This is a genomic window from Methylomonas sp. DH-1, from assembly GCF_046097555.1.
Lineage (GTDB): Bacteria > Pseudomonadota > Gammaproteobacteria > Methylococcales > Methylomonadaceae > Methylomonas > Methylomonas koyamae.
In genome coordinates, this window is record NZ_CP143089.1 from 569,872 (window position 1) to 682,368 (window position 112,497).

Sequence of the window (112,497 nt, forward strand, 5' to 3'; positions counted from 1 at the left end):
GTGCCCAGTGCGGATGTCATCGTCACCAACCCGACCCATTTCGCGGTGGCGTTGAAATACGACCAGAGCGGCAACGGTGCGCCGGTATTGGTCGCCAAAGGCGTCGATTTGATCGCGGCGCAGATCCGGCAATTGGCCATAGGCGCGAAAGTGCCGTTGGTGGCGGCGCCGTCACTGGCTCGCGCCTTGTACTACTCCACCGATTTGAACCGGGAAATACCACGCGGCCTGTTTTTGGCGGTTGCGCAGGTGTTGGCCTATGTTTACCAATTACGCGCTTCCACACAATATGGCTGGATCAAACCGGTGCCGCCGGGCGACGTGCCGGTGCCGGACGACTTCAAACAATAGCGCGACACCGAGCCCGTTATGGATTTCAGTAAATTAACCAATGCCTTGAAAATGGTCACCGGCCTCGGCCTGGGGGCGCCACTGCTGATCATCATGCTGCTGTCGCTGCTGATTCTGCCGCTGCCACCGTTCGTGTTGGACCTGTTTTTCACGTTTAACATCGCGTTTTCGCTGATTATCCTGCTGGTGGTGGTTTACACGCTGAAGCCGCTGGAATTCGCCTCGTTTCCGACCGTGATCCTGATCGCGACGCTGCTGCGGCTGGCGTTGAACGTGGCCTCGACCCGGGTCGTGCTGATTCGCGGCCACGAGGGTGGCGATGCTGCCGGTAAAGTGATCGAGGCGTTCGGCTCGTTCGTGATCGGCGGCAATTTTGCGGTCGGTATCGTCGTGTTCGTGATCCTGATCGTGATCAATTTCATGGTGGTGACCAAGGGCGCCGGGCGCGTGGCCGAAGTCAGCGCGCGGTTTACCCTGGACGCGATGCCCGGCAAGCAGATGGCGATCGACGCCGACTTGAATTCCGGACTGATCAACCAGGACGAGGCACGGGCCCGGCGGGAAGAGGTAGCCGCCGAAGCCGATTTCTACGGTTCGATGGACGGTGCCAGCAAGTTCGTGCGCGGCGACGCGGTGGCCGGCATCATCATCATGTTCGTCAATATGATCGGCGGTTTGGCGATCGGCGTCGGCCAGCACGGCATGAGTTTTGCCGATGCCGCCAACGTCTATGTCCTGTTGACGATCGGCGACGGTCTGGTGGCCCAGATTCCGTCTTTGTTGCTGTCGGTGGCCGCGGCGATGGTCGTGACCCGGGTGCGCGGCGCCAAACAGGACATCGGCAAGCAATTGACCTCGCAGATGTTCGAGGACCCGAAAACCCTGTTGGTCACCGCCGCGGTGATGGGGCTGCTGGGCATCATTCCCGGCATGCCGAACTTGGTATTTATTCTGCTGGCGTCGACTTTGGCCGGCGGCGCCTATTTGATCGACCGCCGCCGCAAATTGGAAGAGGAAAAAGCCCTAGCGGCGGTGAATATCGCTTCGCCGCAAGCGGCTAAAACCGATATCAAGGAGCTGGGCTGGGACGACGTGATGCCGGTCGATGCCATCGGTTTGGAGGTCGGCTACCGGCTGATTCCGTTGGTGGACCGTAACCAGGGCGGCCAGTTGATGATGCGCATCAAAGGCGTGCGCAAGAAATTGTCTCAAGAGCTCGGATTCTTAATCCCGTCGGTACATATTCGCGACAACCTGGATCTGGCGCCCACCGAATACCGGATTTCGCTGATGGGGGTCAGCGTCGGCGAGGCTAATATCATGCCGGAGAAAGAGATGGCAATTAACCCCGGCCGGGTGTTCGGCAATTTGCCCGGTACTCCGTGCAGGGACCCTGCTTTCGGCTTGGATGCGGTTTGGATCGACGCCAGCCAAAAAGACCAGGCGCAGACTTTGGGCTATACCGTGGTCGATCCAAGCACGGTCGTCGCCACCCATCTCAGTCATATTTTGCAGACCAACGCCCACGAGTTGTTCGGCTACGAAGAGGCGCAGCAGTTGTTGGATAACCTGGCCAAATTGGCGCCGAAACTGGTCGAGGATTTGGTGCCGAAAACCCTGCCGTTGGGCGTGTTGGTGAAAGTGTTGCAAAACCTGCTGCAAGAGCGGGTCTCGATCCGCGATATGCGGACCATCGCCGAAACTTTGGCGGAGTACGGGGTCAAGAGTCAAGATCCGGACATCTTGACGTCGGCGGTGCGGGCCGCACTCGGCCGGTCAATTGTGCATGAAATCAATGGAGTACAGGTGGAAATTCCTGTGATTACTCTCGATCCTGGGTTGGAACAGATATTGCATAAATCGCTGCAGACGGCGGGCGAAAGCGGTGCCGGTTTGGAGCCGGGTCTGGCCGAGCAGATGCACAAATCCCTAGAGGACAGTGCGCAGCGGATGGAAATGGAAGGGCAAGCGCCGGTGTTACTGGTGTCTTCCTACATCCGCCCTTGGCTGGCTCGCTTCGTTCGCCATTCGATACCGGGGCTACATGTGCTGGCCTATAACGAAATTCCCCAGGATCGGCAGATCAGGGTGGTTTCCACAGTGGGCCAGCGTTAAAAAAACAGGGGTTGCGCAATGAAAATCAAACGCTTTTTTGCAGCAGACATACGGCAGGCCATGCGCATGGTCAAAGAAGAATTGGGCGCCGACGCGGTGATCATGTCTAATCGTTCGGTGGACGGCGGCGTCGAAATTGTGGCGGCCCGCGATTTCGACGAGCAGGTGATTCACCGGAATTTGAAGCAGCGCGAGGAAGAAAAGGCCCCGGCGCCGCTACGCGAGCCGAAAAAGGTCGATTTGCCCGATTTCGACGGCGACAAAAAACCGTTGCACGTGTTGAGCAGTGCCAGGAAACGCGGTGCCGACGGTTCGGTACCGGAAAATCCGATCAGGCGCCACCTGGATCAATACATAGGCTATGCCGAAAAACTGCAGGTCGGCAATGCCAACGCTCAGAAAATTGCCGAAAAAGTGCGTCCGGCGGAGAAACCGGCCTGGGCCGCCGCCGATCCCAAATTGAAACCGGCGGTTGCCGAAACGCGGCCGGTGCAAGCCAATGCTTCCGACAAATTCATCGACGAAATGCGCCAGGAAATGAAAGAGCTGCGCAGTATGTTGGACGCCAAACTGTCCGGTATCGTCATGCAAATGCCGCAGCACGGCCAGACCATGCACGACGAATTGCGCGAGCGCCTGGCCGACTTCGGCTTTTCCAAAAATTTGTCCGGCAAAATCGCCAACCGCCTGGGCAGCCATAAAAGCTTCGATTTGGCGATGGACAAGGCTAGGGAAATGCTGGCCGGGCTGGTGCCGATAGCCGACGATAGATTGCTGGAACAAGGCGGTATAGCGGCGTTGGTCGGATCGACCGGAGTCGGTAAAACCACGACCGTCGCCAAGTTGGCGGCACAATTCATTCTGAAGCACGGCTCCCGCCAAATCGCCTTGATTACCACCGATAACTATCGGATCGGCGCCCACGAGCAAATCAATACGTACGGCAGAATTCTGGACGTACCGGTGCGCGTGGCCGGCGATGCCGACGAACTGCGCCGGCACATCGACAGTTTTGCCGACAAACGCTTGATTTTGATCGATACGGCAGGGATGAGCCAGCGCGATATGCGCTTGGCCGAGCAATTGAAAACCTTGCAACACGGCGATTTGCCGATCCGTTCCTACTTGGTGATGTCGGCCACGACTCAATATAAGGCAATGCTGGAAATTATGGATGCGTTCCGAATACTGGAGCCACAAGCGACTATACTTACCAAGATGGACGAGGCTGTCAGCAAAGGCACCGCGCTGTCGGCGGTCATCGAGCAGCGCCTGCCGTTGTCGTTTATCACCGACGGCCAGCAAGTGCCGGAGGATATTTACCAGCCGGAAGCCGATAGCTTGATTCGGCAATGCATGAGCGGCAGCGAAGGCGACAGTCCGTATGGCGGTGATTTGAATTACGGCGAGTGGGCGGCGGAAAGCCATGCATAAGCCATTCGATCAAGCAGCTGGAATTAGACAGATGAGACATATGAAACCGGTACGAGTGATCGCCGTGACCAGCGGCAAAGGCGGCGTGGGTAAAACCAATCTTTCCGTGAACATCGGCGTGGCGCTGGCCAAAATCGGCCGGCGGGTGGCGATACTCGACGCCGATATGGGTTTGGCCAACGTCGATATCTTGTTGGGCTTGTTTCCGGAGTTCAACTTGTCGCACGTGCTGAACGGCGAGAAATCCCTGAAAGAGATCATGATGACCGGTCCGGCCGGGCTGAAAATCATTCCAGCGTCTTCCGGCGTGCAACGCATGTCCGATCTGTCCAGCGTGGAGCAGGCCGGCGTGATTCGGGCCTTCAGCGAGATCGATAGAGAGCTGGATGTCTTGATCGTCGATACCGCGGCCGGGATTTCGGCCAGCGTGGTCAACTTCGCCCGCGCCTGCCAGGAGATCATTGTCGTGGTTTGCGACGAACCGACGTCACTGGCCGATGCCTATGCTTACATCAAATTATTGAACCGAGATTACGGTTTAAACAGTTTTCACATCATTACCAACATGGTGCAGTCGGCCGAGCACGGCCAAGCCTTGTTCAACAAGTTGAGTAAGGTGACCGACCGCTACCTGGACGTGGCTTTGCAATTTGTCGGTGCGGTGCCGCAAGACGAATATTTGAAAAAATCGGTGCAAAAACAAGTGCCGGTGGTGGAAGCGTTTCCGCAAAGCAAAGCCGCATTGGCCATCAAAAATTTGGCCAGAAAAATCGACCATTGGCCGATCAAACCGAAAGCCGGCGGCTACCTGGAGTTTTTTGTCGAGCGTATGATCCAGTACAGCGTCAAAGAGGACGTTGCATGAGCGGAGCGGCAATGTATGCGGCCGTGCAGGCCGCAAATGTTGACGCTTTGGTGGTGCAACACACGCCGCTGGTAAAACGCATTGCCTACCACTTAATGGGCCGCTTGCCGGACACGGTGCAGCTCGACGATTTGATCCAATCCGGCATGTTGGGATTGCTGGAAGCCTTAAAACACTACGACGCCGGCCAGGGGGCCAGCTTCGAAACTTATGCCGGCATACGGATTCGCGGCGCGATGTTGGACGAACTGAGGCGTTCCGATTGGACGCCGCGCTCGGTGCATAAAAAGGCGCGAATGGTGGCCGACGCGATCCGCGAGGTCGAGAACCGTTTGGGGCGGGATGCCAAAGACGCCGAAGTTGCCAAGCACATGGGCATAGACTTGGGCGAGTACCATCAGATTTTGCAGGATGCGGTGTCTTGCAAAACCTTTAGCGTCGAAGAATTGATTCAGGGCGAAGACAGCATCATCGACGATGTGCAAGGCCATCATCAACCCGACGAGTTGCTGCTGCAGCAGAATTTTCATAAGGCTCTGGCAAATGCGATTGCGGAACTGCCGGAGCGCGAGCGGTTGGTGATCTCGCTTTATTACGACGAAGAGCTAAATTTACGCGAGATCGGCAAGGTGCTCGAGGTCAGCGAATCGAGAGTCAGCCAAATCTGCAGCCAAGCCATGTTGCGCCTGCGTGCCAGGCTTGCGGATTGGGTGGAACGGAAAGATAATGAAAAGTGCAGCTAAATTGCGGTTATTTCAGGGTTTTTTTGCGATTTTCGGCAATTGCAAGCTTGTTTCTTAATAAATTATGTGACCTGGGTGGAGATTTTCCTTGGATAAAAATATGCGCATTCTGATTGTCGACGACTTTTCGACAATGCGGAGAATAGTAAAAAACTTGTTAAAAGATCTTGGCTTTACCAATACGGTGGAAGCGGACGACGGTAAAACCGCACTACCGATATTGGAAAAAGGCGGCATCGATTTTCTAATCACGGACTGGAACATGCCCGGCATGACCGGCATCGATTTGCTGAAGGCGGTTAGGTCGACGCCGAGTCTGGCCAACCTGCCGGTGCTGATGGTGACGGCCGAAGCCAAGCGCGAACAGATCATCATGGCCGCGCAAGCCGGCGTAAACGGTTATGTGATCAAGCCGTTTACCGCTGCGACGTTGAAAGAAAAGATCGAAAAGATCTTCGAACGTATCGACGGTTAACTGCCAGGAAGCGCACTATGAATAATGACCTGTTGAGTTTGGCCCGGGAATTGGTTACGGCTTTGGAAAAAGGCGACGAAGCGGTTGCCGATGAGATACTCGATCAAGTTGCCGGAGTCAGGGAGACGCAGTTGTTCAAGGAAGTCGGTCGGTTGACTCGGCAACTGCACGACACTATGGTGAGTTTCTCGGTGGATTCGAAAATTACCGCGATGGCCGAGCACGAGATACCGGATGCCAAGGAACGCTTGCATTACGTGATTGCGATGACCGAACAGGCCGCCAACCAGACCTTGACCGCGGTGGAAGATTTACTGCCGGTTTCCGACGAGTTGAGCGCCCAAGTCAATCAATTGGCGGGGCAATGGAACCGGTTTCTGGACCGGGAAATGCCGTTCGACGAGTTCAAAGCCATGAGCGCCGATTTAAGCCAGTATTTCAACCAGTCGCGGCAAGCGATGGACAAAATCCAGGCGGGCTTGAACGATATTTTGATGGCGCAAGGCTTTCAAGACATCACCGGGCAAATCATTCGCCGCGTCATCGATTTGGTTCAGGATCTGGAAACCAGCATGGTCAATCTGATCAAAATCTCCAGCCGTAAAGTCGGGCCCAGTACGCAAACCGCCGACGCCCACCACGAGTTGCCGGGGCCGGTGGTGCCCGGAGTCGACGATAGGGAGGGCGATGTCGCGACGAGCCAGATCGATGTCGACGATTTATTGTCTAGTCTAGGTTTTTGAGGAAAAGCGTCATGGCGATCGATCTGGACGATGAAATTTTGCAGGATTTTCTGGTTGAGGCCGGAGAAATTCTGGATTCGCTGGGCGAGCAGTTGGTCGAGCTGGAGCAGTCGCCTGGCGATCTGGATTTACTGAATGCGATTTTTCGCGGCTTCCACACGATTAAAGGCGGTGCCGGATTTTTAGCGATCAGCGAATTGGTCGACGTCTGCCACAGTGCCGAAGACGTGTTCAACGTGTTACGCCAGGGCGATCGCCAAGTCACGCCGGATCTGATGGACGTGATTCTGCAAGTAGTCGATATCGTTAACGAAATGTTCGGCCAGGTTCGCTCCGGAAACGCACCCAGGCCAGCCGACAAAGGCCTGCTGACCCGTTTGAAAGCTTACGCCGAACCCGCCGGAGCCGCGGTTGAAGTCGAGGCGGCTGAAGTCGAAATCAGCGAAGTACCGGCGGAACCCGTGCAACCGATTGCCGCACAAAGTTCGGTGATGCAGGATTTCGACGCCATGCTCGACCCGGAAGAGCTGCTGGCCGGCGACGAGTCGGCGGCGGATTCCGACGAAATCACCGAACAGGAATTCGAGGATTTGTTGGATGCTCTGCACGGCAAAGGCGGGGCGCCAACGGCGAAAAGCCAAGCGCCAGCATCCGCTCCAGCCCCGGCCGACGACGAGATAACCGAGGAGGAATTCGAAAACCTGCTCGACGAATTGCACGGCAAGGGTAAGTTCAAGGCGCCGGCTGTAGCACCCGCGCAGGGCGAAACAGCGGCGGTCCCGGCCGATTCCGGCGACATCAGCGAAGAGGAATTCGACCAGATTCTCGATGCGTTGCACGGCAAGGGCAAATTCGATGCGACCAACCTGCAAAACATCGATCCATCCTCGATCCCGGAACTGCAAATCGATAAGCCCAAAGTCGAGCCGCCGCCGGAACCGGTTGTGGCCAAACCGGTGGTTCGCGCCAAGCCCGAGCCGGTTGCCGCCGCTATGTCTGCCGACGACTCAGAAAAGGCCGCGAACAAGGCTACGGCGATGGATCCGGGTCTGGACAAATCGAAGGCGGCACCGCAAGCGGATACCACCGTGCGGGTCGATACCCAGATTTTGGACGACATCATGAACATGGTCGGCGAGTTGGTGCTGGTGCGTAACCGGTTCCAGACGCTGAAGGCCAATGCCGAGGCCGGCGAGCAGTTGTCCAAAGCCATCTCCAATCTCGACGTAGTCACGGCCGATTTGCAATTGGCGGTGATGAAAACCCGGATGCAGCCGATCAAAAAAGTCTTCGGCCGGTTTCCGCGCGTCGTGCGCGACCTGGCACGCAGCCTGAAAAAAGAGATTCGGTTGGAACTGGTCGGAGAAGAAACCGATCTGGACAAAAACTTGGTCGAAGCCTTGGCCGACCCCTTGGTGCATTTGGTCAGGAACGCTGTCGACCACGGCATCGAGTCGCCGGACGAGCGCGAGGCCAAAGGCAAGCCGCGCGAAGGCGTCGTGGTTTTGAAAGCCTCGCAGGAAGGCGACCATATCCAGTTGTCGATTAAGGACGACGGCAAGGGTATGAATCCGGACCTGCTGCGAGCGAAAGTCGTCGAAAAAGGCCTAATGGATGAAGAAAGCGCCGCGCGTTTGGACGATAAGGAGTGTTACAACCTGATTTTTTTACCCGGCTTTTCCACCAAGAGCGAAATATCGGATGTGTCCGGCCGCGGCGTCGGCATGGATGTGGTCAAAACCCGGATTGCGCAAATGAACGGCGTCGTCGAAATCGATTCGGTGGAAGGCAAGGGCAGTACCATTATCATTAAGGTGCCGTTGACGTTGGCGATCATGCCGACCTTGATGGTCAAGCTGCGCGGCCAGGCTTTCGCTTTGCCTTTAGCCAGCGTGCTGGAAATTCTCGATTTGGATTTGAGCAAAACCAACAAGGTCGATGGCCAGTTGGTGGTTATGGTCAGGAATAAAGCCTTGCCTTTGTTCTATCTCAGCGAATGGTTGGTCAAGGATTATTACTCCAGCAGCGACACCCAGGCTACCAGCCATGTCGTGGTGGTCAATGCCGGTGGCCGCCATGTCGGGTTCGTGGTCGATCAGTTGATTGGCCAGGAAGAGGTGGTGATCAAGGCATTGGGGGCGAAATTGCACGGTTTGGAAGGCCTGGCCGGGGCAACGATCACCGGCGACGGTAAAATCGCGCTGATTTTGGATGTGCCGGGCTTGATGAAGAAGTACGCGGTTTGATCTGGCGATATGGCCATTCGGGTATTGGTAGTCGATGATTCCCATTTCATCTGCCACAGAGTTACCGAAATTCTGGAAGAAGACCAAGAGTTCAAAGTAGTCGGCGTGGCCCATGACGGGCGGCAGGCGGTTGAAATGGCTGCGGCGCTGCAGCCGGACGTGATCACGATGGATGTGGATATGCCGGTGATGGACGGTATCTCCGCCGTCAAACGCATCATGAGTACCCGGCCGGTGCCGATTTTGATGTTTTCGGCCATGACCCAGGTCGGTGCCCGCGCCACGTTCGATGCGTTGAGTGCAGGTGCCATCGATTTTCTGCCGAAGCAAATGGAAGATATCGATGCCAATCGGGAAACCGCCCGTTACCTGTTGCGTTACCGGGTCAGAATGGTGGCGGGACAGGCGGCAAAAGTGGCCGCGGCCGGAACGCTTGGCGATGCCGGCCTGAGGCGTAGCGGCGGATTTGCAGCCCATATCGGCGCAGCGGCGGTTGCCAAGGAGCGGGTGTTGCCGGCCAAGCCGAGTCAAGCCGATCCGGGCAAAATCGATCTGTTGGCTGTGGCGGCTTCCACCGGCGGACCGGTAGCCATGCAATACGTGTTGAGCCGAGTTCCGGCTAGTTGTTCGATGCCGATATTGCTGATACAGCACATGCCGCCGAATTTCACCAAAAGCTTTGCCGAGCGGCTGAATTCGCTGTGCAGTATCGAAGTCCGGGAAGCGCAGGACGGCGATATCCTGCAACCCGGTGTGGCACTGTTAAGTCCGGGAGCGGTGCAAATGCAGCTCAAACAAACGCCGGGTTCCCGCCAAATCGCGTTACGCCCCAAACAAGCCGGCGAAATCTATAGTCCCAGCGTCGATATCACATTCAGTTCGTTGGCCGACAATTTCGCCGGCCGAGTACTCGCTGTGGTGCTGACCGGCATGGGGGCGGACGGTAAACTCGGCGCGATGAAATTGCGCCAGCGCGGCGCGCAGATTTGGGCGCAGGACGAAGCCAGCAGCACGATTTACGGCATGCCGAAAGCGATTGCCGAGGCCGGCTTGGCCGATCATGTTTATTCTCTGGACGAGATTGCGAACCAATTTAACAAACTGCACTGATGGATATTCTTAGCGTTCTGGGGGTTTTGATCGGGTTTGCCGCAATTATCGGCGGTAACCTGATGGGCGGCGGCGAGATCGGTGCTCTGGTCAATTTTCACGCCTTCGTCATCGTGGTGGGCGGTACTTTGGGCGCAACCTTGCTGCAATTTCCGCCTAAAGTGTTTCTGCGCAGCATGCGTATTTTGGCTTGGATTTTTATGCCGCAAAACCTGCAGTTGAAAAAACAGATCGATAAGATCGTACGTTGGAGCACGCTGGCCCGCAAAGAAGGTTTGCTCGGTTTGGAAACCGTCATCGATAGCGAAAAAGACACGTTCGCCAAAAAGGGTTTGCAACTTCTGGTGGACGGCAACGAGCCGGAAGTGATTCGGGATTGTTTGGAAGTGGAGTTGACCACCAAGGAGCACTTGGATAACCAGGCGGCCCGCGTGTTCGAGGCCATGGGCGGTTACGCGCCGACCATCGGCATCATCGGCGCGGTGATCGGTTTGATACATGTGATGCAGAATTTGGCCAAACCCGAGCTATTGGGCAGCGGCATCGCTACCGCATTTGTGGCGACGATCTACGGCGTCGGCCTGGCCAATTTGCTGTTCATCCCAATCGCCAATAAACTGAAAAGCCTGATTTTCGAGGTATCGCAGGCGCGGGAGATGGTGATCGAGGGGATTTCTTCGATTGCCGAAGGTGAAAACCCGCGTAACATCGAGCTGAAATTATCCGGCTTTTTGATAGAGAAGTAGGGAATTGGCAATGAGCCGGCGCAAACGCGTTAAATCGCCGCTACCGACTGACAACCATGACCGTTGGATGGTGTCGTATGCCGATTTTGTCACGTTGTTGTTCGCGTTTTTCGTCGTGATGTATTCGATTTCGTCGGTGAATAAAGGCAAATACGAGACTTTTTCCGAATCGCTGGATCAGGCGCTGTTTCACAACGAAAAAGTGGAGAAGGAGGCGGAGCCGATCCAAATCGGTACCATTCCTACCGCAATACAGCCAATCGAGTTGCCGAATCTGGCGACGGCCGAAGAACGGGAGCTCAGCGAAGAAATTCTGCAGGAAAAACAGCGGTTGAGCGAGGTTTCCGAACAATTTCAGGGTGCGTTGCAGCCCTTCGTCGAGAGCAAGTTGGTCGGTATTAAAAAGCACGATTTTTGGGTCGAACTGGAGATGAACAGCGAATTGCTGTTCGCCAGCGGCAAGGCCGAATTATCGAGTAAAGCGCTCCCGGTGCTGGCAAAAGTCGCGGAAGTGGTGCGCGACGTGCCGAACGTGATTAATGTCGAGGGCTATACCGACAATGTGCCGATTTCCAGCGGCATGTACCCGTCGAATTGGGATTTGTCTTCCGCACGCGCAACGAGTGTGGTCAAGGAATTGGTGAAGAACAATATTCCGGCCACGCGTTTATCGGCGGTGGGCTATGGAGAATTCCATCCGGTTGCCGATAACAAAGACGAAGAAGGGCGCTTCAAAAACCGGCGGGTGGTGCTGGTTTTGATGTCGCAAGCATTTGCCAGGTACGGCATGACCGACGATGAACGAGCCAAGGCGTTGAATTTGGCGCCAAAATCCGAATCCTCGCCGAACCCCGAGCCCATTACCGAAAACGCGCCGGCAGCACCGGCACAGTGATTATGAAGATCTGGTCTGTTTCCAATCAAAAAGGCGGCGTCGGAAAAACCACTACCGTGGTGACTCTGGGAGGTTTGCTGTCCTCTTGGGGGTTCAGAACCTTATTGGTAGATTTGGACCCCCACGGTTCGTTGAGCAGTTACTTCGGCATCAACCCCGAGGAAGTCGAGTTGGGGGTTTACAATCTGTTTCTCGACGCCAGCGAAAAGAAGAAGAATGTCGATCCGCAGGTCTATGTCGCCAAGACCCGCTTCGACGGTATCGACGTGTTACCGGCTGCTACCGCGATTGCCACGCTGGATCGGCAAGTGGCCGCAATCGGCGGGATGGGCCTGGTCATTTCGACCGCGCTGCACAAGATGGCGGACCGCTACGATTACGTGATTATCGACAGCCCGCCAATGTTGGGGGTGCTGATGATCAATGCTTTGGCGGCCTGCGACCATCTTCTGATTCCGGTGCTGGCTGAATTTCTGGCGCTCAAAGGTTTGGACCGGATGGTGCATACCATCAAGATGGTGTTTCATTCGCGCAAGACGCCGCCCAAATTCACCATAGTGCCGACCATGTTCGACAAGCGGACCAAGGCCGCGCGCGATAGCCTGGCGGCTTTGTACCAGCAGTATCCGGACAATGCCTGGCGTTCGGTGATTCCGGTCGACACCAAAGTCAGGGATGCCAGCCAAGCCGGCGCGCCGCTGCCGCTGTTCGATAAAAATGCCCGGGCTAGCGAAGCCTATACCGAATTGTTGGAATTGTTATTGCTTGAGAAAAGCGGAGACAAAACCTTGGCGCCGCGTTCATGAAGCAAAAATCCCCTCCCGGTATCGTCAAACAACAACTGGCACTCGACGCATACCTGCAAACCTTGCTCGACGACGTACCCGATGCCGACGCGAGCGTCGAGGCGAAAGCGCCTTCATCCCCTGAAGCAAAGCCGGTAACTTTAGTTGCGCGGCAACCGGCCCCGATCGTTGCCGAGGCGCCGCCGCCGGTTCTGCAAACAGAGCCGAAAGCTAGAAAAGCCCGAATCTCCAGTCCGGATACTGTGCTTGCCGCCGTTGAAAATCCGGCTAAACTTCAGGCATTGTCGGTGATGCCGGATTGGTCGCAATACGAGTTTCAAGCTTTATTTTTCAAAGTCGATCAATTGATCCTGGCAACGCCGTTGGTCGAACTGTCGCGAACCATCAAAATGGACCGCAAACCCAGCCAAATTCCCGGCCAGCCTTCATGGTTCCTGGGGTTGGTAGACGAACACGATAGCCGTATCGGCGTGCTGGATACCAGTCAGTTGATTTTTGGCAAAAGCCGTGTCCGGCAGGGTAAGTTCGAAGATTCGCCAGCCAGCCGTATTTTGATTACCCAGGACAAAAGGTGGGGCTTGGTTTGCGACGAAATACTCTCCATTGGCAAAATCAAGCCGGACGGCGTGCGCTGGCGCACTGCCCGACAGAAAAAGCCGTGGTTGATCGGTACCGTAATAGACGAACTGACAGCAATTGTCGATGTAAAACAATTGGTGCCGCATCGAAAATAATTTATTAGCCTTTGGATAAGACGACATGAGTGAAGATAGAAAACAAGGCGATCCCGTCATGCAGTGGGTGACTTTTTGTCTGGGCGACGAAAAGTACGGTATCAACGTGATGCAGGTGCAGGAGGTGCTGCGGATTACCGAGATCGCGCCGGTGCCGGGAGCTCCGTCCTACGTGTTGGGAATTATCAATCTGCGCGGCAACGTGGTCACCGTCATCGATACCCGCAACCGTTTCGGTTTGCCGTCGAAAGAAACCGACGACGCGTCACGGGTGGTGATTATCGAAACCGACCGGCATATCATCGGCATTTTGGTGGACAGCGTCGCCGAAGTCGTGGAAATGCGCGCTTCGGAAATCGAAACCGCACCCAACGTCGGTAACGAGGAAAGCTCCAAATATATTCAAGGCGTGACCAGCCGCGATAACCAGTTGCTGATTCTGGTGGATTTGAATAAATTTCTCAGCGACGACGAAAAAGCTGAATTGGATATGTTTTAACACGAAGCAGCCGGCAGAAGGCGCGGCGGGCGGGAGGGCATATGATAGAAATCACGCCGATCACACCTTACCAGCCGGTCAATGCGCCTTTGAAAGTGGAAAGGGAACAGCGCGACAAACGCAATCCGGAACAACGGCGGCCGCACGCGAAGCATGACCGTAATCCAAATAATGCCAACCCGCAGCCGGCCGAACATATCGATGAAATAGTGTAATGACCGATTACTTAATTTGGGGTTTGGCGCTAGGCGAATTGTTCATATTCGTGGTTTTGCTGCGCCTGGTCGGTAGCAAAAAACGGCTGGAACGGGAGCTCAAGGTGTTGGAAGAGCGCTTGCAGCGCAGCAACGAGGATTTGGCGGGTTTGTGTTCGGCGGCTGTAGCGGTGGACCGTCGGCTGGCGGCCAACGATAACCGGCTGAACACGATTGCCGACCGGGTCAACAGGCCGATTCAAGCCGCGGCGCCTCAGCCCCATCCAGTCCAGGACGACCCCGTTCCGGCCCAAGGTTACGAGGATGTCATCCAAAAAATTCGCCGCGGGGCCGATATAGACGAATTGGTCAGAGACTGCGGTCTGACCCGAGACGAAGCGCTATTGCTGATGCGTTTGCACGGTGGCGGCAAGCGCTGATATCTATACGTCGGGAGCCGACTCAGCGATGTACTGGCTAACTCCGCGTTGCGCAACCACAATCCGCGGATCGGCAACCCGTTCCAACAACCGCCGGTAATTCTCGTCGTGTTGGCTTCTGTCGTTATACGGGTGCCAAAGATGCAGTACCGGCGCGGCAAACCGGCCCTCCTTGCGTTTGCAACCGGAGTGGATCAAGCGAATTACCAGATCGGAATCTTCGTATCCCCAGCCTTCGAATAACTCGTCGAAGCCGTTCACGGCCAAAAAATCGGCTTGCCACAGCGCCAAGTTGCAAGTCATGGCGTTTTGCCACCGGCGCGGATTGAAGTAGCGCCATCTTTGCAGCGGCACATAGATCAGCGGCAGCAAACGGTTCAGTTTCCGTTGTAGCCACAATCGCATAAAAAAACCAATGGATTGCCGGTGCAACGCAGTGCCGCTGCTCAATACTTGTTCGGTGCCGCCAGCATTGAGCAGTAAGCGGTTGCCGGGCACGAAATAACCGGTTTCGGCCAGCAGCCGGTGGCGGGCGATAAAGCTCGGAAACGCGATGCAGTCGCCGTCCATGAACAGCAAATAGCTGCCGGTCGCAGCCGCAGCGGCCTTGTTGCGTATGGTGCCGGCGCGGAAGCCTTTGTCTTCGTGCCAGATGTGCCGGATCGGTATCGGACTGGTTTTAATCTCTTGCTCGATTAGCCGGTGGGTGGCTTGGTCAGAGCCGTCATCTGCAACGAGGATTTCGAAGTTTCGATCCAACTGGTCCTGCAGGCTACGCAAGCAGGCCAGCAGCGCCGGAGGCCGATTATAGGTAGTGACGATTACCGAAATCAGGTCAATGGTTTGCGGCATGGCCTTGCTTAATGCTGGTCGGGCGTCCATTTCAGGTTGGCGGTGGCGGCTTTTGCGTAGCGGTAAAATGTGCCTTCGAAGTTGCCCAGCGCCAGCACAAACCCGGCCCAGCCGTCGAGAAAGCCGAGTTTGAGAACGTAAATTCTAAAGAATGCCCAGACGCCGTGCAGCAGAGCGGTCGCCATGGTGGGGCGTTTGCCGGCGCGTTCCAGTTTGCGCGCGCCCAATGTCGAATAACGCTGCATTTTGTGCAGCAGTTGTTCCAGGTTCAGAAACGGCACCTGGATGATGGCGGAATCGAAATAGCCAATTTTGCCGTTGACCGTAAACCCTTCGTGAACTTCGGCTTGGTCGTCGAACACCATGGCCTGCTTACGAAACAGTTGCGGTTGCCGGTAATCCGGATACCAGCCGCAATGTTCGATCCAGCGGCCCATGAACCAATTGCGGCGCGGCACATAATAAACATCGGCGTCGGGCGCTGACAAAATGCGTTCGATTTCGGCTTTGGCGTCGGGCGTGCAGCGTTCGTCGGCGTCCAGGCTAAACACCCAGTCGTGGCTACATGCGGCAATTGCATCGTTACGCAATTTACCGAAGGTGGTGAATGGAATTTGTCTTACTGTCGCCCCCAATTCGGCGGCGATTGTCGCGGTGCCGTCGCTGCTATTCGAGTCGAGCACCAACACTTCGTCCGCCCACAGCACGCTCTCGACTGCGGCGGCAATTTTGTCGGCCTCGTTATAGGCGATGATGTAGACGCTCAATTTCGGGCGAGGCCCGGTTCGAACGCGAGCGGCGGATGTTTCTGTCATAGCGCGGCCGGAAAGTTTCTATGAATGAGAGATTTATAAACTGATGGTTCAGCACTGGGCTGGATTGTTGACGGACTCAGCGCTATTGCCAATTGAATTCGCCGTTTTGCCGAATACCGTGCAAAGTCATGCCGTATTGTGCCAGTTCGCTGTCGTGCCATTGGTTGGCTTGGCGTAACCGGGCCATTTTTCGTAATTTTCGTTCCAGCCAGCTTTGTTGTAACAGACGGTAATTGTAGCGGTTGCCCAAGCCTTGTTTATCGGATAAGCCGCGTTCTTGTTTCATCGCGGTTTGGGTCACCGATCCGTAATGGTGTAGCCAAGATGCGCCGGTCATGGCACAAGCAATGCCGGCTTTTTCAGCCTCGTGAAAAAACAGCGTATCTTCGTAGCCGAGTAATTTGGGTACCGGTTGAAAATAGCCGATTTCATGCCACACCGAGTCGTGGATGGCTAAACAAACGGCATGCTTTCCGCCCAAACGCAGTGCCTTGGCCATTTTTAGCGAAGCATTGCCGGCAAACTCGTCGAAGTCGTAATCCAGTTTGCCTTCCACCAATGCCGGAGAAATGATTTTTAACTGGTTTTGTTCAGCGGTTTCGATCAAATTTTCCAACCAATTGGCGCTGGCAAGCACATCGTTGTTCATGACCACGGTCCATTCCGCCTGCAGCGCCAAAGCCCCCTGGTTCCAGGCGACGCCGCAGCCGAGGTTGGATTTGTTCAGAATTAAACCGCCGAGTCCCAAAGAGGCCAGATAGTCGCAAGTGCCGTCGCGGGAACCGTTATCCACCACAACCACCCGTTTTAAATCGACACCATGTTTGACCATGCTGTCGATGCATTGGCGCGTGTAATTGATTTGGTTGTAGCAGGCAAAAGTGATGGCGTATTGGTCTGATTTCATGTGTTTGGCCGGCAGGATATCAATCCCGCGATAGTTGGGTTTGGGCTGAAATGATCTGTGCTGAAATTCCGGCGATGACCAGTCCGTAAAATGAGCTTGTGTACTTAAATGTCAATACTTCGCTGCTGAGACTGCATAAAACCAGGCTGGTGATGTAGGCAAGGCCTAAACGGCAGGCATACTTCGACTTTTCCACGTCTCTGTTCCGCCAGCACACGGTTAGCGGAACCATGAACAAACCTATCACGGAGATGCCGCCCATGACGCCGGAGCGCAGCAAATTCGCCAATAGCTCATTGTGCGGGCCGTTATGCAGGATAGTTTCTCGGGCTTCGATACTGGCAAACGAACTTATCCAAGGGGCATCGAGGTAGAGCTTAAAATTGTGGTCGCCATATCCCTGTAATGGATTGTGTTTGAAAAGCTCCCAGCTAATTTGCCACATGGTCAGGCGTAAGCCCGCGGAGGTCTCGGTGTTACTGCCGTTAAGCCAAGAGCTGAGTTCGTAAATGCCGCTGAATACTCGGTCGAGCGTATAAGGCCTTACCAGGCAAATTAAAACGATGCCGGCCAATACCAGCAAACCCAGATGTTTCAAAATTTTCGGCGGCAAATTTTTTCGGTTTAAAACTGCCCATAAAACCAGTAGCGGCGGGATCGCTATCCAGCTACCGCGGGTTCCGGAGCCTAGAAGCAAGTAAATTCCGGCCAGGAATCCCGAAATCTGGTAAGCCAAGAATTTTAAATTGAGTTTATCCGGTTCGGTTTCTATGCCGAACAAACAAAAAGCAGTCAAAACCAAGCTATAGGTGCCGAACTCTGTCGGGTCTACCGCCGGCGTGGCGAAACGGCCGATCCAACGTTCCAGTGTTTCCGGGTGCGAATAAACGACCGGAATTAAAATGAGTAACGCGATTGGCGCGGAAAACGCAACGATTTTAGAAAAGTTAAGTTTTATCTGAAGAAAATAAAATAATACCGGGATGCAAAGCAAGATTCGGGAAGGGCCGTCGTAGGGCTTAAAGGACCATTCCTGCCTTACGATTTGGCTAACGAGTATTGCCAACACCGGCAAGGCCATAGTGATAATCAGCGGCAAAGCCGAGGTTATCTGCTTTTGGGCGCGGGCACGAAGCCATGCGCATTTGAAAACCGTGAGCGCGGGAAGTAGCAGCAGGAAAACCGTAATATTGGTCCAACTTCGGACCGATAAATAACCGATGATACTGCTGGCCGTGACGAGAATAACCGGCCAGTCGAGCCAGGAAGTTTGGTCATTTTCGATAAATTGGTTTCGGGATATAGCCATTTTCCGCATCGGTCTTTGCGTTACGCTGTCAAGAACATTGCAAGCTCGGAGCACCGTTACCGCTTCGATCGGGCATGTTGAGTGGGCTCTCTTCGCCGTAACGCATTTTTATAGGATGAAATTCAGTAGCTGAAATATTGAGCGGCCTGAGCATTACTTTTGCGTTTGTAAAAAATAGTCGGAGATCTGTTGCCGAAAAACTTTCGGTTCGTTTTTCAAATAATCCCGATAGTTGTCGAAAGCGCGGTAATGAGCGGCAAAATTGGCCAGTATGTCCCTGGCCAGCTGCGAAAACTCCGCTACAAACTCGGGCGCCGAGCTGTCCAATTTATAGCGCTTGAGAATAGGCAGGTCGATCTCGTTACCTGCGGAACCCAGAACGCCGGTGATTAGGCAGCAGCCGTGCATCGCCGCTTCCCTGGGCATTCGGTCGCGGCCGGGATGGTGGCCGAAGTCGATGTAGAGTTTCGCCGCATACAGTTGTTCCGATAGTTGTTCGCGGTTTAGGCCCTTCAGCGGGACGAATTGCCACTGCGGATTCGCGGCAATCAGCTTTTCCGTCACCTTTTTGCCTTTGTTGGGGTTATACAGGATGATGTCTTGCTTGGTATTGGCGAATTCCAGGTGGTTATCGTTCAGAAAATCTTCGTTGATGGAGTCGATCAGCGGAACCGGTTCGATACCGCACTGCTTAAGATAATCGGTCGCGTGTTGGGTCTGCGAGAAATGGATCATATGCTTCAAGGATCTGGCGCCTCTTAATGGCCGTTTTCCCTGAATCACTCGTTTTATATAACGCACCTTATCGTGCAGCGGCCAGATATGGCGCCGTTCCAGAAAGTTTTCCAAAGACAGCCACCAGATGGCGGCTTTGGCATGGCGGACTTTATTGGCCAATTGCGGATACACCTCCGGAAAAATAATCAGATTCCCGGCCGCATCTTCGTAATCCGCTATCGGGGCCGTATACCGCAGGTAGGGCTCCGGGGTGTTTGCCGATTTACCGAACGGTAAATAGGTAATGTAGGCCGGCAATCCGAGCTTATTCATATGATCGACCAACTGGTGCAAGGCTTCCGGTCCGCCGGTCACTGCTCCCGCCGGGCATACGACTAATATTTTTTTAAATTTGGGCACTGTATTTTTTGTAGAGTCGAATTTTTAAGGGCAAATGTTACGAGGTCGGGCGGAAAGTTTATCGGATTGGTCGGCTAAATATAGCCAAGCCGGTAACGATACAGAATTGGCGTCTCGGAGCATAATTATCCCTGCCGTAAAACTTCGGCGATAGTCTCGATGACCAAGCTCGCCGGCAGCCGATCCAGGCATTCGCTGTGGCTATTCCGGTGCCGGTCGCAACCCTCCAATTGGCAGGGGACGCAGTTGCGGTCCGCCCCCCCCTGTAACAAATAAACGTTACCGATGCGTTTGCTGCCGACCGAAGCGAATGGGCTGGTTCGCCCGACATAGCGGCAAGGCCACGGCGCCCATTTTTTCGGATCGGTTGGCCCGTAAAGCGCGATGGTTTCGGTGCCGGTGGCGGCAGCAAGATGGGTAATTCCGGTATCCGGCCCAATAAATAAGGCCGCCTGTCCGATCAACGCCGCCAACTGAGCCAGGGACAGTTGGCCGGCCATGTTGGTTACGGGAAACGCCAACTGCCGTTCCAGCTCTCGTAAACTCTCCAGTTCGGCCGGCTGTCCGCTGCCGGTCAATACTAGTTGGTAACCCGACCGATTCAAAAACGCCATCACACCAAGCCAGCCGACGCGGTGCCACTGCTTATAGCGCCACTGCGGCATAATGTGCAGCACGACGTAGGGATTGGCCGGCATTTGCGCCGGTGGCTCTGCGCATTGCGGTGGGTTTAAGCGGTAACACGGTTCGATGTTCAATACGTCGCAGAAGCGTAAGTTTTCCAATACCGCATGATCGTAATCGGCGCCGAAAACCAGCGACCGGTCCAGTAGCCGATTTTTCCACCAGGCTTTGCCAGGATCGTCCGGCACAAAACCGATAGCCGTTTTGCCTGCGGTACGTGCGATCAAGGTGGGGCGGTCGCCGGCTTGGGTAGAGATCGCCAAATCGTAGCTGCGGCGTATGCCGAATAGCAGTCTCAGAAATTGGCCCAAGCTTGGTTTGCTCGGCAACGGGATCAGTTTGCGGATGTCCGGGTTGCCTTCCAGCATGCCGGCGTTGGCGGCGGGCAGCAATACGTCGATTTCGGCATCGGCATAAGCTTGTTTCAAAGATCTGATCAGCGGGGTTACTAGCAAGGTGTCGCCCAAGTAACGCAAGGTGATTACTAAAATGCGTTTCGGATGTATATTGAGCGGCTTTTGGTTTTGCATTGAGCGCTGGTTGATCGGCATAAGCGCACATTTTAAAGGTAAATATATTGGACACGTTACAAAATTCGCAACGCACGATGACCGATGGCCAGGTTTACCGGCGCTTGCTGAAGTTCGTGCTGCCGTACTGGCGCTTGTTTCTGCTGGTTGCGATCGGCTTTGCGATTTACGCCGGCACCGAACCGGCCGTGGTGATGATCATCCAGCGCATCATCGACAGTTTCGGCGCCCCGGACCGTTCGAGTATCCAATATCTGCCGCTGGCGTTTGTGGTGCTGTTTCTGGTGCGCGGCGTCGGTTCTTTTTTGGGTAACTACTATCTGGCAAGGATTTCCGGCAATCTGATTCATAAATTGCGCTGCGAAATCTTCAACCAATATACGCGCTTGTCGGTTCAGTATTTCGATAGCCACAACAGCGGCTATATGATTTCGCGGATTACCAATAACATCGGCGAAGTGACCCGGGCGACGTCCGATTCGATTCGCTCTTTCGTGCGCGAGGGCTTTACCGCGCTGGGCTTGTTGGCTTACCTGGCTTACACCAATTGGCAGTTGTCGCTGGTGTTTCTGGCGCTGGCACCGGTGGTAGCGACGATGGTGCGTTACGTCGGCAAGCGCTTGAAGCGCCTGAGCCGCAATATGCAAGACACCGTTGGCGATTTGACCCAGATTACGTCGGAAACCGTAGCGGGCAACCGCATCGTTAAAAGCTTTGTCGGCGAGGCCTACGAGCGCCAGCGCTTTAAAGCCGCCAGTCTGGAAAATCGGGCTCAGCACCGCAAGCTGATGATGACGATTTCGTTGAACAATCCGCTGATGCAATTGGTGATTTCCTTCGCGCTGGCCGGCATGATGTATCTGGCGCTGATCATGATGAAATCGTCCAGCCCCGGCGAATTCGTCGGCTTTTTCACTGCCGCGTTTTTGTTGCCGAAACCGATACGCCAATTAAGCGACGCCAACTCCGAAATATTGCGCGGCATCGCCGCAGCCGAGTCCTTGTTCGAGGTGTTGGACGAGCCAGCCGAGAAAGACGAGGGCGATTACCAAATCGACCGCTGCCGGGGCCGGATCGAATTTCGCAATTTGAGTTTTTGGTATCCCGGTGCCGAAACGCCGGCATTGTACGATATCAACTTAACGATAGAGCCCGGACAGACCGTGGCTTTGGTTGGCGCATCCGGCGGCGGCAAAAGCACCTTGATCAATTTGTTGCCGCGTTTCTACGATTATCTGGACGGCGAGATTTTGATCGACGGTGTCGAGCTGAAGCGTTACCGTCTGGAAAGTCTGCGCCGGCAGATTGCGTTGGTCACGCAACATGTGACGTTGTTCAACACCTCGGTCGCCAACAATATCGCCTATGGCGCATTGCTGGGCGCGGAGCGGAGCATGATCGAACAAGCGGCGGTCGATGCTTACGCGATGGATTTTATTGCCCGGATGCCGCAAGGTTTGGATACCGAGATCGGCGAGAACGGCGTCAAACTGTCCGGCGGCCAGCGCCAGCGATTGGCGCTGGCGCGGGCTTTATTGAAGGATGCGCCGATTCTAATTCTGGATGAAGCTACCTCGGCGCTGGATACCGAATCCGAGCGCTACATTCAGGCGGCGCTGAACCGGGTCATGCAGGGCCGGACTACGCTGGTAGTGGCGCACCGTTTGTCGACGATAGAGGGTGCCGATGTGATTTTGGTGATGGATAAGGGCCGCATCGTCGAGCAGGGTTCCCATGCCGAGTTGTTGGCGCGCGACGGCGCTTATGCAAAGCTGCATAAAATGCAGTTTCAGGATGTGAACCCCGTGGCGCGGGGCGAAGGCTAGCGACTTAGGGCCCGCCGCAGCGATTCGGCGGCTCCGAATCGAGCCGTCAGAATTGCCGGGAATTTTTGCTATTGCGGAATACCAGCGGCTGTTCGTGATCGGCCATTGCCGTGGCACGGGCCGAGGCAATCGCCTCGTCTATTCGATGCCGTTCCGGTGACTTGCTGCAAACCGGATCGGTACTATACATGTCGCCGTTAAACAAATAGGCTTGGCAGCGGCAGCCGCCGAAATCCTTGTGTTTTTCGTCGCAGCTGCGGCAAGGTTCCTGCATCCACTCGGTGCCGCGGAAGAAATTGAAGGTTTTCGATTCGTTCCAAATTTCCTGAATACTGTAATCCTTGACGTTGGGGCAATCCAGACCTGGCAGTTCGCGGGCCGAATGACAGGGCAAGGCGGTGCCGTCCGGGGCGATGGTCAAAAAGGTGGTGCCCCAGCCGTTCATGCAGGCTTTCGGCCGGTCTTCGTAGTAATCCGGCACCACATAGTAAATCTTCATCTTGCCGGCCACTTTTTCCTTGTAGGCTTGGGCGATTTTCTCGGCTTCCTCGAATTGTTCCCGAGTAGGCAACAGCGCGTCGCGGTTGATGTGGGCCCAGCCGTAGTATTGGGTATTGGCCAATTCCAGATAGTCGGCGCCGAGGTTTTCGGCCATCTCCAGAATTTCCGGCATTTGGTGGATGTTTTCGCGGTGGATCACCACGCACAACACCATCGGGTAGCCGTGTTTTTTGATTAATCTGGCAACTTCCTGTTTCTGTTGGTAAGTCTTGGTGCCGGCGATATGGTCGTTGAGTTCCTGGGTGCTGGCCTGGATGCTGATTTGGATGTGATCGAGGCCGGCTTGTTTTAATTCGATAATCTTCTCTTCCGTCAAGCCATAGCCGGAGGTGATCAGATTCGAGTAATAACCCAGTTCGCGGGCATAGCGCACCAGTTCCACCAAGTCTTGCCGGGTCAGCGGTTCGCCGCCGGAAAAACCGAGCTGTACCGCGCCCATTTTACGCGCCTGGCTGAGTACGCGCTTCCAGTCGTCGGTGCTGAGTTCGTCCGGATATTTGGCGTAATCCAGCGGATTCGAGCAATACGGACATTGCAGCGGACACTTGTAGCTCAATTCCGCCAGCAACCAGCGCGGCGGCGTGATGTTAGCCTTGTTTGATCCAGCCATTTTGCAAAGCGATGTTCAGGAAATTGTGGATGTCGTTGCTCAAGCCGGTGGCTGCGAATTTGGTTTCCAGTTCCTCGACGATTTGCGCCGGATTATGGGCGCCGTCGCACAGCTTGAGGATTTCCGCCGAGCTTTGATTTAGCTCGACCATGCCTTCCGGGTACAGAATCACGTATTTTTGCTGGGCTTCTTCCCATTGCAGTCGGTGCAGCGGCGAGAATTGCAGGATTTGATCGGGATTAATGGTCATTGGGTTTTGTGATTGGGAAAAATTAGCAGTTCTACGCGGCTTCGATGTCTTCAAAAATTTCGGCCATCGGTATTTGAACGCCAAGGCTAGTCAGTTCGCAATCGACCTCGCCGAGATAATCGTGCAACAACCAATCGTTGTCGGCGGTGCGGCGGAAGCACTCGACCCGGCGGGCTTCGATATCGACGATCAAATATTCCATCAACGATTCCAGCTTGCGGTAGGCGACAAATTTGCCGCCGCGGTCGTAGTCGGCGGTCGATTCGGACAATACCTCGACGATCAGCGACGGGTTGGAAATATATTGCTGGTTGCCCAAGTCGCCAGGATGGCAAGACACCATCACGTCAGGGTAAAAAAAGGCGTCGGCTGCTTCGACTTTCAATTTCAAATCGGCCATATAAGTGCGGCACGGCGTGCCGCGCAAGCGTTGTTTCAAGGCGGACGCGATATTCAGGCTGACGACGACATGATCCTGTCGAGCTCCCGTCATCGCAAACACCTCACCGGCGACGAATTCGTGCTTCTCGGCCTGGGTTTCTTCCCAATCCAGATACTCCTCGGCACTGAAACGAAGTCGCTCGGCGGTTTGCATGGGTTACTGTTCGATGTTGAAATACGGCGGCATGTTGGCGACGTAGGCCAGATACATCGCATCGGCCATGGTCCATAACACGTCGAGCTTGAATTTCAGAATGTCCAGCATGCGTTCCTGTTGCTCGCGGGTTTTGTACCAGTCCAGCGTCAATTCCAAGCCGTGTTCGACGTCGCGGCGGGCTTCGGTCAGGCGCTTTTTGAAATAGGCATAACCTTCTTTCTCGACCCAAGGATACACGTCCGGCCAGTTGTCCAGGCGCTGTTGATGGATTTTCGGCGCGAACAGTTCCGTCAGCGACGAGCTGGCGGCTTCGTGCCATTCGGCGCGGCGGGCGAAATTGACGTAGGCATCGACTGCAAAGCGCACGCCGGGAAGAACGTGCTGCAACGACGTAATCTCTTCGCGGCTCAGGCCAACCGCGATACCTAGCTGTATCCACGCTTCGATGCCGCCGGTGTCGCCGGGATGGCCGTCGTGGTCCAGAATGCGTTGTACCCACTTGGCGCGGGTTTCGCGGTCTGGACAATTGGCCATGATGTTGGCGTCCTTGATCGGGATCATCACCTGGTAATAAAAGCGGTTGGCGACCCAGCCTTGCAATTGCTCTTTGGTCAGCTTGCCTTCATTCATCAGCGTGTGCATCGGATGATGAATGTGATAGAACTTTTCCATGCCGCGCAATTTGGCTTCGAATTCTTCGCGGCTCCAGGGTTGATTGTCAGCAGTCATGTAACACCTTTAGTTATAAGTCGATTTCCAAACCGTCGTAAGCCACTTCGATACCGCTGGCATCCAGGGTCTTACGCTCCGGCGAATCTTCGTCGAGAATCGGGTTGGTGTTATTGATATGAATCAAAATCTTACGGGCCTTGGGCACGCCGTTTAGCACTTCGATCATGCCGCCGGGGCCGGATTGCGGCAAGTGGCCGATCTCGCGGGCGCGTTTCTGGCTAATGCCGCGGACGACCATTTCATCGTCGGTCCAGAAGGTGCCGTCCACCATCAGGCAATCAACCGTTTGCATGGCCTTAAAAACATGCGGTTCGATCTCGCCCAGGCCTGGCGAGTAATATAGTTTTTTGCCGGTGGAAATCTGCTCGACGATCACGCCTATATTATCGCCGTCGTGCGGATCGTGGCGGTGCGGCGAATAGGGCGGCGCCTTGCTTTTCAATGCATGGGCGTAAATGCGAATGTCGTCTATGCCGGGAATCTCGAATGGCGTTTCGTCGCAGGCGATCGGATGATGGTTGACCGTGCAGTAATCTTTCAGCATCGTGAACAGCGGGAAGCCGCTGCTCAGATCCTGTTTGACCATTTCGGTGCAATACACTTCCAAAGGCTTGCCTTCGCGCAGCATCAGCATGCCGGTGGTGTGGTCGATCTGGCTGTCGATCAACAGCACGGCCTTGATACCGGTGTCGCGGATGCCGGTTTTGGGCTGGATGGCCGGAAAGGCTTCCAACTGCGCGCGAATATCCGGCGAGGTGTTGAACAGCAACCAGTTGCGTCCGTCGCTGCTGACGGCAATCGACGATTGGGTGCGGGCCTTGCCGTTGAATTCGCCTCTGCGGTAACGGCCGCAATTGTCGCAATTGCAGTTCCACTGCGGAAAGCCGCCGCCGGCGCCGGCGCCGAGAACTCTGATTTTCATGTCTGAATTGGATTGGTGAACGAGCGCCGCATGATACGGGATTGAAAAACGCCAGGCAAAAAAAAGGGGCAGGAATTTGCCCCTTTTTTGTGTTCAACCGCGATTATTAACGGTTGTAGATGTACATGGTAACTTCAAAACCGAAACGCATGTCGTTATAAGCAGGTGTTTCCCATTTCATTTGTATACCCTCCAGAGGTTTTGTTGTTGTGTGCGATAGCTTGATCGAGAAAGCTGCGCCGAAGTATACGATGAAGTTTTTCTTTGCGCAACAGAGCGGATTCACGATCATCAGCCTGTTTCGGAGGCGGTTGCGATGCCGAAAGTTCCCGGTTTACTGAGCCATTTTTAGCGCAGTAAAAATCAATACGAAGCCGAAGTAACGTTTCAGTCTGTCTGCCGGTAAACGGTGCGCCAACTTGGCCCCGATAGGGGCGGTGAATACGCTGGTCAACGCGATGCCGGCGAATGCTGGCAGGTATAGATAGCCGAAGTGGCCGTGCAACCAGTCGTTTTCACCCCATCCGAGGACTGCATAACTCGCCGCCGCGGAAAACGCGATCGGTACCGCACAAGCGCTCGACGTGGCAACCGCATTTTTGATGCCCATGCCACTGCCGGCCAAGTAAGGTACGGTCATCGTGCCACCGCCGATGCCCAATATCGACGATAGCCCGCCGATCAAAAAGCCGGCGATATAGTCGAGACGGTATGCGCTGGTTTGCAACATGGGTTTGTTTTGTCTCGGCCATAACATTCCGCTGCCGGTGAAGAGCAAATAGGCGATGAAACACCAGCGCAGCACATCCGGGCTAATGTGGTCGGCTGCTACTGCGCCGCCGGCAGCCCCGGCCAACAGGCTCGGAGCCAAACGCGGTACGCGTCGCCAGGCGATGTTGCCCAGTTGATGGTGGGTGTGTGCCGAAGCTGCCGACGTCAATAAGGCCGTCGCTAGGGACGTGGCGACGGCCGAAAGCATGATCCGTTCCGGGGCGAAGTCCTGGGTTTGGAACAGCCAGACCAAGGCCGGCACGATAATGGTCCCGCCGCCGATACCGAATAATCCGGCGGCAAGGCCGGCGAGCAGTCCGAGCAATAAGCTGGCGAAGAATATCTCAGTCATCAGGTTTTCGATCCGTGTTGTTTAGGTTGCGGGCAGAGCCAAGCATTTGTTTTTTATTAGGCTTTGGCTGCGGGTTTGTTCCGCGCATTCGGCGGTTGGAATAAGGCGGACGCCATCATAGCGACTCATTTATACTGTGTCTTTTTTGAAAATGCGGATTCGTTAGGCATGAAAACATATCTGGTCGGCGGCGCGGTGCGTGATCGTTTACTGGATTATCCGGTCGAAGAGCGCGATTGGTTGGTGGTCGGCGAAACGGCCGAGGCGATGCTGGCGCGCGGTTTTCGGCCGGTGGGAAAAGATTTTCCGGTATTTTTGCATCCCGACACCCATGAAGAATACGCCTTGGCCAGAACCGAGCGCAAAACCGGGAACGGCTATAAAGGCTTTGCCGTCCACGCCGCTCCCGACGTGTCGTTGGAAGAAGATTTGCAACGGCGCGATTTGACGATCAATGCGATGGCCATCGGCGACGACGGCGTATTGGTCGATCCGTTTCGCGGCCGGTTCGATCTCGAGCAAAGGTTACTACGGCATGTGTCGCCGGCTTTCAGCGAAGATCCGGTCCGTATTTTACGCGCGGCGCGCTTTGCCGCCCGATACGCTCATCTCGGCTTCCGGGTTGCCGATGAAACCATGGCGTTGATGGAGCGCATGGTCGCGGCCGGCGAGGCCGATTATCTGGTATCCGAACGAGTATGGGCGGAGTTGCACAAGGCGCTGTTGGAGCGCACGCCGCAGGCGTTTTTTCAGGTTCTGCGCGATTGCGGCGCATTGCGCGTCGTTTTTCCGGAAATTGATGCGCTGTTCGGTGTGCCGCAGCCGGAAAAATACCATCCGGAAATCGATACCGGAGTGCATGCCCTGATGGTGCTGGAACAGGCTGCGCGCCTGTCCGCTAAAGCCGAAGTGCGTTTGGCGGCGCTGCTGCACGATTTGGGCAAGGCCTTGACGCCGGCCGAGCATTGGCCTAGCCACCACGGCCACGAAAAAAAGGGTTTGCCGGTGTTGCAACGCTTTTGCGAGCGGTTACGGGTGCCGAAGCCGTTCAAAAGTTTGAGCGTGCAGGTCATGGAATACCACACTCATTGCCACCGGGCGTTGGAGCTGCGGGCCGATACCTTAGTCGACATGTTGCTGGCGATAGGCGCATTTAAGCCGGAAAATCGGCTGGAAGAATTTCTGGCGGCCTGCGAGGCTGACGCCAGAGGCCGTAGCGGTTTCGAAGGCTGCGACTACCCGCAAGCGGACTATATCCGCGCCGCCGCGGCCGCCGCGGCCGCCGCCGATACCGATGGCCTGCTTGGCCAAGGTTTGCGGGGCGAACAGATCGGTGCGGCGATTCGCAGATCGAGGATACAGGCCGTCAATAATTACAAAACCCGTTACCAATCGTCCGTTTTATGAATACCGTTCTGACTTCCGCCGGGCTGCTGGTGTGCAGCAATGTCTTTATGACCTTTGCCTGGTATGCCCATCTGAAAGAGTTGAACAATAAGCCGTGGTTGCTGGCTGCCTTGGTCAGTTGGGGTGTGGCTTTGTTCGAATACTTGCTGCAAGTTCCGGCGAACCGTATCGGCTATACCGCGCTCAGCGTCGGCCAGTTGAAGATCATGCAAGAGGTGATTGCTTTGAGCGTATTCGTGCCGTTCTCGGTGTATTACCTGAAGGAGCCGCTGAAACTGGATTATCTGTGGGCCGGATTGTGTTTGCTCGGCGCGGTGTTTTTTATCTTCAGGGCCAAATTCAATTAAACGAACACGGCAGCGGCCGCAACCACGGAATCCAATATGCTCAGTTACCGACACGGTTTTCACGCCGGCAATTTTGCCGATGTTATGAAGCACAGCCTGCTGGCTCTGACCATCGCAGCGTTGAAGCAGAAACCCAAACCTTTTGTATATATCGATACGCATGCCGGAGCCGGCAAGTACTCGCTTAAATCGGAATTCGCCGAGAAAACCGGCGAGTATCGGCAAGGCATCGTCCGGGTGTGGCGCGAATCGGAACCGCCGGCCGAATTGCGCGACTATCTGGCGGCAGTGCGCGCCGAAAATACCGGCAGGCAATTGGCGCGTTATCCCGGCTCTCCACAGTTGGTGAGGCGCTTGGTCCGGCCCCAAGATCGGTTATTATTGTCCGAATTGCACGGCTCCGACGCGACAGCATTGCAGCAATTGTTCGCCGGAGATAAGCAAGTGGGCGTGGCTAAGGAAGACGGCTTAAACATGCTGCCGAAAAAGTTGCCGCCGATTCAGCGCCGCGGGCTGGTTTTGATCGACCCAAGTTACGAGATGAGAGACGAATACAAAAAAGTGGTCGCCGCTTTGGTAAGCGCCTATCGGCATTTCGCCACCGGTATCTATGCGGTCTGGTATCCGGTCATCGAACGGGCCGCAACCGAAGCTTTCATCGCTAAGCTGGCCGAGACCGGCATTCCCAGGCAATTGCGCATCGAGCACTGCGTTGCTGACGACGGAGCCGGGAGAGGGATGACCGGTTCCGGTATGCTGTTTATCAATCCGCCGTGGCTGTTGGCGAGCCAGGCGCAAACGCTGTTGCCCTGGCTGGACCGGGTCCTGGCTGACGGTGGCGGGCGCTGGAAAGTCGAATGGACTGTGCCAGAGGCCGGTGCGGATAGCGGGTTACGGAAATAGCCATGTTGAGAAAAAATCTCGATTTGATCGTCGTCGGTTTCATCGTGCTGGCGCTCGTTATGTACGACGTGACGCTGGAATTGCTTGGCGAATTGATGCATCTGATGTTCGAGGGTCTGCACGTGGCTTTCGAGTACGTCGAGTTGGGCATTGAGGAGACGGTTGAGCTGGTGTTTCACGTGCTGGACGTCGGCGAGATTATCGAATATTTGTTCGAGTCCGATCGCCACGGTAGCCAAGTCGTGACCTTTTACATCCTGATGTCGATTATCGGTTTCGGATTTTACAAATTGTGGAAAACTCTGCCGCGGCTACACGCGTTTTTAAAACAGCGGCTATTGAATATCTGGGTCCGGCGCAAAACCGAGTTGCAACTGTACTGGTTGTCGCTCACCACCCGCAACAAAGTGGCCCTTGCCATTACCGTAGTGCTCGTCGCATACATCGCCTCGTTTTTCGTGATGTAGCTGCGGCGCTTTACCATACCGTTTTTGAGCTATCCGATGCCATTAGAACAAGTCACGCAATCCATTTTGGCCGGCAACGGCCTGCAAACCCAGGACATAGACCGAGTGATGTCCGCGCTGCTTAGCGCGCCGGTGGATGCCGCCGATATTTATTTTCAGTCCAGCCATTTCGAATCCTGGTCTTTGGAGGGCGGCATCATCAAGGAGGGCAGCCATTCCATCGAGCACGGTGCCGGGGTGCGCGCCGTCAGCGGCGATAAAACCGGATTCGCTTACAGCGATCGGATCGAGTTGCCGATTCTGCTGGAAGCCGCCAACAACGTTAAGGCCATTGTCCGCCATGGACAACAGGCGCAGCGTAGGGTCGAGAGCTATCGCAACGCACCTTGCCTGTACCGGCCCGTGAATCCGCTAAAGTCCTTGGACGATCGGCAAAAAATCGAACTGCTGATGCGGGTTGACCGGGAAACCCGCAAGTTGGATTCACGCATCGAAGAAGTTATGGTCAGTCTGATCGCCGCCTATGACCACGTGCTGATAGCGAACCAAGACGGCTCGTTGGCGGCCGACATCCGGCCGCTGGTGCGGATGAACGTCACCGTGATCATGGCGGCAAACGGTCGACGCGAACAAGGCAGCATGGGCGGCGGCGGCCGTAGCGACTACGCTTACTTTCTGGAGGACGACCGCGGCTTGGAATACGGCAGGGAAGCGGTGCGCCAGGCGCAAATCAATTTACAGGCTCAGGAAGCGCCGGCCGGCAATATGACCGTGGTTTTGGGCTCCGGTTGGCCGGGCATTTTGCTGCACGAAGCCATCGGCCACGGTTTGGAGGGGGACTTCAACCGCAAGGGGACCTCGGCCTTCAGCGGCCGAGTCGGCGAGCGGGTGGCTTCCGATCTGTGCACCGTGGTCGACGACGGCACGCTGCAAGGCCGGCGCGGTTCGTTGAACATCGACGACGAGGGCACGCCGACCGAAAATACCGTATTGATCGAGAAAGGCATTTTGAAAGGCTATATGCAGGATAAGCTGAACGCCCGGCTGATGGGAGTGGCTCCGACCGGCAACGGTCGCCGCGAATCCTATGCCCATCTGCCGATGCCCAGAATGACCAACACCTACATGCTGCCGGGGCAAAGCGATCCGGAAGAAATCATCGCCTCGGTCAAAAAAGGCCTGTATGCGCGTAATTTCGGCGGCGGCCAAGTGGATATCACCTCCGGCAAATTCGTATTCTCGGCCAGCGAAGCCTACCTGATCGAAAACGGCAAAATCACCCGGCCGGTGAAAGGCGCCACGCTGATCGGCAACGGCCCCGACGTACTGACTAAAGTATCGATGGTGGGCAACGATATGGCGCTGGACAGCGGTGTCGGCACCTGCGGCAAAGACGGGCAAAGCGTTCCAGTCGGCGTCGGCCAGCCGACGCTGAAAATCGATGGATTAACGGTCGGCGGCACCGGCGTCTGAAGCAAACAACTGCGAACGTATCGGCCTTCGCTCGTAACGATTAAACAAGAGATTTACCGTGCAAAACCAGCAAGAAATCAATCGATTAAAAGATGTTGTCCAGCAATTGTTGGACGAGGCCAGGTCGCAAGGCGCCACTGCCGCGGAAGCGGCGTTCAGCGTCGATAACGGCCTGTCGGTATCGGCTCGCCTTGGCGCAGTGGAAACCGTGGAATACCATTGCGACCAAGGTATCGGCGTCACGGTATATTTCGGCAAAAAGAAAGGCTCGGCCAGTACCAACGACATTTCAGCGGGATCGTTGAAGGAAACCGTCAAAGCGGCGTGCAGTATTGCCCGCTATGCCAGCGAAGACGAGTTTGCCGGGCTGCCCGATCCGGAGTTGCTGGCCACCGAGTTTCCCGATCTGGATTTGAATCATCCTTGGGCCTTGAACGCCGAGCAGGCTATCGACGTGGCGATCGAATGCGAAAATGCCGCGCGCGAATATAGTTCGGCGATCAGCAATTCCGAGGGGGCTTCGGTCAATACCCATCAGGGCACTAGGGTGTTCGGTAATTCCTTGGGTTTTTTGCAAGGCTACCAGTCCAGCCGCCATTCTTTGAGCTGTTCCGTGCTGGCGGGTAGCGGCGATTCGATGCAGCGCGATTATTGGTATAGCGTGGCGCGTAGCCCGCTCGATTTGGAATCCGCCGCGCAGGTCGGCGAAAAAGCCGCACAACGTACGTTGGCCCGGCTTGGGGCGCGGACTCTCGGGACTCGGCAATGCCCGGTGTTGTTTGCGCCGGAAATGGCTTCCGGTTTGATCGGCGCCTTGCTGGGCGCGATCAGCGGCGGCAGCCTTTACCGAAAATCTTCGTTTTTATTGGATAGTCTGGGTACGCGGGTATTGCCCGAGTTTGTGCGGATACACGAGCAACCGTTGTTGACGTGCGCACTAGGCAGTGCCAGCTACGATGCGGAAGGCGTGGCAACGCGGGCGCGCGACATTGTCTGCAACGGTATTTTGAAATCTTACATTCTCAGCACTTATTCCGCTCGCAAACTGGGCATGCAGACCACCGGTAATGCCGGCGGCGTGCATAACCTGATTGTCGAGCCGGGCGGACGCGATTTTGCCGATATGCTGAAGCTGTTGGATACCGGTTTGTTGGTAACCGAATTAATGGGACAGGGCGTTAATCGCGTTACCGGAGATTATTCGCGCGGAGCGTCCGGGTTTTGGGTTGAGAACGGCACGATTCAATTTCCGGTACAGGAGATCACGATCGCCGGTAACCTGAAGGAAATGCTGCGCAATATCGTCGCGATTGGCAAAGACGTGGACTTGCGCGGTAACATTCGGGTCGGTTCCATCTTGGTGGAGCGGATGGCCATCGCCGGCGAGTAGCCGTTGCCGTTTTGGTTGTGGGAATCTGTTTGCTACGGAAGCCGGGAATATGTCCGGCTTCCGTGTACGGATAGTCTAGGCTTTACGGCGTAAACCAAGCCAGCCGACAAGGCTGGAGCCAAATAACCATATTGTTGCGGGTACAGGAACTGCTGCGATCTCTGCTAACACCGCGTAATGAACTTGGGATTGGGCGCCGTCGACCAGCGACACGAAGGCAAAATCGTTGAAAGGATCGTAATCTTCGGTATGGAAACGCCAGTCGAAACTGAATGACTCGCCGGCCAAGGCCGTTAACGCAAACGTATAAAGTTCGCCGTCGGAGCCGGACTCGTTTGCGGAGTTAGCGTAGCTTGAGGTATCGACGGCTGTAGTCGGATCGGTTCTCAAGTATTGTCCATAACCGGCAAGGTCGAGAAAGGACTCTACGCCCGAATCGCCTTCGTCGCTGACCCCGATAATCACTGTGCCGGTAAAATCTGCGGCAAATGTATAGTTGAAGGTTTGAAGGCCGGAGTCTCCGAAACTGGGTACAAAAATCGTTTCCGCGTGGGCAATGCCGGTTGCGGCCAGCGTTAAAAGTATTCCGAATAGGCAGTGTTTCATTGTATGCTCCAATTGAACTGAGATTGATAGGAATCTCTCCCCTTGAGGCTTTCAGCAGAAATCGGGCCAATAAAAATTATTCAAATAATTTCATGGCTTTATCTGGTTTTTGGCTTGGTGTCCAAAGCGAGTTTGTAAAAACGGTCGACGGTTCGCCGGTTGGGTCGATTAGCAGGCTAAAGGGATTGGTCGCCGTCGGATCGGGGCGGCAGCGAATCCAAAATCTCTTCGATTAATTTCGGTCCTCGGTAAATCAAGCCGCTATATATTTGGATCAAGCTGGCTCCGGCATCGAATTTCTCTTCGGCGTCTGCGGTGCAGAGAATGCCGCCGGCGGCGATAATCGGGATACGGTTTTGCAGTGCATCGGCCAGGCCCTTCACCACGTTAGTTGCGGCATCCTTGACCGGCGCGCCGCTCAAGCCGCCGCTTTGTTCGGCGTGAATGTGGCCTTGGATTTTGTCGCGTGCGATCGTGGTGTTGGTCGCGATGACGCCATCAATGTCGAAATCCAACAACAGGCTGGCGATGTGCCGGATTTCGGCATCGTTCAGATCGGGTGCGATTTTCACCGCAATCGGCGTGTATTTGCCGTGTTGGGCGTGCAACAGGCGTTGCTCGTTTTTCAGCGCTTCCAGCAGACGCTTGATTTCGTCGCCTTGTTGTAACTGGCGTAGATTTTTCGTATTCGGCGAGGAGATATTGATCGTAATATAGCTGGCGGCGGCGTAACTCTTGCGTAAGCCAATCAGGTAATCTTCGGTTGCCTGCTCCAGCGGCGTATCGGCATTTTTGCCGATATTGATGCCCAGAATACCTGTGTGGCGCCGCTTGCCGGCTTGTTCCAGCAGGTGGTCTATGCCCAGGTTGTTGAAACCCATCCGATTGATGATGGCTTGGTATTCCGGTAAGCGAAACAGGCGCGGTTTGGGATTTCCGGGTTGTGGCCTAGGGGTTACCGTGCCGATTTCGATGAAGCCGAAGCCTAATGCCGCGAGTGCATCGATGTAATCGCCGTTTTTATCCAAGCCGGCGGCCAGGCCCAGCGGATTCTCGAACTTCAAGCCCATGACCTCAACCGCCCGGCTTTCCGAATGGGCTTTGATCAAATTCGACAGGCCGCTCAAATGCGCCAGCTTTAACAAGTCCAGCGTCACGTGATGCGCTGTTTCCGGATCGAGAGAAAAGAGTAAAGGGCGGATTGCGGGATAAAAATTCATGATTTAGCGTGTTCGATTCGGCGAATAAGGAGTTGGATCGACGTGGGTTGGGCGTTGCAATACCAAGTCGGCCAGCAATTGCGCCGCTGCCGGACCCATGACCAAGCCGTTACGGAAGTGGCCGGCGTTGATATAAAGATTTTCGAGGTCCGGATGGCGGCCGATGTAGGGGATGCCCTGCGGGCTGCCGGGGCGGAGACCGGCCCAATGGTGGCTGACCGGGTAATCTTTCAGGGTTGGCAGCAGTTGCGTGGCAAACCGGTAGAGCTGGTCGCGGGCCTGTTCCGTAGTGGTTTTGCTGAAACCGGCCTGTTCGACTGTGCTGCCGGCCAGAATTTTGCCGTCGCGGCGCGGAATCAAATACTGGTCGCCGTCCAGTGCCATAAATTGCAGCGTGTCCGGTTTGGCGTCGAAGAGCAGCATTTGGCCGCGGACCGGTTTAATGTCGATGTCGACCGGCCAATCCGGCAATAAATTGTTTAAAAATTCGCTTGTCCAGGCGCCGGTGCTGACGACCAATTCGTTCACGGCAAATCGGCCGTGTCTGGTTTTTACTCCGGCGATGCGGCGATTGACGATGTCGATTTGCTCGATTTCGGTATCGTTGATGAATTGAGTGCCGAGTTGGGACAGGTGTGCGGATAGGGATTTCAACAGGCGCGGATTGCGGGCCTGGGCTATGCCGGGCAGCCAGATCGGCCGCTCGAATCGGGTCGTGAGCGCTGAGGTCAGTTCGGCGGGGATGGTGGTTTGGCATGCCACCTTGTAGTGTCCGCACCAATCTATCGCGGCTTCAAGGTCTGGGGTTTTGCAAATCAACATGCCGCATGGTTGCCATTCCGGGTCGATTCCGGTCCTTTCCAGCAGTTCCGCGCTCAATTCCGGATACAGTTTCAGGCTCTGTATCGCCAGCTCGGAAATGGCCGGAGCCTGTCGCCACGGATAAATCGGCAGCAATATGCCGCCGCCGGCCCAGGAAGATTCCAGACCGGGCCCGGATTTGTCGATGATTGCGGCTTCGCGTCCGGCGTTGTGGAATTCGCGGGCGGCAAGTTGGCCGCTAATGCCGGCGCCGATGATCAAAATGTCAAGGTGGTGGGTCATGCGGAATAGGAGGAATGTCGGGCTATGGTTGCCTTTTTAAGGTACCACGAAGCCGCGGTGCTCGGTAGGCTTGAGGTGTTTGTGTTGTCTGTGTTAAAAAGCAAAAGAATGTTGTTTATTTTTGACAATTTTTGATTTTGGATTACAAGTTTTCTATATCCATTTGAAATTAATGTATTTTTTTTGAGTGAAAAAATAAGCTCAAAACTTGTATGGCTGGTATTTTGCTGCTATTATTGCCCGCGTGAAGAAATCCTGTGTTGCTATAAAGCCAATTCAGTCTTAACAATAACAACCCTTGGGGGGGAACAACAATGAGTTTTACTAAAACCAAACTAGCGCTGGGCGTTGCCGCAGCGACTTTGACAATGGCTGGAGCGATGGTTGCCCCGCAAGCCCAAGCAGCTGACAACAAAGCCGAGCGCGTTGCCGACGCCGCCGCCAGAAAGGCTGAAGCGTTGGAAGCGCAAATGGAACAAATGAACAGCATGATGCAGCAGATGCAAGCCGAGTTGAGCCGCGTCAAATCTGCCGCTGCGAAAGACACTACCGAAACCGCCAAAATTCAAGAGCTGGACCAGTGGATGGCTTCTGTTAAAGCTGCTCCGGCCGCTTCCGGCGCTAAAGACAACTTGGTTGCGGTGCGCGGCGGTTGGACTCGTCTGGATCAATCCAGAAAAGCAGGCGCTAACCAGCCGGGAGCTATCTTAAGCGGTTCTGATTTGTTGTCTGATAACGGAAACGCAGACGGCTTCTACTTTGGTGGTGCTTTCGATTTCAACGTTAACAACGATTTGTTCGGTTTGATGGATGACACATCATTTGGAATCGAGTTGGGTGTTGAGTATTCCGAATTTGGTACGGGTACAAACAATTTGACAGGTACCTATGCTCAGGCTTTAACGGGAGTGGCTGGCACGGCGGTAAATCCGGGAACCTCAACTGACAATCGTTTGCGCATCAATGCCTCTCCTAAAATCAAATTCATGCACGGCAGCAAATTGCGTCCGTGGATCATTCCGGTGGGTCTGGAGTTGAACATCCTGGGTGTTCCTTCGCGTGCGGTTTCCGTTCTCAATTCAGGTATGCAGTTCGGCGGTGGTTTGGAATACGAATTGTTCAGAGGTATCGTTCTGGGTTCCGACGTGCGCTACCACTATTCAACCAGCAAAATCGATGGCACAGAGACCGATGGTTTCAGCGCCGGCGGTTCTGTAGGTTTCAAATTCTAAATTCTCAAGCAAATTTGCTTGATCGCAAAAAGGGAAGGCTCAGCCTTCCCTTTTTTTATGCCGTAAAGACTTTGCTATACTGCCGCGCCCCGGCACTGCTGATGAGGTCGTGCTTGTCCAGTCGCATCTATTTAAGAAGGCAATGAAGTCTCTTTATCCCGAAATCACCCCATTCCATACCTTTTTTCTGGAAACCGGCAGCGACCATCGCGTCTATGTCGAGCAATCCGGCAATCCGGCCGGGATTCCGGCGATATTTTTGCACGGCGGTCCCTGTTCCGGCACCAAGCCCGACCATCGGCGTTTCTTCGATCCCAAGTGTTACCACATCATTTTGATGGACCAGCGCGGATGCGGGCTGTCGGAGCCGTTCGGAGAGTTGTCGGGTAACACGACACAAGATTTGCTGGCCGATATGGAGCGTATTCGCGAGCGCTTGGGTATCCGCCAGTGGCTGTTGTTCGGCGGCTCCTGGGGCGGAGCCTTGGCCTTGCTTTACGCCCAGCGGTATCCGGAACGAGTGTCGGCTATGATTCTACGCGGGGTTTTCCTGGCCCGGCGCCTCGATATGGACTGGTTTCTCAGTGTAAATGGCGTGAGCCGGATCTATCCGGAATTGTGGCAGAAGTTGCAGGATAATCTACCGGATTTGCCGGGCGGTACCATGCTGGAGCGCTTCTGCGAAGCGGTATTTAATGCCGATATGGAGGTGGCAAAGCGTGCGGTAGGACTATGGCAGGCATGGAGTGGGCAAGTGGCGCTAGGCAACGATTACCAAGAAAGTCTGGAAGCGGTTAGCGAAAAAATGCTGCGCCAAGTCAAGATGGAGTTGCACTATGCCGCCCATGATTATTTTATCTCCGAAAATCAGGTGTTGGCCGATTGTGCCGGTCTAGGCCGAATTCCAGCGATCATAATCCACGGCCGTAACGATTTGACGTGCCCTATCGAATCGGGTTGGCGGTTGCATCGGGCGTTGCCGCAAGCGCATTTTCGGGTTTTGCCCAATGCCGGCCATATTGCCCGCGGCGATGAAATGATCGATGCCTTGGTGTCGGCTAGCGATGAAATGGCAGCGGTTTTGGCTTAATATGGCGGATATCAGGCGGATTGTGATCGGCATGACGGGGGCTACCGGTGCGATTTACGGTGTGCGGATGTTGGAAATCTTGCGCGCACGCGGCGGCTGGGAGACTCATTTGGTTATCTCGTCCGCGGGTTTGGTCAATCTGAAGTACGAATTGGATATGGACCGGGCCGAACTATACCGAATGGCCGATTTTACCCACGGCATCAACGACATCGCATCGTGTATCGCCAGTGGATCGTTCAAAACCGAAGGCGTGGTGATTGCGCCTTGCTCGATGAAGACTCTAGCCGCCGTAGCTCACGGATTCGGAGACAATTTGATTTCCCGGGCGGCGGACGTGGCGCTCAAGGAGCGGCGGAAAACAGTGTTGGTGCCGCGGGAGACGCCGTTGAATCTGGCGCATATCCGCAACATGGCTGCGGTGACTGAAATGGGCGGTATTATCTTTCCGCCAATGCCGGCCTTCTACAACAAGAGCGATTCGTTGCGCGCAATGGTGGATGAAGGGGTGGGTCGCATCCTGGAAATGTTTGGCGTCGATGCGTGCGGCTTATACAAGCCTTGGACCGGTCTGGGCGGCTGAATGCCGTCTATCCCGCGCCGGATTAAGGTTTTTCGCCCGGAAATAGCTGCTCTTCAATTGACAGGGCGCCACGTTCTGATTTAGAGTTGCCCCACTCGCTTTAACCGCCCACTGACAAAGGCTTGCGGCGCTCTCGATTTGGCGACAAAAGAGAGGTTTACGGTAGGGGTGGGTCTTAAAAACAATAACTGTAACTACAACAATCGGAGCACATAAATATGGCAAGACCATTAATTCAAATGGCGTTGGACTCTTTGGATTTCGACCAAACCGTAGCTTTGGCAGATAAAGTAGCGCCTTACGTCGACATCTTTGAAATCGGTACCCCTTGCATCAAATATAACGGTATTAACTTGGTGAAAGAACTGAGAAACCGTTACCCAGACAAATTGTTGTTGGTCGACCTGAAAACCATGGACGCCGGCGAATACGAAGCAGGCGCGTTCTATGCGGCCGGCGCAGACATTTGCACCGTACTGGGCGTATCCGGCCTGGCCACCATTGGCGGCGTAATCAAAGCAGCGAAAAAACACGCTGCCGAAGTCCAAGTCGACCTGATCAACGTGCCTAACAAAGCCGAGTGCGCACGCGAATCCGCTAAATTGGGCGCGCAAATCATGGGCGTTCACACCGGTCTGGACGCGCAAGCGGCTGGCCAAACTCCGTTCGGAGATTTGAACGAAGTTACTTCTTTGGGTCTGAACGTTCGCGTTTCCGTTGCCGGCGGTATCAAACCAGCCACGATTGACCAAACCGTCAAAGCCGGTGCGAACATCATCGTCGTCGGTGCGGCTATCTACGGTGCGCCATGCCCTGCAACCGCTGCTCGCGAAATTCGCGAACTGGTTGACGCTGCAGCTGCATAAGCCAACGTTGGCAACGCCTAGTTTCTAGGAAATACTGAGGACGGGTGGTTCGCGCCACTCGTCCTTTTGTTTGTTATATCCCCAGTTTTTTAGCGTGGCCCCGATCAAGGGTCTGCTAGCATCAATTCAAAGATTCAATTAGGAGACCAACATGCCTTCGCGTCGAGACTTAGCGAACGCCATCCGCGCACTTAGCATGGACGCGGTACAGAAAGCCAATTCAGGACACCCTGGAGCCCCGATGGGGATGGCCGATATCGCCGAAGTACTGTGGAACGATTTTCTGAACCACAACCCGAACAACCCGAAATGGGCCAACCGCGACCGCTTCGTGCTGTCCAACGGCCACGGCTCCATGCTGATTTACTCGTTGTTGCACCTGTCGGGCTACAACCTGCCGATCGACGAACTGAAACAGTTCCGTCAACTGCACTCGAAAACCCCGGGCCATCCGGAATACGGCTACACCGACGGCGTCGAAACCACCACCGGCCCGCTGGGCCAAGGCATCACCAATGCCGTCGGTTTCGCCATTGCCGAACGTGCCCTGGCCGGCCAATTCAACCGCCCAGGCCACGACATCGTCGACCACCACACCTACGTATTCCTGGGTGACGGCTGCTTGATGGAAGGTATCTCCCACGAAGCCTGCTCGCTGGCCGGCTCGATGAAACTGGGCAAACTGATCGCCTTCTACGACGACAACAACATCTCCATCGACGGCGAAGTCCGCGGTCACGGCAACGTTACCGGCTGGTTCCTGGACGATACCCCGAAACGCTTCGAAGCCTACGGCTGGCACGTCATCCCCAAAGTCGACGGCCACAACGCCGACGCGGTGAAAAAAGCCATCGAAGAAGCCAAAAAAGTCACCGACAGACCGAGCATCATCTGCTGCCAAACCACCATCGGTTTCGGCTCGCCGAACAAACAAGGCAAAGAAGAATGCCACGGCGCCGCCCTGGGTGAAGCCGAAGTCGCCGCCACCCGCGAAAACTTGGGCTGGTCGCATGCGCCATTCGAAATTCCGGCCGACATCTACGCCGGTTGGGACGCCAAAGCCAAGGGCGACCGTTTGGAAAGCGCCTGGAACGACAAATTCGCCGCTTATAAAGCCGCGCATCCGGAACTGGCCGCCGAATTCGAACGCCGCATGGCCGGTAAACTGCCTGCCGACTGGGCCGAAAAAGCCAACGCCTTCATCGCCGACGTCAACGCCAAAGCCGAAACCATTGCCAGCCGCAAAGCCTCGCAAAACACCCTGAACGGCTTCGGCCCGTTGCTGCCGGAACTGATGGGCGGCTCCGCCGACCTGGCCGGCTCCAACCTGACCCTGTGGAAAGGCTGCAAAGACATCAATGCGACCGGCCACGACGGCAACTACGTCTACTACGGCGTACGCGAATTCGGCATGAGCGCCATCATGAACGGCATCACCCTGCACGGCGGCTTCAAAGCCTACGGCGCCACCTTCCTGATGTTCTCGGAATACGCCCGTAACGCCCTGCGCATGGCCGCCCTGATGAAAGCGCCGACCATCTTCGTCTACACCCACGACTCCATCGGCCTGGGCGAAGACGGCCCGACCCACCAACCGGTCGAACAAACCGCCACCCTGCGCATGATACCCAACATGCACGTCTGGCGCCCCTGCGACGCGGTCGAGTCTGCCGTCAGCTGGAAAGCCGCGATCGAACGCACCGACGGCCCGAGCACCCTGATCTTCTCCCGGCAAAACCTGCCGCACATGGCGCGCAGCCAAGCCCAGATCGACGCCATCGGCAAAGGCGGCTACGTTCTGAGCGGCGAAGGCAACCCGGACGCCATCATCATCGCTACCGGCTCCGAAGTCGAACTGGCGGTGAAAGCGGCCGAAGCGTTGAAAGCCAAAGGCAAAAACATCCGCGTAGTGTCCATGCCGTCGACCAACGTGTTCGAAGCGCAGGATCAAGCCTACAAAGACAGCGTCCTGCCGCCAAGTGTGACCAAACGCGTCGTCGTCGAAGCCGGGGTCACCGACAGTTGGTGGAAATATGCCGGCAGCCAAGGCCGCGTCGTGGGCTTGGACCGTTTCGGCGAATCGGCCCCGGCCGGCCAACTCTTCAAAGAGTTTGGCTTCACCGTGGACAATGTCGTCGCTAACGTCGAAGCAGTGCTTTAAACTAAGAGGTTGTAAAACACGCGCCCTTGCCGGTTTGCCGGCAAGGGTTTAGTTCGAATGGTAAAGTAAGGTGGGGAATATGAAAGACATTAAACTCGCTGCTGTAGCTTTTGTTGTATCAATGTTCGCCGTGCCGTCCGTATGGGCGGTTGATTACCCGGCGGCAGATTTTCAGCCAAAAGTTGTCTACCGTGATCCTTCTATCGTCGAGGTTGCCCCGGCACCGGCGAGCGCCGCAGCAACCGCAAACGTAGCAACGCCATGCGTTAACCAGCAACAACAGGCTGAGGCCGATCCGAAATATCCGGCCGCCAATTTTCAGCCTAAGGTTGTCTACAGCGGTTCTGGTTCGTAACGTGGCGAACGGTTTTGTGGCACTCTCTCGGTAGTGGGTCGCCGCTGTTGGTGTGTAGGCCGCAACATATAAAAATTATTACATTCAGGAGTATTCTCAAATGACAACAAGCAGTTTGATGAATAGCCTATTCGGCTTTTTATTCGACAAACCAACAGATGACGGTAGCTGGCTGGATGCTGATTCGAGCGTCGCCACTGGCGATGGCCAACTGACCGGCGTCGCTCGTTATTTACAAAAACTCGAGCCGCCGAAGCCGGAGCTGGACGAAAACGGCGAGCCATTGACCGGGGTGGCGAAGTATCTGGCTATGCAGCGCCAGGCCGAACAAGTAGTGCAGCCTGCCGCTGAAGAAGTTGAGGTCGAGTCGGTTGCCGAAGAAGTCGAAGAAGAATTAGAAGCAGTGGCTGTGGAAGTCGAGAGCGAGCCCGCTCCAGCGCCGACCGGCGTCGAGAAATATCTCAGCCAGCAGGCGGATAATCCGGTAACCCGCGTTACCAAATACTTAATCAAAGAATCGATACAAGCCAAGGCTGCGCCGGTAACTGGCGTATCCAAGTACGTCACCAGGCATGACCGTGAAGAGCCGGGTGTGACAGGGGTGGCCAAGTACGTTATTCGCCAGAATATGGCGCAGCAGCCTGCAGTGACCGGGGTAGCCAAGTATGTGTTGAAAAAGGGGCTTGCGGCAAAAGACGCGCCTTTGGCAACTTCGGTCAGTAAATATCTGGCCAAGCAAGCTTTGGTAATCAAGGATGCGCCGGTCATTACCGGAGTCGAGAAATATTTGATCCGCCAGGAACGTCTGCTGAAAGCGCAAGAGCCGGCAACCGGCGTAGCCAAATTTCTTGCCGAACAAGCGCTGGCTGCAAAGAAAGCCGCGGCGGCGGCGTTGGTTGCACGCTACGTTGAAGCCGAAGCGAAATTACAAGCCGAGAAGGCTGAGGCCCTGAGGAGCCAGCCGCAAGCTGAAGATTTGATTGCTGATGCCGAGGTGGCGGTCGAAGGCTCGGCGGTCGATCGCTACCTGGCGCGGCAGGCCGCCGCCCAGGATAGTGCGCCCAAGCCGACCGGTGTGGCTAAATATTTAGCCCGCCAAGTACAATTGCAAAGCCAGGCCGAGCCATTGACCGGTGTGGCGCGTTACTTGGTAAAACAGGCGATTGCCGCCAAGCAAATGCCGACTCCTACCGGAGTCGCCAAATATGTTGCGAAGCAACGCTTGGTTGTCAATCCGGTCCAGCCGCTCAGCTCGGTAGCCAAATACGTGGCCAAACACGAGGCTGAGGAAAAGGCGGCCGGCGAAGTGACAGGCGTGGCCAAATATATGGCCAAGCAAGACGTCCGGCAAGTCGAATCCGCGGCTGTTTCCGGTGTGGCCAAGTATGTTGCGCGGCAGGCTTTGAGTGACGGCGAAGCCCCGTTCGCCAGGACGACCGGCGTCGAAAAGTATTTGCGTAATCAAGCTTAGCTGTTTGTACTGCGATTAAGCCGGCATCTCGTAAGGGATGCCGGCTTTTTTGTCTCTAGGGTTTCTGTCCGGTAAAGGGCGCGGCCGATACAGCAAGCGAAAACTGTATTATTATTGCCTGCCGTAATTAGCTTCAGAGATTCCGATGCGCCTCTTGATTCGCTGCCTTCCGCTTGTATTTGCTCCCCTAGCTGCGGCTCAGGCTGCTCCGGACGAACCGGCTCCAGTGCCTGAGCCACCGGATTTGCCGGCCCCGGTGCAATCGGGCGAGGAGATGGAGCCGGATATCACGATCATCCGTAAAGGCAAGGATACGATCCAGGAATTTCGCCGCAACGGCAAACTGTATATGGTCAAGATTCAGCCTCAGGTCGGACCGCCCTACTATATGCTCGATACCAACGGCGACGGCGAGCTGGACGTGAAGAAGAACGACTTGGACGAAAACACCAATATCAATAAATGGACCTTGTTCGAGTGGGATTGGCCTTGACGATTACGGCGCCCCTGGTGCGACCTTCCTGCGGACGGGCGCCGAGCGTTGCTATTCCGAAACCTTGAGCAGCCAGCCTTCTTCGGCGCTGCACTTTTCGAATTTTGCTTTCAAAGTGACCGATACCCGTACTGTGGCATTCTTAATGTCGGCGGGTAATTTGCCTTTAACCAGGTAAAACGTGTCTTTATCTTCCACCGTTATCGGTATCGGCTGTTGTTTGATGCTGACATGAATGTGGCCGGGGCCGTTGCTGCCGGACGCGGCAAATGAAAATTCCGTTCCGGGCGTCACAGTGGACAAATGCTCGGGTTTGATCCGGCTGACTTTGGCGCGGATGCAGCCGGATTCGCTGGCGTTTCCGCCGTGGCCGATATGTCCTGTCGATTGGCTCCAGCTCGGGTAGTTAAACCCGAGAGCCAGCAGTGCCGCGAGAATTTTTGAAGTTTGCATGGTTCCCCCGTGTTTTGATAATTATTATTGCCCAGCGCCATCGATTATAGGGCCGGGGTCGGGAAGTTTGAAGTTCGGGGTGTCGTTAGCGGCCCAGATTGCGCGATTGATGTTTCGCTACAAATTGATTACATTGGAATTTGCGGGTTGCGGTCCGTTTTCATAACAATAAATAAAAAGGAAGGGCGGGGTATGTATTTTTTAGCGAAGCTATTCGGAATTTTAACCTTGGTTTGGTTCTATATGACGGCCAAAAACCAGAATGCGCCTTTGATCAATTGGTCGATTATCGGTCTGGTCGGTTATTGGTTGACGTGGTGGCTGGCCAAGTTCTTTGTATTGGAGCCATTATCCAAGTTGGTAGCCAAGCACTCGGTGATGGAAATGGTTTTGACTCAAGTCCCGGTGGTTTGTGCCGTATTGGCTTGTGTTTTGATCCGCAAGAAGTTGATAGCCAGCATTTCTGCGAATTAGTGCGTCCGCACAATGCCTAAAGTTGTAGTTGTCACCGGGGCCGCCCGGCGTATCGGAGCCGCTTGTTCCAGGATGTTACATGCCGCAGGCTACAACGTGGTGTTGCACTATAAAAACTCGGAGGCCGACGCGCTAGCCCTTTGCCAAGCGCTAAATGCGATTCGGAGCGATTCGGCGGTTCCGGTCAAGGCGGATTTACAGGGAATGAGCGGTATTGAGCGGTTGGCGGCGGGCGCTGTATCGGCTTGGGCTGGGGTGGATGCTTTGGTGAACAGTGCTTCCGTGTTTTATGCGCGACCGGTCGGCCAAGTGACCGAGCAAGACTGGGAGTTGACTCTCGCCGCCAATTTGAAAGCGCCGTTTTTTCTGTCGCAAGCTTTATATGCTTCGCTGAGGGCTAGGCGCGGATGTATCGTAAATATCGCTGATATCCACGGCGAAGCCGGTTTGCCGGGTTTCCCCGTCTACAGTATTGCCAAAGCCGGGTTGTTGGCTATGACGCGTTGTTTGGCCAAAGACATGGCGCCGGACGTCCGGGTCAATGCCGTGTCTCCAGGTGCCATTTTGTGGCCGGAGCAAGGCGGCTCCGAAGCGGAACGCGTTGCGATTCTGGATAAAGTGGCGTTACGCCGCTGCGGCGAGGCTGACGACATTGCGAAAACGGTGAGATTTCTGCTTGAGGATGCCGGCTACATCACCGGGCAAACGATCAATGTCGACGGTGGCCGAAGTCTGTATCGTTAGGGGCGGCGTTTTTCTAATTTCCGCATTTGCCGAATGCTGAGCAGGCGTAGTTTAGTCTTGCTCTGAACTTTCCAGTTTTCGTTGCCTAATTTCGCGTTTGTCGAACTTTTGCCACAAATCGGCGTAGCTAACTTTGGTGATGGGGTGCGTCAAGTTGGGTGCTATTTCGGCCAACGGTTGTAATACGAAAGCGTATTTCTCGATTTCGTCCCTAGGGATTTGCAGGCGGCCGTCATTGATAATTTCGTCGCCGTAAAGTATCAAGTCCAGATCCAAAGTTCTAGCTGAAAACTTTTGGCTATCCCTGCTGCGGCCGTGGTCCAACTCCACCTGTCTGAGTAATTTGGCGACGCTTTTGGCCGGCAGTTCGGAGTGAAACCCGACAACCAGATTGTAAAAGCTGTCGCCGACGAAGCCGACCGGTTCGCTTTCGTAGATGCTGGATACCGTTAATTCGCCGAATAAGTCGCGCAGCGCATTCAGGCTCGACGGAATGTGGATTTCCTTGTCGATGTTGCTGCCGATGCTGATATATCCGGTGGGCATCGCGCTATCTTTGGCCGCGTTCGATGATGATGCCGACATCGCGCGCCCGGCTGATGGCGCCCTTTTTGTTCAGCGTGATTTTGATCCAGGGAATTTTGAATTCGCCGAGCAGAATGTTGGCGACTTCCTCGATTAGGGTTTCCACCAAGTAAAATTCACTGCGTTCCACGAAGTCCACTACCCGGTCCGAGACGGTTTTGTAGTCGAGAGCGTGGGCGATGTCGTCGCTGGCGGCCGCTTTGCGAATGTCGCAGCCCATTTCGATATCTAAAATGACTTTTTGTTTGATTTTCCGTTCCCAGTCGTAAATTCCTATCACGGTGTCTATTTCGAGGCCGCCTAAAAAGATGATGTCCATCGTTGCTTTCCGGTTATTATATTTCGTAACAAAATTGCCGCAGTATCGAGTAAATGGCTGCGCTGTACAAGCATTGATGTGAGGTTGGCTGAATGATGGATTGGTTGTTGGTGCCGGTGGCCTACTTGGCCGGTTCGGTATCGAGTGCGATTATTGTCTGTAAAATGATGGGCTTGGCCGATCCACGTGAAAATGGTTCCGGCAATCCCGGAGCGACCAATGTGATGCGCATCGGCGGCAAAAAAGCTGCGGCGATCACGCTGGTCGGCGATGCGCTAAAAGGTTTGTTACCGGTGTTGGTTGCCAAAGCATTGGTGGTCGATAGCTTGGTATTGTCCGCGGTGGTGTTTGCCGCTTTCATTGGTCATTTGTATCCGGTATTTTTTCAATTTAAAGGCGGCAAGGGTGTCGCGACTTCGTTGGGCGTGACGTTGGGAGTGACTTGGCTGTTGGGCGTGGCTGTCGCCGGAACTTGGTTTATCGTCTATAAGTTGGGCAAAATCTCGTCGTTATCTGCACTGGTGGCCGCGACCTTGGCTCCGATCTACACCTGGCTGATTGTCGGTGATGCGTATTTGACGGCCACGTTTACTTTAATAGCCCTGATTTTGCTTTGGCGCCACAAAAGCAACATCCAACGGCTTTTGGCCGGTCAGGAGTCCTGATCACAACTGCGGTAGCTGTTCCATCGGCCAGCGCGGCCGGGCAAAGATTTCCAGGTTTTGTGTTTGTCCGGCCATCAAGCGTTGGCCGCCGGCATAAGCGATCATGGCGCCATTGTCGGTGCAGAAGTCCGGTCGCGGGAAATAGATCTTAATGTTTGCGCTGTCGGCCATCGCCGATAGTTGTCGGCGAATTTCCCGGTTGGCGCTGACGCCGCCGGCAACAACCAGGGTTTTCATGCCGGTCAGTTGAATTGCGCGGCGGCATTTGATGGTCAAAGTCTCGGCAACCGCCTGTTGAAAGGCAAAAGCGATGTCGGCTTTGTCTTGCGGGGATTGGCCGGTTTCGTTCAATGCGTTCAAGGTGAATGTTTTAAGGCCGCTGAAACTAAAATCTAAGCCAGGGCGGTCGGTCATGGGTCGAGGGAATTTGAAGCGGGGGTGGCCTTGGTTGGCTAGTTCCGCTAATTTGGGGCCTCCGGGGTAGTCGAGGCCTAACATTTTTGCGGTTTTGTCGAATGCTTCGCCGGCAGCGTCGTCCAGCGATTCGCCCAGTAAACGGTAGTTGCCGATGCCTTGTACTTCGATCAACATGGTGTGGCCGCCGGAAATCAACAGCGCGACAAACGGGAATGCTGGCGAAGTATCCTCCAGCATGGGCGCCAGCAAATGGCCTTCCATGTGGTGGACGGCAATGGCCGGTATCTGCCAAGCCCAGGCCAGGCTCCTGGCTGTGGCGGCTCCGACAAGCAGCGAGCCCATTAAGCCTGGGCCGGCCGTGTAAGCGATACCGTTGATGTGCTTGGCTTGCAAGTCGGCTGCGGCCAGCACGGTTTTGATTAATGGAACCAGTTTGCGGATATGGTCGCGCGACGCCAGTTCCGGTACTACGCCGCCGTATTCGGCGTGGGTGGCGATCTGGCTGAATAGGGTGTGGGCAATCAACCCTCGGTTGGCGTGGTAAACCGCGACCGCCGTTTCGTCGCAAGAGGTTTCTATGCCGAGAACAAACATTAGTTTTTGGAATAAAAGATATTTGTGAGTATAATCGGCCGTTTTCGGTGGGCAAGGTTCGCCGATAGCTTGAAAAGATACTAACACAATTCGGATTATTGATAATGCCATCAGTTAAAGTTAAAGAAAACGAACATTTCGACATTGCGATTCGCCGCTTCAAACGCGCTTGTGAAAAGGCTGGCGTGTTGGCTGAAGTCCGTCGCCGCGAGTTCTACGAAAAACCGACTACCGAGCGCAAACGTAAAGGTGCCGCAGCGGTAAAGCGTCATTTGAAGAAGTTGGCTCGCGAGCGTTATGCGTTGAAAAATTTGCGCCGCGGCCGTCCGCAAGTTTAAGGCTGTTAAATGGATGTGTTGAAGGAGCGTATCAAGGAAGATATGAAAGCCGCGATGAAAAGCGGCGACAAGGCTCGGCTCGGTGTTATTCGTATGATCTTGGCTGCGATCAAGCAAGTCGAGGTTGATGAACGAATCGAGTTGAGCGATGATCGAGTTATTTCTGTTCTCGACAAAATGCTTAAGCAGCGCCGCGAGTCGATCAAGCAGTTCCGCGATGCCGAGCGCCACGATCTGGCCGATATCGAAGAGGCCGAGATTGTGGTGATTCAGGATTTTCTGCCGCAGCAACTCACCGATGCCGAGATCGATGGCATGGTCGCCGAGGCGATTGCCGAGGTCGGTGCTGCTTCGCTGAAAGACATGGGTGCTGTTATGGCTTTGCTGAAGCCGAAAATGCAAGGCAAAGCCGACATGGCTGTCGTAAGTGCTCGAATCAAGGCTCATTTTATAGCCTAATGTTCTGTCGGTAGTATGTCCGGCAGGATACCCCGCCAGTTTATCGATGATCTGTTGGTGCGGGTCGATATCGTTGATTTAATCGACTCGCGCGTTCCTCTTAAAAAATCAGGCGCCAATTATGTTGCGCGCTGCCCGTTTCATACCGAGAAAACTCCCAGTTTTTCCGTAAACCGCACGCGGCAGATTTATCATTGCTTCGGTTGTGGCGCCAGCGGCAATGCTATCGGTTTTTTGATGGAATTCAATCATTTGGGCTTTGTCGAGGCGGTCGAGGATTTGGCGGCTTTTGCCGGTGTAGAAGTGCCTAGAGAGGCGGGCGATGGTTTCAATGCTCCTGCTGTAGATAAGCAAAGTTTGGTACGGCTTTACCGGGTATTGTCGGATGTCGCCGGATTTTATGCTGAGCAGTTGCGGTCGAGTCCGGAGGGTAGGCGAGCCCAGGAATATCTGCATAAGAGAGGTGTCGGCGGCGACGTCGCCAAAAGTTTTCAGTTGGGCTATGCGCCGGGCCGGTGGGATGTGCTTTTAGGGCGATTCAATCGCGAAGATCTAATTGAGGCCGGGTTATTGGTTGCCAAGGATGACGGCAAAGTATATGACCGGTTTCGCGGGCGATTGATGTTTCCGATCCGCGACAAGCGCCAGCGTGTCGTGGGCTTCGGTGGCAGGGTGTTGGATGATTCTCTGCCTAAGTATCTGAATTCCCCGGAAACCCCGGTTTTTTTCAAAGGTAAGGAGTTATACGGGCTATGCGAGCTGTTGCAGCGCAATGCCAAGCCGGCGCGGGTCTTGGTGGTCGAGGGCTATATGGATGTGATTGCCCTGGCGCAGTTTGGTATCGATTATGCGGTAGCTGCGCTCGGAACGGCGACATCTAAAGCGCAGATCGATTTGCTGTTCAGATTTACTTCCGAGTTGGTGTTTTGTTTCGACGGGGATAATGCCGGACGCCAAGCTGCCTGGAAGGCGGTCGATGCGTCGTTGCCTTGTTTGCGTGATGGCAGGCAGATCAGAATCATGTTGTTGCCGCAAGGGCAGGATCCCGATTCTTTGCTGCGGTCGGAGGGAGTTGAAAGTTTTTTGGAACGAATCGGCTCCGCCGAGGTCTTATCCGATTACTTTTTTGCAAATATTGGGGCAAGGGTCGATATTGCCACTGTCGAGGGTCGGGCGCAAATGTTGGCCGTTGCCAAGCCGGCATTGGATAAAGTCCCGGCTGGTTTTTTTCGGGAAATGATGTTCGCGCGCTTGCAGGCTTTAGTCGCGTTGCCGGGAGCGGTGGATGTTGTCGAAAAGCGGTCTAGAATTAAGGGCGGCCACAAAGAATTGGTAGCCGGCAAGGCTCCGCGGCATCTATCGCTTTCTCGCAAAGTTATCGCTTTGTTGGTGCAGCATCCCGGGCTTGCCGATTTGGTCGAGCGGCAGGGCGTCGAGCTTGAAGAGCTGGATTTTGCCGGTGTCGAAATGCTTAAGGATGTATTGCGGGTCGTTGCTCTTGAAAAGCCGGAAAACAGCGCCATTTTGTTGGAAGCCTACCGGGGTTCCTCTCAGGAAAAGACGGTTAAGGCATTGGCGGCGTTGGAGTTGGATGTGCCTGCCGGCGGTGAGGAAGCTGAGTTTGGCGGGGCGTTGCGGCAGCTTTGCCGGCAAGCCAAAGAGCGCATGTTGAATCGGTTGATTGATAAGGAAGGCCGGGAAGGGTTGGAGTCCGAGGAAAAAGAGCTGCTACGGAAATTGTTGAGGGATAAGCTTTAGCATTTGAATGTGATGTTTCTAAAAAGGCAAAAGCGTTGCTTGCGTCCGCTTGGCGGTGATGGTGCTGGCAGTGGCTTTTAGGTGACCGAGTCGGGATTTATCGTTATAATTTCCTGTTCTGCGGCGCTTGGTGCTGAAAACGTATTGTGAGTAAAGAATGAATCAAGAACAACAGCAATCCCAATTAAAACAACTGATAGCGAAAGGCAAGGCGCAGGGTTATTTGACTTATGCCGAGGTCAACGACCATTTGCCCAGCGATATCATCGATCCCGAACAAATCGACGATATTATCGGGATGATCAATGATATGGGCATTCAGGTTTATGAGGTTGCGCCCGATGACGACGATTCGCTGATTACTTCCGATGCGGTGGTTACCGCGGACGACGACGAAGAGGTTGCGGAAGTTGCGGCGTTGGCTTCGGTCGACAGCGAGTTTGGGCGGACGACCGATCCGGTGCGGCTCTACATGCGCGAAATGGGCTCGGTAGAGTTGTTGACCCGCGAAGAGGAATTGAAAATTGCCAAGCGTATCGAAGAAGGGCAGCGGCAGGTTGTCGGAGCGATTGCTCGATCCGGTTTTATTGTCGAATCGTTTATCGAGGCTTTCGATTCGGTGAAAGACGACGACTCCGGCGTGCGGCTCAACGATTTGGTGATGGGGTTTGCCGATTTTACTGAGGTCGAAGACGTCGATGTTAGCGGCATCGAAATCGAAGAGCCCGCCGAAGAAGCTGAGGAAGAGTCCAAGACGGTCGATTACGAAGAAGTCAAACAAAAAGTGGATGCCCTCCGTAAGGCGTTAAAAGCGGCGTTCGCTTCCGTTAAAAAGCACGGTTACGGGCACGATAAAACCGAAAAGGCTTTTGACGCTTTGGATGGGATATTTTGCGAATTCAAGTGGACTCCGCAGTATCTGAAAAAGATGGTATCCACTTCCGAGGAGTTGATGGCGGCGATTCGCGATGAAGAGCGTGTGATTCTGGATGTTTTCGTCAAGAAAGCTAAGGTTCCGCGTAAAGACTTTATTAACGCATTTGCCGAAAACGAGGCTAATTTCGACTGGCTTGGCCAGTTTGTCGCCAACCACCCCAGTTATGCCGATGCGCTGGCCGAGAATGCCGAAACAATCAAGGCGGCACAGCAAAGATTGGCGGATATCGAGGCGCGCCATGGTTTAAGCATTGCCGTGCTGAAAGGTATTTGCCGGAATATTTCGCTGGGTGAAGCGAAAGCGAGGCGGGCGAAAAAAGAAATGATCGAAGCTAACTTGCGTCTGGTTATTTCGATCGCCAAAAAATACACCAACCGTGGCTTGCAATTTCTGGATCTGATTCAGGAGGGCAATATCGGTTTGATGAAGGCAGTCGACAAATTCGAATACCGTCGCGGCTATAAGTTTTCGACCTATGCCACTTGGTGGATTCGCCAAGCTATCACGCGCTCGATTGCCGATCAGGCACGTACCATTCGGATTCCGGTGCATATGATCGAAACCATCAACAAGCTGAATCGCGTGTCCAGACAAATTTTGCAAGAGCTGGGGCGCGAGGCGACTCCGGAAGAGCTTGCCGAGCGGATGGAGATGCCGGAAGACAAGATTCGTAAAGTGTTGAAAATTGCTAAGGAACCGATTTCGATGGAAACCCCGATCGGCGATGACGAAGATTCGCATCTTGGCGATTTCATTGAGGATTCGAAGATGCTATCGCCTATCGAATCTGCTACAATTGCCGGTCTGCGCGAGTCTACCCAAAACGTGTTGGCGGGATTGACGGCACGGGAAGCTAAGGTTCTGCGGATGCGCTTCGGCATCAACATGAACACCGACCACACGTTGGAAGAGGTCGGCAAGCAGTTTGACGTTACCCGAGAACGTATCCGCCAGATCGAGGCCAAAGCGCTGCGTAAGTTACGGCATCCGTCGCGCTCCGAGCAATTGAGATGTTTTCTCGACGGTGAGTAAAGCGTAGATAGCATCTCAGATGCACCGGCAATTTCGGGCCCTTAGCTCAGTTGGTCAGAGCTTCCGACTCATAATCGGCAGGTCGTAGGTTCAAGTCCTACAGGGCCCACCATAGATACCAGGCCGTTTCGCGGCCTTTTTTTATACGCGCAAGTTTTCTTTTGACGAGGGTGTTAACCGTGAATAAAAACTACCTTTTTACCTCAGAATCCGTATCGGAAGGCCATCCGGATAAAGTAGCGGACCAGATTTCCGACGCCGTGGTCGACGCTCTGTTAGCCCAAGATCCTCGTTCGCGGGTAGCTTGTGAAACTCTGGTTAAAACCGGCATGGTGGTGTTGGCCGGCGAAATCACGACCAATGCTTGGGTCGATACCGAAGAATTGGTCAGAAAAGTAGTGTGCGAAATCGGCTACGATTCCGGCGACATCGGTTTCGACGGCAACAGTTGCGCGGTATTGAACGCAATCGGCAAACAATCCGCCGACATCGCGATGGGTGTGGATGAATCCGCAAACCACGAACAGGGTGCAGGCGACCAAGGATTAATGTTTGGTTATGCCAGCAACGAAACTGACGTATTGATGCCTGCTCCGATCACTTATGCTCACCGCCTGGTCGAGCGCCAAGCGCAAATTCGCAAAAACAAAACCCTGCCTTGGTTGCGTCCCGATGCGAAAAGCCAGGTGACTTTCCGTTACGAAAACAACAAACCGGTAGCTATCGATGCTGTGGTTTTGTCGACTCAGCACTCGCCGGAAATCGGTGGCAAACTGCTGGAAGAAGCGGTAATGGATGAAATCATCCTGCCGACTCTGCCGAAAGAATGGTTGCATAAAGACACTAAGTATTTCATCAATCCAACCGGCCAATTCATCATCGGCGGTCCCGTCGGCGACTGCGGTTTGACCGGCCGTAAAATTATCGTCGATACCTACGGCGGTATGGCTCGTCACGGTGGCGGCGCGTTCTCCGGTAAAGATCCTTCCAAAGTCGACCGTTCGGCGGCCTATATGGGGCGCTACGTGGCGAAAAACATCGTGGCCGCGGGTCTGGCCGAGCGTTGCGAGATTCAGGTTTCTTACGCTATCGGCGTTGCCGAGCCAACCTCGATCAGCATCGAAACTTTTGGTACCGGCAAAATCGAAGAAGAACGCTTGGTCAAAATTGTCCGCGAACACTTTGACCTGCGTCCGAAAGGTTTGATCGCGCAACTCGGCTTGTTGAAACCGATTTACCGTCCGACTGCGGCATACGGTCATTTCGGCCGCAACGAAGCGACTTTCAGTTGGGAAAAAACCGACAAAGCCGAGGCTCTGAAAGACGCTGCCGGTATTTAATTAGGATCAGGAAACTCAAATGACTCAAACCGATTACAAAGTAGCCGATATGGCCTTGGCCGAGTGGGGCCGCAAGGAAATTAAAATCGCCGAAACCGAAATGCCGGGTTTGATGGCGCTGCGTGCCGAATACGGCGCGCAACAGCCGTTGAAAGGCGCCCGGATTGCCGGCTGCTTGCATATGACGATTCAAACCGCCGTGTTGATCGAGACCTTGACCGCGTTGGGTGCCGAAGTGCGTTGGTCATCTTGCAACATCTTCTCGACCCAGGATCATGCAGCCGCGGCAATTGCGGCGGCAGGCATCCCGGTTTTCGCTTGGAAAGGCGAAACCGAAGCGGAAGCCGAATGGTGCATCGAACAAACCATTCTGGGACCTAACGGCTGGCGGCCGAACATGATTCTGGACGACGGCGGCGACCTGACCAACATGATGCACGACAAGTTTCCGGAAATGATGGCCGATGTCAAAGGTTTGTCGGAAGAAACCACCACCGGCGTTCTGCGCCTGACCGAACGCGTCGCCAAAGGTACGCTGAAAGTGCCGGCATTCAACGTCAACGACTCGGTGACCAAATCGAAATTCGATAACCTGTACGGTTGCCGCGAATCCTTGGTCGACGGTATCAAACGCGCGACAGACGTGATGGTGGCCGGCAAAATTGCTATCGTCTGCGGTTACGGCGACGTAGGCAAAGGTTGCGCACAATCGCTGCGTGGTTTGGGCGCTACTGTCTGGGTTACCGAAATCGATCCGATCTGCGCCTTGCAGGCGGCGATGGAAGGCTATCGCGTGGTAACGATGGACGAAGCGGCGGCGCAAGGCAATATTTTCGTTACCGCCACCGGCAATGTTCACGTTATTACCCACGAGCACATGAAAGCCATGCGCGACCAAGCCATCGTCTGCAATATCGGCCACTTCGATTCCGAAATCGACATTGCCTCGTTGCGCCACTACACCTGGGAAAACATTAAGCCGCAAGTAGACCACGTGATTTTCCCGGACGGCAAACGCATCATCGTCCTGGCGGAAGGCCGTTTGGTGAATCTGGGTTGCGCAACAGGCCATCCTAGCTTCGTGATGTCCAACTCGTTCTGCAACCAAGTCTTGGCACAAATCGAGTTGTGGAACAATGCCTCGGCTTACGAAAACAAAGTCTACATTTTGCCGAAAAAACTCGACGAAAAAGTAGCGCGTTCGCATTTGGCGCAGATCGGCGTAAAATTGACCCAGTTGTCCGCTGAGCAAGCAGCCTACATCAACGTGCCGGTCGAAGGTCCGTACAAGCCGGAACATTACCGTTACTAATCGGTAGCGAATCCGCTATAAAGGGGCGCAAGCCCCTTTTTTGTGCATGCCATGAATAATCGAACGATAGTAGAACGCGACCTTGCCGTGCTTTGGCACCCGTGTAGCCAGATGAAGGATCACGAGCGAAATATGCCGATGATTCCGATCGAATCCGGCCAAGGGGTATGGCTGGAAGATTTCGAAGGCAAGCGTTATCTGGACGCGATCAGTTCCTGGTGGGTCAATTTGTTCGGCCACAGTAACCCCACCATTAACGAGGCGCTCAAGGCGCAGCTCGATACTCTGGAGCACGTCATCCTGGGCGGCTTTACCCATCAAGCGGCACTGGAGCTAGCGGAAAAACTGGTCGAGATTACCCCGCCAGGCCTGGATAAGTGCTTTTATGCCGACAACGGTTCGTCGGCGATCGAAATCGCTCTGAAAATGAGCTTCCACTATTGGCGCAATCTTGGCCAAACCGGTAAAACCAAATTCATCACGCTGGAAAACAGTTACCACGGCGAAACGCTGGGCGCCTTGGCGGTCGGCAATGTAGCTCTTTACAAAGAGACTTACGGCCCTCTATTGATGGAAGTGATCACGGTGCCCGGCCCGGACTGTTACTACCGTGAGCCCGGCGAAAGTTGGGAGGCATACTCGATTCGCCGATTCGCCGATATGGATCGGGCGCTCGCGGAACACGCGGATCAAGCTTGTGCAGTCATCGTCGAGCCGCTGGTACAGTGTGCCGGCAATATGCGCATGTACCATCCCGTATATTTGAAATTGTTACGGGAGGCTTGCGATAAATACGGTGTGCATTTGATTGCCGACGAAGTCGCGGTTGGATTCGGGCGTACCGGCACCCTGTTCGCTTGCGAACAGGCCGACATCAGCCCGGATTTCATGTGTCTTTCCAAGGGCTTGACCGGCGGCTACTTGCCGTTGTCTGCGGTCTTGACCGGCAACCGGATTTACCAGGCGTTTTACGACGATTATCAAAACTTGACCGGATTCCTGCATTCCCATAGTTACACCGGTAATGCACTTGGTTGCCGAGCGGCGCTGGCGACCATCGGGATATTCCAAACTGAGGATGTTTTGCAGAGAAACCTTAGATTGGCGGCGGCAATGGCAAAGGCATTGGAGCGCTTTCGCGATCACCCGAATGTGGGCGAAATCAGGCAAACCGGTATGATTGCCGCCATAGAGTTGGTGAAGGACAAGCAGACCCGGGAAGCCTATCCCTGGCAACAGCGGCGTGGATTGCGGGTTTACCGCCATGCATTGGCGCATGGCGTATTGTTGCGGCCGCTCGGGAACGTGATTTATTTCATGCCGCCTTATGTGATAACCGAACAGGAGATAGCGTTGATGGTGGAAACGGCCTGGCAAGGCATTCAATTGGCGGTGCAAGACTGATGCGGGTGTCGCGTCTGTACGTCGATGTGGCGCTGAACGTTGGCCAACAGGTTGAGTTGAACGACGCCGCCGGACATTACCTGCGCACGGTTTTGCGTCTGAAGCGGGATCAGGACATCATTCTGTTCAACGGCCGGTCCGGCGAATACCGTTGCCGGCTCGACGAAGTCAGCCGCAAGCGGGTAAGCGTAGCCGTCGAGCAATTTATAGACCGCAGTGTCGAATCGCCGTTGGCTGTTCATCTGGGGTTGGGTATTTCGCGCGGCGACCGGATGGATTGGGCCGTGCAAAAAGCGGTCGAGTTGGGTGTCGCCAGCTTGACGCCGTTGATCAGCGAGCGCTGTGTGATCAAATTCGACGACGATAAAAAACAGCAACGCCAACAGCATTGGCAAGGCATCATTCAGCATGCCGCCGAACAATCCGGGCGTACCCGCTTGCCGAGTCTAAATCCTCCGTGCGAGCAGGCGGAATGGGTCGACGGCCAGAGCGGCCTGAAATTGTTTTTGGACCCCTATGCCGACCAGGTGTTATCCGGCCTGAATCCGGAGGGCGAGGGTGTGACTTTATTGTCAGGGCCGGAAGGCGGATTCAGCGACCAGGAACGCCAATACGCCAAGGCCGCCGGGTTTGTTCCGGTCAGAATGGGCGGCAGAATCTTGCGCAGCGAGACCGCGGTGCTGGCGGCGTTGGCTGCCGTGCAAACCTTGTGGGGCGATTTTCGCTGATGCGCGGGCTGGCTACCGCTCTGGCGCCCTTGTTGCTGCTGGTGATGCTGGCCGTGCTTGCCAGCTTGCTGGGCTACGCCGTGCTGAAGCTGGTCGGAGACGTTCTGCCCTTAGCCAAGATTGTCAGCAAAATTACGCTGGTATTATTGTTGCTCTGCGTATTTCCGTTCAAAAAATATCTGGATTTGAGTTGGGCGGATTTGGGATTCGCGCCGTGGCCCCAATTTATCGGACAAGCCGGCCGAGGCTTTGCTTTGAGTTTGGCCACTTTGCTGCCGGTCTTGCTGATGCTGTACCTGTTGCAAGTACATGTCTGGGACGATAGCCGGGTTTGGACTTGGCAAATGTTCGCCGGTAAAGCCTTGCTGGCTTTGTTATTGGCGATGCTGATTGCCGTGGGCGAAGAGTTGTTGTTTCGCGGTTTGCTATTGAGCGGCCTGCGCCGGCAAATGCCGTTGTATGCGGCTATGTCGGTCAGTTCGCTGTACTATGCGGCGCTGCATTTCTTGAAAAGTTCGACGCCAGTCGCTTACGCCGATCTCACTCCACTGAGCGGTTTGCCGTTACTTTCGGAAGCCTTCGCCAATTGGCTTAATCCGGCAATCGGCAGCGCTTTTGCCGCTTTATTCGCGGTAGGACTGTTTCTCGCCGTGCTGAGAAGCCGTAAGGTGCAGGGATTGGGGTGGTCGATTGGCTGCCATGCCGGCTGGGTCTGGCAGATCAAACTCAGTCGGGATTTGTGCAACGTCAATTTGCAAGCCGATTCGGTGTATCTGGTCAATACCTATTACGACGGTGTGATTGGGCCGTTGGTGGCCGCGTGGCTGATGTCGGTATTGGTTGGGTACGGTGTGTACGCCCGCTACCTCGGGTCTCGCTAAGCCAAGCGGTGCCGAGGCGGTGGATTGAAAAAACCATTGCAACAGCTCGAACTGTTTTGCAATATTCCGTTAATTTTTTGTTTTTACTGCGTAACAAGAGGACATGAGCATGCGCAATAACAACTGTCTGTTGGTTTCCCTTATCCTGCCTGTTTCGGCGTTACTGGTTGGCGGATGTGCCAGCGAGCCGGCGCCGAAGGCGTCCGCCGAAAAAATATTGTCGGGCGAACAAATGCTGCGCGACAGCCAGGGTATCGCCCAATTGGGCAGCCGTTGGCAGGAAGGTAAACAGATGGTAGAGCGTGGACAGGCTATGCAACGCGAGGGTCAGATCAAAATCGACGAAGGGCGCAATTTGATCGAAGAAGGCCAAAAAATCATGCGCGAAAGTGAAGAAGGCTACAAAAATTTGAAACAGTAAATTCGCTTACCGAACCGGTTCGAGCGGGTGTCGCTCGCGCCGGTTTTTTTATGCCGTTTCCAACGCGGCAAGCGGCCGGTGCCGGCAACACATCCGCATCAAGCCGGTGAGCAGGAGCCGGATTTTGGTCTGCGGGCGATTCTTAAGACAGTTTTCGGTTTCGACCGTTTTGCCGCGCGGATTTCATCCGCTTCCAAGGCAATGTTGCTGCACAACACACATAGCCCGGCATCCGGCAAAAACTGCAGTTCATCGGGCGGGATATCGTCACCGCAACGCGAGCAAAAGGTTAGCGGCTTTGAAATCGGTTTCATAATCTCCCTCCTGGTCGTCGTTCTGGATGAGGATAAACGCAATCTAAGCTACCTTTTGTCGATACTTCGTCACTTTTAAGCATGCGCCGTTTCGTCATTGTGCAAAAGTCGAAAGTTCCGGCCGTAAACCGCTCTAAAGTTCGAATGCCGTTGTGACCGCCGCATTTCCCGTTTTTGCGAAAAAAACGCCGCCTATTTTCGCATTAAATATTCACTCGAATTTGAAATGAGCGCTATTATTCATTGAAAACATTCGAAGAATATAAGCCGGTAGTTATGCCGGCTGAGCTCGGAGCCATCGGCGTTGAATCAGACAACAAAAAAGCAAAAATGAATCGACTTTTCTTGCGCATATTAATGCTAACGGCTGCAGCAATGCTACTGAATGCTTGCGGCGGCGGTTCGCCTGTCAAACGCGACAGAGTCGCTAGCGTCAGGCCCAACTATATTCCCCAGCGGCCTGCCTACCAGCCGCAGTCTCCGGCTTATCGGCCCACCAGTTATTCGGGGATTTTCCCGAAGCCGGGGCCGCTGGAGCCGGCCGTGGAATTCTGGCGTAAAACCTACGCGGTCTGGCAGCGCTCCGAAGTCGCCTTCCACGACGACCGCTATTTGGATGTGATCTACGAAGTGATGACGCTGCCGGGCTATGTTGCCGAAGGACTGACGGCCGAGCAAAAAGATTTGGTCAGCCGGCGGCGCGATTATTGGAAGGCGCAATTGGCCGGCTTGGAAAGCAAATTGCGCTACGGCGCTGCGTTGAGTCCGGCCGATAAGCAATTGATCGCTAAATTGGAGGCTAGCGGGCGTTCGTTGGCAAACGTTTTGCCCGGCGCCGATAGCCGCGTGCGTTCGCAGCGGGGGACGCGCGAACGCTTCAAACGCGGTCTGGAAATCAGCGGACGTTACGACCTACAGTTCAGAAAAATTTTCCGCGATGCCGGGTTACCGGAAGACTTGGCCTATCTGCCCCACGTCGAGTCCTCGTTTCAGCCCGCCGCCCGATCTTCCGCAGGTGCGGTCGGCATGTGGCAGTTCACCAAAGCGGCCGCTAAAACTTTCATGCCCGGTGGCGGCGTAGTCGATCAACGCTTCGATCCGTTCGTTTCGGCTACCGGCGCGGCGCGATATCTGAGTTACGCCTACGGTAAATTAGGCGACTGGCCGGCAGCGGTCACCTCTTACAATCACGGGATCGGCGGTATGAAACGCGCCCAGAACCAAGTCGGCAAAGATTTCGCCCAGATCGTGGAGACTTACGACGGACCGGCATTCGGTTTCGCGTCGCGCAACTATTACGCGCAATTTCTGGCGGCGCGCGAGATAGCGTCCAATCCGGAGCCTTATTTTCCGGAGGGAGTGCGTTACGAGGCGCCGCTGGCTCCCGGACAATATTTAGCCGAAGAATAGGTCGGCGTCGGCCGGTTCAACCGGCGCAGTCCGGCTGAGTCGTCGGCTGAGGCCAATGTATGTCGGGCCAATTCCGGGGTGCTAAGGCCTTCGAACCTGTCGCGTGCCGGCCGTGTCGGTTGGCTCGCATCAACGCTAACGCCTCGCCCCGTCATCATTTCCGTATTTCCGTAACGGCGTATTGCCAGTTACCTGGTAAACCGAGCGGCGTTTCGATTGTCGGAGCGGTATTGCGTCGGCGGCGCGTTACTTATAGTCGAGCTCGTTTATGAATTACCAATCTGCGACCGGAACGGTTATCGACGGCAACAAAAACCGGCCAACATTACCAGGACCGGCGCCAATCCGTTTTGTAGCATCAGGTCGCTTAAAATCCGGATTCGGTTTTAACCGTCCCGTTCAGCGGTTCGGGCGGCGCCTGGGGCTGGTTACTCTGCTGTTTTGTTTTGTATTTGGCGCCGTAGCGGAGCAGCCGCAACGTAGCGCGCCAGGTTACGGCGCGCTGCCTTTCCAGCCGCCGAGTCCCGGCAGCTACGCATTACCGGCCGTTGGCCAGGCGGCGGACGGCGAGGTGTTGGATACGGCTAATCGGCCGCTGCGCTTGCACGACCTGATGGGCGATAAGCTGGTGTTACTCAGCTTTATTTATGCGGCCTGCAGCGATGTTAACGGTTGTCCGTTGGCGACGCAGGTATTGCATAAAATCAGCCGCCAATTGCAAAAACAACCCGAGCTGGCGGATAAACTGCGCCTGCTGACCCTCAGCTTCAATCCGGCCCAAGATACACCGGAAATGATGCGCCATTACGGCGAAGGTTTTAAAACCCCCGGCTTCGATTGGCAGTTTTTGACCACTCGCGACGAACGGGCGCTGCAGCCTATCCTCGACGGCTATCAGCAAAACGTGCAGAAGATCTACGATGAGCGCGGGCAGTTTACCGGAACGTTCTCGCATCTACTGCGGGTCTATCTGATCGATAAACAAAAAAACGTCCGCAATATCTACAACGTCGATTTTTTGCACGCCGATACCGTCCTCAACGACGTCAAAACCTTGCTGGCCGGAACCGAGGCGCAATCCGCGTTGGCGCAAGTCGATGCCGGCCGCTTGTACCAAGCCGGCGACAATAAACAGGATTATCGCGCAGCGGATTACCGGACCCAGTCGTTGGCCCTGGCGCAACGGCGCGGCAAGCCCGCCAATTTGCTGGAATTTGCCCGCAAGCCGCCGTTGGGTCTGCCTGTACTACCGGTTCCAAAAGACAATCCGCTGACGCCGGCGAAAATTGCGTTGGGCCGCAAACTGTTTTACGACCGGCGTTTGTCGTTGAACAATACCTTTTCCTGCGCGATTTGCCACATCCCGGAGCAAGGCTTCGCCAACAACGAAATGGCGACCGCCGTGGGCGTGGAGGGGCGTAGCGTGCGGCGCAATGCGCCATCGCTGTACAACGTCGGCTATGCCCAGCTGCTGTTTCACGACGGCCGAGAAAACAGCTTGGAGCAACAAGCCTGGGGGCCGTTATTGGCGCACAACGAAATGGCCAACCCGTCTATCGGCCGCGTGGTGGACAAATTGAAAACCACTGCCGATTATCGCGGCTTGTTCGAAAAAGCGTTCAACAACAAAGGACCGGGCATGGAAACGATAGGCCAGGCCTTGGCAAGTTACCAGCGGACGCTGAATTCCGCGGATTCGGCGTTCGACCGCTGGTACTTTGCGAAACAAGCCGATGCGCTCGCCGATTCGGCCAAGCGCGGATTCGAATTATTTGCCGGCAAGGCGGCGTGCAGCGTTTGCCACACGATAGGCCGAAGCTCGGCATTGTTCACCGACCAAAAGCGGCATAACACCGGCGTCGGTTACGCGGAAGCCATGCAAACCGTGGACGGCAAACGCCGGGTACAGGTCGCGCCGGGCGTATTTCTGGACGTCGACAGCGAGAATCTCCATGGGCTGGATACTGTAAAGGCCAACGACTTGGGTTACTACGAAACCAGCCAGAATCCGTTGGACCGGTGGCGCTATAAAACTCCGTCGTTGCGCAATGTGGCATTGACTGCACCGTACATGCATAACGGTAGTTTTGCGACCTTGGACGACGTGGTAGGGTTTTATAACCGAGGCGGAACGCCAAACGAGAATCTGTCGCCGCTAATTAAACCGTTGGGTCTGTCTGAGGCGGAACAAGCCGATCTGGTCGAGTTTTTAAAAGCGCTGACCGGTGCCAATGTCGGAGCCCTGGTTGCCGACGGTTTTGCCGCGCCGGTTGGGGAAGCGGGCGGCGAGCCCTGACGCGCTCAACTGCGCTACTGCTCGGCTTCGGGTCTTTTTTGTCATAAAAGGGTAATATAGCGCTGCTAAATTCTGCATATCCTCGGAATCATTAGACTAAAGATGACTATGTCGAATTTGAACGTTCTGGTTGTGGAAGATGAAGATGCCATCAGGGAAATGTTGGTGATGGTGTTGGAGCAAGCTTCTTTTAAAGTGTTGGCGGTGGCCAGTGCCGAGCAGGCGCGGGAAAGCTTGGCCGATAATATGGTGGATTTGATTGTGCTGGATTGGATGTTGCCCGGAATCAGCGGGGCGGAATTGGCCAGACGCTTGAAAAGCGAACCTGGCTACAAGGATTTGCCGATTATTCTGCTCACTGCCCGCGGCGAAGAGGAGGATAAAATCCGCGGTCTGGAGATCGGCGCCGACGACTATATTACCAAACCGTTCTCGCCCCGAGAGCTGATTGCCCGGATCAAGGCGGTGATGCGGCGTAGCGGAAAACTCTCCGAGTCCGGCCAGTTGAGCATCGGCGATTTGACGCTGGATGCCGAGCAGCACAAGCTGACGATAGACGGCCGCAGCCTCGAAGTCAGTCCGACCGAATTCAGATTGATGCAGTTTTTTATGACCAATCCCGACAAAGTCTACAGCCGCACCCATTTGCTGGATCAAGTTTGGGGGCGTAGCGTCTACATCGAAGAACGTACTGTGGACGTGCATATCCGCCGCTTACGCAAGATTCTGGCCGAGTACGGCCGCGAAGAACTGATACAAACGGTACGCGGTTTCGGTTACCGGTTTTCCTTGGTGAATTAATCCTGCATGCAGCGCTGGCGGCGAGAAAGAAACATTGCGATAGCGTTGGTGGTGCCGGCTTTGATAGCCAGCATCTTCGTCGGCCATGTGAGCGAAATGCTACTGCTCGCAGTGACCTATCTGCACATCAGCCAAACCCTCAACATCAATAAACTGGAGCGCTGGCTGAGCCAGGGCGGCCAGGGGGAAAAGCCCGATTTCAAAGGAATCTGGAGCGATATTTACTATCACTTCTACAAGATCAGGAAGAGCCAGAAGCGACGGAAGAAGAAGCTGGGCAAAATGCTGGACAGCTTTCGCAAATCCACCGGCGCCTTACCCGATGCCGTCGTGGTGTTGGGCAGTTACGGCGAAATCGAATGGAGCAACAAGGTCGCTCACGATTTTCTGGGGCTGAAAAAATCCGATAACGGCCAGCGTATTCCGAATCTGGTGCGCCATCCCTTGTTTATCCAGTATTTGAAGGAACAGGATTACCGCCATAAAATTTGTATTCCGTCGCCGGTCAACGAAAACATGTTCTTACAGATCGGTATCGTGCCCTACGGCTCCGGTTTACGCTTGCTGATGGCCCAGGACATCACCCACCAAAAAAACATCGAACGCATGCGCACCGATTTTGTCGCCAACGTCTCGCACGAACTGCGTACGCCGCTGACGGTATTGCGCGGTTATCTGGAAACGCTGCAGGAGATGGACGGCGCGCCGGGCGTTTACAGCCGCTCTTTCCAAAATATGGCGGCCCAGACCGAACGCATGCAGACTTTGATCGACGATTTGCTGCTATTGGCGCGTTTGGAAAGCAAGCAGAAAAAATCGGAGTCGGTGGCGGTCGCTGCGTTATTGCACGAGGTTTGCCAGGAAAGCGATTTGTTGGAAAAGGACGAGCGGCGTGTGGATTTGCAAATCGCCAGCAATGCCAACTTGCTCGGCGACGCCTCCGAGTTGCGTAGCGCGTTCAGCAATTTGCTGGTCAACGCTCTGAAATACTCTCCCCCAACATCGCCGGTAAAAGTCAGTTGGCGAGATGCTGCCGATGGCGGCGTTTATCTGGAAGTCGAAGACTTCGGCCCGGGCATCCCTGCCGCCGACATTCCCCGGATCACCGAACGCTTTTATCGGGTCGATGTAAAACGCAACCAAAAAATCGTCGGGACCGGTTTGGGGTTGGCTATCGTCAAGCACGTGCTGGTACGCCACGATGCCAAACTGGATATCGACAGCCAGTTGGGGCGCGGTAGCCGCTTCCGTTGCGTGTTTCCGAAGCAGCGGGTTTGTTGACTTGAATCCGGTTCGGCAGGGCGCCGATTCCGGCTACATCGCATCCCGTACACCGGCAAACGCGTAACCGGAGGCCCGGCATTTTTTCAGGGCTTGCGCGGCGGCTTGTTGCAGACGGCCGGCTTCGCCGGCGTCGTCGGGGCAGACGGCGATACCGATGCGGCAATGCAATTGCAAATCCAGCGGTTGCTCGTCGAAGGCGAACGGCTCGCCCAGTTTTTGGCTGATTGTGCCGGCAATACGCTCGATATGATCGATCTTTTCCAGATCGGTTAGCAGCAGGGCAAATTCCACGCCGTCCATTCGCGCCACCACATCGGTTTCCCTGACGCTACGCAAGATGCGTTGCGCCGCTTCCCGCAATACGTGGTCACCAGCGGTGTAGCCCAAGCGCTCGTTCACGTCCTTGAATTTGTCGATATCGACCAGGAGCAATGCCAGAAACAGGCCGCTGCGGTGAGCTTTTTTGATTTCCTGGTCCAGGCGGTCGCAAAACATTGTAAGCGAGCAGCCCTACCATATCGTCAGGCTGTTGCCGCTATGATTTAATCCGTGTGACTGAACGGTAGCAATTCGTCGATGCGGCTGTTGGGCCAAGTAGGAAGTTTTTCCAAGGTGTCTTTCAGCCAGGCGGCAGGATCGAGTCCGTTGAGTTTGGCGGTGCCGAGCAAAGTTTGGATGAAGGCCGCGCGTTGACCGGCGCGTTCCGATCCGGCAAAGAGCCAATTCTTCTTACCCAAGGCAATCGGTCGAATGCAGTTTTCGACCGGGTTGTTGTCGATCGGTAGATCACCGGTTTCAGCGTAGCGTGCCAGCGCCGTCCAGCGTTTCAAGCTGTAGTCGATGGCTTTGGTCGTGGCGGTATTCGGTGCGGTGCGCAAGCGGGTTTGCTGTAGCCAGTCATGTAGCTCGGCCAGGAGCGGCAGGCTGTTTTCGACGCGTCGCTGTTTTCGCTCGGAGATACTTAATTCACGTGCTGCGGCTTCGATCGCATACAGCTTGGCGATGCGATTCAACGCTTCTTGCGCGATAGGGCTTTGACTGGCCTGGAATAGTTCGAAGAATTTGCGCCGCGCATGCGCCAGGCAGGCCAGTTCGATGCACGGTTCAAGCCGACGTTGAGTTTCAGGATGTGCGCGGGTCGTGGCAAACAAGGCTTTATAGCCCGCGTAGTCATCCACCAACAAATGGCCGTGCCAGTCACCTAGAAACTGCTGCGCATGCCGGCCACTTCGACCGGCTTGGTAGTCGAAGAGGATGATTTTGGGGCCCGGTTGCAGATCATTGCTGCGATAGGCCCACAGATAGGCTTTCTTGGTTTTGCCATTGCCGGGATCGAGTTGCGGCACGGGGGTTTCGTCGGCGTGCAAACTGGCGCGTTGACGAAGATGCCACGCCAAGCGGTCGGCCAAGGGCGCTAGCGCAACACCGAGGCGTCCAACCCAATCCGCTAAGGTGGAGCGGGACAGGCTCACGCCGTCGCGGGCCGCAATTTGTTCCAGCCGGTACAACGGCAGATGATCGAGGTATTTACCGATCATCACCCACGTCAGCAAACCGGTCGCCGCCATGCCGCCATCGATCACCGCCGGTGGAATCGGCGCCGCCGTGATGGTTTCACAGGCGCGGCAGGCGTATTGCGGGCGAATGTGCCGATGCACAAAAAATTTAGCCGGTTCGACATCCAGTTGCTCGCTGATATCTTCACCGATTTTGACCAGGTCTTTACCGCAGGTTCCGCAGGCGCAGGATTCCGGCTCATGGCGGTGTTCAATGCGTGGCAGATGATCGGGTAAGGGTTGACGACCGGCGCGCGGGCGTTTGGGGCGAGCCACCGTGTCACAGGGCGATTCATCCCGCAGTTGCTCGACTTCTTCATCAATGGCCGAAATGTCGGTATTCCAGGTTTCCTCGAATACGTCCCGCTGCAGCGGGGCCAGACTTTCGTTCTTGCGACTGAAGCGGATGCGTTTGTAATACGCCAACTCATGCGTCAGCGCACCGATTTTGAGGTCTTTGTCTTGGAGCGCTTTGGCATCCTGAGCGGTCTGATCCATCAACGCCTGAAGCAGCGCCGCCACCTCGGTTTTGGCAGCCGGTTCCAGATTCAATTGCTCGAGTTTTGCCAGTGGATTCATGGAGTTATTATACCGCAATCTCCCGCTGAAAGCCTTGATAGGACTGGTTTTTGGCGGTGATTAGCACCCCGTTTAGCACCGCATTCACAGCTGCCAGCCTGTTTGAGGCCGAGCGGATAAACGTTGCCAATCGACGCCGGCAATCAACCATTGCCATTGCGCCTGAGTCAGCGCAAACACCGCATCGCCGACCCTGGGCCAGACAAAGCTGCCTTGATGCAAACGGCGCTGACACAGCCAAACGCCATTACCGTCCCACAGCAACAGCCTCAATCGATTGCCGGCCCGATTACGAAAGATAAACGCAGAACCGGCGCAGGGTGAGTGCCCCAGACTCTGTTGCACGATGGCCGACAAACCATCCAGACCGCGCCGCATATCCACCGGCGCCACCGCCAGCCAAATCTGCGCCGGATAATCGATCAAGCCAAACCTCGCATCAACTCAGCCAACCAAGCCGCCGGCGTAGACATCGGCAATTCTAATTGGCTTCCTGAGTGTATCAACCGAATCACATCCTGCTCAAACGGGGCAACGGGCGTGACGGGTGATTGAATGTGTACCGGAATCAGCGTCGTCTCGGGTGTGGACGATGCGGCCGCATCAGACATCTGTTTGCGATATACCGATAAACGCATCGTAAACGTGCCGTAGTTTAATCCCTGTTGCCGGCAATACGCCGCCTGGCTTAATCCACTACACTGCCAAGCTTGAATGTGTTGATCCCAGTCCACTGATAACGCCATTGCTGTACCTCGTCAAAAAGGCTGAGCATCGACAATTTCGACAAATTTTAATAGGTGGGGCCGTTAGATGCTTACAAAACATTCGGCGGTTGCCGATACCGGTCAACGGATCGAAATAGGCTTGTTTGCGCAATTGTTCCTCGTTGAGTTTGCGCTGGGTAATGTCGAAAAACAGGCCGATGCGGCGCAACGGTAGGCCATTAGCGTCGAACACGGTGTTGATGCTGAGTTGTTCGACGTAAAGTTCGCCGTTTTTCCGTCGATTCCAGATTTCTCCGCGCCACTGGCCCAGGCTGACGATGGTTTGCCACATGTCCTGAAAAAAGGCGGCGTCGTGGCGGCCCGAGCCGAGGATGCTGGCGTTTTTGCCGATTACGTCGCCGGCGCTGTAGCCGGTGATTTCGCTGAAAGCCGGGTTGACCGAAATAATCGTGGCATCCACTTCGGTAATCATCATCGCTTCGTTGCAGTTCTGGTAGAACAGCATCGCCAATTGGCGGTTTTCGTCGGCGAGCTTTTGCGCAGTGACATCCTGAATGATGCCGGTCATTCTGGGATACAGGCTGTGGTGGCGGCCCGAGCCGCGGATCCAGCGGATTTCGCCGTCCACCCGGCGAATGCGGCATTCGAAATTCCAGTTGCTGCGTTCGCGGCAGGCGCGGCGAAAATCGTTGTCGACGCTGTCGCGGTGTTCCGGCACGACGTGGCCGAGAAAGGCTTGGTAATTCCAGGTCGCCAGCAGGAAGTCGTAGCCGAAAATCCGGTCGTGGATCGGCGTGCGCAGCACTGCTTCGGTTTCCAGGTCCATATCCCAAGCGCCGGTGTCTATGGTTTGCAAGGCAAAACTGAGCCGGTTTTCGCTTTCCTGCAGCGCTTGGGCTTTTTGCTCGCGGTCGTATAGCATCAGTGCCAACGGGATGCCGACGCTGGCCAGCACCAGCAAGTACAGCCAAATGTTTAGCAATCCGCTTTGCAAATCGCCGTTGGCGAACAGGCCGATCTGGCGTTCCAATCCCCATAGCGATTGGACGGCGGTCATGCAAATCAACAGGATGACGCCATGGCGGCCGAAGCGCGCTGCAGCCCAGACCACGAACAGAAAAGTCCAATAACCGCGGGCATAGTGGCCGGATACGCTGGGAAACCAACCCAAAAATACCATTTGGCCGCTGAAAAAACTCAAAGCCAAAAACGCCGCGGTTTCCGGCAGGCGTTTCACAATAAACCAGCCGGTCGGCCACTTGCGCCAAATCAGAATGCATGGCGTGACCAAGGCGATGCCGAATACGTCCGCCATCCACCAGTGCAACATGCTCGGGAACAACTGGCCTAGCGTCAGGTAGCCGCCAAGCAATAACGACATCGGCCCGATCAGCGCGCTAAAGCAAGCGGTAACCGTACCGGTGGCGGCCAGCCAGGCAAAGTCGCGCGGATGGCGCAATTTGATCGAGAAACCGGGGTTGCCGAGCAAGAGCCAGGCGCCAAGCCAGGATTCCAGCGTGTTACCGGCGGCGATGCAGGCCGATATGGTCCAGGAGTCGCCGACCAACAAGCCGGCGCAGAAGGCGCCTAACAAGATGCCGGCCCAATTGTGCTTGGCGTCGAGCAGCATCGCCGCCAAGCCCAAGCCCGCCGGAAGCCAAATCAGCGTGACATTGCCCCGGTCGGAAAAATAAGCCAACACCAGCTTGGCCAATCCGGCGTACAGCAGCGCCAGACCGATGATTTTCAGTCCGATAAGCAGACGAGGTGGAGAGTTCATGGGGTACCGTAATCGCGGCCGGAGTCGGGCAAAGTGTATATCAGCGGCGTTCATTCGCCATGAAGGGTCGGCGGATATAATGCGAATTGATCGAGAAAAAACGCAGACAAACAAGCGGATAACTCTATAATTGCCGGCATTTTGAGCTTGGGCCAGAGGTTGGGAATGGTTTCCGAAACGGTTGTGGAATTGTCTCGCTCGCAGTTTGCGATCAATGCGGTACAACATTTTCTATTTGTGCCGCTGACGGTGGGTTTGTCGTTTTTCTTATTGGTTTTGGAAGCCTGGGGGCTGGCCGGCGGCCGTAGCGATTTCCAGCAACTTTGCCGGTTTTGGGGAAAGTTGTTCGGGCTCAGTTTCGGATTAAGCCTGGTCTCCAGTTTGGCGATGTTGTTCCAATTCGGCGGCAATTGGTCGTATTTCGCCCATTACGCCGGCGATGCGTTCGCCGGGCCGGTCGTCGTCGGCGTCTTGGCCGGATTGTTTACCGCGGCCAACGGTGTGGGCTGGATGCTGTACGGTTGGGATAAGTTGGGAAAGTGGTCTCATCTGCTGAGTACCTGTGCGGTATGCCTGGGTTGTCATTTGATTTTGTTCGGTTTTTCGGCTGCCAGCGGCTGGATGCAATATCCGGTGGGGGCCGAGTTCGATCCGCAAGCGTTACGGATGGAGTTGGTCGATTGGCATGCGGTGTTAACCAATCCGGTGGCGTTGGCCAAGTTCGCTCATAGCTTGCTGTCGGCTTATGCGGTCGCCGCCGGATTCGTGTTGGCGATCAGCGCTTACTACCGGCTGAGGTCCGCCGAAACGGCTTTGTCGGAGCCGTCGTATTGCATTTCTGCCGGGTTGGGTTTGCTGGCGATCGTCGCCACGTTGTTGTTGGGCGATGCCGGTATTTACAAGCAAAGTTCGTTTCAGCGCAGCAAGCTGATGGCGATTAACGGACTACCTGCCGACGATATCCTGGCGCAAAACCGGCAACGTATCGATAACGGCATCCAGGCTTACGCGATGCTGCAACAATTGCGCGACGATAATCGGCAGCCGGAATTGCTGGCCGGATTCGCCGCCGCCAAGCCGGATCTGGGCTATGGCTTGCTGCTGAAGCGCTGGCACGACACTGTGGTCGATGCCGGCCCGGCGCAAATCGATTTGGCGGCGCAAGCCAGTTTGCCGCCAGCGGCGCCTTTGTACTGGGGGCATAAAGCGATGGTGCTGTTCGGCGTGCTGGCATTGTTGACCTTTCTGACGGCCGGCCTCGGTGCCGTAACCGGCCGCAGGCAGCCTTGGTTGTTGAAGTCGGCGATGTATGCTTTGCCGGCGACCTGGTTGGCCAGCGGCAGCGGTTGGTTCATCTCCGAGTTCGGCGACCAACCCTGGATTGTGGTGGACGTGTTGCCGACTTGGTTGGCGGTATCGGCCTTGGGGCCGAGCGATCTAGCACTGGGCTTGGCGGTATACGGATTGGCCTATTCCGGCCTATTGGCGTTGGCAATTTTATTGGCGATGCAGATAGTCAAACAGGGAATGGCCGAGCTAGCGCTGCCGGTTGAGGAGAGTGGCGATGCTTGATTACGAAATTTTGCGTTTATTGTGTTGGGGCTTGCTCGGCTTGTTTGCCGTCGGTTTTGCGTTGACTAACGGTTTGGAGATGGGCGTAACGTTGCTGTTGCCGTTTCTGCAGCTATCCGAGACGCAGCGGCGGCAAATCGCCGCCAGGCTGGCCCCGCTCAGCGCCGGAAACCAAGCTTGGTTGGCGGCGGTGATAGCCGTGTTGTATGCCGGTTGGCCCACGGTTTATGCCGTGGTTTTTTCCAGCTTTCAGAATCTGTTCCTGTGCGTGATGTTGGCCGCATGTATCCGGCCGCTCGGTTTTTACTTCAGAAATAGCCACGATCATCGGGAATGGCTGCCGTACTGGGATAAGGCGTTGTTTGTGAGCGGCTTATTGCCGGCCGCGCTGCTGGGGCTGCTGGCTGGAAATTTGTTGAAGGGATTTCCGTTTCATTTGAGCAGCGATATGCACATCGCGTTTTTGGGTAGCCTGGCCGGATTGTTCAATCCGTTTGCATTGTTGGTCGCGGCCTGTAGCGTGGCGTTGTTGGCCGCTTACGCTGCGGCCTATTTGCAATTGCATGGCGGCCCGGATTTGCGCTTACGCGCCAAAACCTTGGCGCAAACTGCGGTAATTCTGTTTTTAGTGTTGTTCGGCTTGTGCGGCGCCTGGATTACGCATTTGGAAGGCTATCATGTCACGACCGAGATCGTGCCGGATGGCGCATCCAATCCGCTGGCCAAATTCGTCAAGCGCGGCGACGGTTTATGGCTGGACAATTACGAACACGAACCGGCATTGTGGGCGCTACCCTGTCTGGTTTTTCTGGCCGGTATCGGCGCCTGGGCGCTATGCAAATTCGACCGGGCCTATTGGGCAATGTTGGCGTTGGCGTTGGCACTGGCGTTGGCGGTATTGACCTTGGGTGTGTCGATGTTCCCATTTTTGGCGCCGTCCAACATCTCGTTGAACAGTTCGTTGACGATTTGGGACGCCAGCGCCAGCCGAACGGCATTGCACGGCCTGCTCAGCTTTGCCGGGCCGGCCTGGTTGGTGATGGCGCTGGCTACGCGCGGCCTGTATAAAATTCAGCGTTAGCCGGTTTGGAACGGCGCCGGGCCGCCCGGCGCTTTCTGTGCGGGCTTAACTTTGATAAAACCGAGTATCGATAACAACTATAACTAACAAGGTAGGCGCATCATGAAGAAAATTCTGAACCACACTCTGATCGGTATTTTGGCGTTCATCCCGATCATGGTGATCGTGCAAATCGTGCTGTTCGTTAAAGACCGGCTCACCGATCTGTTTCAGTTCGTTTACGGCTACTCGGACAACTATCTGGTGACCTTTCTGCTGTTTGCCGCCAGCTTCGCCACCATCACCTATGTCGGCCATCGGGTCAGCATGGGCCGGTTTTCCATCATTGCCATGTTCGAACATCTGATCGAGCGCATCCCGTTGTTGAGTACGATTTATCGGGTCACCAAAAAGTTGGTCAACATGATTGCCGGCCACCAATTGCAGGAGCCGCGCGAGGTGGTCTACGTCGAATATCCGAAAGAGGGCATTTGGGTGCCGGCTTATGTGACCAATAAAACCGACGACCGCTACGTGTTGTTCGTGCCGACTTCGCCCAACCCGACCTCGGGTTTCGCCGTCATCGTCCACGAATCGAAAGTGATCAAATCCGAGATGAGCATCGAACAGGTCACCAGCTTTATCATCAGTGTCGGTGCCGACTTCGAAAAAGTCGGCGAAATCGCCAAACTGCCGAAATGACAGTTGGCTGCGGCGCCGGGAAGGCGAATTCGTTCCGACTGGTTGCGGGGCTATGATGCACGACCCCGGCTATTTGTTGGCCGAGCAGCTGGGCGACGGTTTGAGGCGCTTGAACCGGGTGTTGGCGTTGGCCGAATCCTGCACCGGCGGCGGCATCGCGGCGGCGGTGACCGATGTGCCCGGTAGCTCCGTCTGGTTCGACCGCGGTTTTGTCACCTACAGCAATGCCGCCAAAGTCGAGCTGTTAGGCGTGCAGACGCGAACCTTGCGGGCCTACGGTGCCGTCAGCGCCGAGACGGCCAGGGAAATGGCGGCCGGCGTACTCGCGCAAAGTTCCGCCGATTTGGCCTTGGCAGTTACCGGCATCGCCGGACCTGACGGCGGAACCGCCGAAAAGCCGGTAGGCACCGTATTCGTCGCTTGGTTGCAACGCGGTAGCGAACAGGCTGAGTGCGTTAGAAAACAATTCTCCGGCGACAGGCAAAACATCCGGCAGCAGACCGTTTTGTTTTGCTTGCAGCAACTGTTGCAGGCGGTGCGGGCCGGGTAGGTGCGTACCGCCGCGCATGCGGCCCTGCGAGCAGTCTCGCCGGCATCGTTGCTGCTTGCCGCCGAAGCCCTGTCCGGCGGGCGCTTTCGGCATCCGCTGGCAGAGCCGAAAAGCGTTTAACCCCCTGGCAAGTTAGGCTAAAATGCTGGGTCTTTTCTCTGCGGGTGGTTAAGCCATGTTGAATAAAAATCTGCTTATTGCTGCCGTTTCCGTCTTGCTCAGCGCTTGTGCAACCAGTCCGACCGGCCGCACCCAGTTCATTTACATGTCGGACAACCAAGTCGACCAAATGGGTTTGCAAGCCTTCGACAGCATGAAGAGCAAAAACCCGGTCAGCCGCAATTCTCGTTTCAACCAATTTGCCCAGTGCGTGGCTTATGCGATTACCCAGCAAACCGGCGGTCAGTGGGAAGTGGTGGTGTTCGAAGACGAAACTCTGAACGCGTTTGCGTTGCCCGGCAATAAAATCGGCGTGCATACCGGCTTGATCAATCTGGTCGATAATGCCGACCAGTTGGCGGCGGTGGTCGGCCACGAAGTCGGCCACGTCCTGTCGCGGCACAGTAACGAGCGCTTGTCGCAGGAAACCGCAGTCAGCACCGGCCTGGCGATGGTGCAGGCCGTGACCCAGCCGCAAACCGCGTTGGGCCAGACCGCGTTGGGCTTACTCGGCGTCGGCGCCCAATACGGCGTGATCCTGCCTTACAGCCGCATCCACGAAACCGAAGCCGATACTATCGGGCTGGATTTGATGGCCCGCGCCGGTTTCGATCCGCGGCAAAGCATCAATCTGTGGTTGAAGATGGACAAAGCCGCCCAAGGCGGCCAGCCGATAGAATTCATGTCGACCCATCCGTCGCATGCCAGCCGCATCGATAATTTGCAACAAAACATGAACCGGGCTCTGCAATTGCAGCAACAAGCCTGGAGCCAGGGACGCCAACCGCGCTGCGCCAAATAATCCATGAATCCGCATTTAGCCGAACTTCACCCTTACCCGTTCGAAAAGCTGGCTTCTTTGAAGCAAGGCATCACGCCGCCGGCCGACAAAGCCCATATCGCGTTGTCGATCGGCGAACCCAAACACGCGACGCCGCACTTCATCCAGGAAGCGCTATTGCGCCATCTGCATGGCTTGACGCTATATCCGACCAGCAAGGGCTTGCCGGAATTACGCCAGGCGATTGCCGACTGGACTTGTCGGCGTTTCGGGATGCCGGCCGGCGGCGTCGATGCCGAAACCCAGGTATTGCCGGTCAACGGCACCCGCGAGGCCCTGTTCTCGTTGGTGCAGGCGGTAATCGATCCGGCCGATAAACCGGTCGTGGTCATGCCGAATCCGTTTTATCAGATTTACGAAGGCGCAGCAGTGCTGGCCGGCGCCGAGCCGTATTATCTGAATACCACGGCGGAAACCGGCTATTTGCCGGATTTCGACAGCGTGCCGGAAACGATTTGGCAACGCTGCCAGTTGGTGTTTATTTGCTCGCCCGGCAATCCGACCGGCACGGTGTTGTCGCAGGCCGACCATCTGAAATTATTGGGATTGGCTGAAAAATACGACTTCGTCATCGCCTCCGACGAATGCTATACCGAACTGTACGACGACGAGGCCAATCCGCCGCAAGGTTTGCTGCAAAGCGCTTATCAGGCCGGCAACACCGAGTTCAAACGCTGCGTGATTTTTCAAAGCCTGTCCAAGCGCTCGAATGCGCCGGGCTTACGCTCGGGCTTCGTGGCCGGCGACGCCGAGGTGTTGAAGCAGTATTTGAAATATCGCACTTACCACGGTTGCCCGATGCCGGTGCCCACCCAGCACGCCAGCATCGCCGCCTGGAACGACGAGGAGCACGTCAAACATAATCGCCAGCTCTACCGCGACAAGTTCAGCGCCTTCATCGACATCTTAAAAGACGTCTGCGAAATCGAGCGGCCGCTGGCCAGTTTTTATATCTGGCTGAAGACGCCGATGTCAGACACGGAATTTGCCCAAAAATTGTTCGCCGAGCAAAACATCACCGTGCTGCCCGGAAGTTTCCTGTCGCGCGACAGCGATGGTATGAACCCCGGTGCCAATCATGTGCGCATCGCGTTGGTCGCGCCGATCGAGGAATGTGTCGAAGCCGCGCAACGCATCAAAGCTTTTCTCAATGAAAATAACGCCTAGGAATTTCCCCTCTTTGAAAAAGAGGGGTTGGGGGAGATTTTCAGATAAATCCCCCCCTCAATCCCCCTTTGTTAAAGGGGGAGGACTTCCACCCTTTTTAAAACCCTTCCAACTAGAGAGCTCATGTCAAACCTGGAAACCATCATCAACGACGCCTTTGAAAACCGCGCCGAAATCAGCCCGTCCACCGTTTCTACCGAAGTCCGCAACGCGGTCGCCGAAGTCTTGAATATGCTCGACAAGGGCGAAGTCCGCGTCGCCGAGAAAAAAGACGGCGACTGGGTCACCAACCAATGGCTGAAAAAAGCCGTGCTGCTGTCGTTTCGCATCAACGAAAACAAAGTCATCGAAAGCGGCGACGTGCGTTATTACGACAAAGTGCCGACCAAATTCGGCAGCTACAGCGAAGCGGATTTTGCCCAAGCCGGCGTCCGCGTCGTTCCTAACGCGGTGGCACGCTACGGCTCCTACGTGGCGCCTGGCGCGATCCTGATGCCGTCCTACGTCAACATCGGTGCCTACGTCGACAGCGGTACCATGGTCGATACCTGGGTAACCGTCGGTTCCTGCGCGCAGATCGGCAAAAACGTGCACTTGTCCGGCGGCGTCGGCATCGGCGGCGTACTGGAACCCTTGCAAGCCAACCCGACCATCATCGGCGACAACTGCTTCATCGGCGCCCGCTCCGAGATCGTCGAAGGCGTCATCGTCGAAGACAACTGCGTGGTCTCGATGGGCGTTTACATTGGCCAAAGCACGAAGATTTTCAACCGGATGACCGGCGAAGTGACCTACGGCCGCATCCCGGCCGGCTCTGTGGTGGTATCAGGCAACTTGCCTTCCAAAGACGGTAGCCACAGCCTGTATTGTGCGGTGATTATCAAACAAGTGGACGAAAAAACCCGCAGCAAAACCGGGATTAACGAGTTGTTGCGGGATTAACCGCTCGCTCTGTGACGCATGGCGCTGGTTTGGCGCCATGCGTTACAATGCTGGCACGGCTTTTTCCTTGAGGGCGTAGGGCATGAACGCAATTCCATTCGATACCTTAAAATTTGCGCTCCGTTTAAAAGCAGCCGGCTTTACCGAGGCCCAAGCCGAAGTAATCACCGAAATGCAAAAAGAAGTCGTCGACAACACCCTGGAACAAGCCAGGCACGACTTTCATCTCGACGATGTCTCCACCAAACGCGATTTAAAAGACTTGGAAGTCGTATTGCGTACCGAAATCAAAGCGTTGGAATCCGAGTTAAGCCACAAAATCGAATTACTCAGAGCCGATGCCGGCCGCGATCAAGCGGAAACCAAAGCCGATTTAACCCGTTGGATCATTGCTGCCGGCTTCTTGCAAACGACAGTTATTGTTGCGGTGTTGCTGAAAATAGCGCATTTGATTTGATTCGGAACTGTCTAAAGCTTCTCCGGCGGACAAGAAGCCTGGATTTAGCGGAGCGGAACTCAGGGTTTCCGGTTCTGCTCCATTTATGCCGTTTCGCTCCAACGGGACTACAGTTGCCCCTGTGACGATTTTTCCGTAAGCGCCAATCTATCCGCCCGAATCGTAAACGCCAAAACCAATTCTTCACTTTTCCGCAACGCCAGCGGCGTCGGCAAGCCGTCTGAGCCGAGTTGCTTGCCGATAATCGGCTCGATACAAACATATTCCGCTTTTTTGTCGCTCCAGATGCCGAACGCCAGTGCGATCGGCTGCGGCAGCGGGCTGATCTCGCAGGCCATCGATACGGCAAATTCCTCGGTGCTCAGTTTGACCGGATCATGCGGCGCTGCCGCCGGATAAGCGCGCATGCTATCGTGCGGCAGCGAGGCGATGTCTATCCGGCTGTCGGCAATATCCAGAAAACTGTTCGGCGTAATCGAAAAATACGGATGAAAGCCGGGGCGCACCAACGCGGTGTCCGATAGGGCGCGGATGGTGGTGGTGACTTTTAGCGTCTTGCTGTTTTGTTCGTCGGTTTCTTCCCAATCGGTGATTACCTCGATGTTGCCCCAGTTGTGTACGTCGGATGCCGACAGGTTTTTTTGATGCGGCAGCGTGACATCGCAAACGGTGGTGCGGTATTCGCCATGCTTAACGCTGAACGGCGGCGACAGTTCCTCGAAATTGGGGATGCAAAGGTAAACCCCGCCGCGCGAGCCGCCGCCCGGCTTGTCGTGGAGCGGCGCGACAACGTCGATATCGTCCAGTTGCCAGCTAATCAGGGTGCCGGTTTCGGTGAATTGCATGGGAGAAATGGTCCTTGTCTTTGACGGTAGTTCGTTCTTTGCCGGCGCCGATACGTGAAATATGCTGTCGGCAAGTTGTAGTTGCGCAAAACATGCACGGCGTACAAGCCAGTGCCGGCCGGTTCGATAACCGGTTATTGTAAACTTCAAGCGTTCATATGGGGCGATAGAATGCAGAATAATTTACTTCGGCGAATTAAAGGCCGATTGCTGTTTCGACGCTAACCGCAGTTTCACTGGGGACGTTCCATGCAGACGATCGATGTTTTTTCTCTGGCCAGCCATCCCGGCGATTACCGGTATTGGCCGCTGCAAACCCGGCTGTTACAGAACGGCGTGCCGACTGCTTGCTACGTTCCCGGCTATCGGTTGCTGCACCAATTTCAAACCGGAACCGGCGATTATTTGCTGATTTGCGATTGGGATTGCCCGTTCGAGGAAGCCAGCGAGTTCGTGTTGCTGAGCCCGGAATTGCGGATTTTGGCCAGGCGCAGCCTGGGTTTGCCTTATGCATCGTTCGTGCTGGACGGCGTCGAAATCGCCGGCCCCGACCGATTGCGTTTGACGTATTATCCGGATCGGCAATGGCTGTTGCGTGTCGCCGCCCCCTTTAACCGGTTGCCCGGCTTTCTCGGCCGCTGCCGGTTGTTGCACGGCAGGCGGCGGCTTAATTTGCGACGCCTGGCCTGAGCCGAATAACTCGGCAATCGATGCGCTCGGAATACCGGGATTTTGCCGGCGTTATCCGGCATACTGTCGATCAACGGCGCGGCGTATCGTTCGCACCTGCCGAACTGCTCCAACAAGGAGACTTATATGGCAATGAATCTGTTGCTGTTCTGCAAAGAGGATATTTGGCGGCTGGATGAGCGGAGTCTGGCCTGGTGGCCGGCGCTATGCGTCCGTTGTCTGAAGATCGCGTTGTTGGCGGTGCAAGGCTTTCGCCGCGATTTATGCCAACTGCGGGCCTCGGCACTGACCTTGTACAGCATCCTGTCCATCGTGCCGGTGATTGCGATGTTGTTCGGTATCGCCAAGGGCTTCGGTTTCGAAAAGCTGCTGCAACGGCAGCTATTGGAGCGAGCGCCGCAGCAGGACGAACTGATGCTGCGCTTGATCGGCTTCGCTCAAAACCTACTGGCCAAGACCCAGGGCGAAGTGGTGGCCGGCATCGGTATCGCCGTGTTGTTCTGGACCGTGGTCAGCCTGATCGCCAACATCGAAGAATCGTTCAATTTCATCTGGAAAATCGAGCAGGGCCGCAGTTGGAGCCGCAAATGCAGCGACTATTTGTCGCTGATGTTGTTGGGGCCGGTATTGTTGATGGCGGCCAGCGGGCTTACCGTGTTCCTGCAAACTCAGGTCGGCTGGCTGGCCGGCGCGATCCATTTGCCGGCTTTCGGCGTCTGGTTGGTGTTAAAGGCCTTGGGCCTGTCGCCGCTGTTGCTGATGATCGTGCTATTTACGGTGGTCTTCGTATTTATGCCTAACCATGCCATAGACTACCGTGCCGGGCTGGTTGCCGGCGTTGTGACCGGGCTGCTTTACCACGGCTTGCAGTGGGCCTATTTGAGTCTGCAAATCGGCGTGTCCAGCTATAACGCGATCTACGGCAGTTTCGCGGCCTTGCCGCTGTTCGTGGTCTGGCTGCAAAGCTGTTGGATCATCGTCTTGTTCGGCTGCGAGATGGCGTTTTATATCCAAAATTATCCGATACACCGCCATGGCGACCGTTTCGGCAATCTGAGCTTTTCGTTGAAGAAAATTCTGGCGCTGCAAATCACTCATGCCCTGGTCAAGCGTTTTCTAAAGCAGGAGGCGCCGCCCTCGGCCGAAGAATTGGCGCGGGATTTGATGATTCCGCTGGCTTTGGTCCAGGCATTGTTGAATAAGTTGATCGCCAGCCGCATCGTCGTCGAATTCTGCCATCCGGAACAAACCGTCTCGGTGTTTCAGCCGGCGGTCGATATCAATATTCTCAGTATCGGCTATGTGGTCGATGCGTTGGAATGCTGCGGCCAGAACCAGTTGCCGGATATTCAGCCGCAGCAGGATTTTGCCGAAGCCGTCGACCATTTTCGCCAGGCGATGGCGGATAGCGCAGGTAACCGCTTACTGAAAAACATTTGACGCCGAACGCCGCGGTTAACATCGCTTGCCGGCAATGCGTTACAATGCGGCCAAATTCGATGGAGGCGGTACTTGCATGCATGCAACAACTATTGCCGGTTTTTGATACGGTCCAATCCCAGCAGCCTCCTGCTCAATTCTGTTCTTCCATTTCAACCTGCGAGCACACCATGCCAGAAAATATTTCGAATAATGCCCTGATCCTTGCGCTGCTGTCCCTGAACGGCGAAATCGCGATCCAGAAAGACTATTTGGAATCCGACGAGATTCCGGAAGACGAGGTGGCCGACGAGGAAGAAGTGCTGGACGATCTCGAACAAGCGTTCATGGAATTCGTCGACGTCTACAAGGCCCGTGCCCTGGCCGATAAGAGCCTGCCTAGCTTGGACGAATTATTGGCCGGCGAGGCATAAGCGGCAATGAAGGTGTTATACGGCATCAAGAATTGCGATACGGTGAAAAAAGCCAGAGCTTTGCTGGATTCGCGCCATATCGAATACCGTTTTCACGATTTCCGCGCCGACGGGCTGGAGCCGGCTTTGCTGCAAAAGTTCGTCGATGCGCTTGGAGTGGATGCCGTTTTGAACCAGCGCAGCACCAGTTGGCGCCAACTCGGCGACGAGCAAAAACGCGACTTGACTCCCGACAAAGCCGTGCAGTTGATGCTGGCCGTACCGACTTTGATTAAACGCCCGATCCTGGACGACGGCCGGCAACTGCTGGTCGGTTTCAATCCCGAGCAATACCCCAGCGCATAATGACAGAAACGCTTTCCTTGCTGGAAGAGCTGATTCGGCGCGAATCGGTCACTCCCAACGACGCCGGCTGCCAGGATTTGCTGGCCGAACGCCTCGGCAAACTCGGCTTCAACGACGAACGCCTGAACTTCGCCGATACCCAAAACCTGTGGCTGCGCCGCGGCAGCGAACCGCCGCTATTCGTATTTTTGGGCCATACCGACGTGGTGCCGACCGGACCGCTGGCGGCCTGGGATTCGCCGCCGTTCGAGCCGACGTTGCGCGACGGCAAACTCTACGGCCGCGGTGCGGCCGACATGAAAGGCGGTATCGCCGCATTCGTGACTGCGGTGGAGCGCTTTATCGCCCAGTATCCGCAGCATAAAGGTTCGATCGCGGTGATGATGACCAGCGACGAAGAGGGCGCGGCGACTCACGGCGTCGTCAAAGTGGTTGAAGTATTGGAAGGCCGCAACGAAAAGATCGATTGGTGCTTGGTCGGCGAGCCTTCCAGCGATAAAACCGTCGGCGACGTGATCCGCGTCGGCCGCCGCGGATCGCTGTGCGCCAAACTGACCGTATTCGGTATTCAAGGCCATGTGGCTTATCCGGAGTTGGCGGAAAACCCGATCCATACTTTCGCGCCGGCTTTGAAGGATTTGACCGAAGAAGTCTGGGATCACGGCAACCGGTTCTTTCCACCTACCCGGCTGCAGGTGTCGAATATCAATGCCGGTACCGGTGCCGAAAACATCATTCCCGGCCAAGCCGAGGTGCAGTTCAATCTGCGTTTCTGCACCGAACTCGACGAAGCCACGATCAAGGCCCGGACTCAGGCCATCTTGGACAAATACGGATTCAAATACGACTTGCAATGGCGGCTGTCGGGCAATCCGTTTTTGACGGCGCGCGGCGAATTGGTCGACGCCACTCACGCCGCGATCGAAACGGTGTGTGGCTTTCAGACCCAGGACGATACCGGCGGCGGCACCTCCGACGGCCGCTTCGTTGCCCCGACCGGTGCCCAGGTCATCGAACTAGGGCCGTTGAATGCCAGCATTCATAAAGTCAACGAACATATCGGGCTGGACGATTTGGAAACGCTGAGCCGGATTTACCAGCAGATACTGGTCAACTTGCTGGCCTAAACCGTTGCCGGTCTTGTCAATCGCCTGAAGCTGAGCCGTCACCCGCTCTGAGGGGGCCGGCGGCGCGGAAAGGCCCTTATCTGCCGTCTGCCAAAGTTCCGCAAATCACAGGTCTGAGCAGCGGACTTATCTCTATCCAATCGCATGGACCGATTCCGCCGGTTAAGCCCGCTCCGCTTTAGAGCGCCGGCGAGGCCGAATCTACCCTGGTCATGCGCCAAAAATCATGTACTCTTAAATCCTGGATATTTTCCGGAAATCAATTGGCATCGCGCCAATGCCGGACACCGCTTCGATACCGCGAAACGCTTTGCCGATGTTTCGGCGTCGGCGGCCTGCGTCGATACCACAGGCGCGCGCCGCGCTGCTAACGGCGAAGCAAATCTTGAAACCGCCCTGAAAGCAGCCGATACGGCTTGGGGGACGCCATGGAGTTCAGCTCAGTCGGGGCGCCGTCGTTAGCGCGTTACCGGCACTATTTACCGGTGTTGCTGGTGCTGTCGGTGGCGGCGGGGTTTTTATTTTTCGCCTGGCAAGCGCTGGACCGGAACCACCGGCAACGGTTACACGAATATTTCGAGTTCGAGGTGGAGCGAATCGCTTCGAACATCAGCGAACGCATGGCATTGCATGCGTTAACCTTGCGTAGCGCGGCAGGGGTGTTTGCCGCCAGCGACGAAGTGACTCGTAACGACTGGCGCGAATTCGTGGAAATGCTGGAGCTGGACCAAAACCATCCCGGCGTGCAAGGCGTCGGTTATGCGCAATGGATTCCGGCCGACCAATTGCCGGCACACATCGCCCAAATTCGGGCTCAGGGTTTTCCGGAGTATGGGCTATCGCCGGACACGCCGCGCGCCAATTACAGCAGTATCGTCTTTCTCGAACCTTTCTCAGGGCGTAATTTGCGGGCCTTCGGCTTCGATATGTTCTCCGAGCCGGTGCGGCGGGAGGCGATGGAACGGGCCCGCGACAGCGGCGAACTGGCCTATTCCGGTAAGGTGATCTTGGTACAGGAAGCCAAAGCCGACGCACAAGCCGGCATGCTGGCTTACTTCCCGGTCTACCGCCACGGCCGCGTGCCACAAACGGTGGAGCAACGCCGCGCCGCTTTGCAAGGTTGGGTGTATATCCCGTACCGGATGAACGATTTGCTCGGCGCCATTCTCGGTAAACAGTTGTCGGCGTTGAGGCTGGAAATTTTCGACGCCGACCGGCTCGATGGCGACGGCTTGTTATACGACAGCAACGACACATTGGATTTCCAGCAGCCGATCGCCGGCGGCGACCGCATCAGCTCGAACCGGCGCCTGGAGCTGGGCGGAAGGCATTGGACCTTGCGTTTTACCGAGCTGGACGGATTTCGCCGGACCAACAAGTTGGAGCCGCCCTGGCCGGAGTTTCTGGCGGCGGCGTTTATCAGTTTCTTGCCGGTTTTTTTCAGCGCGGCGTATATCAAGGCGCGGCGCAGCAGTCTGATTGCGGCGCACTTGACCGAATCCTTGAAGCAGAGCGAACGCCGCTTCCGCAGTTTGTTCGAAAACTCGCCGGTCGCTTACGCGGCGCTGGACCGGAACGGCTGTCTGCTGGACGTCAATCCGCAGTTATGTGCGTTGCTCGATTATCCGCACGACGAATTGATAGGCAAAAATTTGTTCGATTTGCTGGCCGAGGACGCCGATAACGCACCGGATTTCGGGTTGAAACTGCAAATGCTGAACCATTACGGCGTGTTGGAGTGCGAACTGGCATTGCGCAGACGGTCCGGCGGCACCATCACGGTCATTCTCGACGGCCGCCTGCAAAGCCGTAAAACCGGGGGCGCCGTTATTCACTGTATTTTGACCAATATCACCGAACGCAAACGCGCCGAGGACAATTTACAGTTGGCGGCGCGGGTGTTTGCCGAGGCTCACGAGGGGATCACGATCACCGATGCCGACGGGACTATCATCGACGCCAATCCGACCTTTTGCGCGATTACCGGTTATCCGCGCGACGAGGTGATCGGCCGCAACCACAATTTCCTGAAATCCGGTAAACACGGCGCCGAATTCTATAAAAACCTGTGGCAACTGTTGCAGACCGAAGGTTGTTGGCAGGGCGAAATATGGAACCGCAAAAAAAACGGCGAGTTATACGTGGAATTGCTGACCATCTCGGCGATGCGTAATCCGAAAGGGGAGATCGTGAATTACGTCGGCTTGTTCTCCGATATCACCCAGTCGAAACTGCATCAACAGGCATTGGAAGAGATGGCGCACCACGATCCGCTGACGCATTTGCCGAATCGGACCTTGTTCAGCGACCGCTTTCAGCAGGCCATGGCGCGCTGCAAGCGCGACAATTCGATGCTGGGTGTGGTCTATATGGATTTGGACGGTTTCAAGCAAATTAACGATAATCTGGGCCACGATGCCGGCGACCAGTTGCTGGTGGAAGTGGCTGCGCGCTTGCGGGCCGGTTTGCGCGAGGACGATACCGTCTGCCGTTTGGGCGGCGACGAGTTTGCGGTATTGATGTGCGGCGTGGAATCGAAGCAGCAATGCGTACAGGCGCTGGAGCGGATTCACCAGAACGTCGCCCGGACTTACCGCATTGGCGGACGCCAGGTCGAAATCGGCATTAGTAGCGGCGTAACCTTGTATCCGTTCGATCCGAGCAATCCCGATTATTTGCTGCGCCACGCCGACGAGGCGATGTATGTGGCCAAGCAGCGCGGCCGCGACCGTTTCGAGTTTTACCAGCCCGACTGCAGCCGCGAATCGGTTTAGTCCGACGGCAGCGTTCCAACCTATTTTGAGTTTTTGCGGAGGAAATATGAATTGTCACGAAGTTGATTACCGGATCGTTGGCCACGACATCCAGATGGTCGAAATCGAACTGGATCCGAACGAAACCGTGGTCGCCGAAGCCGGCGCGATGACTTATCTGGAGCAGGATATCGAGTTCGAAACCAAGATGGGCGACGGTTCCGGCGGCGTGATGGATAAGCTGTTCGGTATCGGCAAGCGTTTGTTGACCGGCGAATCGGTGTTTCTGACCCATTTCAGCAACCGCGGCAGCCAAAAACGGCAAGTCGCCTTTGCGGCGCCGTTTCCCGGCACCATCATCGCGTTGAATATGGCGGAGTTGGGACAGGAAGTGATCTGCCAGAAATCGGCATTTTTGGCGGCGGCGTTCGGCACTCAGGTCGACATTGCCGTTAACAAACGGCTGGGCAGCGGATTCTTCGGCGGCGAAGGCTTTATCCTGCAGCGCCTGCGCGGCGACGGAATGGCCTTTATCCATGCCGGCGGCACGGTGGTGCGCAAGGAGCTGCGTAACGAGACCCTGCGCCTGGATACCGGTTGTCTGGTCGCGTTCAGCGGCGACATCGATTACAACATTGCCCTGAGCGGCGGACTGAAAAGCATGCTGTTCGGCGGCGAGGGTCTGTTTCTGGCGACGTTGAAAGGCACCGGGTCGGTTTGGATTCAAAGCATGCCGTTTTCGCGGCTGGCGGAGCGGGTGTTAAGCCAGTATCGGCCGCTGGGCCAGGATAGCCAATAAAGCCGGTTACAGCAGGCCGTGTTCGGCAAACGAGAATGGCGGGCCGTCGCCGACGATAAAGTGGTCCAATACCCGGATATCGAACAAGCCCAACGCTTGTTTCAGTTTGTCGGTAATTTGCCGGTCGGCTTGACTGGGTTCGTTAATGCCGGACGGGTGGTTATGGGCGAAAATCACCGCTGCGGCATGGTGGAACAACGCTCGCTTGGCAACCTCGCGCGGGTAGACGCTGGCGCCGTCTATCGTGCCGCGAAACAGTTCCTCCCATTGAATCACCCGGTGCTGGTTGTCGAGAAACAGGCAGGCGAAGATTTCGTAGCTGTGGCCGCGCAGTTGCGCGCTCAGATAGGCGCGGGTGATATCGGGGCTGGTCAGCGCATTGCCGCGTTGCAGAATTTCGGCGAAATGGCGGCGAGCCATTTCCAGTACCGCTTGTAGTTGCGCATATTTGGCGTCGCCCAGGCCGTGGCTTAGGCAAAACCGTTCTCGGTCGGCGCCGAGCAACGCGCGTAGCGAGCCGTATTCGCTCAGCAGTTCCCGCGCCATGTCCACAGCCGACTTTCCGGCAGTACCGGTCCGCAGGAAGATCGCCAACAATTCAGCGTCGGTCAATGCGCCGGCGCCACGCTGCAACAATTTTTCGCGGGGACGTTCGTCGGCTGGCCAATTTTTAATGCTCATCAACTCGTTCCGGCCGTTAAGAAACGGTTTTAAGCATAGAAGAATCCAACCGACTTTGCCATAATTCCCCAATTAGCCATTTTGGGGCGTGTTATTAACAAGCGAATTTTACTGGGGGTTTGCGGCGGTATCGCAGCTTACAAAGCGGCGGAATTGCTGCGCTTGTTGCGCAAGCAAGGCTGCGAGGTACGGGTGGTGATGACCGCCGCCGCCGCCCGGTTCGTGGCGCCGCTGACTTTCCAGGCCCTGAGCGGACACAGTGTCCACAGCGAATTGCTCGATCCGGACCAGGAGCAGGCGATGAGCCATATTCATCTGGCGCGCTGGGCCGACCTGCTACTCATCGCACCGGCGACCGCCGACATGCTGGCGAAAATGGCGCACGGATTGGCCGACGATTTGTTGTCGACGGTGTATTTGGCCGCCGAATGCCCGGTTTACGTCGCGCCGGCCATGAATCAGGCGATGTGGGCCAAACCGGTAACCCAGGACAATATCGCCCGTTTGCAGCAACACGGTGTGGTGACCATCGGGCCGGCCGCCGGCGAGCAGGCTTGTGGCGAGCAGGGGTTTGGGCGCATGGTCGAACCGGCCGAAATCGTCCAAAGCGTATTGGCCGATTCCGCAGGCAACTATCTTGCCGGCTTGAAACTGGTGGTCAGCGCCGGCCCGACCCGAGAGCCGCTGGATCCGGTGCGGTTTATCAGTAACCGCAGTTCCGGCAAGATGGGCTACGCGCTGGCTCGTGCCGCGGTCGCCGCCGGTGCCGATGTGACTTTAGTCAGCGGCCCGGTACAGTTGCCGGCGCCGGCCGGTGCCGAATTGGTCGAGGTCGAAACCGCATTGCAGATGCACGACGCCGTACTGAAAGCTTGCCGCAATGCCGACGTTTATATCGGTGCCGCGGCGGTTGCAGACTACCGGGCCAAGCAGATCGCCGCGCATAAACTGAAAAAAGCCGAAACCGGCGCCGATGTGATTCAGTTGGAAAAGAATCCGGACATCGTCGCCGATGTTGCCGCGCTGCAACCCAAGCCCTGGGTAGTGGGTTTTGCTGCCGAAACCGAAGATCTGGAGAACTACGCGCTGGGCAAGCTGCGCAGTAAAAATCTGGACATGATTGCCGCTAACTGGGTGGGCCGGGCCGAAGGCGGCTTCGATTCCGAGCGTAACGCCTTGCAGGTGTTTTGGCGGGACGGCCGCAAGGCGCTGGAGATGGCCGACAAAACCAGTCTGGCCGTGCAGTTGTTGCAATTGATTGCCGAGAAAATGCATGAGAAAAATTCAACTAAAAATCCTTGATCCGCGTTTGGGCGAACAGATCGCATTGCCGGCTTACGCCACGCCGGGTTCGGCCGGATTGGATTTGCGCGCCTGTCTGGAGCAGGCGATAACGCTACAACCCGGCGAGACCGCGCTGATTCCGACCGGTCTAGCGATCCATATCGACGATCCGCATTTGGCTGCGGTGTTGTTGCCGCGCTCCGGCTTGGGTCATAAGCACGGCATCGTGTTGGGTAATCTGGTCGGCTTGATCGATTCGGATTACCAGGGACAAGTGTTCGTGTCCTGCTGGAATCGCGGGGCCGAGCCGTTTACCGTCGAAGTGGGCGAACGTATCGCCCAAATGGTGTTCGTGCCGGTCGCGCAAGTGGATTTCGAATGCGTGACCGAATTCGATGCCAGCCATCGCGGCAGCGGCGGCTTTGGCCACAGCGGCCGGCATTAATCGAGGCAGTCCATGGGGCGTATTTTCAGCATCATCGCCGGCGTTGCCGTTTTTATGGTCTTATTGGCCGGCGGTGGCGCGTATTGGTTTTCGGCGGCTAAAGTCGCCGACACCCAGCAAGCCAGCGTTACGGCCGTGGCGAACGGCATGGCCGTCAGTTTGGCTAGCCAAATCGACACGCTACAGCACGTGGTAGACGGTTTGGCGCAAGCGCCGGACGTGGTCGCCGCATTGGCTTCGGAGAATCAGGATGCCGCAGTGCGCAACGCCGTGGCGGCAAGGTTGCAACAGGTGATTCCGAATGCGCTGAAAGTGCGTTTGTTGCCGGCCAACGTCAGCGAGCCCGATTTGGCCCAGGTGCCGAATATGGGGTTCGCCGATTTGGAAATGGTTAGGGCGACGCTTGCCGCCATTCAAAAGCCGTCGGTGCAAGGCGAGGGCGAACACCGCCACTTGGCAATCACCAGCCTGGTCAGCAAAAATCAGCAGCCGATCGGCGTCATTTTGGTCAGTTTGAAGCCCGATGCGTTGCAACTGTTAATAGGTAAGACCAATTTTAACGGCGGTTTCGTCGAAGTCCGGCAAGAGACCGCCGTGTTGGCCAGCGCCGGCAATCCGGCGGCCAAACTCGACGATCCACAATCCATGCCGTTGATCAATAGCCGCTGGCAACTGGATTTGTGGATAGGCGAGGCTACCGAACTGGCCGACGTCGTGCTGTTTTTATGCATCATTCTGATTCCGGCGCTGTTGGTAAGCCTGGCGTTTTTTATCGGTTACCGAAAATTGGCCGATTACTTGCGGCACGACCAGAGCAGTATCTTGAAAGCGGCCAAGGATATGATGACCGGCAAAAGCGCCGGACATTATCCGGTGCAATTGGACGAAATGCGTCCCATCGTCTCGACGCTGGCCCAATTCAAACGCATCCTGGAACACGAGAAGCAGCCCGAGAAAGCGGTCGAAGTCGACGAAGATTTCGATTTTTTCGAAGAGTCGTTCGATATGGATTTCGTCGAACCTTCCCAGGCTGCAGCGGCGCCGGCCCAGTACGCCAGCGTTCCGGTGGCGTTGGCTTCGGCGCCGGTCAATTTGCCGGCGGCGGAGCCGGCGCCGGCCGCAGCTCCGGCCAAACCCGCGGCCAGGACCATCGATATTTTTAAAGCCTACGATATTCGCGGCGTGGTCGGGCGCGACTTGACGCCGGAAACGGTACGGGCGATCGGCGTGGTGTTCGCAAACGAAGCGCGGCAACAGCAGGTCAAGATCGTAGTGTTGGGGCGCGACGGCCGGCTGTCCAGCCCAGAATTGGCCGATGCGTTGGCCCAGGGCCTGACTGCCGGCGGTTGTGACGTATTGGATATCGGGCTGGTGCCCACGCCGCTGCTGTATTTTGTAGCCCACCACAGCGAAGGGCGGAGCGGCATAATGGTTACCGGTAGCCACAACCCGAAAGAGTACAACGGCCTCAAGCTGGTGTTGAACGGCGAGACGCTGGCCGGCGAAAAATTGCAGCAGTTGAAAAAGCGTCTGGAATCCGGTGATTACAGCCAGGCCGAACCGGGCTCGATTCAGCGCAACAGCCTGTTCAGCAACGAATATATCGGCATGATCACCGAAGATTTGCATTTGGTGCGGCCGATGAAAGTCGTGGTCGATTGCGGCAACGGCGCGGCGGGGCGTTTGGCGCCGATGTTGTTGAAAACCCTGGGCTGCGAAGTGGTCGAGCTGTTTTGCGAGATCGACGGTAACTTCCCCAACCACCACCCCGATCCGAGCCAACCGGAAAACCTGGCCGATTTGGTTTCGGCCGTCAAGCATTACGCCGCCGATATCGGCCTGGCTTTCGACGGCGACGGCGACCGTCTGGGCGTCGTGGACTCTACCGGCAAAATCATCTGGCCGGACCGGCAAATGATGTTATTCGCCCGCGACGTGCTGACCCATAAACCCGGCTCGGAGATTATTTACGACGTTAAGTGTTCGCGGCACTTGCACGACCAGATCGTCAAGCGCGGCGGCCGGCCGTTAATGTGGAAAAGCGGGCATTCGCTGATGAAGGCCAAGGTGAAAGAAACCTCGGCGGCGCTGGCCGGCGAAATGAGCGGGCATATCTTTTTCAACGACCGCTGGTTCGGCTTCGACGATGCGCTGTATGCCGGCGCCCGGTTGATCGAAATTCTGTCCAACGATATGCGCGGCAGCGGCGACGTGTTTGCCGATCTGCCGGACAGTATCAATACGCCGGAACTGCACGTTGCGCTTGCGGAAGGGGAGGGTCCCGGTTTCATGGAGCGCTTGTCCGCGCTGGCCGAGTTTAAAGACGGCAAGATCAATAATATCGACGGCATGCGCGTCGAATTTGCCGACGGCTGGGGTTTGGTACGGGCTTCCAATACCACGCCGGTGCTGACCGTCCGTTTCGAAGCGGATAGCCAGGACGCCATGCAGCGGATCCAGGCCCGCTTCAGGCAATTGCTGTTGCAAGTCAATCCCGAACTTAATTTGCCATTTTAATTTAGCGAGACAATGAAAGAAAAAACCGCACACCAGATTGCCCACGTTCTCATCGAAGCCTTGCCGTATATTCAGAAATTCAAGGGCAGGACGGTCGTGATCAAGTTCGGCGGCAACGCCATGGTCGACGATGCGTTGAAGCACAGCTTCGCCCGCGATATTGTGTTGATGAAATTGGTGGGGATCAATCCTATCGTAGTGCACGGCGGCGGCCCGCAGATTGGTAACTTGTTGGGACGATTGGGCAAGACCTCCGAGTTCGTCGATGGCATGCGCGTCACCGACAGCGAAACCATGGATGTGGTCGAAATGGTATTGGGCGGTTTGGTCAACAAGGAGATCGTTAATTTGATCAACGTTCACGGCGGCAAGGCGGTGGGGTTGACCGGTAAGGACGGCAATTTCATCCACGCCCGCAAAATCAACATCACTAAAGCGGGGGCGTCGCTGGACGACGCGCCGGAAATCATCGATTTAGGCCACGTCGGCGAGGTCAGCAGCATCGATCCGGCGGTGGTGGAAATGCTGGGCAACAGCGATTTCATTCCGGTGATTGCGCCTATCGGCGTCGGCAAGGACGGCCATTCTTATAACATCAACGCCGATTTGGTGGCGGGTAAGGTCGCCGAGGTGTTGAAAGCCGAAAAGCTGATGCTGCTGACCAATACGCCGGGCATTTTGGATAAGGAAGGCAATCTGTTGACCGGATTGACCTTGACGGATATCGATAATTTAATCGCCGACGGCACGATATCGGGCGGCATGATTCCGAAGACGCGCTGCGCGACCGACGCCTTGAAAGGCGGGGTGACCAGCGTGCACATCATCGACGGCCGGGTCGACCATGCCGTGCTGCTGGAACTGTTTACCGACCAAGGCGTAGGTACCTTACTGCTGCGCCGCTAACTGGGATTGGATATACGGGGCGAATGCTTCGCGAATGGCTTGAGCCTTGGCGCTGGCGCATAGTTCGGTGCCGAGGCTGGATTGGCGGCAGCGAATGTCGAGAAAGATCTGGCGGACGTTGTTGTTTTCCAGCAGCGACGCCGATAGGCTCAAGTCGGTGTCGGTCTGCGGCGCGGCGCGCATGATCAGCTTTTCGCTTTCCACGTCTTGGCCGGTAGTGGAGTTGCTGGCTACGAACTCGCCGGCGATTTTCCAGGCTTTTTCGCATTGAACGGCATCCTCGCAGACGAACAGGCCCAGTTCGTTGCTGGCGTTGCTGGCGGCTAACGAGGATTTGTCGGTTTTTCCGGTTCGCTGGGTTTGCGTCAAAAACTGAAAGCGGGCGATATCGGCTTTGAATTCTTTTTCGCTGTTCTGCCGTTCCAATTGGTGGCGTTGCAGGTCTTGTTTGGCGAACTCGATTTGCTGTTTGCTGGCGGCGATATCGTTGAGTAATTTATCGGGCAATTTGCTGCCGCTTCGCTCCAGGTTGGCCGCTTGCTGCTGCTGTTGCCGAAGCTGGGATTCTAGCAAGTCGATATTGCCCTCGATAACCTTGCGTGCGGCGTCGAGCGCTGCTGTTTTGTTGGCGATCGCTTTCTGCAAATCTTCGATGTTGCGGAACGTACTCAGCAACACTTTATCGTTGGCCGCTTGCTTGGCGATGATCTTTTCCTGTTCCTTGCGCAGTTCGTCCAGCCGCTTCTGCTGGGCGATTTGTTCGGCGGTTTTGGCTTTTTCCACGACGTTGGTGACTCTGGCCTTTTCGTTCAAGGTCTCCCGTTTGTGCTGGACTTGATCGGGCGGCACTTGGTCGGAAAAATACACGTTACCGTTGTCGTCGACCCAGCGGTACATTTTTTTGGCAAAAGCCGGACCCGCGGCCAGCATCGGCAAGGCCAGAACCAGCGCGAGCAGCCTGCGTTTGGCGGTGTTGTTCGGTATGCCCATGTCGCGGCTGTCCGGCTAGCCCAAAACCGTGGCTAACTGATGCAGCGGTGGCAACACCATCATTTTCGCCAGTTGCAACAAAACCAGTGCAGCCAGCGGCGACAAGTCGATCCCGCCCAGGTCGGGCAATACTCTGCGGCAGACGTTCAACAGCGGTTCGGTCAAGCTATACAGGATAGAAGAGGCGCTGCCGTAATTGCCGGGAGCGAACCAGCTCAGGATCGCGGCGGCGAAAATCGCATAGACGAAGATGTCCAGCAGCATTTTTATCAGATCGGTAAACGACAGCAGCAGCAGCGCAACCACACCGACCGACAGGCCTTTGAGCGCCAGAATCGAAAAATTGGCGACCATTTGCAGCGCCAACGCCAGAACCAGCGAGGAGCTGTCGATGCGGCCGATTGCCGGGATAAAGCGGCGCATGATCCGTAGCGGCGGATGGGTGATTTTGACTAGAAACTGCGAAATCGGATTGTAAAAATCGGCTTGGGTCCATTGCAGCAGAAAGCGCAAGGCAACCGCCAGGATATACAGTGAGAACAGCGTGTCGATCAAAAATACCAAGGGATCGGTCATATAGTTACTGCCCATCAGTCGGCTCCGAGTTGTTTAGACATTTCAATCGAGCGATCCCTGGCGGCATGCAGCGCCTTAGCTACCAAATCTACGAAGCCGTGTTGCAGGAAGGTTTCGACGGCTTGTTGCGTCGTGCCGCCCGGCGATGTTACCCGCGCCCTGAGTTGTGCCGGAGACTCGGCGGATTCCAGGGCGATCTTCGCTGCGCCCAGCGCCGTTTGTTGAATCAATAACCGTGCCGAATGTTCGTCCAGCCCCAACTCCAGGGCGGCGCGCTCCATTGCTTCCATCAGCAGGAAAAAATAAGCCGGGCCGCTGCCGGATACTGCCGTAACTGCGTCGAGTTGGGCTTCGTCGCCGAACCATAATGTCAGGCCGACTGCGCGCAGAATGTTCTCCGCCAGGTCTTTCTGTTCGTCGTTGACTTGCGGATTGGCGTGCAATGCTGTGGCACCGGTTTGCACCAGGGCCGGAGTGTTGGGCATGCAGCGGACGATAGCGGTGTTTGCGCCTAGCCATAACGCCAGGCTTTGTTGGCTGATGCCGGCGGCGATCGACACCACGAGCACGTTTTTCTGCTTCAGTTGCGGTGCGATTTGCAGGCAGACGTCACGCAAGGTTTGCGGTTTGACTGCCAGCACCACTACGTCGGCTTCGTTGACGATGTTTGCGTTATCGGCGGCAATGTTGACGTGCAGTTGATCGGCGTGGGCTTGCAAGGTTTCGGGAACGGTGTCGGATACCCAAATTTGCTGGGGCGAGTGGCCGCTGGCTATCAGGCCGCGCATCAAGCTGGTTGCCATGTTGCCGCCGCCGATAAAGCCGATTGTTTTTGTGTTCATAGCGTACTGAAAAATAAATTGAATCGTGATGGAAACCGCTGTTGGCAGCGCATTCTACATGACAATGGTGGCGGCGCATCAAATCTCAAGCCGCGGCCGATTCCCGCAATCCGATATGCCTCGGGCGTAATCCCAATACCAGCAGCGAGCTACCGTAAACGATTATCGCCAAGCCGATGGTCGTCGCCAAATTCAGGCCGCGTTGAGCGGCATTCCAATTCAGCCATAAGCCGGCATCGACAAAATAGTACAAAAATGCCGACATGGCTGCGTTTGCCGCCACAATCCGTCCAATATAACCATACCAATCGGCGCAAGGCCGGTAAATGCGTGTTGCGACCAGGTTGCGTAACAACAGGATGGCGTTGAGGTAGGCGGATAATGTGGTCGCCAATGCCACGCCGGCGTGAGCCAAAGGCCAGACCAGGATCAAATTGAAGGCTACGTTGGCAATCATCGAATATCCGCCGAATCTTGCCGGGGTCTGGGTGTCGTGGCGAGAAGTAAAGCCGGGAGCGAGCACTTTAATCAGCATAAAAGCCAATAATCCGAGCGAATACGCCATCAGACTGCGGCCGGCCATCTTGACGTCGCCGCTGCCGAATTCGTTATATTGGAACAGTGTGGACAGTAACGGTTCGGCCAGTAAGGCCAGGCCCAAAGTGGCCGGCAGGCCGATTAGCAGCGTCAGTTTCAAGCCCCAATCCAGCGCCTTGGAAAATCCGAGTTGATCCGACGTGGCATGGTGTGCCGACAGATGCGGCAAAATAACGGTGGCGACGGCAATGCCGAGAATCCCCAGCGGAAATTCGACCAGCCGGTCCGAGTAGTAAAGCCAGGAAACGCTGCCCGGGGCCAGAAACGAGGCGACCAATGTGCCGAACAGCAGGTTGACCTGCACTACCGAGACGCCGAAAATCGCCGAAGGCATTCGAGCCAGCATGCGTTTGACGTCCGGGTCGCGGTAGGCCCAGCGTGGCCGCGGTAGCAGGTTCAGGCGTAATAGCGGCGGAATTTGACACGCCAACTGTATCGCCCCGGCCGCAAATACGCCCCAGGCCAGCGCTACAATCGGTTCGTCCATCAGCGGTGCCAGCCAGACCGCGGCCGCGATCATTGCGATGTTGAGTACCACCGGAGTCAAAGCCGGAACCGCAAATCGGCCCTGGGCGTTCAATATCGCGCCGGCAAAAGCGACCAGCGTGACGAAAAACAGGTAAGGGAAGGTGATGCGCAGCATTTGCACTGCCAGCGTGTATTGGTTGCCTTCCCACAAAAATCCCGGTGCAAACAACAGGATTAATAAGGGGGCCGCGACGACTCCGGCCAGTGCGACCAAAACCAATAATACCGCCAAGGTGCCGGAACTGCGGCCGATGAACAGGCGTAAAGCTTCCCGGCTGCCTTTTTGGTTATAATCGGCCAACAAAGGGACGAAGGCTTGGGCGAAAGCGCCTTCGGCAAATAAGCGGCGCAAAAAGTTGGGAATGCGGAATGCGACGAAGAAGGCGTCGGTTGCTGCATTGACGCCGAAAATATTGGCGAACAGCATGTCTCTGGCAAAGCCCATCAAGCGCGAAATCAGTGTCATACCGCCAACGATGGCCGTCGATTTGAAAAGCTGTTTACTCACTAATGTTCCCGGCTATTTAGGCAGCGCTAAAAATTTGACAATCATAGCATTCAAAAAGATAATAGGCGGTTCCAAATTCACTGAAACAAATTGATAGACTATGGCTAATTCACCACAAGCTAGAAAAAGAGCGCGTCAGGCAGAGAAAAGCCGTATTCGCAATGCCGGACAGCGCAGCAACTTACGCACTTTCATCAAAAAAGTGATCGCCGCTGTTAGAGCAGGCGATAAAGAGCAAGCGCAAGCCGCGTTCAAAGTGGCAGTCCCCGTTATCGATTCAGCCGTTAATAAAGGTTTGATCCACAAAAACAAAGCAGCACGCAGCAAAAGCAGACTGAATAACAGATTGCGCGCGATGGCTTAATTTCGGTCCACTGCCGATCGATTGCGAAAGGCCCGGATGGTTTCCATCCGGGCCTTTTTTGTGCCTGGTGCTTTTTGAGTTGGCGCACGCGGTTTTAGTCGTTGTGTTCGTTCGGCGCCGGTGTTTTCGAGCACTCATTCTCCAGTCTCCGCTAGGAGACAGTTTCTGCCGCGATGGTGCGGTCAAGATCGGTTCGGTCTTGCCGCAGTTGCAAACACAACGGCAGTTTGCAACTGTCGCGGCAGACTTTTTGCCGGCGGCGATTGCGCCCGGTAAACAAGCTGCTAATCTGTTACTGCTTAAGAATATCAGTAAAAGGTAATCGCCATGAATAACCAAGATCAAGCCAAGCTTCGCTGGGGAATACTCGGGGCGGCGCGTATCAACGAGCGCCTGCTGCCGGCTATTGTCGAAGCTAAAAATTCTGAATTGGTCGGAATCGCCAGCCGGCGGCCGGGAGCTGCGGCGCAAACCCTGGCGCAATATGCACCCTGCCATTCCAACGTCCAGAGTTACGATAACCTGGACAGTCTGCTCAACGACGAAGACGTGCAAGCCATTTATTTGCCGATGGCCAACCATGAGCACGCGGAATGGACTCTGCGCGCCATCGAGCACCGCAAACACGTACTGTGCGAGAAACCGATGGCATTGACCGTAGCCGACATCGATGCCATCGAAACCGCTGCCCGCCGCTACCGGGTCACCGTAATGGAAGGTTTCATGTACCGTTTCCATCCCCAGCACGCCCGAGTGTTGGAATTGATTCGTTCCGGCTTAATCGGCGAGGTGCGCTCGGTGCGCGCCAGTTATTCGTTCATGATGCGGCCGGCGCGGATGTATCGTCTGGCGGAGGACGTATCGCGCGGCGGCGGTGCGATGTGGGATATTGGCTGTTATGCGATCCATTCGTTGCGGATGTTTTTTCAGCAGGCGCCGCGCACGGCCACCGCGTTATCCAAGTACGTCGAGAGTGGGGCCGACATCACTACCAGCGGGATACTGGATTTCGGCGACGGCAAATTCGGCCATTTCGATTTCAGTTTCGAGCGGGCGCGGCGTTGCGAATACGAAATCATCGGCACCCAAGGCGGTATCAAGTGCCACGTGGTCTGGCAATTGCCGGGCGATATTCCGATTATTTCCTGGTGGACCGAGGACGGCCGCTTCGCCGAAGAGCGGATGCCGGCGGCCAACCATTTCCGCTTGGAAATCGAGCATTTCAGCGATTGCGTGCTCAACGGCAAGCAACCGCAATTGTCGTTCGACGATGCCCGCGATAACTGCCGGACCATCGTTGCCGCGTTGCAATCGGCGGCAGAAGGGCGGGTGGTAAAAATTTAGCCGAACGGATTGCCGGTCCAGACTTGGGGCTGGACCGGCTTGGCGGGGTTATTTGCGGAAGGTGAGGCCGTCGTTGGCAACGTCGATATGGATCGTGTCGCCGGGTAGGAAGCGGCCGGCCAGAATCTCGTTGGCTAGCGGATTTTCCAATTGGCGTTGTATCGCCCGCTTCAATGGGCGCGCGCCGTAAACCGGATCGAAACCGGCTTCGCCCAGTAAATCCAAGGCCTGTTCGCTGACGGCCAGGCCGATGTCCTTTTCTTGCAGACGCCGGCGCAACAATTCGATTTGGATTTTGCAGATCGCCCGAATCTGGCTTTGACCCAGCGGATGGAATACCACGGCTTCGTCAACCCGGTTGATGAATTCCGGGCGGAAATGCTGGCCGACAATTTCCATTACCGCATCCTTCATCTCGACATAGTTGTCTTCGCCAGCCAATTCCTGGATCACACTGGAGCCCAGGTTCGACGTCATCACCACCACCGTGTTTTTAAAATCCACCGTGCGGCCTTGGCCGTCGGTCAAGCGGCCATCGTCCAAAACTTGCAGCAGTACGTTGAACACATCGTTGTGAGCCTTTTCGATTTCGTCCAGCAAAATCACCGAATAGGGTTTACGGCGTACCGCTTCGGTCAGATAGCCGCCTTCTTCGTAACCGACATAGCCGGGAGGTGCGCCGATCAAACGCGCGACTGAATGTTTCTCCATGAATTCCGACATATCGATGCGGACCATGGCTTCTTCGGTGTCGAACATGAATTCGGCCAGAGCCTTGCATAACTCGGTTTTACCGACGCCGGTCGGACCTAAAAACAGGAACGAGCCGTTCGGCCGGTTTGGGTCCGACAAGCCGGCCCGCGAGCGGCGGATGGCGTTGCTGACCGCTTTCAAGGCTTCGGTTTGGCCGATCACCCGTTTGCCCAGTTCTTCTTCCATCCGCAACAGTTTTTCGCGTTCGCCTTCCATCATTTTCGACACCGGGATGCCGGTCCATTTGGAAACGACTTCGGCGATTTCTTCATCCGTGACTTTGCTGCGCAATAATTTGGCTTCCTGCATCTCGGCTTGCGATGCTAAGTCCAGCTCCTTCTCCAGCTTCGGAATTTCGCCGTATTGCAGCTCGGACATCCGGGTGTAATCCTGGCTGCGGCGAGCGGCATCGAGTTCCAAACGCGCATGTTCCAGGCGCTCCTTGATCGTCGCGGTGCCTTGCAATGCGGCTTTCTCGGCTTTCCAGATTTCATCCAGATCCGAATATTCTTTTTCCAGTTCGGCGATTTCCTCCTGCAACGTTTCCAGGCGCTTTTTAGACGCTGCGTCGCTTTCGTTTTTCATTGCCTCGCGTTCTATTTTGAGCTGGATCAGGCGGCGGTCGAGTTTATCCATCGCTTCCGGTTTGGAGTCCATTTCCATGCGGATGCGGCTGGCGGCCTCGTCGATCAAATCTATGGCCTTGTCCGGCAATTGACGGTCGGAAATGTAACGGTGCGACAGCATGGCAGCAGCGACGATGGCCGGGTCGGTAATGTCGACGCTGTGGTGGATTTCGTAACGTTCCTTCAAGCCGCGCAAAATAGCGATGGTGTCTTCGACGCTAGGTTCGTCGACCAAGACTTTTTGAAAGCGGCGTTCCAACGCGGCATCTTTTTCGATGTACTGGCGGTACTCGTCCAATGTCGTCGCGCCGACGCAATGCAATTCGCCGCGCGCTAAGGCCGGCTTCAGCATGTTGCCGGCGTCCATCGCGCCTTCGGCTTTGCCGGCGCCGACCATGGTATGCAACTCGTCGATGAACAGGATGACCTGACCTTCCAATTTGGCGATGTCGTTCAGCACCGCTTTCAAGCGTTCTTCAAATTCGCCTCTGAACTTGGCGCCGGCAATCAACGCTGCCATATCCAAAGACAGCAATTGCTTGCCTTTGATGCCTTCCGGCACTTCACCGTTGACGATGCGTTGCGCCAAGCCTTCGACGATCGCAGTTTTACCGACGCCGGGCTCGCCGATCAATACCGGATTGTTTTTGGTGCGGCGTTGCAAGACTTGTATCGTGCGGCGGATTTCGTCGTCGCGGCCGATCACCGGATCCAGCTTGCCTTGTTCGGCGCGCTCGGTCAGATTGATCGTGTATTTTTTCAAGGCCTGACGTTGGTCTTCGGCGTTGGCGTCGTTGACGTTCTGACCGCCGCGCATGTTTTCGATGGCTTTTTCGACCGCCGATGCCGTGACGCCGGCTTTTTTCAGCAGGTTTTGCAAGGTTCCGCTGGTTTCCAGTGCCGCTAACAGAAACAGTTCGCTGGAGATGTAGGCGTCTTTGCGCTTTTGCGCCAGCTTGTCGGTCAGATTCAGCATTCGCGACAGTTCGTTGGAAATTTGCACATCGCCGCCGGCGCCGGAAACGCTGGCCAAACGGTCGATCTCTTTCAACAGATCGTTGCGCAAGGTATTGACCTGAACGCCGACCTGTTGCAACAACGGTTTGATGCTGCCGCCCTCTTGGTCGATCAAGGCTTGCATGACATGCAACGGCTCGATGAACTGGTGGTCTTTGCCGAGCGCCAGGCTTTGTGCGTCGCCGAGAGCCTGTTGAAATTTACTGGTTAATTTATCCATTCGCATGCAGCGTACCTCGTTAGGAAAATAAGTTGAGTTGCGACCGAAATGGGGCGGCCCGAATCCGTTTTCAAGCGCGGAGGCAAGTACCGGGCAAAATTTCCGTTAAATCTTCAAGGTAATGCCGAATATCGCCGGTAGCTTAGACAATTGATTCAAAGTACAATGCCCGCGCTCAGATAACAGATGTTCACGGCTTATCGCCACTGCTTCAGGCAGCAACGGTTGTCCACAATGTCGGTCTGCGTAACCAATAGTTTTATTTTGTAGGAGTTTTAAGATGGCAACAGGCACTGTAAAGTGGTTTAACAACACCAAAGGTTTTGGATTTATCGAGCCTTCCGAAGGAAAAGAAGATGTGTTCGTGCATCATTCCGTGATTTTGGGAGAAGGTTTTAAAACCTTGTCGCCTGGCCAATCGGTCCAGTTCGAGATCGAATCCGGCCCTAAAGGCTTAACTGCCACAAACGTCCTGCCCAGATAAGCGTTCACGGTTACGGAAACAAAGGCTCTTGATTTTCAAGAGCCTTTTTTATGCGCGAAACCAGGCCGTTTCGCTAGGGACCGCGCACCAAGCAAGCTATAATGCAAACTCCTTTCCAAACTGGGATTAATGTATGGCTCGCGAATTTTCATCGTTAAAACAATTGGATATCCCGGTTAAAGTGCTGTTCACCGGTTATTTGACGACGGTGGCTGTCGGGTATCTGGTGGCGTTGATTCAAATCTTGTTTACCCATGGGATGGCCGACGGCAAATTCGGCCTGTCGATAGACGACATCGTATACAGTTACTACGGTAACCGTTCCGGTACGGTCTTGGAGACCAAACTGAACGGTTCGATGAAGGAAAACGCCTCGGAACAGGAGCGTTTTCTGATCATGCAATGGGTGCGCGATGGCGCCGACGAGGACGATTACGAAGAGTCCGGCGTCGCCAAAATCATTCAGGACCGCTGCGTGATGTGCCATAACAAGGAGTCTTCGCTGCCCGATTTCAACGATTTTAAGGTGCTGAAAGAGCTCACCAAAGAGGATGAAGGTGCAACCTTCGGCTCGTTGACTCGGGTGTCCCACATCCATTTGTTCGGCATCAGCTTTATTTTCATGTTTGTTGGCTTGATTTTCAGCTTTGCCGAAACCAGCACCGTCAAATACAAATCGATCGCTATCGGCATGCCGTACGTGTTCCTGCTAGTGGATATTTTGTCCTGGTGGCTGACCAAGTTGCATCCGATATTCGCGTGGCTGGTGGTGTTGGCCGGTGGCGGCATGGCGGTATCGTTTGCGTTTATGTGGACGGTGTCGGTGGCTGAAATGTGGCTATTCGACAAAGTGTTTCTGGATGGGCAGGGGCAGCCTCGGCCGCAGTGGAGTACCATCGTCGAAACCAAATTCGAAGAGTTAGGCGGTATCGATGCTTACCGCAAAATAGCGGCGTGGGCTAAGCGGATAGGCTTGTCCGCATGCGGCGTCTGCCAAAGCAAACTGGCACCTTATCTGCAAAGCCTTTGTGCAAAAATCTTTAAAAAAGACAAATAGTTAACGAGTGTGATTGTGTCTGCAAAATGCTGACAAACATTAAAGTTTTGGGCTGCGGGCCGATACGCTAAGCGGTATGATAGCAAACCTATTTTGCAGGAGGTGTACCATGATTACCAACGCTCTGAACAGTGCCACCAGCCTGATCACGCAAGCTCAGCAAAAAGCCAGCAGCGCCGCGCAGACTATCGCCAGTTTGCCGGTTCAGGAGCAGGAGGTCGGTGGTTCCAAAGATGTAGGCTCAGCGGAGATGTTCAAGCCGGTGTTGAGTTTGAAAGAAGCCGAGCTAGAAACTTCGGCCGGCGTCAAAATCATCCAGGCCCACGAGAAAATGCTGGGTTCGATTTTAGATATCCGTGCTTAATAACTGACGCTGACGTCATAGCCCAAGGCTCTGGCGTCGGCAGCCAAAGCATCGATGGTAGCTGCGGATGCTTTGGCCAATTCCGCTGCTTCCGCTTGTAAAGAAGGCCGTGCCAGACTGTAGAGCATGACCTGTTCGATGTTTATTCCCATCTCCCGCAATTGTTTTAGCAAAGCCAAATAAGCTTGTTTTTCCTGATCCGACCAAGCAAATCGATAGCTGAAAACGCAGGTCTGTAACTTGGTTCGGCAAAGCTCGGCTGCGACCTTGAGGTGTTCCAGCAGTTTTTGTTGGCTTTGGCTGGTATGGTTGATCAACTTGCGGCCGGATTCGGTCGCGCTATCCAGCTTGAACCACAGCTCTCCGTTGTAACGCGCCAATGTTCTCAGTCCTTGTTGGACTGCGGATTGATGAATCAGGCTGCCGTTGCTGATCAGCACGTAACGGCTTGCGGGAAATACGCCGGCTTGACTGGCGATGTCACCGATCAGTTCGACGGCTCGGTCGAAATTTTTCAAACTGGTGGGCTCGCCGTTACCGGAGATGGCAATGTCCTTGATAACGCGCTGCGGTTCCGGGATATTGAAGCGCTGATAAAAGTCGCCGTTTAAGACTTGGGTCAGGAAGGCTCGCAGTTCTTGCGCCAGCAATGCGAAGTCCATCTCCGGCGCATTACCGCGCTGCAGGTCGGGGACTTGGCAATATACGCAATGCCAATTGCAGGCGTTGTTGGGATTGAAATTAATCCCAATCGACAGGCCGCCGGAGCGGCGGGAGATGACCGGATAAACGTAACGCAGACCGGCGCTGTTCCGGTCGTGGTCGCTAGTGCTGAGCGATATGGGCATGCAAGGCAGCGAACAGCCAACCGGCCGGAAAGCCGATCGGCTGTCTGTGGCGGCTTAAAGTTTGACCAATACTTCCCCGCGCCCGGCTTCAGCCATGTCGCCGCCGAAGCGCCGCACCCGGTTGAAGGCAATAGCTTTGTCGGCGAAGCGGGAGTTTAGCGATTTAAACGACGCGAACAGCATCGGCAGAAATGCCAGCGTATGCGATCCGCAATCGTTGAACGTGGCAGGCAATTGCGGTTGGTTCCACAGCAATAATGTACCGCGCCGCATTGCATAGCCGGCATAACGGCCGACTTGGCCCATCACGGCAATGGTGCCGGCCACCATGCGGGAGCCGCAATAATCGCCGGCATTGCCTTCCACCAGGATCTGGCCGCGGCGCATATGGTCGCCGGCGCGTTGGCCGACGTTGCCTTTGACCAGGATCGTACCGCCTTTCATGCCTTGCTTATTGCCGGGCAGTGCTCCGCCGAGAAAATCTCCGGCATCGCCTTCGATTTGAATCAGGCCGTTCTTCATTTCGCAGCCGGCATACAGGCCGACATCGCCAATGACGTTGATGGTGCCGCCTTTCATCTGCATGCCCAAATACGCGCCGGCTTCGCCCTGTACGCTGATGTTGCCGCTCGCCAGTTCCTTGCCGATCAAATCCAGCTTGCCTGTGCTGCCGACGATGCTGATGTCGTCGGCATTGCTACCGGTAATATGGAACAGTTGATCGACGCGAAGCTTTTGTTTGCCGCATTGCAGTTCGATTCCTGCAATCTGGTCCAGACTCAGGCCGGCCAGTTTTTGGCAGACCAGCGGCGACATGTCGATGCGCTGTGACGGCGGCGTTTCGATCAAAGTAAACGTCAACGAGGTCATGCCATGATCTCCTGCAAGTGAAAGTGGAACGGGCCGAGTTTGCCGCCGTAGTTACCGGCGCTGATGCGCTTGATGCCGTTGGCTGCACCCAGATCGCAGACGGCCTGGATACCTACTCGCATCGCCTTGTCGATGTCTTCTTTGGTTAAACCGTCGATGACGATTTCCATCACCGATTCGATCTCCGGCGACAAATCGGTCCTGGTTATGCCTTTCAAGGTCGGGCAGAAGGCGTCGTTGGTCGAGGCGCTCAAAGCTTTGTATTTGGAACCGACCTTGGAACCGGAACGCACCACGCCGCCGGGGAAGGGCATGATCACGTTGGGGATTTGTTTCATCGCTTCGATTGCCGCTTCGCAGGCCGCCAAAGCTTGCGGTTGCGATTCGGCCAGCACCAGGAAATTGCCGCCGCCGACCGCGTCGACCATGCCGGTGGTGGCTTCGGTCAGGAATTCGCCGTCCATCACCGGCACCCGCCAATAGCGCTTGCCGCCGATTTTCTTGGCGATTTGGAAGCCGTCGCCGAAAAACCGCAGATTTTTGCCCAACGGAATCGGCTTGCCGCCTTCGATGCCGGCGAACAGAGCGGATGTCGGTGAAGTCAAAACGCACTGGCCGGCCCGGGTTTCCAATTGCTTGGCCAAACCTTTGCCGCCCATCGCATAGATCATGATGGAGACGCCAGGCCGTCCGTCCGGGGTTTCGTCTGGGCTCAATACCCGCTCGATGCCGGCCTCGCAGCCGCAGGCAATCACCGAAGTGGCAAAGCCGGTCATCGCCTGGGCGGAAATCATCGCCCATTTCTCGTTCTGGGCGGTGATGATGGCTCGCGTCGCCTTCATCGGAAAGGCTTCGGCGAAGGTTTTGTCTATGGTGACGCCGTTAATAATCATCGTGGTTACTCATAGTTCGGAGTTCTGCATGTCGATTAGCCGTGCCGGTTTAATCGATTGGATTTTGATTGATTTGGTAAATCACGTGTCGGCCCGCATGGTTGTGGGTTTCGGCAACGGCATTTACGTTAAAGCCATATTCCGGAGCGACATGTTTAGGGTCGTGCTCGGCGCCGACGAAATCGGAAAACGGAATGAATATCTGCGCGTTCGGTTCGAGGTAGTCCGGCGCCTCGCTAAAAAACCGGCGTAGTATCTGTTGGCCGCCGTCCGCGTTCAAGCCGAAGGTACCGTTGGAGGGATAGTAATTAAAGTTGAACACAACCATGTCGAAACGCTTGGCCGGTACCGAAGCGAACAAATCGCTGTGAATGAATGCGTCCGGCGACAACTCCGGATTTTGCAAACCGTTGTGGCGGGCACAGGCAACGGCGTCGGGGTTAAAGTCGACGCCGATAACTTCTTCGCAGCCGATTATTTTCAAGATGAACGCGAAATAGCCGCTGCCGCAGCCCATGTCCAATCCCGTCTTGCCGGGTTTTTGTTTCAACATGAAATCGCCGAAAAACGAACTGGTCAAGCCGAAATCCGACGGAAATACGTTTTTGGCTATCGTTAGTTTGATGCCATCTTGTTCAACCGAATAGGGTTGGCGCGCCAGATAGTCGGCTAATTCCGCTTCCCGGTCGGCTATAGTGATGCCAGTTGTAGTCATATTTTGTTTGTATCGGTTTTGAAGTTATTGCTTGCCAAGTATTCGGTGAATTTGCTATTCATTATATTCGACTTTGTGTAATGCCAAGGCATTTTCAAAAGCCGATTGCGAGTTTATTTTTACCGCTAAAAAGTTACTCTGAAAATTCGCGGCGTTTATAATCAACACCGGCCGCTTTTTTATGCGCTGAAAGTCGATCAATGGAAAACCACTTCACGCGGCTGGAACATCGTTCCATACCTCGTCTTCCTCATTATTCCAAGTTTACCAACGCGCTGACGCAAGAACAAAGCAAAATCCATACATATTCATCTAATTACGCTTTGCTAATCGGATCTGCGAGGCTTTGCAGGGTATATTTTATTTATTGAATATTTGCTGATTTTTTTCTGTTACATTTTTCGCACAGCAATTGTACATTTCTTTCAGTATTAGAGCCGCCTTTCGATATCGGGATAATGTGATCATATTCCAGTTTTTCATTAGAGCCGCATTCCACGCATTTTCCACTATCTCTTCGCCAAACCGCTAATTTGACGTTTGATGGAACATATCGATCGGTTTGATTTTCAGTTTGACTTTCTTCTACATTATCTTCAAAAGGAATAAATTCCGGCTCAATAAGTATTTTTAAGGCTTCGATCATGTATTCAATCTCAGATAATATTCTTCCCTTGATATACCAGTGTGTTGAATTGAATCCGACTGTTGCTAATTCTCTTTCGACGTATTTTTCAATATCATCTTGTGAGGCATTCGCATCTTTTAATAATTCGAAAGTTGGTTTTGGATCATGGCCTAATTGTTTTAAGCGCTCAGAATTGAATTTTTTGAGTACGTCTTGGTGGTTATAAATTGCAGAATAAAATGTATGCAATGAGCTATGTACTTCGAGAATGGAGTTAATGCTTTGGCTGAAAAGTAAAATTCCCTTCATTTCTTTGCCATTCTGAATAAGTTCCTTAACTTCCCAGTCTATTGATTTTATGGCTGCTTTATAATCTTCCTGGTATTTATCAATTAATGTTTTGTTATTTGTGTCGGAATATTCCATAAAATCCTCCGTGTTTCTCAAAGCCCAGTATAGTAGGCTATGCTTGCCTTAGTCTGATTTCAGTTTATAGGCGATATTGGTGGTAATCCATCAAGCATGAGCTACGGTTTGGTCATAGTGTTTTTTGTCTTGCAATTTGAAACTTCATAAGTGCATATTTTTAATAGAAACAGTTCAAGGCTTTGGGCGGCGTATGTTTTTAAAAAGCTGTGGGTCAATACAATTTTTCTCAAGTTTTCCTGCTCAAGACTTTGTTCCAATTTTAAGTGTGTGCTTGTGTTATTTGCATTATTGAATTTTATTATTGTATCGTAAAGTTTTTTGTCCTTATCTTTGTTTAGGTCAACAATGCCACCACTATGAGCTATTTTATTTCGTACCTCGGAAAATAATTTTATATTTTGCCAGAGATTCGATTTAAATGGAGTATCTATTCCGGCTACTTTAGTTAGATAGTTTTTTGCTCTTTCAATGCCTTTTCCGGATAAATCATCACATGTTAGGTCAAGGTGTAATTTCTCTTTGGCTGTTCTGCATAAATGGTTTAGCAGGTTGGTGAAAAACCATATTCTGACCACTAATTTAGCTATAAGAAGCCTTTATTTAGTGCTGAATCAATCTTGTAGTACTAAATATAGGTCTGATTGGTTGCAAAAAAGAGTTTTTCACCAACCTGTTAGTGTGTATTCAAAATATGAATAAATAAACAAAAACTCAGAATGCCACTGCATTATCTCAAAGTGATGTATTCCTGAGTATTCATAGTTAAAAACTCCTGCTCCATCGTAGAAAATATGGCTATAAAGGGCTTGCGACTCCTCGCTTTCTAAGTCGCCAAATGCATCTCTTATTGCAGTCTGGGTTAGATATTCTAAGGTTTTTATTTCTTGCGCTATGGATGCTTGATTGAAGTCGAGATGTTGTAAAATAGCTTCGAATTTCAACTGAATATTAACTTTTTCAGACCAGTCTCCGATAGTCTTTTCAGTATCGGCTATGAATGGCGGGGTTATTGGCTTCCAAATGGTATCACCCTCCGCGTTGCTCATATCCCGCTGCTCAATTTCAACAACAAAGCGGTTATCAAGGCTGTTTGCAAAAGTCCTGCACCCACTATCCAGCGAATCAAATCGGATTTGGTTTCGGCGATTTTCAATTCGAGCCTTAATTCGGTTTCTTTCAAATCCTGTTTGCTGGCTAACTCACGTTGGTGAATTTGTTCCAGCGTTGCGTTGACAATTTCCTGGGACAACTCGGCCAATCGTTCCGCTTGCTCGTCGGTAAAGCCAACTTCATGCAGGCGTTTTACAAATGCATGTGTATCGAACGCCAGCGTAGTCATTACGCCACACCCCGCAACGGATGCGCCGTCAAGCTGCCGCGCCCGTCCTCAGAAATTTCGTCGTCGCTGATTTTAAAGTTGCCGAGTTTCATGGTCAGGTATTTATCGAAATACGGTTTCAGCTCGCTTTCTATCGACAAATCGTATTCCGGTTTGACGATGTGGGTGGTGCCCCAGGTGACCTTGACGACTTGACCGTCCTTGACCACCAGCTCGCCGTCCTTGAACACGTAATCCGGCTTGGTAAACATCGCCTGTCTGTCGGCATTTTCGGTATAGACCGTGATGTCGGCGAAGTTGCCGGCACTCAAGGCGCCGCGGTCTTTGAGGCCGATGATGCGAGCCGCGCCGGCGCGGGTCATGATGGCGATTTCGTTCAGCGTGTATTCGCGCTCGATAGATGCCAGCGTGGTCATTTTTTGTGCTTCCGGATGGATGGTCGCCAGCATGTCGTTACGGAAGCTGCGGTCCATCAGCAGACGGATCAAGTGCGGATAGCTGGTGAACGGCGCGCCGTTGGGGTGATCGGTGGTCAGGAATATCCGCCACGGGTCTTCGACCAGCAGGAAGATTTCCAATCCGATCGCCCATTGCAAGGCGTTGACGAAGTTCTGATCCTTGTACTTGAACGGCACCACGCCGCAGCCAGCATCGCATTCGATGTCCATGCATACCCATTTATTCGGGCTGGCGAAGCGGTGGTTGGCGTGCTGGCGCATGTTGTCGCCGGAGGCAGTGACGGTTTGGCCGAACAAAATCTGACCGACGTCGGCGCTGATATTTTTGTTGTTGTTGATCGCTTCGGCGATTTGCGCGGCGCCGGAGGAGAATTTGAAGTCGCCCTCGGTACCGTAGCTGTGGAACTGGATGTGGGTCAAATGCATCGGTAAGCCTTCCACGCCTTGAATGGTGTTCAAGGTGGTGTCGACGTTGCCTGGCACGCCCAGGTTACAGCCATGCACGTGCAACGGGTGGGTAATACCTAGTTCTTTGACCGCGCGAGCCAGGGTTTGCAGGATTTGCCTTGGCGTGACGTCGTAATGGCTGTTCTTCTCGTCCAGATCCAGTTGGCGCTGGTTGAATTTGAAGGCGTTGATGCCGCCGGCGTTGACCACTTTAATGCCGATACCTTTGGCAGCGTTCAGCGTCCAGGCCACGTAATCGTTGATGGCCTTTTGATCTTTTTTCGCGGTAAGCATGCGCAGCAAAAAGTCGTCGCTGCCCAGCATCACATAGCCGCCTTTATCCACAATCGGCGTATCACCCATTTCCATATGCGCTTGGCGGGCGTTGACCGGCAGCACTGCAGGTTCGAAGCAGGCCGTGTAGCCCATTTCCGCGTAGCGATAGCCCGCGACATAGGTGCTGGGCATCGCGTGACCGTTACCGGAACGAGTAATCGACGTGCGGTGCACCGGGTCCTGGCGGTGGTCTTCCGGCAGCAGGGTTCGGGCGATGTTGCCCTTGCCGCCGCCGATGTGGGTGTGCATGTCGATGGCGCCGGACATGACTACTTTGCCGCGCAAATCGTATTCTTGGTCGACCGGACGGCCGTCTTTCGGCGCGTCGACGATGCGGCCGTCTTGTACATAAATGTCCTGCTGCTGGCCGTCGATGCCGCTGGCCGGGTCGTAAACGGTGCCGCCTGTGAGTTTTATCAGCATGTCGGTATCCTAAAGGGCTTGTTCAATGGCGTGCAGCACGTCGGCGGTGCTGGGCAGGCCGGAATCTCGGAGTTTTTTCAGGCGGATCGCCACTACGTTGTCCAGACGGTAAGCGTGGCCGGCATGGTCGATGCCGGGCGTGCCGACCGGGATGAACACGTCGGGTTCTTTATCGAACACAATGCCGGAGCGGCCAACCACGATGGTGGGTAACTCGGTTATAGGCGGCTTGGCGCTGGTGTTGAAAGCGTTAACCCAAACCAAGGCATCGGCTTCGCCGCTGGCGAGCATGGCCTGGCTGTCGTACAGAAACGGATCGTATTCCGGGTAGCCGCGGGCGAAATTGACCCGCGCCGGATAGCCGGTGGTCCAACCGCACACCTGGTTGGCGGTCTGGTCGCCTTCCTTGCCGCCGAGCGGGAAACCGGAGCAGCGCGTGCCTTGCAAATTGATGTCCTTGACGATGTTGCAAATGGCTTGCACGGTCAGTTCGGCGTGGTCGTAGGCCAGAGTGCCGGCTCCCCAAAGCACGACGCCGTATTTAGCGCCGCGCAATTTATCGGCGACGGTTTGCAAGTCGGCGACGGCGATGCCGGCTACGCTTTGCGCCTGTATCGGTTGTTTTTTGACCAGCGCCGACAATACCGCGACGACATCGGGCAGATCCGCATCGGCGCAAGCCAGTACTTGGGCCTTCTGCCCGGATGGTGAGGTGGAGGCGTCGCCGCAGGGCGTTTTGCCCAAGTAAATCACCTCGCGGGCGGACGTGTCCGGCAGATACATCGCGTCTTCGGTCCACAGATAGCGTTCGAAAAAACGCGGCGCGAAACCCTCCGGCACGGTGCCGACGATGAGCAGCAAGTCGCAACGGTTTTTGATTTCCGCCAAGGTGGTGTTCATCCAGCCGCTATCCTGTAAGGCCAACAGGTTGCGGCGGGCAATGTTGAAATTGCCGGTATCGGCCACGGCGCCGGTTTTATCGGCCAGAGCCAATAGCGCGCGCATGCCGTTGACGTCGGTCGCGCAGCCGCCGATGGCCGGTTGCTTGGTGTCGCGCAGCAATTCGGCGGCTTTCGCTGCCGCTGTCGCCAAATCGACCGCTTGGCCCTGCACGCGTGGGGATAGGTCGCCGATCGGCTGTTCGAAAGCCGGCGTGTTGACCGCGCAACCGTTGGCGGTCACTTTCAAATTTACGCCTTCCACCCGGATCGTCAGGTCGTCGGTACCGATACCGCAGAACGGGCTGGGTACCTCGGTGATTTCAGTCATCGTGCTGTCCTCAGTCTTTTTTAATGTATTTGAAACGCGGATCGTCCGGCGTGCCTTCGAAGATGCCGTTGGACTCGGTCGCCGCATCCCACTGCACGACGTCCTCGATTTTCTTGGCCAACGCAAAATCTTTGTCGGTCACGCCTTTGGCGGCGTGAGTGACCAGTTTAACGATCACGAAGGCATAGGAAACCGTCAGGTCCGGGTGGTGCCAGGCTTTTTCCGCCAAATGGCCTACCGTGTTGACGACCATCAACGTGGCTTTCCAACCGCTGGTCTTATATTTGCGGCGAATCCAGCCGTTTTCGTAGTACCAATGCGGTAATTCGCGGCTTAAACGTTCGGCAATTTCGGCTTCGCTGTAAACCTTGGGCGTATCGTGCGGCATCGTCTATCCCCGGGCTAAAGTCAATGCGGCATTCTATCGCACAGTTTGGTCCGGTGTCTTTATGCTGCGGGGCGGCTCAGTCGTTTTAACCAATTTTCCAGCCGCCGCCGAGTCGGATCGCTCATTCGACCGCAAACCGCTTGCCGCCAATCGGGCAAATTGCCCAATTTCCACAGGAGGCAACGGTTGCCGATAATTTTCCGGATAAGTGTCACAGTTTGGCGCCCGCCCGGTACAGATTTTTCCGCGCCGGCCGCTTAACCGGATGAGCGTTGCCGATATCGCTTTCATGCAGACTTCCGCCGTCGATGCGGCCGGTCAGGCGAGGCCGGCAAACGTGGGGCATTGAAAATCCGAGGTTTCGTCTCCAATTCGGCACTGAACTCAACGCCGATAACCGGAGTTCGAAGCCCAAAAACTAACTCAAACGGGGGATAAAAATATGTCTACGATGTCTTTGGAAGCATTATTACGAACCGTGTCCGAGCAGGAAGCCCAGATCGTTGAATTGAAACGCCAAGTCATGTGGCTGCAATCCTTGCTGGAGAACCAGCGCCGGCTGCATTTGGCGCAAGAATTGGTCCAGATGGTTTGCCAGTATCCGGACAAACTGGACCGGCCGATGGTGGTTTCGACCGAGATACATTGATTCGGCCTACGCTTGGCGTGAGCGATTTGGTGCGCTTACGCCGGTCCGGGTCTAGCCTTTGGACAGCCACTCGTTGCGCATCTCTTCGACTCGCCGCATCATCTCGTCGAGCGCTTTAACGGATTCCTGATGCAGCGGGTGGGCGCGGTTATGCACCGGATGCTTGGTGTCGTTGAGCAATTCTTCAATGAACCGCTCGTATTCCATCAGTTCGGTGGGTATGGAGTCTGGCTTTTCTTTCATCAGAATAACAAGTTGAATGAAGTGATAAGAACATAAAAAAGCCCACGATAAAGTGGGCTCCGTCCGGTGTTTTTATGTTTTTTGATGGACGCCTACCCGATGTGGCGGTAGGTTAAAGTGTTGCGCTATTTTTCTTGTTATACCGCCGAAGCGGTCGCTTACCTCCTCCCCCTTTTTAAAGATGCGCCGTTGCAAGGCGCATTGACCTGAGTCAAGGTGGGCGCATTCTATTGAAGAAAAATGCGCTTGTCCAGAAAAAACGCGACAATTTGTCGCATAATGAATTTATGGGTTTTACCCGGCGTGCGAATAGCGGCTCGCTGCTACGCTAGTGCTTGATTTAACTGAACTTGCCGCAAAACTGTTGTGCGGTATAAATTGGCCGGAAATTTCTCCGCAACCGGCCGTTGGAGCTTACCCGATGGATACCATTCACCACATTGCCATTCAAGTCGACGATATTCAGCAAAGCGTGGACTGGTACAAAAGCCGCTACCAACTGAAGGTGGCATACCAGGACGAAACCTGGGCCTTGCTGCAATTCGCCAACGTGGCGCTGGCGTTGGTG

General features: G+C 55.2%; 120 protein-coding genes and 1 tRNA gene (2 of these 121 cut by a window edge). 76 read left to right on the forward strand and 45 right to left on the reverse strand.

Annotated elements, in window-relative coordinates:
* From flhB to VXJ35_RS02715, 16 genes are all read left to right on the forward strand, one after another.
* Positions 1-351, forward strand: partial view of a flagellar biosynthesis protein FlhB gene (gene flhB / locus VXJ35_RS02640; RefSeq protein WP_064020383.1) — the end only. The gene continues 777 nt to the left of window position 1, outside the view; the window shows 351 of its 1,128 coding nt (coding positions 778-1,128); its start codon lies off the left edge, out of view; it ends in the stop codon at positions 349-351.
* An 18-nt stretch (positions 352-369) separates the two neighbouring features.
* The gene (gene flhA, locus VXJ35_RS02645) at positions 370-2,466 is read left to right on the forward strand and encodes a flagellar biosynthesis protein FlhA (RefSeq protein ID WP_064020384.1); all 2,097 of its coding nucleotides are present in this window, start codon (positions 370-372) and stop codon (positions 2,464-2,466) included.
* An 18-nt stretch (positions 2,467-2,484) separates the two neighbouring features.
* Positions 2,485-3,900 carry a flagellar biosynthesis protein FlhF gene (gene flhF / locus VXJ35_RS02650; protein ID WP_064020385.1) on the forward strand — a complete coding sequence of 472 codons (1,416 nt, stop codon included), beginning with the start codon at positions 2,485-2,487 and terminating at the stop codon, positions 3,898-3,900.
* 31 nt (positions 3,901-3,931) lie between these two features.
* Positions 3,932-4,765 (forward strand): MinD/ParA family protein, encoded by an 834-nt coding sequence (locus VXJ35_RS02655; RefSeq protein WP_054760154.1) that lies wholly within the window; start codon positions 3,932-3,934, stop codon positions 4,763-4,765.
* Positions 4,762-5,508, forward strand: coding sequence for an RNA polymerase sigma factor FliA (locus VXJ35_RS02660; RefSeq protein WP_054760153.1), 747 nt, complete (start codon positions 4,762-4,764; stop codon positions 5,506-5,508). The genes VXJ35_RS02655 and VXJ35_RS02660 overlap by 4 nt, the downstream gene beginning before the upstream one ends.
* An 88-nt stretch (positions 5,509-5,596) precedes the next feature.
* Positions 5,597-5,983: a chemotaxis response regulator CheY gene (gene cheY, locus VXJ35_RS02665; protein WP_054760151.1), complete on the forward strand. Its 387-nt coding sequence runs from the start codon at positions 5,597-5,599 to the stop codon at positions 5,981-5,983.
* Positions 5,984-6,000: 17 nt separating this feature from the next.
* On the forward strand, positions 6,001-6,726 hold the full coding sequence (locus VXJ35_RS02670) for a protein phosphatase CheZ (protein WP_064020386.1): 726 nt from the start codon (positions 6,001-6,003) through the stop codon (positions 6,724-6,726).
* A gap of 11 nt (positions 6,727-6,737) precedes the next feature.
* Positions 6,738-8,972 (forward strand): chemotaxis protein CheA, encoded by a 2,235-nt coding sequence (locus tag VXJ35_RS02675; RefSeq protein ID WP_064020387.1) that lies wholly within the window; start codon positions 6,738-6,740, stop codon positions 8,970-8,972.
* Between the two features lie 9 nt (positions 8,973-8,981).
* Positions 8,982-10,082, forward strand: coding sequence for a chemotaxis response regulator protein-glutamate methylesterase (locus VXJ35_RS02680; RefSeq protein ID WP_064020388.1), 1,101 nt, complete (start codon positions 8,982-8,984; stop codon positions 10,080-10,082).
* A complete protein-coding gene (locus VXJ35_RS02685; RefSeq protein WP_054760144.1) occupies positions 10,082-10,828 on the forward strand; it encodes a flagellar motor protein in 747 nt (248 codons plus the stop codon). Before VXJ35_RS02680 ends, VXJ35_RS02685 begins: the two co-directional genes overlap by 1 nt.
* 10 nt (positions 10,829-10,838) lie before the next feature.
* Entirely contained in the window at positions 10,839-11,723 is an 885-nt protein-coding gene (gene motD, locus VXJ35_RS02690; RefSeq protein ID WP_064020389.1) for a flagellar motor protein MotD, read from the forward strand.
* 2 nt (positions 11,724-11,725) lie between these two features.
* Positions 11,726-12,529 (forward strand): ParA family protein, encoded by an 804-nt coding sequence (locus VXJ35_RS02695; RefSeq protein ID WP_064020390.1) that lies wholly within the window; start codon positions 11,726-11,728, stop codon positions 12,527-12,529.
* The gene (locus tag VXJ35_RS02700; protein ID WP_064020391.1) at positions 12,526-13,263 is read left to right on the forward strand and encodes a chemotaxis protein CheW; all 738 of its coding nucleotides are present in this window, start codon (positions 12,526-12,528) and stop codon (positions 13,261-13,263) included. The genes VXJ35_RS02695 and VXJ35_RS02700 overlap by 4 nt, the downstream gene beginning before the upstream one ends.
* Before the next feature lie 25 nt (positions 13,264-13,288).
* Positions 13,289-13,762: a chemotaxis protein CheW gene (locus VXJ35_RS02705; protein WP_054760137.1), complete on the forward strand. Its 474-nt coding sequence runs from the start codon at positions 13,289-13,291 to the stop codon at positions 13,760-13,762.
* Between the two features lie 41 nt (positions 13,763-13,803).
* Positions 13,804-13,977 carry a hypothetical protein gene (locus VXJ35_RS02710; protein WP_157198047.1) on the forward strand — a complete coding sequence of 58 codons (174 nt, stop codon included), beginning with the start codon at positions 13,804-13,806 and terminating at the stop codon, positions 13,975-13,977.
* Positions 13,977-14,396 carry a DUF2802 domain-containing protein gene (locus VXJ35_RS02715; protein ID WP_064020392.1) on the forward strand — a complete coding sequence of 140 codons (420 nt, stop codon included), beginning with the start codon at positions 13,977-13,979 and terminating at the stop codon, positions 14,394-14,396. Before VXJ35_RS02710 ends, VXJ35_RS02715 begins: the two co-directional genes overlap by 1 nt.
* A gap of 3 nt (positions 14,397-14,399) precedes the next feature.
* Here the strand turns inward: VXJ35_RS02715 and VXJ35_RS02720 are convergent, their stop codons facing one another.
* The 6 genes from VXJ35_RS02720 to VXJ35_RS02745 all read right to left on the reverse strand — a co-directional run bounded on the left by VXJ35_RS02720 (position 14,400) and on the right by VXJ35_RS02745 (position 20,630).
* The gene (locus VXJ35_RS02720) at positions 14,400-15,248 is read right to left on the reverse strand and encodes a glycosyltransferase family 2 protein (RefSeq protein WP_064023335.1); all 849 of its coding nucleotides are present in this window, start codon (positions 15,246-15,248) and stop codon (positions 14,400-14,402) included.
* A gap of 8 nt (positions 15,249-15,256) precedes the next feature.
* Positions 15,257-16,063, reverse strand: a complete 807-nt coding sequence (locus VXJ35_RS02725) for a glycosyltransferase family 2 protein (protein ID WP_064020393.1) — start codon at positions 16,061-16,063, stop codon at positions 15,257-15,259.
* Positions 16,064-16,145: 82 nt separating this feature from the next.
* Positions 16,146-16,970: a glycosyltransferase family 2 protein gene (locus tag VXJ35_RS02730; protein ID WP_064020394.1), complete on the reverse strand. Its 825-nt coding sequence runs from the start codon at positions 16,968-16,970 to the stop codon at positions 16,146-16,148.
* A 19-nt stretch (positions 16,971-16,989) separates the two neighbouring features.
* The gene (locus VXJ35_RS02735) at positions 16,990-18,279 is read right to left on the reverse strand and encodes an O-antigen ligase (RefSeq protein WP_064023336.1); all 1,290 of its coding nucleotides are present in this window, start codon (positions 18,277-18,279) and stop codon (positions 16,990-16,992) included.
* Positions 18,280-18,432: 153 nt separating this feature from the next.
* On the reverse strand, positions 18,433-19,371 hold the full coding sequence (locus VXJ35_RS02740; protein WP_064020395.1) for a hypothetical protein: 939 nt from the start codon (positions 19,369-19,371) through the stop codon (positions 18,433-18,435).
* A 170-nt stretch (positions 19,372-19,541) separates the two neighbouring features.
* Complete coding sequence (locus VXJ35_RS02745; protein ID WP_064023337.1) at positions 19,542-20,630, reverse strand: glycosyltransferase family 9 protein; 1,089 nt, start codon at positions 20,628-20,630, stop codon at positions 19,542-19,544.
* Between the two features lie 77 nt (positions 20,631-20,707).
* Here VXJ35_RS02745 and msbA point away from each other — a divergent pair, with 77 nt between their 5' ends.
* Positions 20,708-22,456 (forward strand): lipid A export permease/ATP-binding protein MsbA, encoded by a 1,749-nt coding sequence (gene msbA / locus VXJ35_RS02750; protein ID WP_064023338.1) that lies wholly within the window; start codon positions 20,708-20,710, stop codon positions 22,454-22,456.
* Between the two features lie 46 nt (positions 22,457-22,502).
* Here msbA and pqqE read toward each other — a convergent pair whose 3' ends face one another.
* The 7 genes from pqqE to VXJ35_RS02785 form a co-directional block, all read right to left on the reverse strand.
* Positions 22,503-23,627 carry a pyrroloquinoline quinone biosynthesis protein PqqE gene (pqqE, locus tag VXJ35_RS02755; RefSeq protein WP_064020396.1) on the reverse strand — a complete coding sequence of 375 codons (1,125 nt, stop codon included), beginning with the start codon at positions 23,625-23,627 and terminating at the stop codon, positions 22,503-22,505.
* Positions 23,605-23,877, reverse strand: coding sequence for a pyrroloquinoline quinone biosynthesis peptide chaperone PqqD (gene pqqD, locus VXJ35_RS02760; RefSeq protein ID WP_064020397.1), 273 nt, complete (start codon positions 23,875-23,877; stop codon positions 23,605-23,607). Before pqqD ends, pqqE begins: the two co-directional genes overlap by 23 nt.
* 31 nt (positions 23,878-23,908) lie before the next feature.
* A complete protein-coding gene (locus tag VXJ35_RS02765; RefSeq protein WP_064020398.1) occupies positions 23,909-24,472 on the reverse strand; it encodes a Uma2 family endonuclease in 564 nt (187 codons plus the stop codon).
* Positions 24,473-24,475: 3 nt separating this feature from the next.
* Positions 24,476-25,204, reverse strand: a complete 729-nt coding sequence (gene pqqC, locus VXJ35_RS02770; RefSeq protein ID WP_064020399.1) for a pyrroloquinoline-quinone synthase PqqC — start codon at positions 25,202-25,204, stop codon at positions 24,476-24,478.
* Between the two features lie 13 nt (positions 25,205-25,217).
* Positions 25,218-26,129, reverse strand: coding sequence for a pyrroloquinoline quinone biosynthesis protein PqqB (gene pqqB / locus VXJ35_RS02775; protein WP_064020400.1), 912 nt, complete (start codon positions 26,127-26,129; stop codon positions 25,218-25,220).
* A 106-nt stretch (positions 26,130-26,235) separates the two neighbouring features.
* Positions 26,236-26,310: a pyrroloquinoline quinone precursor peptide PqqA gene (pqqA, locus tag VXJ35_RS02780; RefSeq protein WP_054760176.1), complete on the reverse strand. Its 75-nt coding sequence runs from the start codon at positions 26,308-26,310 to the stop codon at positions 26,236-26,238.
* 153 nt (positions 26,311-26,463) lie between these two features.
* Positions 26,464-27,252, reverse strand: coding sequence for a sulfite exporter TauE/SafE family protein (locus tag VXJ35_RS02785; RefSeq protein ID WP_064020401.1), 789 nt, complete (start codon positions 27,250-27,252; stop codon positions 26,464-26,466).
* Between the two features lie 168 nt (positions 27,253-27,420).
* Between VXJ35_RS02785 and VXJ35_RS02790 the strand changes: the two genes are divergently transcribed.
* From VXJ35_RS02790 to pmbA, 6 genes are read left to right on the forward strand one after another with little or no spacing between them, the layout of a single operon-like run.
* A complete protein-coding gene (locus VXJ35_RS02790) occupies positions 27,421-28,659 on the forward strand; it encodes a multifunctional CCA addition/repair protein (protein WP_064023339.1) in 1,239 nt (412 codons plus the stop codon).
* Positions 28,656-29,006 carry a DMT family protein gene (locus tag VXJ35_RS02795; RefSeq protein WP_064020402.1) on the forward strand — a complete coding sequence of 117 codons (351 nt, stop codon included), beginning with the start codon at positions 28,656-28,658 and terminating at the stop codon, positions 29,004-29,006. Before VXJ35_RS02790 ends, VXJ35_RS02795 begins: the two co-directional genes overlap by 4 nt.
* A 36-nt stretch (positions 29,007-29,042) precedes the next feature.
* On the forward strand, positions 29,043-29,909 hold the full coding sequence (locus tag VXJ35_RS02800) for a 23S rRNA (adenine(2030)-N(6))-methyltransferase RlmJ (protein WP_064020403.1): 867 nt from the start codon (positions 29,043-29,045) through the stop codon (positions 29,907-29,909).
* Positions 29,910-29,911: 2 nt separating this feature from the next.
* Positions 29,912-30,376 (forward strand): hypothetical protein, encoded by a 465-nt coding sequence (locus VXJ35_RS02805; protein WP_064020404.1) that lies wholly within the window; start codon positions 29,912-29,914, stop codon positions 30,374-30,376.
* A gap of 36 nt (positions 30,377-30,412) precedes the next feature.
* Positions 30,413-31,849: a metalloprotease TldD gene (gene tldD / locus VXJ35_RS02810; protein WP_064020405.1), complete on the forward strand. Its 1,437-nt coding sequence runs from the start codon at positions 30,413-30,415 to the stop codon at positions 31,847-31,849.
* 58 nt (positions 31,850-31,907) lie between these two features.
* Positions 31,908-33,239, forward strand: a complete 1,332-nt coding sequence (pmbA, locus tag VXJ35_RS02815) for a metalloprotease PmbA (protein WP_064020406.1) — start codon at positions 31,908-31,910, stop codon at positions 33,237-33,239.
* A gap of 75 nt (positions 33,240-33,314) precedes the next feature.
* Here pmbA and VXJ35_RS02820 read toward each other — a convergent pair whose 3' ends face one another.
* The 3 genes from VXJ35_RS02820 to VXJ35_RS02830 all read right to left on the reverse strand — a co-directional run bounded on the left by VXJ35_RS02820 (position 33,315) and on the right by VXJ35_RS02830 (position 36,169).
* Complete coding sequence (locus VXJ35_RS02820) at positions 33,315-33,845, reverse strand: PEP-CTERM sorting domain-containing protein (protein WP_064020407.1); 531 nt, start codon at positions 33,843-33,845, stop codon at positions 33,315-33,317.
* Between the two features lie 176 nt (positions 33,846-34,021).
* On the reverse strand, positions 34,022-35,065 hold the full coding sequence (locus VXJ35_RS02825) for a quinone-dependent dihydroorotate dehydrogenase (protein ID WP_064020408.1): 1,044 nt from the start codon (positions 35,063-35,065) through the stop codon (positions 34,022-34,024).
* 3 nt (positions 35,066-35,068) lie between these two features.
* On the reverse strand, positions 35,069-36,169 hold the full coding sequence (locus VXJ35_RS02830; RefSeq protein ID WP_064020409.1) for an FAD-binding oxidoreductase: 1,101 nt from the start codon (positions 36,167-36,169) through the stop codon (positions 35,069-35,071).
* Positions 36,170-36,483: 314 nt separating this feature from the next.
* Between VXJ35_RS02830 and VXJ35_RS02835 the strand changes: the two genes are divergently transcribed.
* The 8 genes from VXJ35_RS02835 (at position 36,484) to VXJ35_RS02870 (ending at position 44,420) form a co-directional block, all read left to right on the forward strand.
* Positions 36,484-37,401: a hypothetical protein gene (locus VXJ35_RS02835; RefSeq protein WP_064020410.1), complete on the forward strand. Its 918-nt coding sequence runs from the start codon at positions 36,484-36,486 to the stop codon at positions 37,399-37,401.
* Positions 37,402-37,543: 142 nt separating this feature from the next.
* The gene (gene pip, locus VXJ35_RS02840; protein ID WP_064020411.1) at positions 37,544-38,491 is read left to right on the forward strand and encodes a prolyl aminopeptidase; all 948 of its coding nucleotides are present in this window, start codon (positions 37,544-37,546) and stop codon (positions 38,489-38,491) included.
* A 1-nt stretch (position 38,492) separates the two neighbouring features.
* Positions 38,493-39,074, forward strand: a complete 582-nt coding sequence (locus tag VXJ35_RS02845; RefSeq protein ID WP_064020412.1) for a UbiX family flavin prenyltransferase — start codon at positions 38,493-38,495, stop codon at positions 39,072-39,074.
* Between the two features lie 218 nt (positions 39,075-39,292).
* Positions 39,293-39,940: a 3-hexulose-6-phosphate synthase gene (gene hxlA, locus VXJ35_RS02850; protein ID WP_064020413.1), complete on the forward strand. Its 648-nt coding sequence runs from the start codon at positions 39,293-39,295 to the stop codon at positions 39,938-39,940.
* Positions 39,941-40,091: 151 nt separating this feature from the next.
* Positions 40,092-42,101: a transketolase gene (tkt, locus tag VXJ35_RS02855; protein WP_064020414.1), complete on the forward strand. Its 2,010-nt coding sequence runs from the start codon at positions 40,092-40,094 to the stop codon at positions 42,099-42,101.
* Between the two features lie 79 nt (positions 42,102-42,180).
* The gene (locus VXJ35_RS02860) at positions 42,181-42,456 is read left to right on the forward strand and encodes a hypothetical protein (protein ID WP_064023340.1); all 276 of its coding nucleotides are present in this window, start codon (positions 42,181-42,183) and stop codon (positions 42,454-42,456) included.
* A 100-nt stretch (positions 42,457-42,556) separates the two neighbouring features.
* Positions 42,557-43,927: a hypothetical protein gene (locus VXJ35_RS02865; RefSeq protein ID WP_064020415.1), complete on the forward strand. Its 1,371-nt coding sequence runs from the start codon at positions 42,557-42,559 to the stop codon at positions 43,925-43,927.
* A 226-nt stretch (positions 43,928-44,153) separates the two neighbouring features.
* On the forward strand, positions 44,154-44,420 hold the full coding sequence (locus VXJ35_RS02870; protein ID WP_310755336.1) for a DUF2782 domain-containing protein: 267 nt from the start codon (positions 44,154-44,156) through the stop codon (positions 44,418-44,420).
* Positions 44,421-44,471: 51 nt separating this feature from the next.
* On the opposite strand, the gene VXJ35_RS02875 is transcribed toward VXJ35_RS02870, so the two are convergent.
* Positions 44,472-44,873 (reverse strand): hypothetical protein, encoded by a 402-nt coding sequence (locus tag VXJ35_RS02875; RefSeq protein ID WP_064020417.1) that lies wholly within the window; start codon positions 44,871-44,873, stop codon positions 44,472-44,474.
* A 27-nt stretch (positions 44,874-44,900) separates the two neighbouring features.
* Here VXJ35_RS02875 and VXJ35_RS02880 point away from each other — a divergent pair, with 27 nt between their 5' ends.
* A complete protein-coding gene (locus VXJ35_RS02880; RefSeq protein WP_231914836.1) occupies positions 44,901-45,347 on the forward strand; it encodes a hypothetical protein in 447 nt (148 codons plus the stop codon).
* Positions 45,348-45,359: 12 nt separating this feature from the next.
* Positions 45,360-46,091, forward strand: coding sequence for a pteridine reductase (locus tag VXJ35_RS02885; protein ID WP_064020419.1), 732 nt, complete (start codon positions 45,360-45,362; stop codon positions 46,089-46,091).
* Positions 46,092-46,142: 51 nt separating this feature from the next.
* On the opposite strand, the gene folK is transcribed toward VXJ35_RS02885, so the two are convergent.
* The gene (gene folK / locus VXJ35_RS02890) at positions 46,143-46,637 is read right to left on the reverse strand and encodes a 2-amino-4-hydroxy-6-hydroxymethyldihydropteridine diphosphokinase (protein WP_064020420.1); all 495 of its coding nucleotides are present in this window, start codon (positions 46,635-46,637) and stop codon (positions 46,143-46,145) included.
* Between the two features lie 4 nt (positions 46,638-46,641).
* Positions 46,642-46,995, reverse strand: a complete 354-nt coding sequence (folB, locus tag VXJ35_RS02895) for a dihydroneopterin aldolase (protein WP_054760079.1) — start codon at positions 46,993-46,995, stop codon at positions 46,642-46,644.
* A 92-nt stretch (positions 46,996-47,087) separates the two neighbouring features.
* On the opposite strand from folB, the gene plsY reads away from it, so the two are divergent.
* Positions 47,088-47,660: a glycerol-3-phosphate 1-O-acyltransferase PlsY gene (gene plsY, locus VXJ35_RS02900; protein ID WP_064020421.1), complete on the forward strand. Its 573-nt coding sequence runs from the start codon at positions 47,088-47,090 to the stop codon at positions 47,658-47,660.
* Here the strand turns inward: plsY and tsaD are convergent, their stop codons facing one another.
* The gene (gene tsaD, locus VXJ35_RS02905; protein WP_064020422.1) at positions 47,661-48,671 is read right to left on the reverse strand and encodes a tRNA (adenosine(37)-N6)-threonylcarbamoyltransferase complex transferase subunit TsaD; all 1,011 of its coding nucleotides are present in this window, start codon (positions 48,669-48,671) and stop codon (positions 47,661-47,663) included.
* A 104-nt stretch (positions 48,672-48,775) separates the two neighbouring features.
* Between tsaD and rpsU the strand changes: the two genes are divergently transcribed.
* The 16 genes from rpsU to phoR all read left to right on the forward strand — a co-directional run bounded on the left by rpsU (position 48,776) and on the right by phoR (position 65,383).
* Entirely contained in the window at positions 48,776-49,009 is a 234-nt protein-coding gene (rpsU, locus tag VXJ35_RS02910; RefSeq protein ID WP_054760073.1) for a 30S ribosomal protein S21, read from the forward strand.
* Between the two features lie 9 nt (positions 49,010-49,018).
* Positions 49,019-49,468, forward strand: a complete 450-nt coding sequence (locus VXJ35_RS02915; protein ID WP_064020423.1) for a GatB/YqeY domain-containing protein — start codon at positions 49,019-49,021, stop codon at positions 49,466-49,468.
* A 15-nt stretch (positions 49,469-49,483) separates the two neighbouring features.
* Positions 49,484-51,226, forward strand: coding sequence for a DNA primase (dnaG, locus tag VXJ35_RS02920; RefSeq protein ID WP_064020424.1), 1,743 nt, complete (start codon positions 49,484-49,486; stop codon positions 51,224-51,226).
* A gap of 157 nt (positions 51,227-51,383) precedes the next feature.
* A complete protein-coding gene (gene rpoD / locus VXJ35_RS02925; RefSeq protein WP_064020425.1) occupies positions 51,384-53,195 on the forward strand; it encodes an RNA polymerase sigma factor RpoD in 1,812 nt (603 codons plus the stop codon).
* 35 nt (positions 53,196-53,230) lie between these two features.
* Positions 53,231-53,307, forward strand: a tRNA-Ile gene (locus VXJ35_RS02930).
* A gap of 67 nt (positions 53,308-53,374) precedes the next feature.
* Positions 53,375-54,535 carry a methionine adenosyltransferase gene (gene metK / locus VXJ35_RS02935; protein ID WP_054760103.1) on the forward strand — a complete coding sequence of 387 codons (1,161 nt, stop codon included), beginning with the start codon at positions 53,375-53,377 and terminating at the stop codon, positions 54,533-54,535.
* A gap of 19 nt (positions 54,536-54,554) precedes the next feature.
* The gene (gene ahcY, locus VXJ35_RS02940) at positions 54,555-55,847 is read left to right on the forward strand and encodes an adenosylhomocysteinase (protein WP_064020426.1); all 1,293 of its coding nucleotides are present in this window, start codon (positions 54,555-54,557) and stop codon (positions 55,845-55,847) included.
* 51 nt (positions 55,848-55,898) lie between these two features.
* Positions 55,899-57,251, forward strand: coding sequence for an adenosylmethionine--8-amino-7-oxononanoate transaminase (locus VXJ35_RS02945; protein ID WP_064020427.1), 1,353 nt, complete (start codon positions 55,899-55,901; stop codon positions 57,249-57,251).
* Positions 57,251-57,979 carry a 16S rRNA (uracil(1498)-N(3))-methyltransferase gene (locus tag VXJ35_RS02950; protein WP_064020428.1) on the forward strand — a complete coding sequence of 243 codons (729 nt, stop codon included), beginning with the start codon at positions 57,251-57,253 and terminating at the stop codon, positions 57,977-57,979. Before VXJ35_RS02945 ends, VXJ35_RS02950 begins: the two co-directional genes overlap by 1 nt.
* Positions 57,979-58,860: a CPBP family intramembrane glutamic endopeptidase gene (locus tag VXJ35_RS02955; RefSeq protein WP_064020429.1), complete on the forward strand. Its 882-nt coding sequence runs from the start codon at positions 57,979-57,981 to the stop codon at positions 58,858-58,860. The genes VXJ35_RS02950 and VXJ35_RS02955 overlap by 1 nt, the downstream gene beginning before the upstream one ends.
* 109 nt (positions 58,861-58,969) lie before the next feature.
* Entirely contained in the window at positions 58,970-59,281 is a 312-nt protein-coding gene (locus tag VXJ35_RS02960) for a hypothetical protein (protein ID WP_054760101.1), read from the forward strand.
* Between the two features lie 27 nt (positions 59,282-59,308).
* Positions 59,309-59,674, forward strand: coding sequence for a hypothetical protein (locus tag VXJ35_RS02965; RefSeq protein WP_064020430.1), 366 nt, complete (start codon positions 59,309-59,311; stop codon positions 59,672-59,674).
* A gap of 296 nt (positions 59,675-59,970) precedes the next feature.
* Entirely contained in the window at positions 59,971-61,005 is a 1,035-nt protein-coding gene (locus VXJ35_RS02970) for a lytic transglycosylase domain-containing protein (protein ID WP_231879397.1), read from the forward strand.
* A 424-nt stretch (positions 61,006-61,429) separates the two neighbouring features.
* Positions 61,430-63,301, forward strand: a complete 1,872-nt coding sequence (locus VXJ35_RS02975) for a cytochrome c peroxidase (protein ID WP_064023342.1) — start codon at positions 61,430-61,432, stop codon at positions 63,299-63,301.
* A 108-nt stretch (positions 63,302-63,409) separates the two neighbouring features.
* Positions 63,410-64,102 carry a phosphate regulon transcriptional regulator PhoB gene (phoB, locus tag VXJ35_RS02980; protein WP_064020431.1) on the forward strand — a complete coding sequence of 231 codons (693 nt, stop codon included), beginning with the start codon at positions 63,410-63,412 and terminating at the stop codon, positions 64,100-64,102.
* A 6-nt stretch (positions 64,103-64,108) separates the two neighbouring features.
* Complete coding sequence (gene phoR / locus VXJ35_RS02985; protein ID WP_064020432.1) at positions 64,109-65,383, forward strand: phosphate regulon sensor histidine kinase PhoR; 1,275 nt, start codon at positions 64,109-64,111, stop codon at positions 65,381-65,383.
* 33 nt (positions 65,384-65,416) lie between these two features.
* Here the strand turns inward: phoR and VXJ35_RS02990 are convergent, their stop codons facing one another.
* The 5 genes from VXJ35_RS02990 to VXJ35_RS03010 all read right to left on the reverse strand — a co-directional run bounded on the left by VXJ35_RS02990 (position 65,417) and on the right by VXJ35_RS03010 (position 70,029).
* Positions 65,417-65,881 (reverse strand): diguanylate cyclase domain-containing protein, encoded by a 465-nt coding sequence (locus tag VXJ35_RS02990; protein ID WP_064020433.1) that lies wholly within the window; start codon positions 65,879-65,881, stop codon positions 65,417-65,419.
* A gap of 47 nt (positions 65,882-65,928) precedes the next feature.
* Positions 65,929-67,521 carry an IS66 family transposase gene (gene tnpC, locus VXJ35_RS02995; RefSeq protein ID WP_064020434.1) on the reverse strand — a complete coding sequence of 531 codons (1,593 nt, stop codon included), beginning with the start codon at positions 67,519-67,521 and terminating at the stop codon, positions 65,929-65,931.
* A gap of 84 nt (positions 67,522-67,605) precedes the next feature.
* Complete coding sequence (gene tnpB, locus VXJ35_RS03000; RefSeq protein WP_082880777.1) at positions 67,606-67,947, reverse strand: IS66 family insertion sequence element accessory protein TnpB; 342 nt, start codon at positions 67,945-67,947, stop codon at positions 67,606-67,608.
* Positions 67,944-68,267: an IS66 family insertion sequence element accessory protein TnpA gene (tnpA, locus tag VXJ35_RS03005; RefSeq protein WP_082880778.1), complete on the reverse strand. Its 324-nt coding sequence runs from the start codon at positions 68,265-68,267 to the stop codon at positions 67,944-67,946. The genes tnpB and tnpA overlap by 4 nt, the downstream gene beginning before the upstream one ends.
* A complete protein-coding gene (locus VXJ35_RS03010; RefSeq protein WP_064020435.1) occupies positions 68,218-70,029 on the reverse strand; it encodes an MASE1 domain-containing protein in 1,812 nt (603 codons plus the stop codon). The genes tnpA and VXJ35_RS03010 overlap by 50 nt, the downstream gene beginning before the upstream one ends.
* A gap of 183 nt (positions 70,030-70,212) precedes the next feature.
* Between VXJ35_RS03010 and VXJ35_RS03015 the strand changes: the two genes are divergently transcribed.
* From VXJ35_RS03015 to VXJ35_RS03050, 8 genes are all read left to right on the forward strand, one after another.
* Positions 70,213-71,601: a cytochrome ubiquinol oxidase subunit I gene (locus VXJ35_RS03015; RefSeq protein ID WP_197495953.1), complete on the forward strand. Its 1,389-nt coding sequence runs from the start codon at positions 70,213-70,215 to the stop codon at positions 71,599-71,601.
* Positions 71,594-72,682: a cytochrome d ubiquinol oxidase subunit II gene (cydB, locus tag VXJ35_RS03020; protein ID WP_064020437.1), complete on the forward strand. Its 1,089-nt coding sequence runs from the start codon at positions 71,594-71,596 to the stop codon at positions 72,680-72,682. The genes VXJ35_RS03015 and cydB overlap by 8 nt, the downstream gene beginning before the upstream one ends.
* A gap of 102 nt (positions 72,683-72,784) precedes the next feature.
* Entirely contained in the window at positions 72,785-73,363 is a 579-nt protein-coding gene (locus tag VXJ35_RS03025; RefSeq protein ID WP_054760056.1) for a DUF502 domain-containing protein, read from the forward strand.
* 55 nt (positions 73,364-73,418) lie between these two features.
* Complete coding sequence (locus VXJ35_RS03030) at positions 73,419-73,913, forward strand: CinA family protein (RefSeq protein ID WP_064023344.1); 495 nt, start codon at positions 73,419-73,421, stop codon at positions 73,911-73,913.
* Positions 73,914-74,088: 175 nt separating this feature from the next.
* On the forward strand, positions 74,089-74,874 hold the full coding sequence (locus VXJ35_RS03035; RefSeq protein WP_054760054.1) for a M48 family metallopeptidase: 786 nt from the start codon (positions 74,089-74,091) through the stop codon (positions 74,872-74,874).
* Positions 74,875-74,877: 3 nt separating this feature from the next.
* Entirely contained in the window at positions 74,878-76,080 is a 1,203-nt protein-coding gene (gene dapC, locus VXJ35_RS03040; protein ID WP_064020438.1) for a succinyldiaminopimelate transaminase, read from the forward strand.
* Between the two features lie 123 nt (positions 76,081-76,203).
* Entirely contained in the window at positions 76,204-77,022 is an 819-nt protein-coding gene (gene dapD, locus VXJ35_RS03045; RefSeq protein WP_054760052.1) for a 2,3,4,5-tetrahydropyridine-2,6-dicarboxylate N-succinyltransferase, read from the forward strand.
* 82 nt (positions 77,023-77,104) lie between these two features.
* Entirely contained in the window at positions 77,105-77,479 is a 375-nt protein-coding gene (locus VXJ35_RS03050) for a DUF1640 domain-containing protein (RefSeq protein ID WP_064020439.1), read from the forward strand.
* Positions 77,480-77,586: 107 nt separating this feature from the next.
* Here the strand turns inward: VXJ35_RS03050 and VXJ35_RS03055 are convergent, their stop codons facing one another.
* On the reverse strand, positions 77,587-78,324 hold the full coding sequence (locus VXJ35_RS03055; protein WP_064020440.1) for a hypothetical protein: 738 nt from the start codon (positions 78,322-78,324) through the stop codon (positions 77,587-77,589).
* A gap of 249 nt (positions 78,325-78,573) precedes the next feature.
* On the opposite strand from VXJ35_RS03055, the gene VXJ35_RS03060 reads away from it, so the two are divergent.
* From VXJ35_RS03060 to VXJ35_RS03090, 7 genes are all read left to right on the forward strand, one after another.
* Positions 78,574-79,014 (forward strand): hypothetical protein, encoded by a 441-nt coding sequence (locus tag VXJ35_RS03060; RefSeq protein ID WP_064020441.1) that lies wholly within the window; start codon positions 78,574-78,576, stop codon positions 79,012-79,014.
* 126 nt (positions 79,015-79,140) lie between these two features.
* Positions 79,141-80,454, forward strand: coding sequence for a YihY/virulence factor BrkB family protein (locus VXJ35_RS03065; protein WP_064023345.1), 1,314 nt, complete (start codon positions 79,141-79,143; stop codon positions 80,452-80,454).
* Between the two features lie 170 nt (positions 80,455-80,624).
* The gene (locus VXJ35_RS03070) at positions 80,625-80,867 is read left to right on the forward strand and encodes a hypothetical protein (RefSeq protein ID WP_054760097.1); all 243 of its coding nucleotides are present in this window, start codon (positions 80,625-80,627) and stop codon (positions 80,865-80,867) included.
* Positions 80,868-80,873: 6 nt separating this feature from the next.
* Positions 80,874-81,212: an ArsC family reductase gene (locus VXJ35_RS03075; RefSeq protein ID WP_064020442.1), complete on the forward strand. Its 339-nt coding sequence runs from the start codon at positions 80,874-80,876 to the stop codon at positions 81,210-81,212.
* Positions 81,212-82,339: a succinyl-diaminopimelate desuccinylase gene (dapE, locus tag VXJ35_RS03080; RefSeq protein WP_064020443.1), complete on the forward strand. Its 1,128-nt coding sequence runs from the start codon at positions 81,212-81,214 to the stop codon at positions 82,337-82,339. Before VXJ35_RS03075 ends, dapE begins: the two co-directional genes overlap by 1 nt.
* A 428-nt stretch (positions 82,340-82,767) precedes the next feature.
* Positions 82,768-85,113, forward strand: coding sequence for a CHASE domain-containing protein (locus tag VXJ35_RS03085; RefSeq protein ID WP_064020444.1), 2,346 nt, complete (start codon positions 82,768-82,770; stop codon positions 85,111-85,113).
* A gap of 46 nt (positions 85,114-85,159) precedes the next feature.
* Entirely contained in the window at positions 85,160-85,891 is a 732-nt protein-coding gene (locus tag VXJ35_RS03090) for a TIGR00266 family protein (protein WP_064020445.1), read from the forward strand.
* Positions 85,892-85,897: 6 nt separating this feature from the next.
* On the opposite strand, the gene radC is transcribed toward VXJ35_RS03090, so the two are convergent.
* The gene (gene radC / locus VXJ35_RS03095) at positions 85,898-86,572 is read right to left on the reverse strand and encodes a RadC family protein (protein ID WP_064020446.1); all 675 of its coding nucleotides are present in this window, start codon (positions 86,570-86,572) and stop codon (positions 85,898-85,900) included.
* Positions 86,573-86,653: 81 nt separating this feature from the next.
* Between radC and coaBC the strand changes: the two genes are divergently transcribed.
* The 4 genes from coaBC to argB are packed head-to-tail and all read left to right on the forward strand — an operon-like array spanning position 86,654 to position 91,724.
* Positions 86,654-87,874 (forward strand): bifunctional phosphopantothenoylcysteine decarboxylase/phosphopantothenate--cysteine ligase CoaBC, encoded by a 1,221-nt coding sequence (gene coaBC, locus VXJ35_RS03100; RefSeq protein WP_064020447.1) that lies wholly within the window; start codon positions 86,654-86,656, stop codon positions 87,872-87,874.
* On the forward strand, positions 87,846-88,301 hold the full coding sequence (dut, locus tag VXJ35_RS03105; RefSeq protein ID WP_064020448.1) for a dUTP diphosphatase: 456 nt from the start codon (positions 87,846-87,848) through the stop codon (positions 88,299-88,301). Before coaBC ends, dut begins: the two co-directional genes overlap by 29 nt.
* A gap of 12 nt (positions 88,302-88,313) precedes the next feature.
* Positions 88,314-90,818 (forward strand): phosphomannomutase/phosphoglucomutase, encoded by a 2,505-nt coding sequence (locus VXJ35_RS03110; RefSeq protein WP_064020449.1) that lies wholly within the window; start codon positions 88,314-88,316, stop codon positions 90,816-90,818.
* 12 nt (positions 90,819-90,830) lie between these two features.
* On the forward strand, positions 90,831-91,724 hold the full coding sequence (gene argB, locus VXJ35_RS03115; RefSeq protein WP_064020450.1) for an acetylglutamate kinase: 894 nt from the start codon (positions 90,831-90,833) through the stop codon (positions 91,722-91,724).
* Here the strand turns inward: argB and VXJ35_RS03120 are convergent.
* From VXJ35_RS03120 to murJ, 4 genes are all read right to left on the reverse strand, one after another.
* The gene (locus tag VXJ35_RS03120) at positions 91,707-92,714 is read right to left on the reverse strand and encodes a DUF4124 domain-containing protein (protein ID WP_231914838.1); all 1,008 of its coding nucleotides are present in this window, start codon (positions 92,712-92,714) and stop codon (positions 91,707-91,709) included. The two genes, argB and VXJ35_RS03120, sit on opposite strands and share 18 nt — an antisense overlap.
* Before the next feature lie 15 nt (positions 92,715-92,729).
* Positions 92,730-93,305: a YggT family protein gene (locus VXJ35_RS03125; RefSeq protein WP_064020451.1), complete on the reverse strand. Its 576-nt coding sequence runs from the start codon at positions 93,303-93,305 to the stop codon at positions 92,730-92,732.
* A complete protein-coding gene (proC, locus tag VXJ35_RS03130; RefSeq protein WP_064020452.1) occupies positions 93,305-94,132 on the reverse strand; it encodes a pyrroline-5-carboxylate reductase in 828 nt (275 codons plus the stop codon). Before proC ends, VXJ35_RS03125 begins: the two co-directional genes overlap by 1 nt.
* A gap of 85 nt (positions 94,133-94,217) precedes the next feature.
* A complete protein-coding gene (gene murJ, locus VXJ35_RS03135; RefSeq protein WP_197495954.1) occupies positions 94,218-95,765 on the reverse strand; it encodes a murein biosynthesis integral membrane protein MurJ in 1,548 nt (515 codons plus the stop codon).
* 100 nt (positions 95,766-95,865) lie between these two features.
* On the opposite strand from murJ, the gene rpsT reads away from it, so the two are divergent.
* Together rpsT and VXJ35_RS03145 are read left to right on the forward strand one after the other, a co-directional pair.
* Positions 95,866-96,129, forward strand: a complete 264-nt coding sequence (gene rpsT / locus VXJ35_RS03140; RefSeq protein WP_054761300.1) for a 30S ribosomal protein S20 — start codon at positions 95,866-95,868, stop codon at positions 96,127-96,129.
* Positions 96,130-96,456: 327 nt separating this feature from the next.
* Entirely contained in the window at positions 96,457-97,473 is a 1,017-nt protein-coding gene (locus tag VXJ35_RS03145; protein WP_064020453.1) for a Gfo/Idh/MocA family protein, read from the forward strand.
* 48 nt (positions 97,474-97,521) lie between these two features.
* On the opposite strand, the gene clpB is transcribed toward VXJ35_RS03145, so the two are convergent.
* A complete protein-coding gene (gene clpB, locus VXJ35_RS03150) occupies positions 97,522-100,095 on the reverse strand; it encodes an ATP-dependent chaperone ClpB (protein ID WP_064020454.1) in 2,574 nt (857 codons plus the stop codon).
* A gap of 274 nt (positions 100,096-100,369) precedes the next feature.
* On the opposite strand from clpB, the gene VXJ35_RS03155 reads away from it, so the two are divergent.
* The 3 genes from VXJ35_RS03155 (at position 100,370) to VXJ35_RS03165 (ending at position 101,994) form a co-directional block, all read left to right on the forward strand.
* A complete protein-coding gene (locus VXJ35_RS03155; RefSeq protein ID WP_064040968.1) occupies positions 100,370-100,573 on the forward strand; it encodes a cold-shock protein in 204 nt (67 codons plus the stop codon).
* Between the two features lie 133 nt (positions 100,574-100,706).
* Entirely contained in the window at positions 100,707-101,630 is a 924-nt protein-coding gene (locus VXJ35_RS03160) for a hypothetical protein (protein WP_064020455.1), read from the forward strand.
* 109 nt (positions 101,631-101,739) lie between these two features.
* Complete coding sequence (locus VXJ35_RS03165) at positions 101,740-101,994, forward strand: hypothetical protein (protein WP_064020456.1); 255 nt, start codon at positions 101,740-101,742, stop codon at positions 101,992-101,994.
* Here the strand turns inward: VXJ35_RS03165 and VXJ35_RS03170 are convergent.
* From VXJ35_RS03170 to VXJ35_RS03225, 12 genes are all read right to left on the reverse strand, one after another.
* Positions 101,991-102,842, reverse strand: a complete 852-nt coding sequence (locus VXJ35_RS03170) for a radical SAM protein (protein ID WP_064020457.1) — start codon at positions 102,840-102,842, stop codon at positions 101,991-101,993. The two genes, VXJ35_RS03165 and VXJ35_RS03170, sit on opposite strands and share 4 nt — an antisense overlap.
* Positions 102,843-102,896: 54 nt before the next feature.
* Positions 102,897-103,712 (reverse strand): formylmethanofuran dehydrogenase subunit C, encoded by an 816-nt coding sequence (locus VXJ35_RS03175; RefSeq protein ID WP_064020458.1) that lies wholly within the window; start codon positions 103,710-103,712, stop codon positions 102,897-102,899.
* Positions 103,709-104,605: a formylmethanofuran--tetrahydromethanopterin N-formyltransferase gene (gene fhcD / locus VXJ35_RS03180; protein WP_064020459.1), complete on the reverse strand. Its 897-nt coding sequence runs from the start codon at positions 104,603-104,605 to the stop codon at positions 103,709-103,711. Before fhcD ends, VXJ35_RS03175 begins: the two co-directional genes overlap by 4 nt.
* 49 nt (positions 104,606-104,654) lie before the next feature.
* Positions 104,655-105,320: a methyltransferase gene (locus tag VXJ35_RS03185; protein WP_064020460.1), complete on the reverse strand. Its 666-nt coding sequence runs from the start codon at positions 105,318-105,320 to the stop codon at positions 104,655-104,657.
* Positions 105,321-105,684: 364 nt separating this feature from the next.
* Entirely contained in the window at positions 105,685-106,374 is a 690-nt protein-coding gene (locus VXJ35_RS03190; RefSeq protein WP_064020461.1) for an HNH endonuclease, read from the reverse strand.
* 101 nt (positions 106,375-106,475) lie between these two features.
* Positions 106,476-106,952 carry a hypothetical protein gene (locus VXJ35_RS03195; RefSeq protein ID WP_157198048.1) on the reverse strand — a complete coding sequence of 159 codons (477 nt, stop codon included), beginning with the start codon at positions 106,950-106,952 and terminating at the stop codon, positions 106,476-106,478.
* Between the two features lie 87 nt (positions 106,953-107,039).
* On the reverse strand, positions 107,040-107,423 hold the full coding sequence (locus tag VXJ35_RS03200) for a hypothetical protein (protein WP_064020462.1): 384 nt from the start codon (positions 107,421-107,423) through the stop codon (positions 107,040-107,042).
* A complete protein-coding gene (locus tag VXJ35_RS03205; protein WP_064020463.1) occupies positions 107,420-107,716 on the reverse strand; it encodes a coiled-coil domain-containing protein in 297 nt (98 codons plus the stop codon). Before VXJ35_RS03205 ends, VXJ35_RS03200 begins: the two co-directional genes overlap by 4 nt.
* On the reverse strand, positions 107,716-109,380 hold the full coding sequence (locus tag VXJ35_RS03210) for a formylmethanofuran dehydrogenase subunit A (RefSeq protein ID WP_064020464.1): 1,665 nt from the start codon (positions 109,378-109,380) through the stop codon (positions 107,716-107,718). Before VXJ35_RS03210 ends, VXJ35_RS03205 begins: the two co-directional genes overlap by 1 nt.
* A gap of 9 nt (positions 109,381-109,389) precedes the next feature.
* Positions 109,390-110,649 (reverse strand): formylmethanofuran dehydrogenase subunit B, encoded by a 1,260-nt coding sequence (locus VXJ35_RS03215; RefSeq protein ID WP_064020465.1) that lies wholly within the window; start codon positions 110,647-110,649, stop codon positions 109,390-109,392.
* Positions 110,650-110,659: 10 nt separating this feature from the next.
* Positions 110,660-111,037: a 4a-hydroxytetrahydrobiopterin dehydratase gene (locus VXJ35_RS03220; protein WP_064020466.1), complete on the reverse strand. Its 378-nt coding sequence runs from the start codon at positions 111,035-111,037 to the stop codon at positions 110,660-110,662.
* Between the two features lie 211 nt (positions 111,038-111,248).
* A complete protein-coding gene (locus VXJ35_RS03225; RefSeq protein WP_269454703.1) occupies positions 111,249-111,383 on the reverse strand; it encodes a hypothetical protein in 135 nt (44 codons plus the stop codon).
* A 96-nt stretch (positions 111,384-111,479) separates the two neighbouring features.
* Here VXJ35_RS03225 and VXJ35_RS03230 point away from each other — a divergent pair, with 96 nt between their 5' ends.
* Positions 111,480-111,686 (forward strand): hypothetical protein, encoded by a 207-nt coding sequence (locus tag VXJ35_RS03230; RefSeq protein WP_054761276.1) that lies wholly within the window; start codon positions 111,480-111,482, stop codon positions 111,684-111,686.
* A gap of 51 nt (positions 111,687-111,737) precedes the next feature.
* On the opposite strand, the gene VXJ35_RS03235 is transcribed toward VXJ35_RS03230, so the two are convergent.
* Entirely contained in the window at positions 111,738-111,929 is a 192-nt protein-coding gene (locus VXJ35_RS03235) for a hypothetical protein (RefSeq protein ID WP_064040978.1), read from the reverse strand.
* A gap of 421 nt (positions 111,930-112,350) precedes the next feature.
* Between VXJ35_RS03235 and VXJ35_RS03240 the strand changes: the two genes are divergently transcribed.
* Positions 112,351-112,497 carry the beginning of a VOC family protein gene (locus VXJ35_RS03240; protein ID WP_054761308.1) on the forward strand. The gene runs 150 nt beyond the window's last position, so only the first 147 of its 297 coding nucleotides appear in the window; its start codon is at positions 112,351-112,353; its stop codon lies beyond the right edge, outside the window.

Coding starts and splice junctions, on each gene's coding strand:
- VXJ35_RS02990 (WP_064020433.1), bottom strand. CDS start 65,881: ATGTTTTGCGACCGCCTGGACCAGGAAATCAAAAAAGCTCACCGCAGC.
- pqqB (WP_064020400.1), bottom strand. CDS start 26,129: ATGAAAATCAGAGTTCTCGGCGCCGGCGCCGGCGGCGGCTTTCCGCAG.
- VXJ35_RS02790 (WP_064023339.1), top strand. CDS start 27,421: ATGAAAACATATCTGGTCGGCGGCGCGGTGCGTGATCGTTTACTGGAT.
- clpB (WP_064020454.1), bottom strand. CDS start 100,095: ATGCGAATGGATAAATTAACCAGTAAATTTCAACAGGCTCTCGGCGAC.
- phoB (WP_064020431.1), top strand. CDS start 63,410: ATGTCGAATTTGAACGTTCTGGTTGTGGAAGATGAAGATGCCATCAGG.
- rpsU (WP_054760073.1), top strand. CDS start 48,776: ATGCCATCAGTTAAAGTTAAAGAAAACGAACATTTCGACATTGCGATT.
- VXJ35_RS02825 (WP_064020408.1), bottom strand. CDS start 35,065: ATGAATTTTTATCCCGCAATCCGCCCTTTACTCTTTTCTCTCGATCCG.
- VXJ35_RS02785 (WP_064020401.1), bottom strand. CDS start 27,252: ATGACTGAGATATTCTTCGCCAGCTTATTGCTCGGACTGCTCGCCGGC.
- VXJ35_RS03175 (WP_064020458.1), bottom strand. CDS start 103,712: ATGACCTCGTTGACGTTTACTTTGATCGAAACGCCGCCGTCACAGCGC.
- VXJ35_RS03030 (WP_064023344.1), top strand. CDS start 73,419: ATGCACGACCCCGGCTATTTGTTGGCCGAGCAGCTGGGCGACGGTTTG.
- fhcD (WP_064020459.1), bottom strand. CDS start 104,605: ATGATTATTAACGGCGTCACCATAGACAAAACCTTCGCCGAAGCCTTT.
- flhF (WP_064020385.1), top strand. CDS start 2,485: ATGAAAATCAAACGCTTTTTTGCAGCAGACATACGGCAGGCCATGCGC.
- VXJ35_RS02915 (WP_064020423.1), top strand. CDS start 49,019: ATGGATGTGTTGAAGGAGCGTATCAAGGAAGATATGAAAGCCGCGATG.
- msbA (WP_064023338.1), top strand. CDS start 20,708: ATGACCGATGGCCAGGTTTACCGGCGCTTGCTGAAGTTCGTGCTGCCG.
- hxlA (WP_064020413.1), top strand. CDS start 39,293: ATGGCAAGACCATTAATTCAAATGGCGTTGGACTCTTTGGATTTCGAC.
- VXJ35_RS02700 (WP_064020391.1), top strand. CDS start 12,526: ATGAAGCAAAAATCCCCTCCCGGTATCGTCAAACAACAACTGGCACTC.
- VXJ35_RS03190 (WP_064020461.1), bottom strand. CDS start 106,374: ATGGAATATTCCGACACAAATAACAAAACATTAATTGATAAATACCAG.
- VXJ35_RS02970 (WP_231879397.1), top strand. CDS start 59,971: ATGCTACTGAATGCTTGCGGCGGCGGTTCGCCTGTCAAACGCGACAGA.
- dnaG (WP_064020424.1), top strand. CDS start 49,484: ATGTCCGGCAGGATACCCCGCCAGTTTATCGATGATCTGTTGGTGCGG.
- VXJ35_RS02715 (WP_064020392.1), top strand. CDS start 13,977: ATGACCGATTACTTAATTTGGGGTTTGGCGCTAGGCGAATTGTTCATA.
- tnpA (WP_082880778.1), bottom strand. CDS start 68,267: ATGGCGTTATCAGTGGACTGGGATCAACACATTCAAGCTTGGCAGTGT.
- VXJ35_RS02695 (WP_064020390.1), top strand. CDS start 11,726: ATGAAGATCTGGTCTGTTTCCAATCAAAAAGGCGGCGTCGGAAAAACC.
- VXJ35_RS03165 (WP_064020456.1), top strand. CDS start 101,740: ATGATTACCAACGCTCTGAACAGTGCCACCAGCCTGATCACGCAAGCT.
- VXJ35_RS02960 (WP_054760101.1), top strand. CDS start 58,970: ATGCGCAATAACAACTGTCTGTTGGTTTCCCTTATCCTGCCTGTTTCG.
- flhA (WP_064020384.1), top strand. CDS start 370: ATGGATTTCAGTAAATTAACCAATGCCTTGAAAATGGTCACCGGCCTC.
- VXJ35_RS03185 (WP_064020460.1), bottom strand. CDS start 105,320: ATGACTACAACTGGCATCACTATAGCCGACCGGGAAGCGGAATTAGCC.
- tkt (WP_064020414.1), top strand. CDS start 40,092: ATGCCTTCGCGTCGAGACTTAGCGAACGCCATCCGCGCACTTAGCATG.
- pip (WP_064020411.1), top strand. CDS start 37,544: ATGAAGTCTCTTTATCCCGAAATCACCCCATTCCATACCTTTTTTCTG.
- VXJ35_RS02680 (WP_064020388.1), top strand. CDS start 8,982: ATGGCCATTCGGGTATTGGTAGTCGATGATTCCCATTTCATCTGCCAC.
- VXJ35_RS02735 (WP_064023336.1), bottom strand. CDS start 18,279: ATGGCTATATCCCGAAACCAATTTATCGAAAATGACCAAACTTCCTGG.
- VXJ35_RS03060 (WP_064020441.1), top strand. CDS start 78,574: ATGCAGACGATCGATGTTTTTTCTCTGGCCAGCCATCCCGGCGATTAC.
- VXJ35_RS03050 (WP_064020439.1), top strand. CDS start 77,105: ATGAACGCAATTCCATTCGATACCTTAAAATTTGCGCTCCGTTTAAAA.
- VXJ35_RS03155 (WP_064040968.1), top strand. CDS start 100,370: ATGGCAACAGGCACTGTAAAGTGGTTTAACAACACCAAAGGTTTTGGA.
- VXJ35_RS03055 (WP_064020440.1), bottom strand. CDS start 78,324: ATGCAATTCACCGAAACCGGCACCCTGATTAGCTGGCAACTGGACGAT.
- VXJ35_RS02705 (WP_054760137.1), top strand. CDS start 13,289: ATGAGTGAAGATAGAAAACAAGGCGATCCCGTCATGCAGTGGGTGACT.
- VXJ35_RS02660 (WP_054760153.1), top strand. CDS start 4,762: ATGAGCGGAGCGGCAATGTATGCGGCCGTGCAGGCCGCAAATGTTGAC.
- VXJ35_RS02730 (WP_064020394.1), bottom strand. CDS start 16,970: ATGAAATCAGACCAATACGCCATCACTTTTGCCTGCTACAACCAAATC.
- VXJ35_RS03230 (WP_054761276.1), top strand. CDS start 111,480: ATGTCTACGATGTCTTTGGAAGCATTATTACGAACCGTGTCCGAGCAG.
- VXJ35_RS02710 (WP_157198047.1), top strand. CDS start 13,804: ATGATAGAAATCACGCCGATCACACCTTACCAGCCGGTCAATGCGCCT.
- VXJ35_RS02720 (WP_064023335.1), bottom strand. CDS start 15,248: ATGCCGCAAACCATTGACCTGATTTCGGTAATCGTCACTACCTATAAT.
- VXJ35_RS03200 (WP_064020462.1), bottom strand. CDS start 107,423: ATGAGCAACGCGGAGGGTGATACCATTTGGAAGCCAATAACCCCGCCA.
- VXJ35_RS02845 (WP_064020412.1), top strand. CDS start 38,493: ATGGCGGATATCAGGCGGATTGTGATCGGCATGACGGGGGCTACCGGT.
- VXJ35_RS03225 (WP_269454703.1), bottom strand. CDS start 111,383: ATGCCCCACGTTTGCCGGCCTCGCCTGACCGGCCGCATCGACGGCGGA.
- VXJ35_RS03125 (WP_064020451.1), bottom strand. CDS start 93,305: ATGGGCAGTAACTATATGACCGATCCCTTGGTATTTTTGATCGACACG.
- VXJ35_RS02860 (WP_064023340.1), top strand. CDS start 42,181: ATGAAAGACATTAAACTCGCTGCTGTAGCTTTTGTTGTATCAATGTTC.
- VXJ35_RS02685 (WP_054760144.1), top strand. CDS start 10,082: ATGGATATTCTTAGCGTTCTGGGGGTTTTGATCGGGTTTGCCGCAATT.
- folK (WP_064020420.1), bottom strand. CDS start 46,637: ATGCCCACCGGATATATCAGCATCGGCAGCAACATCGACAAGGAAATC.
- dapC (WP_064020438.1), top strand. CDS start 74,878: ATGAATCCGCATTTAGCCGAACTTCACCCTTACCCGTTCGAAAAGCTG.
- VXJ35_RS02820 (WP_064020407.1), bottom strand. CDS start 33,845: ATGAAACACTGCCTATTCGGAATACTTTTAACGCTGGCCGCAACCGGC.
- VXJ35_RS03210 (WP_064020464.1), bottom strand. CDS start 109,380: ATGCTGATAAAACTCACAGGCGGCACCGTTTACGACCCGGCCAGCGGC.
- motD (WP_064020389.1), top strand. CDS start 10,839: ATGAGCCGGCGCAAACGCGTTAAATCGCCGCTACCGACTGACAACCAT.
- VXJ35_RS03090 (WP_064020445.1), top strand. CDS start 85,160: ATGAATTGTCACGAAGTTGATTACCGGATCGTTGGCCACGACATCCAG.
- pqqC (WP_064020399.1), bottom strand. CDS start 25,204: ATGACTGCTGACAATCAACCCTGGAGCCGCGAAGAATTCGAAGCCAAA.
- phoR (WP_064020432.1), top strand. CDS start 64,109: ATGCAGCGCTGGCGGCGAGAAAGAAACATTGCGATAGCGTTGGTGGTG.
- VXJ35_RS02875 (WP_064020417.1), bottom strand. CDS start 44,873: ATGCAAACTTCAAAAATTCTCGCGGCACTGCTGGCTCTCGGGTTTAAC.
- VXJ35_RS03075 (WP_064020442.1), top strand. CDS start 80,874: ATGAAGGTGTTATACGGCATCAAGAATTGCGATACGGTGAAAAAAGCC.
- VXJ35_RS02725 (WP_064020393.1), bottom strand. CDS start 16,063: ATGACAGAAACATCCGCCGCTCGCGTTCGAACCGGGCCTCGCCCGAAA.
- VXJ35_RS02865 (WP_064020415.1), top strand. CDS start 42,557: ATGACAACAAGCAGTTTGATGAATAGCCTATTCGGCTTTTTATTCGAC.
- VXJ35_RS02795 (WP_064020402.1), top strand. CDS start 28,656: ATGAATACCGTTCTGACTTCCGCCGGGCTGCTGGTGTGCAGCAATGTC.
- VXJ35_RS02745 (WP_064023337.1), bottom strand. CDS start 20,630: ATGCAAAACCAAAAGCCGCTCAATATACATCCGAAACGCATTTTAGTA.
- folB (WP_054760079.1), bottom strand. CDS start 46,995: ATGGACATCATCTTTTTAGGCGGCCTCGAAATAGACACCGTGATAGGA.
- pqqE (WP_064020396.1), bottom strand. CDS start 23,627: ATGGCTGGATCAAACAAGGCTAACATCACGCCGCCGCGCTGGTTGCTG.
- argB (WP_064020450.1), top strand. CDS start 90,831: ATGAAAGAAAAAACCGCACACCAGATTGCCCACGTTCTCATCGAAGCC.
- VXJ35_RS02835 (WP_064020410.1), top strand. CDS start 36,484: ATGAGTTTTACTAAAACCAAACTAGCGCTGGGCGTTGCCGCAGCGACT.
- pqqD (WP_064020397.1), bottom strand. CDS start 23,877: ATGACCATTAATCCCGATCAAATCCTGCAATTCTCGCCGCTGCACCGA.
- VXJ35_RS02655 (WP_054760154.1), top strand. CDS start 3,932: ATGAGACATATGAAACCGGTACGAGTGATCGCCGTGACCAGCGGCAAA.
- VXJ35_RS03170 (WP_064020457.1), bottom strand. CDS start 102,842: ATGCCCATATCGCTCAGCACTAGCGACCACGACCGGAACAGCGCCGGT.
- VXJ35_RS02885 (WP_064020419.1), top strand. CDS start 45,360: ATGCCTAAAGTTGTAGTTGTCACCGGGGCCGCCCGGCGTATCGGAGCC.
- VXJ35_RS03085 (WP_064020444.1), top strand. CDS start 82,768: ATGGAGTTCAGCTCAGTCGGGGCGCCGTCGTTAGCGCGTTACCGGCAC.
- VXJ35_RS03220 (WP_064020466.1), bottom strand. CDS start 111,037: ATGCCGCACGATACGCCCAAGGTTTACAGCGAAGCCGAAATTGCCGAA.
- VXJ35_RS03160 (WP_064020455.1), top strand. CDS start 100,707: ATGGCTCGCGAATTTTCATCGTTAAAACAATTGGATATCCCGGTTAAA.
- VXJ35_RS02800 (WP_064020403.1), top strand. CDS start 29,043: ATGCTCAGTTACCGACACGGTTTTCACGCCGGCAATTTTGCCGATGTT.
- VXJ35_RS02805 (WP_064020404.1), top strand. CDS start 29,912: ATGTTGAGAAAAAATCTCGATTTGATCGTCGTCGGTTTCATCGTGCTG.
- rpoD (WP_064020425.1), top strand. CDS start 51,384: ATGAATCAAGAACAACAGCAATCCCAATTAAAACAACTGATAGCGAAA.
- dut (WP_064020448.1), top strand. CDS start 87,846: ATGAGAAAAATTCAACTAAAAATCCTTGATCCGCGTTTGGGCGAACAG.
- dapD (WP_054760052.1), top strand. CDS start 76,204: ATGTCAAACCTGGAAACCATCATCAACGACGCCTTTGAAAACCGCGCC.
- VXJ35_RS03035 (WP_054760054.1), top strand. CDS start 74,089: ATGTTGAATAAAAATCTGCTTATTGCTGCCGTTTCCGTCTTGCTCAGC.
- VXJ35_RS02670 (WP_064020386.1), top strand. CDS start 6,001: ATGAATAATGACCTGTTGAGTTTGGCCCGGGAATTGGTTACGGCTTTG.
- VXJ35_RS03205 (WP_064020463.1), bottom strand. CDS start 107,716: ATGACTACGCTGGCGTTCGATACACATGCATTTGTAAAACGCCTGCAT.
- VXJ35_RS02675 (WP_064020387.1), top strand. CDS start 6,738: ATGGCGATCGATCTGGACGATGAAATTTTGCAGGATTTTCTGGTTGAG.
- VXJ35_RS02950 (WP_064020428.1), top strand. CDS start 57,251: ATGCGGGTGTCGCGTCTGTACGTCGATGTGGCGCTGAACGTTGGCCAA.
- cydB (WP_064020437.1), top strand. CDS start 71,594: ATGCTTGATTACGAAATTTTGCGTTTATTGTGTTGGGGCTTGCTCGGC.
- VXJ35_RS03235 (WP_064040978.1), bottom strand. CDS start 111,929: ATGAAAGAAAAGCCAGACTCCATACCCACCGAACTGATGGAATACGAG.
- radC (WP_064020446.1), bottom strand. CDS start 86,572: ATGAGCATTAAAAATTGGCCAGCCGACGAACGTCCCCGCGAAAAATTG.
- rpsT (WP_054761300.1), top strand. CDS start 95,866: ATGGCTAATTCACCACAAGCTAGAAAAAGAGCGCGTCAGGCAGAGAAA.
- VXJ35_RS02955 (WP_064020429.1), top strand. CDS start 57,979: ATGCGCGGGCTGGCTACCGCTCTGGCGCCCTTGTTGCTGCTGGTGATG.
- ahcY (WP_064020426.1), top strand. CDS start 54,555: ATGACTCAAACCGATTACAAAGTAGCCGATATGGCCTTGGCCGAGTGG.
- VXJ35_RS03010 (WP_064020435.1), bottom strand. CDS start 70,029: ATGAACTCTCCACCTCGTCTGCTTATCGGACTGAAAATCATCGGTCTG.
- VXJ35_RS02830 (WP_064020409.1), bottom strand. CDS start 36,169: ATGACCCACCACCTTGACATTTTGATCATCGGCGCCGGCATTAGCGGC.
- VXJ35_RS03070 (WP_054760097.1), top strand. CDS start 80,625: ATGCCAGAAAATATTTCGAATAATGCCCTGATCCTTGCGCTGCTGTCC.
- VXJ35_RS03110 (WP_064020449.1), top strand. CDS start 88,314: ATGGGGCGTATTTTCAGCATCATCGCCGGCGTTGCCGTTTTTATGGTC.
- VXJ35_RS03120 (WP_231914838.1), bottom strand. CDS start 92,714: ATGGGCATACCGAACAACACCGCCAAACGCAGGCTGCTCGCGCTGGTT.
- tsaD (WP_064020422.1), bottom strand. CDS start 48,671: ATGTTTGTTCTCGGCATAGAAACCTCTTGCGACGAAACGGCGGTCGCG.
- tldD (WP_064020405.1), top strand. CDS start 30,413: ATGCCATTAGAACAAGTCACGCAATCCATTTTGGCCGGCAACGGCCTG.
- plsY (WP_064020421.1), top strand. CDS start 47,088: ATGATGGATTGGTTGTTGGTGCCGGTGGCCTACTTGGCCGGTTCGGTA.
- VXJ35_RS03065 (WP_064023345.1), top strand. CDS start 79,141: ATGGCAATGAATCTGTTGCTGTTCTGCAAAGAGGATATTTGGCGGCTG.
- tnpC (WP_064020434.1), bottom strand. CDS start 67,521: ATGAATCCACTGGCAAAACTCGAGCAATTGAATCTGGAACCGGCTGCC.
- dapE (WP_064020443.1), top strand. CDS start 81,212: ATGACAGAAACGCTTTCCTTGCTGGAAGAGCTGATTCGGCGCGAATCG.
- VXJ35_RS02945 (WP_064020427.1), top strand. CDS start 55,899: ATGAATAATCGAACGATAGTAGAACGCGACCTTGCCGTGCTTTGGCAC.
- VXJ35_RS03025 (WP_054760056.1), top strand. CDS start 72,785: ATGAAGAAAATTCTGAACCACACTCTGATCGGTATTTTGGCGTTCATC.
- VXJ35_RS02765 (WP_064020398.1), bottom strand. CDS start 24,472: ATGCAAACCGCCGAGCGACTTCGTTTCAGTGCCGAGGAGTATCTGGAT.
- VXJ35_RS03215 (WP_064020465.1), bottom strand. CDS start 110,649: ATGACTGAAATCACCGAGGTACCCAGCCCGTTCTGCGGTATCGGTACC.
- VXJ35_RS03145 (WP_064020453.1), top strand. CDS start 96,457: ATGAATAACCAAGATCAAGCCAAGCTTCGCTGGGGAATACTCGGGGCG.
- proC (WP_064020452.1), bottom strand. CDS start 94,132: ATGAACACAAAAACAATCGGCTTTATCGGCGGCGGCAACATGGCAACC.